Genomic DNA, 115,343 nt, shown 5'->3' with positions numbered 1-115,343 from the left:
ACCTGAATAACCCATCAAACCAAAAATCTCACCTTGCTGAACAGACAACGAGGTCGGTTCGACAGCGGTAAACCAATGCGGCTTGCCGTCTTTGTCTTTGATTGATCGGTCGCTTAAAAAACTTTTGGTCACATCGTTTAAGACAATCATGTCACTCATGGAGGGCTCAAAATTTAATAGGTTTATGATGGTTATAGAAAAATTAGACTGCAGTGTACCTATGGCAGCGCAAAATCGGATATTTGCTAGCATTAACAATGGTAATAAGGGGCAGTAATATAGCATATTATGCAATGTTTTGGATATGCACATCCGTGACTTGCTTATGACTAATGGCTATTAGCTCTAAGAAATCTGAAAAATGTAAATGGCGGGGTGCAAAGGGCGTGATTACTCAGAAGGATGACGATAAAAGAGGTACAGCCATATCTTAATTATTATTGTCGTGGTAGTTGTAATGAGGATCTTGCTTTACGGGTATAACGACCAAAAATCTGGTGTGGCCATTAATAGTATCGGTCACGATACGCCCTTGGTGAGCAGTAGCGATTTGTGAGACCAAGGATAATCCCAAACCTGAGCCTTTGTTCTTTTGCTGCAAGCGCACGAATGGACTGAATACTTCCTCGCGTTTGTCTTTAGGAATGCCTTCGCCTTCATCAATAACCGCCAGCACGGCGTATTTTGGTAACGGACGTATGGGTTCGGCTTTAGACTTTTTGATATGTTTGGTAAATAGATTCTCTTTACGCGCGGCAATCGGCGCGTCACTCTCATTTTGGGTGTTGGCTTTAACGTCGTCTTTGCTAGCAGTTTTATCCGTCGCGAGTTTATCAGTTTTGCGGGATTGACCATTGCTAGTTAGCAACGCATCGTTGGCTTTACGAGCTCCTTCGCTATTAACGGTCATTTCATTATCGTTATGAATTTCCGCAGATTTTTGGACGTCTTCTTCGTTATCCGGCACGGCTCTCCAAATAACCTTTTTAATTTTTTCAGTCAAATCTGTGGTAAAGCTTTGGTAGTTGGGGATTAGTGATGCTTCAGGATTAATAGCAGTGGTATCGTCAGTGAGTATAGGATTTTTAGCAGTATTTTCTTTCACTTTTGCATCTTTACTAGCGTCTGTTGCTGAGGGGCTAGTTTCTAACCCCTTTATATCAGCGTTGCCCATAACATCAGTGCTTTCAGCAATGATATCAGTGACATCCGCATTTGAAGCGTCAGCTGCAGCATCGTTACTATCGAGCGCAAGGTTTTCACCATTTCGATAAATAGGCGGCGCCGGTAATATCACAACCATCTCTGCTTTTTCTTTCTCAGTATTGGTTATATGAGAGTCGTCAGAAACCTCGCCTGGTTGTGTTGATGTTTGCAGCGCTAAGTTATCGGACTCGTTTGATTCGTAATAATGCTCAAAATCCGAACGGTTATAATCAGCAAAGCTACTAGAAACCAACGTTTGCAGTAAATAATCTGGAACGGTATCGGCTTCGTCAATAGTCTGAACGCCATAAATCAGCACGGTAACGGGTGGTTTACCATGTAACATAGCATTGGTCAAAAGGTTGCGAATAAGATGGGTCAACATCGGTGCCTGACCATCGATGACTATATGCTCACCAATCAAAGTGGCTTCAGGGTAATGTTGGCGTTCTTGATTCACTAAGTCATATAAGTCCAAATGCTCGACTTGCTGCATGACATGACCGGCATCTAAGCGACTGACCAATAAGATACTTTCAACCAAGTCATTAAGCCCTGATAAATCACGGTTGATCGCTTGCGCGCGTTTGTCAAATTTCGCTTTGGTATCCATTGGCATCGCATCCGCCAGCATATCCATCATCTCGATTTGTAGACGGATACGGGTAATCGGCGTCCGCAGCTCGTGAGAGGCATGCGCCAAGAGCAGATTGTTGGCATTGATAAGATGCTCAATTTTTTGTGCCGCTTGGTTAAATCCGCGTGCTAACGAGGCGATTTCATCACTGCCGCGTGCATTGACTCGTACGGTAAAGTCACCGTCACCCAATTGGGTCATCTGCTGGCTCATCTGATTGATGCGCCAAGTCATGGTGCGAGCAATCAGCCATAGAACGCCTGCCATAATCAAGAGCAGCAGTAGAGTACCCGTAAATAAATTTAAAGCTGCGGAGAGTACAGGTTTTTTAGGTGGCAAGCGTGATTCGTACAGCAAGGTATAACCAGTGCTACTATATACTTGAGCTTGCTTCGTAGGGGAGGTGTCTGAAAGAGAAGGAAAAACACGTGAAAATAAGGAGGGCGTGGGCGGCAGCTCTAACGGCAAGTCGCTATTGTCAGTCTGCATGAGCAAATGACCTTCATTGTCGTATAAGCCCATTTTTGCTTGTAAGGATTCATCAAAAATATCAAAACTTTTTTTGACTACAGCGAGCATAAAGCGTGACTGTAAACGGTTGTCCTTGCTGATGGCGATATTGAGCTCATGTAAGAAGGGATCGATTTGACCCAAAATTTGGGTCGCCAATACTTCTGAGCGAATACCCGCATCTTTGTCATGCACCAGTTGCGTCAATAGCACCATGGCAACCGCAAATAGGATAAGTGCCAGCATGACACTGGCAAATAACTTAGCAAAGACGGAACGAAAACCCAATTGCTGCATTAAACCATCTCTATTATCAGATGCTCATATCGATTTATATCATGCCATTTAGATTGTTTAATAAACATATTATTTAATAAAAATGACGGTGACTAATTTGCCGCGAAACGGTGACTAATTTTCCACAATAAGTGTTTCGATGAATCAAATCAGCCGCCGTCATTTAGCTACTTCAAAAATTAGCTATTTAAGATTACACCTGATCGGTAGCGAACTGATAACCAACACCGCGTACGGTAATAATACGCTTTGGCTGACGTGGATTGTCTTCAATCAAGGCACGCAAACGCGAGATATGAACATCGATAGCGCGATCAATATTGTCTGAGCTGTCATCATTTGGCATGGCTTGCCATAACTGCTCACGATTCAGTACTTTACCAGAATGGGTGGCAAAGTAGTGCAACAATTGAAACTGATGCGTCGTCAAACGCACAGGTTGCTCATCAATAGTCACTTCATGGCTATCAGGGAACACGCTGAGACGGCCAAAGGTCAAGCTGTCCGATTGGCTATCTGCTTGGTTTGGTTGCTCGTGACGACGAATGACTGCGCGTATACGTGCTAAGAGTTCACGTGGCTCAAACGGTTTAGAGATATAGTCATCAGCACCCATTTCTAGACCCAAGACGCGATCGGTGGTATCACCTTTGGCGGTTAGCATGATAATCGGCACTTTGTTGGTCATGTTGTTTTTATTGCCGCGTATCTTTTGACAAACTTGCATACCATCCATATCGGGTAGCATCAAATCAAGCACCACTAAATCAATATCGCGCTCTTTGGTATCTAGTAATTCTAGACCCTCTTGACCGAGTCCTGCATGATGTACGTCATAATAATTCATGGTCAGATAGTCGCTGATCAATTCTGCTAGATCTGGATCATCTTCAATTAACAAAATTTGCTTACTCATGGCTTGTCCTCTAGTTGTTGTTATGGTTTGTCAAGAAACTGCTTTTTATTAAAATTCTAGCGCGCCTCGATATTTACGTTAATTTAAATTCAGGTTATTTTAAAGGTAAGTTGTCATAAATTGATAGGGTTCTGAACCATAAGACAGTCACCGTTAAGATAGGGTTAAGAAAATATGATTAAGGCCTCAGCCAATATAGGACAGGGTAATAATACTATAGTGCCTAATTCAGCTATGACTAAACAAGACACGCTTTGTTAATGTTTCTACACAATGTAACTGTCTTTTTCTCTTCTTTCTCATTTTTTAGGAAACCACCACCTTTTTGCCTTTAGATTCAATGGTTAAGTCAGCAAGGCAAATTAAACTGTCATTGCTAATGCCAGCTATTAAGTACTGTTTGGTACTTGGATCGTACTCGACGACCTCGACTGGCTGACGAGTTAAACGCTGATCTTGCCTGATAATCCATACATTGGCGCTCAACGGTCTTAATGGTTTATGCGGCGGTCGCTGCAGCTCCGTTAAGTCGACATCATGCAACGCGCGTTCGGGGACAATCGTCCCTACATCGATTTGACCATAATCAACACGCCCTGTTACTTGCATATTAGGCTGTAGTTTCTCACGGCTGATTTCATTATTGACGACATTCACATGAACCAAAAGCTGTTTTGGCTGAGTCGTTGCCGTCAATTTACTGACCTGCCCAGTGAATTTATCTGACATGCCCTCAGCACTAAAATTCACTGTCTGACCGACAGAAAGCTGAGGCTCCACTTGAATGGGTACTGTCGCTATGAAATGTAATTCAGTCTCATCACTGAGCTGCAATAGCGGTTGACGCGCGTCTATTGCTTGTCCGGCTTTAGCAGATAGCTTTTCGATGCGACCTGAAAAGCTGGCACGTACAGTCATCAATTCGTATGGCTGTTTGGCGCTAGCAGAGGCGTTATTGCGGGCTGTTACCGTGTTTTTATCAATACTAGTATTAATGCTAGTATCAACGCTAGGCTGACTGGTTTCAACGCTTGCCTTGTTTTTTTGTGGCGTCGTCGTTTGGTTTGTGTTCTCTGAATTATTATTTTGCGTGGGCTCGTCTGAGTTTGTGGACTTCTCATCTGCGGCTCTTGACGTAGCAGCCGACTCTATCGATTGACTGACCGTTCCCTGACGTTGAACGATGAGCAGTGGTGTGCCTTTTTTTACCCATTGGCCTTTTTCTACCAATACTTGCTGCACAGTGAGCGCGTTTGAAGCTATGAATTGGGTTTTTTTAATAGGTTCAATAATGCCTTGCAATCCTATGCTGGGCTGATAACGTGAGGGTTTTATACTCAAAATATGGTCAGGCGTCAGGGTAACGCTATCATCGTCAATAATAATGGGCGTCTCTACTGTCTCACTATTTTCAGCGGTCACGGGCTCATCAGTAGGGGGCGAGGGCTGACAGGCAGCAAGCAATAGCAAAGCAGTACATAAATATGCACTATTTTTTAAACCTTTACTCTTTAAACCTCTCAAAACTCTCATACCAAGCACTCTCGTAAACGTCATTTTATTATATAGTGAATTGAGGTAAGGGCAAATAACAGTATTATATTTATGCAACATGCCCAGACGGTAGATGGCAAAAGTAACCTGAGACAAATTAGGGAGCATAATCAAAAGACTCTCACTAACTCAATGATTAATTTGAACATAAATTCACTAAATGACTGGAAAACAACCAGTAACTGTGCTAAAACGAACATATAAAAATATAATGATACATATTTATCACAAATGAAGATTATTCGGTAAGGTAAGTATTGTTTTTACTCAACCTTAAACCCTTTTGACCCTTTGTGTACATTTCAACAGATATCGAGCCAGTTAAATTTATGATGCTGACAAGGTTTAGGCTTTCCAGTTTTGAGCAAGTCTAAAAATTTCTATAAGCAAAGTGAGTCAGCAGATAGGCTGCTTTATAAAGACAAGCATCTGGCAGTTTTTTGAAAAATAAAAGCCAAAAATAGCGCTTAATACACGAAGATAATTGTCGCTAAAGTGCGTATAGTAACCGATGGTAACGCCATGCTTGATAGGCGAATACTGATAGAGAACATGTTAGCGATCGTGACAGCGTAAAATACAAACTTAACCGTTCATCTCAATCCAAGAATAAACCATTTTATAAATTGAAATAACTGTTAAAATTTTGCACTGGCAGATAGTGCTACGAATAATAGCCGTTTATAGGACAATGATAATGGAAAATAATTTTGAAGGTTTGAAAGTCATGGTTATCGATGACTCTAAAACCATTCGCCGTACTGCAGAGACTTTATTACAAAAAGCGGGCTGCGAAGTAGTGACCGCTATTGATGGTTTTGATGCTTTAGCCAAGATTGTTGATAACAATCCCGATATCATTTTTGTTGATATCATGATGCCACGTTTGGATGGTTATCAGACATGTGCATTGATAAAGAATAACCCTGACTATGCCAGTAAGCCTGTGATTATGCTGTCGTCTAAAGATGGTTTGTTTGATAAAGCGCGTGGACGTATCGTAGGTTCGGATGAATACTTGACTAAGCCATTTAGTAAAGATGAGCTGTTTGAGGCAATCAACCAATATCGCTAATGCATAACGGCCTATATAATTGATAGCTAGGCAGTTAATTAGACAGTTATATTGGCATGATTAATGCATATAGCGTTACGGCTAAGGCAAGTAGCTGAGAGGACTGTTATTAAGAAAGTGAACTGTTGCTGCCGTGATTATTGAATACTTTATAAATGAAGTGTTGATGTTAAATAACCACGTTATAAACAGCCCAGTGATCATGATGGTTATCAATCAGTGTTTGTCATTTCATAGGTACCACCGTAAAAATAGGTATCATCGTAAAAATAGTGTTGCCAACAAGGCATTAGGCATTATTTTTAATAGATTTGTCTCAACAATATATCCGAACGGATATCATCGAAAATAAAGGAAATTTCCATGGCTACTGTTTTAGTCATTGACGACTCGCCATCTGAGATGGCGAAATTTCGCGACATGCTTGCAAAAAACAACTATCAAGTCCTTGAAGCGACAAATGGTGAGCAAGGTTGTCAAATGGCAGCCGATCATTTACCAGATGTCATCTTGATGGATGTGGTTATGCCTGAAATGAATGGTTTTCAGGCCACCCGTAAGATAACACGTGGCAAAACAACGTCGCATATTCCGGTCATCATGATCAGCACCAAAAATCAAGAAACGGATCGTGTTTGGGGTAAGCGTCAAGGCGCTAAAGAATATATCACCAAGCCAGTTGACGAAAATGGTCTGGTCAATGTCATTCGCAAAGTAATGGGGTAACTTGTGGCTTCCAGAGGATTTATTGAGCTTCTGCGTTTAGCAGATTTGGCACGCGCGCGCAAAAGTGGCCGTCACGGCGGACAAGAATCCGACTGGCAAGGGGTAGTATTCGAGATTGGTGGTCAGCGTTTGGTCGCACCAATGGGTCAGGTTTCAGAAGTACTGACCATGCCGGAGTTCACCAGTTTGCCCTTAGTAAAGCCCTGGATGCTCGGCATCGCTAATATTCGCGGACGCCTATTACCACTGACGGACTTGTCCGAGTTTTTGCAGGTGCCCAGTCGCTTGGCACAAATGAGTCAACGTAAAGTTATTGTCATCAATCATGACAATGTGTTCTCAGGCTTGCTTGTCGATCAAGTGCTAGGTATTGAACAGTTTACTCGTGGTCAATATCGTCCAGAAGCCCTTGAAAACGACTCGCCATTTGCACCTTACAATCATGGCAAGTTTTTTAAAAATGAACAAGATTGGTATATTTTTATGCCAAGCTTGTTGGTGCAAGATTTGCAGTACGCTGATGCGGCGCTATAACTGTCTGTCATAGAGTATTTGCTGTCATAAAATACTCGACTGCTAGCACCTAGCACGATAAAAATAAATACCGACTGACATGATACGGTTGTATGTCAGCATTCATACAGGCTTTGTTAATCACTGTTGTTTTGATAACAATATGATTGTCGAAGTCAGTCACGATAAGACTTTGACGATTGTTCGAAAGGAATACGCAAGATGAGTGATGTTATAAATAACCCTGTAGCTGGTAATAGTAAAACGACCCCCACGGTGAAAGACGCTAATAATACTTGGAAGTTATTATTAGGGCTTTTTGCTTTATTGACTGTGGCCTGTCTGATTTGGCTGGTCAATTCACTATCATCAGTGAGTCAATATCTGACCAATTTCAATCAATCAGTGGTATTGCCGGTGATTTTGTTTGTGATAGGTGTCGTAGGTATTTTATTTGCCCTATACCAATTACTCAAGCAACGTGGCGGCTCAGAGCGTCTACTCATCGAAAAAGAGACCTTGCGTCGTCGCCAAGAAGCAGAAGCGGAATCTGAGCGTGCTCGTCAAATTCAAGAAGAAAACGAGCGTAACCAGATCGCAATTTTGCGTTTGCTTGATGAATTGGGTGATTTGGCAGATGGTGATTTGACGGTTAATGCGACCGTATCAGAAGACTTTACGGGGGCGATTGCTGATTCGGTAAATTTTGCCATTGACCAATTGCGTCAGTTGGTATTGGTTATTAACAGCACGGCTGATCGCGTCTCGCAGTCCTCAGAACAAACCCAGATGAATGCCGTTGAGCTTGCTGAAGCCTCGGAAAACCAAGCGCAAGAAATCGCGGGCGTATCGGCTGCGATTAATGAGATGACCGTCTCGATTGACCAAGTTTCGAACAACGCGGCAGAGTCTGCAACGGTTGCCCAGCGCTCGGTTGCCATCTCTTATAACGGGGCAGAGGTTGTACAGCGCTCTATTGAAGGCATGAATGTTATTCGTGACCAGATTCAAGAGACCTCAAAGCGTATTAAACGTCTTGGTGAATCTTCGCAAGAAATTGGTGATATCGTTGGTTTGATTAATGATATTGCGGATCAGACCAACGTATTGGCATTGAACGCGGCTATTCAGGCATCAATGGCAGGGGAGGCTGGTCGAGGTTTTGCGGTCGTTGCTGATGAAGTTCAACGTCTGGCTGAGCGTTCAGCCAATGCCACCAAACAGATTGAAACCTTGGTAAAGACTATTCAGGCAGATACCAACGAAGCCGTGATGTCAATGGAATCAACGACTTCTGAGGTTGTGCGCGGTGCGCGTTTGGCCAAAGATGCTGGTGAAGCTCTAGAAGAAGTACAGAGCGTTTCTAATACCTTGGCAGATCTGATTCAAAATATCTCAAACGCCGCCCAACAACAGGCTGAGTCTGCTGGTCACATCTCTCATACGATGAATATTATTCAAGACATTACTTCACAAACATCATCGGGTACGATGGCCACAGCGCGCTCTATCGGCGAGCTAAGTGAAATGGCTGCCGCTCTCCAAGAGTCAGTTACGGGCTTTAAAGTATCAAACGATGATGAGCAGTTAGAAGTGGAAGAAAGCTTAGTAGCCAATGCTTAATCAATCGCTTTTGCTTAATGGCTAATGCTTAATAATTAATTGTTAGCCATCATAAATAGCCATTAAGCTTAGGGTGTTGTTATCTTGAGATTTTAATCAAAGGACTGCTCTAATATTAAGAGTGGGCAGCAGGAGCAAGAGCAGGTCACGTGGATAATCGTACTCAACAAGACGCTAATATAGTCGATAAAGCCAGTTCCGATTCGGTAACAGCTTTAAGGCAAGATGATAGTTTTGATACGCAGCAATGGCAACGCTATATAGAGCAAGAAATCGGCTTTGTTTTACCCGATATTCAACGCCAGTGGCTAGTAAATGCGATTGATCGTACCGCTGTTGCGAATGGATTATCAGCGCTGCAACTATGGCGTCAATTGCCGAACAACGATGCGCTGCGCCAGCAACTATTGGATAAAGTGCTGATTCACGAAAGTCGCTTCTTTCGCCACTTGCCTTCTATAGATTTTGTCACAGAGTGTGCCTTGCAGCATCAGTGCCTGACGCTAACAGATGACAGTATTGATGAGACGTTTCGCATTTGGAGTGTCGGTTGTGCCAGTGGGCAGGAGACTTGGTCGCTTGCCATGAGTTTGGCATCGAAGCAGCTGGTTAACTATGTCATATTAGGCACTGATGTCAGCCAGCAAGCACTGACAAAAGCACGTATGGCACAGTACGACCAACGCCAAAAAACGTTAATTCCGTCTTGTTGCCAGCCATTTATTCATCCATTACGTCCTGAGACTATGACTGAACAATCGACTGCCTGTGATTTATCTATACTAAAAAATGCTAGCAGTCAAACTCGAGTACATTGGCAAATCGCGCCAACTTTACAGCAGTATGTTAGCTTTGCTTTACACAATATCATCAATCAAGAACCACCCACCCCGCATCTACAACAGGTCATTATCTGCCAAAATATGCTGCTATATTTTCGTAAGTTTGATCAACGGGATATTCTGACTAAGCTGTCAGAGCAGTGTGCCTTAGGTGGTTATATTGTATTGGCTCCAGGTGAGGCGTTGTTTTGGCGTCCTTCAAATATGCGCCGTATTGCGCACCCACAGATTAATGCGTGGCAAAAGATCAGTGCCTAAATTACCGCCTAGACGAGTTAGGATAAACCTATGAAAAACCAGCCCAATGACATGGTGACGCTCGAGTGGCTACTACCACTTTTTAATCAGCAATTATCACAAGTATCTGATGGCTGGCAATTAGGCGCTGATAGCACTAATTACGAGCAAATGGTACAGCACTACCATCAAGTTGGTGGCGCTCTAACTATGGTTAACCTGCCTTTATTGGCAGACTTAGCGACTAAGCTAAGTCTGTTGGCAGGTGCTGGTCGCCAAGAGGACTTTACTACTGACGATTGCCGCAGTGGTCGGTTTTCTCATCGTCTGTTACAACGTGAGCTGACGCAGTATATGCGTACAGGCAGTCATCATACGGCTTTGATCAATAGAGCCGCTGCTGATCTTACTCAGTCACTATCACGACGAGGTATTGCGACAGATCTTTTTTCACAGCCATCTAGCACTACTAAAAATACACCTCACGAACATTTGATTAATAGCGATTTTAGCGCTGAAAATGTCATCGATGATATTGAATTAATCGTACCAAACCCGGCGGCAGATGCCCATCTAGACATTCAGCAATATCAGCAGTTATTGTTGGTTTGGCGTCAGCAAGTACAAGCATTGTTAGCTGCTAATAGCAATCAGCCCTCTATACTAGCCCTCTTGCAAAAAGTCAGTGAGTACTTATGGCAAAGCACAAAAGAGGGTGATGTGCAGCGTCTATGGTATCTAACCGAGTTATGGCTGCACGATCTTGCCCACAATAAAACACCATTGCCTGAGCACTATGCGCCATTATTAGCGCAGCTTGAGCAAGTGATTGAGTCAGGCGGTCATCAGACTAAGCTAGCATCGAGCGTTATTAAAGACTTGATAGCCAGTATTTATATTGAGTTAAGTGGCCTTGCACAAAGTAGCGAGCATACGCAATCTATTCTCAATAATTTACCGCAAAGTGAGACTGTGGCTTCGCGTTTTTTACCGCGCATATTGAGTGAGCTTGAGACGCTCATATTCAGTCTTGATCAGCCGCAAACTTTATTGAATCCATTACAGCGTATAAATAGTCAGCTCGAAGCTCGAGGTTGGACACTCTATGCGTCACAAGTCGCATTTATTCTAGCAGATATCGAACGTGCTCTCTCCTCAGAAACAGGGTTTGCACAAGAGCAATGGCAGATCGAACGCCAGCTCCAAGAGCTATATAGTGCTATTTATAATACCGAACAGACGATATCTACCAAAATAGGGGACGCAGCTGACTTTACTTTGAGGTCTGATAGCGCTGACTCGCGGTTAGGAGCTAGTACGGACAGCAGCGCTGCTACGAAAGACTTACGTGAACTGCGCATTGCTGTTGAAGACATAAAACAGCGCTTTAACGCCTATATACAGCGTCAAGATATTGCCCTCTTACCTGAGACGGCTGAGCTGACAGACATCGGCCACACTTTTGATGAGATGGGCTTGCCCTCAGTCCGTGAAGCGACTGATGCGATAGCCAACCTATTTGTACAACTGACGACTCATGATGTTAATGTGCTCAGTTGGAATGTTACTCAAGCGTTGGCTGAGGGCTTGACCTCTATAGAGCTGCTGCTAGACTATCTGGCGCAGCAGGTCTTTGACCAACCATTATTAGCGCTGGCAAATCAGCATATCGATAATGCTACCATACTGCTGAATGACTATATTCAAGCGCCTGAAAGTGTTGAGCACAGTTTCCTTAGCCAAAAACCTGTGGCAACTGATGTGCTGCGCTACGATGATAGTGGGGAGATTGCGCCTGTTACTGAGCATGCCGTCAATGACCAAGCTTCTGATATCCAGGCTTCTAATACGCCAAACCTTGATACAGCAAGTGTAGACGATGAAACTGTATTAGAAGATGAGAGCGATAACCTCATAACGAATAGTGCTGTAGTAGGTAACTTTAACACTGCAAGCGATAGTGAAGACTTGCTGCGCGCGCGTGAACAAGTGAAACCTGACACTTTTGATATAGATGAAGACATTCGGGACATTTTCATCGAAGAGGTGACAGAGGTCGTCGAGGACTTAGAAGATTTTTTACCGATTTGGCAGCAAGACTCACAAGATCTAACGCCATTAACAGAAGTGCGCAGAGGTTTTCATACCTTAAAGGGATCAGGACGCATGGTTGGTGCTTTTAGCATCAGTGAGATGGCATGGGCCATCGAAGATCTGCTCAATCGTCTGTTGGATAAGACATTACCCGTCACGGACGATGTTGTTGACTTGGTGACAGAGAGCACTAAGCGATTATCAGTCTTGGTTACAGATTTTACAGCACAACAACCGCCAAGCTTTGATCCTGCGGTAACCATTTTACAGAGTCATAACTTGATGACAGGACAGCCGGTTAACTCGGGTTTAGAAACTTCTATAGCTGCACCATCAGGCATTGTATTCAGCGAAGATGATTCTATATTAGATGAGACTCTTGACTTAGGTGAGCCCATGTCAATTGCTGACTCTACTGAGTTGGCAGATGCTGCAGATACGATTAATGATTCTCAAACTGTACAGAAAGAGGCTGGAGACAGAAATCCAATAGACTCTCTTTCTGGTTTAGCATTACCAGCCGTACTCGTTCCTTTTATGCAAGAGACTGAGCAGTTACCAACGGATGCGAATGATGCTGATCCTGATATTAAAGAAATCTTTATAGAAGAAGCCAATGAAGTGCTGGCCGACATCGTGCCTTTATATGAGCATTGGCAGCTGTCACCCACTGATTTAAGCGATTTGGCGGATATTCGTCGTGGATTCCATACGCTAAAAGGTTCTGGTCGCATGGTAGGCGCCAACTATAGTGGCGAGCTGGCATGGTCTATAGAAAACATGCTCAATCGCATTTTGGATAAGAGTATCGTCGCGTCAGCCGATATAAGACAGCTTATCGCCGATGTGCTAGGCGCGTATCCCGCCATGCTAACTGCCTTTGAAAATAATAACAGTCAAGGTTACCCCGCATTGGTGCCGTTATGGATTACTTGTGCTAACGCTTTTAGTAAGCAACTAGGCGATGAATTCAGCTATGTTGAGTTATATAAGCAAGCGTTGAGCTCTACTGAGCAGTATTCTGCAGTGCAGCCTGATGATACGATTGACCGTATCCATGATGATAGTAGCAATGATGATATTGAAGATATGGATAGTATGTTGCAGACAATTCATTCGGTTAATGCGATGATGGCAGAAGCGCCCGTTATTTTGACGCATCAAAATGCAGAAGAAAAAGCATTTTTTGAGATTTTTATCGACGAAGCAGAAGCGCTATTACAAGATATCAATACCTTTGTTGATGATCATCAAGGCCAGCCTCACATTGCAGTCAGTGATGATATTGTTCGTGCCTTCCATACCCTAAGAGCCGCGTCTGGCTCTAGTGCTTTAGCGGCGATTAGCGAAGTCAGTGCGATGATTGAGCAAAGCTTAGAGCTATTACAACAGCAGGATGCTTCTATGAATGCGCAACACCTAGAAGCATTAGCCCAGTCTGTGACACTGATGGATGGCTACCTCAATAATTACAAACAGAATGCCCAGCAGCAAACCATATCGACAGAAGAGTCGCAAAGCCAGCAAGATATTGCCTCATTACAAGCCATGCTGGGTGAGCAGTATGCCATCGGCGATCATAGCGAAATTACGAATAACAAGCCCACTATAGATCAGCTATTAGATGAAAATATTGATGAGTTGCTCGATGCTGAATGGCAGTTAAATGAGGCGCTGAGTCACTCTGATAGTGAGCAGGTTCAGACATATATAGAGCAACAACTTGCCCAAATAAATTATCTATCTAGCAAAGCGCTAGAGTTTCCAAAATTCAGCGCGATTCTTGGTGCATTAGCAGCGGCTTATACTTACTTAAATGATCATCCTGAAACAGCAGCTGATGCTGCTATTCAAACCACGTTACTGGCTGGACATGCTCAGCTAGTAGGGCTATTCGATGCCTTGGCTGGTAGTACCTCACTAAAAGTTGATGAGCAAGTGCTTGAAGGTTTACAGCGTATTGCTAATGGCACTGCCAGCAGTGATGAGGCTATCGACGAGTATAATGATGATCTGCCTAGCGTGCAAAGTGTCTCTGCCCCTGAGTTGCAGCTAGAGTCTATCGATACCGATATTGAATTGTTAGAGATCTTTTTAGAAGAAGCGCAAGAGCTCGATGATGCGCTTGCCGAGAGCTTTAACAAATGGCGTGCGGACATCTCTAACATCAATACTCTAAAAGTATTGCAGCGTCATTTGCATACCATTAAAGGTGGTGCGCGCATGGCAGGTATCCGTAGTATTGGAGACTTGACTCATGAGGCGGAGAGTATTTACGAAGCCTTTGTAGAGCATAGACGCGAGCCAACCACCCAGTGGCTTGAGATTATGCAAATCGTGCAAGATACCTTGTCGTTGCAAGTGATGCATATGGTCAAGCATCAGCAATCGTTTTTTGCACCTGAACTTATTGAGCAGCTGCAACAGTTTGAGAAAGCACAAGCATTACCAGATAATGTCAATCTGATTGTACCGGTGCCAAAAAACCATGCTGACGCTGAGCCGCAAGTTTTTGCTAATGATGCGACAGACAGTAATGTCAAGACCACAGAAGTATTAACGCTTGATAGAATGATTAAGCAGTCATGGGCCAATGGCTTACCGGACCCTGATATCTTAGAAGTGTTTTTAGAAGAAGCGGCAGCGCTTACCAATAATAATCAATATTTGCAGTTATTCTTAGATAACGTGAGCGATACCGTTGCCTTGCAAGCGCTACAGCGTGACCTACATACCCTTAAAGGTGGCGCAAGAATGGTCGCAGCAAATGGCATAGCGGACTTGTCACACGAAATGGAAGCAGTCTACGAAGACCTTGCTAGTCGTCGCCGTCCTGCAACGAAAAAAGTCCAAGAGTTACTGGTGGCTTGTCATGATTGGTTAGCAGATGCTCTGTTTATTCTAAAAGAGCGGGTCAACCCGCCAACACCTGGATTGTTGATAGAGGCGCTACAAGTATTCAGTAAAAATCCTGATAGCCTAAAACAAATACCTGATGAATCGCTGCAAGGGCAGCGAAAAGCTATCTTGACCGCCAAGGAAAAGCAAAATTCAGATGGTAGGGTCAAAGACATCAGTAAGATGCCATCGATGGTCGGCAAGTTCACTGGGCAAGAGCAGAGCGCTAGTAGCAATGAGATGATTCGTATCTCAGGTGGTCTAATCGAGCATATGATTAACTTGTCTGGTGAGTCAGCGATTAACCGTGCTCGTATTGACATGGGTATGAGTAGCTTGACCAACAGCCTTGAAGAGATGGGCATCACGGTACAGCGTTTGGCGGATCAGTTACGTCGAATGGAGATTGAGCTTGAAGCTCAGATTTTATCGCAGATAGATGATGAGCTGATCAGCCATGAAGGCTTTGACCCGTTAGAGATGGATCAGTACTCCTCTTTGAATCAGTTATCAAAATCCCTGACGGAGTCAGCATCGGATTTGGTTGATATCAATCATACACTGTTAGAAAAGACCCGAGATAGCGAGAGCTTATTATTACAGCTGTCGCGGACGCAAACTGAGCTACAAGATGGCTTGATGAACTCGCGTATGGTGCCATTTACGCGCTTGACACCGCGCCTTGAGCGTACCGTACGTCAAACGGCCAATGAGCTTAACAAGTCTGTTGATCTAACGATTATTAATGCCGATGACGAGATGGATAGAACCATTCTAGAGCGCATTACGTCGCCGCTTGAGCATATGCTACGTAACGCTGTCGATCATGGTATCGAAGACAGCGCAAACCGTCTAAAAGCTGGTAAAGCACGCAGTGGTAACATTACTTTAGAAGTACTGCGTGAAGGCAGTGAAATTGTCATCAACTTGTCCGATGATGGGCGCGGTATCGATGTCGAAGCGGTTCGCAGCAAAGCAATTGCTCAAGGTCTTATCGATGCAGACGATAGTAGTCTGACGGATCTTGATATCATGCAGTATATTTTTAATGCAGGCTTGAGTACCAGTAAGCAATTAACGCAAATCTCAGGGCGCGGCGTTGGCATGGATGTCGTTATCAGCGAGATTCGTCAGTTAGGTGGCGTAGTATCTGTAGTCTCTGAGCTTGGTCAAGGATCGCGCTTTACCATGCGTTTACCACTCACAGTAGCAGTGTCGGATGCCCTAGTAGTGCGGGCAGCAGATCGCTACTATGCCATACCATTGGTTCAGATTGAGCGTGTGGTACGTATTAACCCAGAAAAGCTTTATGACTACTATCAGTCAAATGATGCGACCCTCAACTTTGAAGACAATGATTATCGCGTGCGTTATTTAAATGAGATTTTATCAGGCAATAAACTCAATGAATTGGTGGTCAATACCAATACAAGCTTGCCGGTGATTATCATTAAAAACCGTACTGGACAGAATATTGCCCTGCAGGTCGATCAGATAGCTGGCTCGCGTATCGAAGTCGTGGTAAAACCGTTAGGGCAACAATTCTCCAACCTATCAGGTATTTCCGCTGCTACCATCATGGGTGATGGCTCGGTCATGCTTATCTTAGATTTGATTGCCTTGATGCGTAATGCGCCAGTGCTCAAAGAAGTTGCCTCGTCTACTGGCTCTAAGCACAGACGTTTGGAGTCTCAGTCAACAGTGATGGTCGTCGATGACTCGGTCACGGTACGTAAAGTCACGTCGCGCTTCTTAGAGCGTCAAGGCTACAAAGTTGCCGTTGCCAAAGACGGTGTCGATGCGATTGAGATACTACAAGAAACGATACCGGATCTCATCCTCTTGGACATTGAGATGCCGCGCATGGATGGCTTCGAAGTGGCCATTCAAATACGTCATAATAAACGCTTGCAGCATATCCCAATTATCATGATTACCTCACGTACTGGTGAAAAGCATCGCGAGCGTGCTCTGGAAATTGGGGTGAACGATTATATGGGTAAACCCTTCCAAGAAAACGAGCTACTCAATAAAATCCAAACGCTATTGGGTGAAGAGGTCAGCTTGACTCATGAAGGATAATGTACCTGCTCTATTAGCGCTCAAAGAAAAAAACCAAAATGATATCAAGGTGCTGGTGGTCGCAGAAGACCATCACCAGCGCATGGCCTTTTCGGATACCGTACGCAGTTGTGGTTTTATATTGGTTGATTGTGTGACACGGGCGCAGCTGAATACCAAGTTTGAACTTTATGAAGCACCTATTGATATCTGGCTAATAGACAGTGATTATGATGACGGCGTTGCCACGGCTACTACTGTGTCTCAATCGATTGGAGTGTTGGTGGGTTTTAGTCAAGCGCCTTATCTAAATGAGGCGCAGCAGTATGCTAAATGGCAACGTAAACTAAAGCGTAAACTTGCGCAGATGTTGTCTCTACCAGCATTGGTGGATACCCAAGCTTACCAGAGTGATACCAGCGATTGGCGTTACGTGGTGTTCTTGGGGGCGTCTATGGGTGGCCCTAGCGCTGTCAAAGAATTCTTAGATAATTTGTCACCCACGCTACCCATTTGTATCTTATTGGCGCATCATTTCAATCAGACCATGATTGGTACGCTGCCACGTATACTTAATCGCCATAATGACTGGCGCTGTCAGGTGATTACCTCATCACAACGTTTGCAGTCAGGTCAGTGTTTAATTGCTCCTATTGACAAGCAAATTGTCTGCGATTCGACTGGTCGGATTATATTGCTTGATAAAGCATGGGATGGTGATTATAAGCCTGCTATCGGTCAAATCCTAAAAAACACCAGCGATGTATATGGTAGTGAGCTGATTAACATTATTTTTTCAGGTATGGGCAACGATGGGGCTCAGCATCTGGACTTAATTCAAGACAATGACAGTCAGTTATGGGTACAAGATCCAAAGGTAAGTGCTTGTCCCAGCCAACCACAGGCAATTATTGATTCTGGATACTGCGATTTTATTGGTAGCCCAGTGGCTTTAGCACAAAAACTTACCGACTATATTGGTGAAAGAGTGGCGGTTGCCTCTTCGTATTAATCTATTGTGAGCGACTTATGAAAGAAATTCTAAAGCATTCGTTTGAAGCAGTAAGTTTGCTGACCACGAACAACGGTATGCTCGATGTCACTATCGTCCCAGCATTCAATCAGCCTGATTGGATCATTCCGAGCAGTTTGATTTTGAGTGTGGATGCTCTTGATGAGCATATCTGGACTTATCTGTGGCAACAACAAGAAGTGGCTGTATTCCATTTGCTATCTAGCGAGCAGGTGCCAGATAAAATCATCGTATTAGAAGGCAATACGGCGGCCCATCGCATGGCTTTACAGACAGCTGGTGAACTGCGCCAACGACAGGTGCGTATCTCTGAGGTTAAGGATGGTGAGCTTCCAGAGCAATATCACGCTGATAATATAAGCCATAACGATGCTAAAAAAGCGAAAAATAGCGATAATAAGACTGTTGAAGCGACTGATGAAAATCCTACCAGTAGCGAAGTCGATTATGTCAAAGACCGCTTCCAAGAAAATGTTATACAATCTTACTTGTTTCAAACCGTGATTATCGATAGTATTCCTTACTTGGTGCCCGATTTGGATAAAATTGCGCATCAATTGGTTGATTTAGACAGCTAGCTTGTTTAGTAAGAGGGCTGATAGTGAATAACGATTCATTATAAACCTAGTCATGACTAACCCAGCCGCGATGGTCATGCCGTTAGCTGCTGTCTTTATCTATAAATGTTGGTCAGAGGTAGTAGGGCAGCTTATGAATAATATCAATGCGAGTGTTTCCAAGTGGTCAGTCGCTAGCCGCTTATTTCACTGGATCAGTGCGGTTTTATTACTGGTAACGTGGATCATGATCCTGTTATACCAAAATCTTGATAGCAATCTCTATATTGGTTTGCATAAGGCGTTTGGCATCAGCTTGTTATGTTGGATGATAGCGCGGGTTATTAATCGCGTCTTTACCAAAGCACCACCAGCGTTACCGATGCCAAAATGGCAGCTATTGATGTCAAAGCTGTCGCACTTTGTGCTCTATGCTTTGTTAATTGCGATGCCACTAGCTGGCTTGCTGATGTCCGTCTATGGTGGTCGACCAGTAGACATATTTGGCTTATTTCAGATTCCTATCTTTGTCACGCCAGATAGGGGTTTAGCGCGTTTTTATAATGACTTACATACCGATATTATTTGGCCCATGATTATTGCTTTTACTTTATTGCATATCGCAGCAGCCTTTTATCATCAGCTAGTAAAGAAAGACAACTTGATGGCTCGTATGAAATAATAATTAATCTAGGACATATGCGCCCACAAAAAAGCCCTCAGTATCATACTGAGGGCTTTTTAGACTAGTTCTTTTTAAATTAGAGCTTAACGAGCACTTGTTCCCTGTACTTTTGCGCAGATTATTTTTTGTGCTCAGGCAAATTGATATTCATCTCTAACACATCTAAGCTATCTTCAGAACGATGATTGATGTTCACATCATCAATTTGCACGCCATTGACGTACTTATTCACCACTTCTAGTATTTCACGTTTCATTTTTTCGATACGATCCGCTGTTAAGCGGTTGTTTAAGCGATTTTCGCTCGCAACGATAACCTTGAGACGCTCAGTGGCTAGGTTGGCGCTACCGACAGTGTTGCCATCATCAGTACCGAACAAACTACTCCAAAATCCTTTTTTCTTACTCATCATTAACCCCCAAACCAGCGCTGTAATAGACTCTTTTTCTTCACATCAATATGACGTAATGGACGCTCTTCGCCTAAGAAACGGGCGACAATGTCATCATAACATTGACCAGCGATAGAATCGGTATAATGGATCACCGGCTCACCGTGGTTAGATGCTTCAAGCACTGAATGGCTTTCAGGAATAACGCCAAGTAGGGGTACTTTTAAGATATCGTTAGAGATGGTATCGATGTCCATCATCTCATTCGCTGCTGCACGTTCGGCATTATAGCGAGTGATAACCAAATGCTCACGGATAGAGCCTTGGTTCTCTTCGATTTTTTTGGTGCGGCTTTGTAAAATACCGATGATACGATCCGAGTCACGTACTGAGGAGATCTCAGGGTTGGTCACGATGATCGCTTCATCAGCATGATACATCGCTAACTGAGCACCGCGCTCGATGCCAGCAGGCGAATCACAAATGATATAGTCGAACTGCTTAGACAGCTCAGCCATTACTTCGGACACCCCTTCGTCGGTCAGTGCATCTTTATCACGCGTCTGACTGGCAGGCAGGATATATAAGTTTTCAAGCTGCTTATCTTTGACCAGTGCTTGTGATAAGCGAGCGTTACCGCTGATGACGTCTACAAAGTCATAAACAATTCGATTTTCACAGCCCATGATCAAGTCTAGGTTACGTAGACCTACATCAAAATCGATAACAACCGTCTTATAGCCACGCAACGCCAAACCGGCAGCAAAAGAGGCACTCGTGGTGGTTTTGCCCACACCGCCTTTACCTGAAGTGATTACAACAATCTTCGCCACAATGGCACACTCCTATGAATCAATGGGATATCTATTAAATAAAATAGCGCATTTACTTATGCTTTGCATACTTATTATTCACATGCAATATATGCGCTACCTGCGAGCGTAAGCCTAGCATATATAAACAAAAATTTATAGCAAGTCTGCACTAAAGCTCAAAAACAGCCAATATCTGTGTTAAGTACTGCTGCTACTGGCTGTCAGCGCTCGCAAACATAGTAAATAGTGGCAGAGACAGCAGATTAGCATAGGGCAGTTTTGTTAAATAAACTTACTACAATATTAAACGAGTCGCCTAGCCCTAAACGCATTATGACTATCAAGTAGTGACCATCTAAGTAGTGACCATCTAAGTAGTGACCATCTAAGTAGTGACCATCTAAGTAGTGACTATCTATAGTTATTACAGAAGGTAGCTACTATAGATAGCCACTACAGAGATTTTCTTGGGCATTTATACATAAGCAGCAATATACCACTAGGCGTCTAAGCCTCATCCATCACGGTAAAGACCAAGCCTTGACCCTCTATAAAGCGTACTTGTACGGGCTTGTCGATCACGTGTTCGGGTAAGTTATCTCGTAGGCAGTAAGTGCCGGCGACCGATACCAAGGAGGGGTTAAAGACCTGACAAAAAATACGAGCATCTTTATCACCCGTGGCTCCTGCGACCAAACGACCTTGGGCGCGGCCATAAACATGCAAGCTGTTGTCGGTAATGGCTTCAGCGCCACTATTGACACTGTTGGTCAAAATCAAATCCCCACCGACATGGTTAAGGCTTTGTCCTGAGCGCAGCATTTGATCATAGATGAGGCTGGTAATATGCTCAGCGCTGACTAAAGTCTCTGCTGGAATATTAGAGAGAGTCGTCTCGGTCGCTGTCTCAAGTGCGGGTTCAGACGCTGCGGCTACGTCATTCGTGCTGGTTGACTCTGTACTTTTGGCTTCTGATGCTTTACTGACCTGAGCAGTGGCTTTTTTGCTGGGTAAAATACGCTCGATACGTTTGCCATCAGCAGGGAAGATTGCCAATCGTTGTTCTCGCGCTTGGGCATCTAATACACCTGTTACGACACCGATAGGTTGTACGCCCCATGACCATAATAGCTCTACCAATGCTGACAGGTCTTGTTCGACCTCGCTATCGATAAGGATAGGGATATTGCTGGATTTGTTGCTGAGCGTTTCGGCAAGCTGAGATTCGATAGCGCTCAAATCATTGGTACTGAACTGCAAACGCGAAAAGGTGAGCATCTTGCCATAAAAGGCGAGAGCAGGGATGCTACTCGGGGCTTGTGCGCTGCTGTCGTTGTCTGAAACCGTCATAAGATTGATCCTCAAAAAATGTCGTATTGCTGCATGCGTACTATATTTATTATTATTTAGTGGTTATTTATTAGGTGCTGGTTATCTATCAGGTACTAGCTATTTGTCAGCTATTTTTAGCAAGATTTTATAAGTTAAGCATATCTTGGTGCTTCCATTGCTGTACTTTTACCTGTGCCTCAAACTCTGTCAAACTGTCCTCAATGATACTCGAAATTAAAGTATCCAGCGCTGTGTTATTGGTATCGATTTGCGCCACGCCGCTGGCAATAGCGACCATCAATGCATCGAGGCGTTCTGCATCGAGTAGCCGCTCGTTTAGAGCAATGACTACGTTTTCACCGATATTGTGTCCGACATGCTGCAATTGTGACTCAATCAAGCCGCCGGCGATTGGTATCATGCGCAAGTAGCGACGCAACTCAGGCGTATTGGCCAAACCTTCCTTAATCGCTTCGCCCATCGCACCGGCTATCATATTGCTACCTCCCGGCGAGGCGGTCAGCGCTTGTAGTTTTGGCGCCAGTTCTGTGCGTAGTAGCGACAACAGGGCGGCTTCAATCTCATGGCGATTGCGCGCAATCGTTGATTCGATAAAGGACTTGTGCGTTTCAGGGTTGGTAAGTTGCTGACGAAAGTTGTCGATGGTCGTCAAAATTACCCTATCTGACAACTCTTCTAATAACAGCTCAATATAGAACTTGATACGAGCAATCCATGACTGCGGCAGTACTTGATAGCCAAGCTGATATAGCCGGCGGCCGATGACCACTACCCGAAATAACCGTAGCGCGCGTAGCTGTGGAAAACAGCCTAACACTTCATACCAATGGACAAAGGGAAAAAAGAACCAGCGATAATAGGCTTTTTGCTTAACGGCAATCGCCCAACGTACCAACAGTTCTACGATTAAAAATATGGTAAAAAAGCCACCCGCCGTACGCAATGGATCGTGCAAGGTATTCTGATACCAGTTGAGCGCATCACTCAATGCCAGCCATCCTGCGACATTACTACTAAAACCACTCATCAAGATGGCATCGATACTGATCAATAAAAGATCAATACTAATAGCAACAATCATCAAGATGTCATACGTCAGCTTAAAGCGACTTGGCTTGGGACGATTTGATCGTGGCGGCTGCTCGATCGAGGAATGAGTGCTCGGAGACTGACTGTTTGCTAAGTTCGATGACTCATTTGGCATTGCTGCTATCGGCGAGCTTTTAGTGGGAGAGGCGGGCACAGTCATACCTTATTAGTAAGAAATGGCATAAGAAATCATGTCATCAGTAGGCACTGCTAGTGAGGACATGATTACTAAATAAGCGAGCGTTTTAATGACTATTCACATTATCAATGAATGGCATCAAAAAACAACCCATCAACCATTATAATTTGGTATTTTATACAAATTGAGTAACCTTGATATTAGGGTGTGTTCTCAATCTGAACCTTAAGCAGTAAATGCGCTAAAAATGGCTAAATATTTGCCAAACTTCGTCAAGTAGCTTGCTAATCTCTCGATATTATCCGTACTATTTTCTCTGTTCAGCTGCCATTTATCTTATTTTTATCACTATTTTCAAAATGAGGACACGCCATAGCCAGTCTTTAGTATTTAAATAGCAGCGTAAAAAGTATGGCACCATTGTGGTTTGAAGGTTTACTGAAAAAATAAGTTATCTTTAGCCTATTTGCTCTGCGGATTGTCTGCAAAGTCAGCCAGCATCGTCGTAATAAGGTCATCTTTTTGACGCCATATCTGCTCAACCCAATCAAACATCTTCGCCTTGATTGACTCATCTTCTTCGTAGCCACCATTTTTGATACCAGCAAACAATTCATCAGGTATCTTAATGTGTCGAACATCAACGCCCAAGCGCTTAATATTGCCTTTCCACAAATCACCATAGGTTGGCACGCCATCAGGATAAACGATGGTCATGTCCAAAATACCGTCGATATCATCTCCTAGTGCATTGACTGCGAGCGCCAAACCACCTGCACGCGGTTTCAGTAAATGCGTATAAGGTGAGCCTTGTTTGGCGTGTTTTTCTTGGGTAAAGCGCGTGCCTTCTAGATAGTTCAATAAGGTAAATGGCTTGTCTTTTAAGAGCGCACAAGCACGTTTGGCTTCTTCGATGTCTTTGCCTTTTAGGGCAGGGTTTTTGGCAACCTTTTCTTTAGAATGGCGGCGCATCATCGGGAAGTCTAAAAAATAAAAAGCTTGGCCAACGATTGGGATATAAATCAGCTCAAACTTGGTAAAAAATCGGGTGAGGGGCAGGCGCTTTTCACCAATGTATTGCACGATACTGGTATCGACCCACGACTGATGATTGCTAACCAGTAGATATTTGCCATCCATATGAACATCATTGGGCAAATTGATACGCCAATCTTTGCGTGGCAACATATTATCGATTAAAGCATTATTACTACTAATCCAGTGGGCAGCAATTTTTATCACGGTTTTATCCGCAATAGGGGCGCCAGTAATTATTTTGGTCGCACCCATTAGCCATAAGGGAATACTATAACCAAAGCTATTGGCTGCGATGACACTGGCTGCGGTGGTCAGCGAGACCGCTTTGCCCAATTTAGGCGCGCGTTGATGTATTTTTTGAATAGTAGAGGTCAGGCGCATGTTTAATCCCTTTTCTATCGATATTATTAATATATAAATGCTCCATTTCTGGAGTCGCTATCGTCGAAGTTTTTGGCGTTTTGTTAAGGTTGAACGCGTGCTATATGCTTATAGCTTTTATTAGCGCTACTTTAGGGTCAACTTTATTGCATGATTTTAGCAGAAATTAATGATAGTGTACGACTGTAAACGTGACTAGTCATGGCAGACATCGCTAGCGTTAGAAAAAAACTGGCAAGCCTTCTGCACTTCTCATACATAGATGTGACAAAATATTACACATGAATAGATGGTAATTGCCATAATAATGACGAGTGTAAATAAGCACCTAAATAAGATTAATGAATAATCTTCTATAAAAAGTACAATTTAACCATTTTTTTAAACTTAAGAGGAAATATTATGCGTAATACATTAATGATTGCCGCAGTCGCATCTGGTCTAGCATTGAGTGGTTGTACAACAGATCCAAACACTGGACAGCAACGTTTGAATAAAACGGCTGTTGGTACACTAGCGGGTGCTTTAGGTGGCGCGACTATCTCAAAAGCAACGGGCGGCGACAAAACTGGTCGTGATGCTGCTATTGGTGCAGCATTGGGTGCAGGCGTTGGTTACTACATGGAGCGTCAAGCTAAGCAGCTTGAACAACAAATGGCTGGTACAGGCGTCACGGTTGAACAAAACCCTACGACTGGTAACATTGACTTGGTTATGCCAGGTAGCATTACCTTCTCATTTGATGATGCTACATTGAGCTCATCTTTCAAGCCAACCCTTGATAAGCTAGCATCGACGATGAATCAGTATAATAAGACCACTGTTAACATCGCAGGTCACACTGATAGCAAAGGTTCAGCATCATACAACATGGGTCTATCACGTGATCGTGCTTACTCAGTAGCTAACTATCTGACAGCTCGCGGTGTGGCTTCTAACCGTGTTAATGTTGTTGCTTATGGCGAATCACGCCCAGTAGCGGATAACAACACTGATTATGGTCGTCAACAAAACCGCCGTGTTGAGCTAACGATTAACTCGCCACAGAGCGTAAACTAAGCCATTACTTAGTAGCTATTTATATTAGTATCTATTTACATTAAGAACACTGTTAAAAAGGGTCAGCAATATGCTGGCCTTTTTTGTGCTTAAAATTTGCGCCACTAAATTATCAAGAGTACCGACTAGACCAAAACGGCAAATTATGTTTGATAATAGTTATCAATAACATTATAATTCGCAAATATTTGAATATTCTAGCAATAATATTTCAGTAATATTAATGATACCGTTTGGCAGATTTGACAGTAATTATTATTCTGGACATTCGTTATTTACTGTATTTACCCTTTTTCTAATGTATCTCATCGAGGACGTGTATGAATATGACCACAGTGACGAGCCGTAAAATTTTACCGACTACTTTAGCCGCTGCGCTTGCAGGGATACTGCTAGTATCGGGTTGTACCAAACAAGCCAATGACGATGCCGCCACTGATGCACAAGCGGAGGTACAAGACACAGAAGCCGCTAATAATAAAACCACGTCCGGTGCAGAAAAAGCCAATATCGATCGCTTGGTGATTAGTTATGCAAATATGGCTCATGCTACCTATAAAGACTCATTAGATAGCGCAAAAACCTTGCAGACCGCTGTAAATACTTATGTAGATACGCCAACTGAAGCGAACCTTGACGCGGCAAAAGCTGCCTATAAAGCGGCGCGTCAGCCTTACTCACAAACTGAAGTGTTCCGTTTTGATGAAGCCTTTGTGACTGCTGATGACCAGCGTGAGATTGGCAGCGTCGATAGCTGGGAAGGACAGGTCAATGCATGGCCGCTCGATGAAGCGCTCATTGATTACGTCAGCGACGATTACGAAGGTGAATATAACAGTCAAGACAATATCATCAATAGTGATAGCATCGCCGTCGGTAGCATCAAGCAAGATACCAGCACCATTACGCCGCAATTGTTAGCAGACATGAATGAGATTGGTGGTAGTGAAGCCAACGTAACGACTGGCTATCACGCGATTGAGTTTATGCTATGGGGACAAGATACCAATGGCGTCGGTGAGGGTGCAGGCAACCGCCCGGTTAGCGACTATATTACCACCGATGGTGAATGTACCAGTGGCGAAAGCGCAAATACAGAAGCAAGTATTTGTGAGCGTCGTGGCGAGTTCTTAAAAGCTGCTGCGCAATTATTGGTTGATGATTTAACCGCAATGGAAGCCCAATGGCAGCCTGATAGCGAACATACCTTACGCAGCGATATGATAGCGCGTAAAGATAACAATGGTCTGCGCCAGATTTTGTACCAGATGGGCAGTTTAGCACTTGGCGAGCTGGCCTCTCAGCGTATGCAAGTCGCCTTTGTCACGGGCTCTACCGAAGATGAGCACGAGTGCTTTAGTGACTTGACCCATCTAAGTTATGCCAATAATGCTCGCGGTATTCAAAATGTCTTTAATGGTAGCTATAAGACCGTCGCGGGTAAAACCGTGGGTGGCTATGGCGTGAAGAACTACCTAATTGATACTGGTCATAAAGACGTTGCTGATAAGCTGGCGGCTGATTTTAGTAAGGTGGAAAGTGATTTTAATATCATCGTCGAAAAGGGCGAAAAAGAAGGCATCAAGATTGATCAAATGATTGCGACTGTTGGTCAAGCCAGTAAACAAGGTATCTCTGCTGAAGAGCAAAATACGCGTCGTGGTTGGGTTGAGACTGCCATTACCAGCTTGCAAGAATTGACGACTGGTATTGAAAATGCGGCAAAAGCGGCTGGCATTGACAATCTAGATGCTGATGCAGGTTCACAGTTTTAAGCTCAGCTTATACGCTTACTAGCGTCAGTTGTATTCATTTATAATGCCTGATAAGTCTTTATAAGTGAATGAGAATTATTTTCATAGGAAAGTAATTTATGTATAATACACACGTTGTCAATCTCGGTTGGCAGTGTGTTTTTTTATGCCCTATTAAAATAACGCTACCAGCCAGCTTTCTTACAGTTGTACCCTGTTGACTGTAACGACATATTGTTATGGTGCGCGATTTTGATGGTTCTATACTAGCGCTAAGGCAATGCTTATGAACGCCCTTCCTGCCACGAAAGACAGATCATCTATGTCTCTTCATACCTTTTTATTGTCTAAAAATACATCATTAAAGCTTGCGCTTAGTGCGCTCTGCATATGGTCACTTGCGGCTTGTCAACCGACTGACAGCTCATCCGCTGATAAGAATGACACGCAGGCTGGTAAGCAGGATGATAGTTCATTGTCTACTGAGCGCAGTCAAAACATCGAAGCGCTGGCTGGGGTATCCATGCAGCAGCTTGCTTCCTTTGACCCGCAAGAGATTAAGCAAGGCGGTGATACTGGTATCAGCATTACCAGCGCTGAGAGTTACTCAAAACCCTCGTCAAACCTCACCGCCTCACGTAAAGGCTCTTTTTTTATTGGCAATGCATTCTTTCAACAACCGTGGGTGGTAGCGCCTGCTAGCACGGACAGCCGTGACGGTCTTGGTGCGTTATTCAATGTCGCTGCCTGCCAATCGTGCCACGTCAAAGACGGTCGTGGTCACGCGCCGATGAGCAGTGAGGACGATGCTGATAGTTTATTAATACGTCTGTCTATGCCAGCGACAACAGATGAGCAGCGTCAGCAATTGCAGAATTCCCAGATCGAAAAAGTGGTGCATCCTATGTATGGCGGTCAGTTACAGGATCGCGGTATTCAGGGTGTACCGGCCGAAGCGCGAATTGCGGTACAGTGGACTGATAAGCCAGTGACCTTTGCCGATGGTTATGTTGAAACCCTACGTGCGCCGACCTTTGAGTTGACCAAACCCGGCTATGGCGCATTCGATGATGAGATGATGGTCTCGCCGCGCATCGCCTTGCCAATGATTGGTCTGGGCCTACTTGAGCAAATTCCAGACGCAGACATTAAAAAACAAGCCAGCCAAACGCCTAATAATAAAAATAGCGATGGCATCAGTGGTAAGTTTAATTGGGTGATGGACCCGCAAACGGGCAAGCATGCGCTCGGTCGTTTTGGTTGGAAGGCCGGTCAGACCAAGCTGATTACGCAAAACCAAAGTGCCTTTAATGAGGATATGGGGCTGACCTCAAACATTCGTCCACATGAGTCTTGCATGCCGAGCCAAACCGCTTGTATTAAAGCGACCACTGGCGCTGATGAGCAAGGTAATGGCAAGACACCGGTCGAAGTGAATGATGAAGTCGCGAAGTTTGTAGAATTTTATACGCGGAACTTAGCGGTGCCACATCGCCGCAATGCCGATGATAAATTGGTGCTGGCTGGTAAAAAACGCTTTTATGATATGGGCTGCCAGAGTTGTCATACGCCAAGATATCAGTTGCCAAAAACTGACGACGATCATCTTGAGCAGCATGGACAAGTCATTTATCCTTACACAGATTTGCTGCTGCATGATATGGGTGATGATCTTGCCGATCGTACGATAGCGGGTAAGCTACCGGCAAAAGATGCACAAGTTGAGTTTTTGGCCAACTCATATGAATGGCGTACGCCGGCATTGTGGGGGATTGGTCTGGCTCAAACCGTCGATCCACAAGCGACCTTTTTACATGATGGTCGCGCGCGCACGCTGATGGAAGCGGTACTATGGCATGGCGGTGAAGCAGAAAAACAACGCCAAAAAGTATTGAAGTTGGACAAGCAAGGACGCGCAGAATTAAACGCCTTCTTAAAATCATTATAAAGGTGATATAAATTATTACTTATCCCATTACCGAGAAACTTATGAAAATAAATCCTGCATTAGCAATGGCGTTATCGGCACTGAGTGCTGGATTACTCATCAGTTGTGTCAAGCCTGCCGATGAGAATAAAACAGCAGAGGTGGATAGCCAAACCGTCGCGCAAGATGGCGCTGCCTCAAATAGTACGGCCGCCGATAGCGCGAATGACGAACAGATAGTCGCCATAGATATCAGCGCGGAGACCGAAAAAACCTATCTGACCCATGTGGCTGAAGACATTGTCATTCCGGCTTATGCAGATGCAGCGAAGCAAAGTGGTTTGTTACATGATTTGGCGCAGAAGCATTGTCAGCAAGCGCCTGTCAGCAGTGATGAGTTACAAGCGTTACGTGCTCAGTGGCTGGTGCTGGCGCAAGCATGGGCGAGTGCTGAGATGATCAACTTCGGTCCTGCGACTGCTAGTATGAGCAACTTGTACATTAACTATTATCCTGACGAGCGCGGCTTGGTACACAGTGGGGTTGCAGAGCTAATCGCGGCCAATCCAAAACTAACCCCAGAGCAGCTCGCTAACGAGAGCGCTATTGTGCAAGGCGTACCAGGTCTGGAAGAGGCGCTATTTGCCAATGACAGCTTGAATGCTGCTCAATGTGCTTATGTAGTCAGCGCCAGCGCGGCACTAAGCACGCGATTAAAAGACATCGAAAGTAACTGGCAGCAGAACGCCACGACTTTACTGGCGATTGATAAAACGGCTGATAGCGATCAAGGTTTGAACCAGTGGTTTAACGCTTTATTGTCATTGATTGAGACGATGAAGACCAATGCTATTGATGAGCCATTAGGTCTTACAGGCAAAGCCAAGGGTCATCTGCCTGCTGCTACCGCTGGACAAAGCCGCGCTATTATTAATGCTAAGTTGGCTACCTTGAATAAAACGCTGACTGACCCAGTATTGACGGCCATTCTTGGTAGCAATGATGAGAATGCTATTGCGGCCAGTCTATCAAGCGAGCTGGCTGATACCACCACGCTATTGGCGCAGATGCCAGAGGATTTAGCGACTGCCGATAAAGCCAAGCAGCAAGAATTGTTTGATCACTTTACGACCATTACCCGCCTGATGAAACGCCAATTGATTCCGACCCTCGGTATCCGTGTTGGCTTTAACAGCAATGATGGCGATTAAGTCATGCAAACCTCTGAAGCCTATACAGCTGCGATAGCTAAACGTCATAGCGCGTCCTCTAAAGCAACGCCTAGACCAGCAGACAAGCGCTCAAATCATGAGCCGCTGATGACTTCGGCTTTGACTACGCTTGGTAGCGTACTGGGAACGGCGGCATTGGTTGGTATCCATCATCACTATCGCAAGCAGCATCAGCCTGAAGCACGATTGCAGGATTATGTGTCGGGTGTGCGTGCTCAGCTGCATACATTGCAAGCATCGCCCAAGCCCCAGTTGACCCGCCTTCGCTATGCCTATCAGCAAGCATCTGCTGCGTGGCAACGAGCTTATCATGATGATATCGATGATAAAAATCGTGATAGTAAAAATATCGTCACTGAGCTGACGGCAATACATAGCACCATTATGTTGGCGCGTCCAGTATGCTGGGTCAGTGGCGTAGCGTCGATGCCACAGAACCGCTCATTGATAAATAACGACGATAGCAATGATGATAGTAGTAATGATGAAACTGGCTTTGGGGTGGTTGGTATCGATGCAGACCGACAAATCGTTTGGCAGACCACCATGCCTGAGCGTGTCCACGATATCGTTGTCCAGCCAATCCCTAATATTCAAAATAGACAAAACGATCAAAACAAATCAAATACTCATAACTGTCCACGCGATGTTGTGGTGCTGGGTCGCCGCCCTAGTGAAAAGTTTTGGGTATTAGATACGGCGATAGGGCAAGTAAAATTCGCTATTACAGCGGCTGATAATCGCCATTTTTATGGACATGCTTGCTACAGTTTGGACGGCTCAACGCTATACGTCACTGAGAATGATACGATAAGCTTGGCGGGTAAAATTGGTATCTACGATGCTCGTAATAATTATAGCAAAGTAGCCGAGTTTGACACGCATGGTATTGGGCCACATGAGTTGATCATGCATCCAGATGGCGAGACGTTGGTCATCGCTAATGGCGGTATCAAAACAGAACAAGCCTCGCGTGAAGAGCTGAATCTCGATACCATGCGTCCATCTTTGGCTTATTTGAATCGTCATGACGGAACGCTGATTGAGCAAATTACTCCTGAGCACAATCAGATGAGTGTGCGCCATTTGGCCATACATGATGATGGCACGGTGATGATTGGTATTCAGTTCCAAGGTGAAAAACATATCAATGTGCCGTTAGTCTTGACCCACTATCGCGGTGATCCCGACTTTAAACCATTGATTATGCCTAACAATCAATGGCAACGCTTCCATCAATACATTGCCAGTGTCGCGGTTGATAGTGAGCGCAATCTGTTGTGTGTGACCACACCAATTGGCGGCTGTGCGGCGATTTATGATTTAAACACACGTATGCTGATTGATGCTGTGCGTTTGCCAGATTGTGCAGGAGCCTCGCTATTCGCGGGTCAGGTATCTGGTCAGGCCAAAAACAAGGATGGAACATCAGGTTTTATCGTCAGCGACGGGCACGGGAAACTGACAAGATTGTGGGTCAATACGCTATCAGTAGAGACATCGGATTTAGCAGAGTTAGATTCCAAGAATACAGCTGCTATTATTGTGCAGGACAGTCAGATACATAATATGTCTTTTGACAATCATCTGCAGGCAGTCTTAGCATAAGTGGTATAAAAGGATAAAATCACGATGCCGCAACCGAGTACGTCGCTCGTATTAGATTTGGCCAGACAACAGCTGGCACAAGCGGGTATTGCGCTACACGTGAGTAAAAAACGCGTCAAAAATATAAATTTTCGCCTAAAGCCTCATGCGCTTATGGTTTCTGTACCGATGTCTATCAGCGCCAGCCAAATCGCTCAAGCTGTCGATAAGCGTGTCTCATGGGCGCTAGACCACCATCCGCAAGTATTGGCACGCTACCATCGCAACCAAACCCCGAAACCTGAAGCTTCAAGCGTAGACAGCCCCGTTAGCTTGTGGGGTATCGTACAATCGTTCACCCTCAGTCACGATGAAAAAATGGCTTATTATCGGCAACAACTTACGGAAGTAAATCCGACGCTATTCGCTAAGTGGCAGCCAATAGTCGGTGCTACCGCTAACGAAGTACGACTGAAAAAAATGCATACGCGCTGGGGCAGTTGTAACACTCGCGCGCGCCGAATTTGGTTGTCCGTGTATCTTCCTGCTTATCCGATTGAATGCACCGAATACGTCATCGTCCACGAGCTGTGTCACCTGCATCATGCCAATCATAGCAAGGCATTTTGGCAGACGGTAGCAGCAGCGATGCCAGATTATCAGCAGTGGCACAATATGCTGGCGGGTAAAACGGGTCAGTTAGACTAAAGGTCTCACGCAAATCATATAAAGATAAGCGCGCAGCCTGATATGATAAATGCTCATGGTACACCGCCTGTTATTTAAATAATCAAGCCAGATACAAGGATGTCAGATGAAAAATGTCAATCAAGCCGAATTTTGGCAGCAGCGTTATGAGACTGGTAGCATACAGTGGGATATGGGACAGGTGTCACCACCGCTAAAAGCTTATATCGACCAACTGCCAGCCACTGCGAAAGATCAGGCCATTTTAGTGCCGGGTGCAGGCAATGCGTATGAGGTAGGTTATCTACATGAGCAGGGTTTTACCAATGTTACGTTGGTCGATTTCGCTGCTGCGCCGATTGAGACTTTTGCTGAACGTTATCCTGATTTTCCCTCCAAGCATTTAATTTGTGCAGATTTTTTTCATTTATCAGCTGAGCAATATCAATTTGATTGGATACTCGAACAGACGTTCTTTTGTGCGATAAATCCGTCACGTCGTGATGAATATGTCGAGCAGATGGCAGCGTTATTGAAGCCGCAAGGCAAGCTGGTTGGCCTACTTTTTAATGTGGATTTTGGGCGTGATGAACCACCGTTTGGTGGCACAATAGAGGAATATCAGCAGCGCTTTGAGGCGTATTTTGATATAGAGATTATGGAGGCCAGCTATAATTCGCATCCTGCACGCCAAGGCAGCGAGTTATTTATCAAGCTGCAAGCGCAGTAATCTCACGCTTGATATTGTCCCGAGCTGGCTTTTCTAATCGCTCAAAGTAAAAATCAGTCAAATACAGTCTTGAGTGCGCCAGTAGTCCTTTTAGCACAGCTGTGCGTCCGATACGGTAGTCCGTCACTGGCACATGTGCATATTCTTGGCGTACTGCAGATGCATACAGTTCATATTCAGACCACGCAGCACCCAACATACTTAAATCCATATCTAACAAATAAGCCGCATCGCTGCGTTTATTAGCATCCAGTAATTCATCAAGTTGATGGGTAGCCGTCATCATAATCAGCGCGTAGATAAGTTGGCATTGCTCAGTAGTCAGATAAGGACTTAACGATTCCACCGCATATTTTGCACTTTTAAGCTCATTATCTGAGCGCGTCGGCTCGTATATCACATCGTGATAATACAATGCTAAAGCGATAATATGCGGCTCATAAAGATGAGATTTAACTTGCTCAAATTGGGCAAACAACTGCTCAATATGGCGCAAGGTATGATAAGCGCGTTGAGGTTCGTTGTAGCGGATAGCGACTGCTTGCCAAAGCGCTTGTACTTCCCTTGGATCAATATTATTAGCAATGGCAGCTAAATGCATGGCGAAGCGCTGACCAAGGTCGGACGTTACGTGCGAGACATCATTCATATTTACCCTCACTTGCCTAACATGATTAACGCCTCATAATCTCAACAGTTCACTCAGCTTTTATTAGCTGATTCTTCAAAAGCTTGTTTAAACACTTTGCCCAGTAAATTTACATCGTCGACACGCGCATAATTCAAACGGGTGACAAAGGCGATGTGGCGATGTGGGCCTTTTTCTGCCAATGGCACTGCGACCGCATTTTGGTTTTGTAGATGTAATTGATCCAGCGCCATTTCAGGTACCAATGTCGTACCCATATTGGCAAGTGCCATCTGAATGAGGGTGTTGAGACTGGCGTCAGAAAAGCTCGACTTCATCTGTGCGCGATCAAAATGACATACTGATAGCGTCTGATCGGTTAGGCAATGTCCTTCACCTAACAGCATAAGATTGGCCGTAGCGAGCTCGTCAGAATTAATGGTCTCAAGCTTGGCATGGACATCGTCTTTTGGGAATACCGCAAAGAAGTCTTCACTCCAAAATTCAAAACTGTGCAAGCCCTCTACGGCATAGGGTAGCGCAATGATGGCTGTGTCAATATGACCGTAACGCACTTGCTCGAGTAAGCGTTCGGTTTGCTGCTCAACGATGGTCATACGAAATTCTGGATAATTGGCTCGCAGCGCTGGCAGGACTTTTGGCAGCAAGTAAGGAGCAATCGTTGGAATAATACCGACAGTCATCGGGTAGGCAAGTGGCGTTTGATGACTGTGCGCACGGGTGGTCAAGTCGCTCACTTCAGAGAACACCCGCTGCGCCCGCGTGAGGATGTCTTGCCCAATAGGGGTAATGAGCACCTGCTTGTTATTACGCTCAAAAATCTGCGTGTCTAATTGTTTTTCCAATTCTGCGATACCTAAGCTCAGCGCAGACTGCGAAATATTACAGTCTTCCGCTGCTCGTTTGAAATGACGATGTTTAGCGACCGCTAAAGCAAACTCAAGTTGACGTAAGGTAATCATAAGACCTCTTTTATTGTTGGTTTTTATGCAAGTGATGATACTTATGCCTCTTGGTCATTATCGAAATTTACCGATAGCGCACTGATGACATGAAGTAGATAGAATAGTTTAACAAGTTTAATAAAACAAAACATCACATTAAAAACTTTTAACTGGATTAACCATAGAATTCGCGTATAGTTTGTCAGGTAGCCCAGATAGTTCAAGGCTTAACGGAAACAATCAAATAAATAATCACAATTTTATTCAATCATACTTAATCAAAAAAGGAGCCAATCATGGCGTCTATTATCAATCAAGAAATCCCAGAATTTTCAGCAGATGCATACGTAAACGGTGAATTCAAAACCATCACTTCAGAAGACGTAAAAGGTGACTGGGCGATTTTCCTATTTTACCCAGCTGACTTTACCTTTGTTTGCCCAACTGAACTTGAAGACATGGCAAACCATTATGAAGAGCTTAAAGGTTTGGGCGTAGAAGTGTATTCAGTATCGACTGATACCCATTTCACGCACAAAGCATGGCATGACTCTTCAGAGGCTATCGGTAAAGTGACCTATCCAATGATCGGTGATCCTACTGGTAAAATCACCCGTGGCTTTAACGTGATGATCGAAGAAGCAGGTTTGGCTGAGCGCGGTACTTTCTTAATCGATCCAGATGGTTTGATTCAAGTTGCTGAGATTCATGCTGGCGGTATCGGCCGTAGTGCAAAAGACATGCTACGTAAAGTAAAAGCAGCACAGTATGTTCGTGAAAACGACGGCGAAGTTTGCCCAGCAGCTTGGGAACAAGGCGGCGATACATTGAAGCCAAGTCTTGACCTAGTGGGTAAAATCTAAGTCAGTAAAATCTAAATAGTTATCTAACTATTTAAAGAGAGGTAGCGCTGTTTTTATTATTTTTTAATTTGAACCAGCGCTATAAATAAAGACCCCATCAGCTTACGTTGATGGGGTCTTTTTATGTTGACAGTCTATATTTTTATTGTTGTTTGTCAATAATAAATAAGCGATTACGCTTGAGATTGCATTTTATTTTTATCTATGGTTTTGTAAATCTCATCTTTGAGCTGGAGCTTGCGCCGCTTCATTTGTTCGATTTCTTCATCGCGGCTGGCGTGTTTGACCACGTCATTTTCAAGCTTGTTGATTTGCCTATCCAGCGTGGTGTGTTCATCGAAGATACTCGCAAAGTGCGTATTTTTTTGTTTGAGCTCATCGATGATGTCGCTGTGGTCTTGCCATTTATCAGTCATGGTCATGTTGTCATCCTTGTTATTTAGCGTGTGCTTAACATAAGCAGTGACGCGTTGTGGTTAAGGCAGATTATGATTGTGAGACTTGTTGATTATAAAATTAAGATTTATAAAACTAGGGCGTGTCATCATTTAGATTGTGAGGCTTAAAATGAGGAAAATTGCAGCCAAACAAGGAAGGAATTGCCGTAAATATGAACATATTGACAAGATTTCTGACGATGTTTGACTAAATTTAGCCATTTTAAGACCACTAAATGTATCAATGTGCTAATTGATGACATTCCCTAGATGTAAGAAATTCTTAGCAGTAATTTTAGGGCGTCTCCTCAATCTGAATGAGTATGCTCAGATGAGATCAAAATGAAGATACGCCCTAATAAATGAAGCATTAAGCGTGAGATTGCGTTTTGTTTTTATCGATTATCTTATAAATCTCATCTTTAAGATGTAGCTTGCGCCGCTTCATTTGTTCTATTTCATCATCACAGCTGCTATGTTTTATTAAATCCTTCTCAAGATAATTGATCTTTTCATCAAGCTGAGTATGCTCGGCAAAAATACTCGCAAAATGACTGTCTTTTTGCTTAAGTTCAGCAATGATTTCTTTGTTATCTGTCCTTGTATCAGTCTTTCTCATCTGGTCATCCTTGTTATGAAGCGCAAGCTAACGATTAGCATCAGCGCATTGTCGTTAAGATCTATGATTGTGAGACTCGATTATTATTGAACCAAACCGCTATTACTCTCAATAGTGATAAGGCTTAATACAAGCAAAAATAGCCTTTAATAAGCATGCATAAAAGCCAGGTTTCCGCTAGAAAACAGGAATTATTCCTATTGCTCTTACTCGATTGTAGCGAAAAAACCCTGTTGATACTATGAGAATAATCTTCTTGTAAGTTTAAATTTAATTAAAAATGACAGTTAATGATTGGTTTTATAAAACATAAGATTTGGGTTTCTCAGCTTGCTCAAACTCATGAAACCTATGATAATAGGGACATCGAAAGGTACAAGCCTTATCCAAATAACACTTTAAACAATATTACTGACTCCAGATTTTCCATCTTTACACGTGCAACCACTTAGTTGTCGTTACATATTGAATAATAATGAGGAACAAACATGATAGATCAAAGTTTATTAGATGCTGTCAAAAGCTATAGCGAGAATATGACCCGTCCCATTACCTTTGTATTGGGTAGCGGTGAGCATGCAAAGCGCGCAGAGTTGATTGATTTTTTGACCAAAATTGCTGGTACGACTGACAAGATTAATTTTGATGTCGACGCTAATGACGACAGCTTATCGAGTCCCATTAGCTTTAAAGTCGTCAGCCATGCTGATGACGCGTTGACTGATACGGGTATCGTCTTTAGCGGTATTCCTGGTGGTCATGAGTTTACCTCGCTTATCTTGGCAATCTTGCAAGCGGGTGGTCATACGCTAAAACTAGACGAAGGCATTCAAAAGCTGATTAAGCGTTTTAATAAGCCACTACAGTTCCAGACTTACGTGTCGTTATCTTGCCACAGTTGCCCAGAAGTCGTGCAAGCGTTGAATCAATTTGCCTTATTGAATGACGGCATCAGCAATGAGATGATCGATGGCGCGTTATTCCAAGAGCAAGTAGAAGCAAATAACATCCAAGGCGTACCAGCGGTATTTTTAAATGGTAAACCTTTTGCTAATGGTTTGATTGATACGGCCAAGTTGATTACCAAGTTGCAAGAGCAGTTCCCTGACTTGTTGGCAGAGGGTAGTGCAGACGATGCTGAGCAATTAGAGCAGCAAGATGTCACTATTATCGGTGCAGGCCCTGCTGGCGTTGCCGCTGCTATCTATACCGCGCGTAAAGGCCTAAAAGTGACCATGGTCGCTGATCGTATCGGTGGGCAGGTCAAAGATACCCAAGATATCGAAAACTTGATTTCTGTACCATTGACGACAGGTACGCATCTATCAGCAGACTTTGTCAAACATTTAGGCGAATACAATATCACGCTGAAAGAACACGTCAGCGTCAAAGAAATTGGCGAGACTAAGGAAGAGAACTATAGTATTCACCTCAACACTGGTGAGACGTTTGAGACGCGTAGTATCATCCTAGCGACGGGTGCTCAGTGGCGTAAGCTTGGTGTACCGGGCGAAGAAGAAAACATTGGTAAAGGCGTGGCTTACTGTGCGCACTGTGATGGACCCTTCTTTAAAGGTAAAGAAATCTCTGTCATCGGTGGTGGTAACTCCGGTGTCGAAGCGGCGTTAGACCTTGCGGGTATCGTGCAGCATGTGACGGTGCTTGAGTTCGCTGATGATCTAAAAGCGGATCAGGTATTGATTAACAAAGCCAAAGAGAAGTCAAACATCGAGTTTATCACTGGGGCGGCGACCAAAGAGATTAAGGCTACTGATGGTAAAGTCAGCTCTATCGTCTTTGAAGATCGCAAAACAGGTGAAACTCATGAGCGTGATTTGTCCGGTGTCTTTGTACAGATTGGCTTAGTCCCTAATACTGGATTTATCAAAGGCTTTGTTGATTTAAACCGCTTTGGTGAAATTGAGATTGATGAGCGCTGCCGTACGGATCGCAAAGGTATCTTTGCTTGTGGTGACGTCACGACTGTGCCATTTAAGCAAATTAACATTGCGATGGGCGAGGGTTCAAAAGCGGCGTTGAGTGCTTTTGAGTACTTGGTCATGCAGTAGATTATTTAGCTTTAAAGTTAGTTTGAGAAGCCACCTCTTTTGAGGTGGTTTTTTTGTGAAAAATGTTTTACTGCTTGTTAAATAATATAAGTTGACGTATGTTTGTTAATATTTTTTTTATGAGAACTTAATAGTGAAAAATAAATGTGCAATCAACAAAAATAGTCATTGGGCTAAATGTCTGGTTTTTATATCGTTTATATTTAGTGTAACCAATGCTTATGCAGGGCAAACCGTCAATGAGATTCTGAATGAATACTATCCCATCTATAATGAGACAAAGCAGTGTCAAGGTATTATGGCTAATAACGGTTCATCATCTGGCGAAGAAACACCGCATCAAAGCGGATATTGCATAGAGATTGATAGACAACTGGAGGTACGAACCAAGCAAGGTAAACGGTTATACATATCAGTCATTGGTGACGTCGCTTTTCATGAAAATGGTGCTGCGGCATATAGTTCTCACGCTGATACTGGTCTAGTGGGTATGTTCGTTTTAAAGCCACAAGGTTCCGGTTGGGAGGTGGAATACGCTAATCCAGTGATGAATGCAGGCGCTTCTGGTGCAGGACTAAAAGACTGGAAGCTGATACGAGTTGCCCCTGATATTTGGGGATTTATTAATATTCATAGTGATTCGCACTACATTCAATCTTTTTCTAAATACGTATTAATGACACCAGACCCTAAGTCAAAAAAAGTGATATATAGTCATATAGCTGCGAAAGCAACTACAGAAAACAATCCTATAGCACCATCTGGCTGTAGTAAAGATAGAAAGGTAGAATATTGCACATTATTGAAAGCCAAGCTCAATATCGATAAAACGACGCTGATAAATGGTTTTTACCCGCTAGAGATTACAATCAGTGGTCATAAGTATAACTATAACGGTTCAGAAAAAAAGACCTATAACAATCAGGTCTATAAAATAAAATACGAGCCGAAAAAAGGGTATCAAAAGCCCAAAGATTATCCCGTATAGTGATATCATCAGAGTCATTTACTGAGCCAATTGAGGTAGGTATGATGCACGCCAAATTATATGGATCAATACTCATGTTAAGGTTATGTCTTAGTTTTGGATTACTAGGTTTTGTCACAAATGCCTCTGCTGCTGATAGCGTGATGGATATCCTCAAGCCGTACTATCCGATTTATAATGAAGCATTAGGGTGTCATGGTGCGATTGCCCCTTCTGGTTCCGTAAGTGGTTTAACTAGAGAACCTTATATGACCGGCTATTGCATCGATATTGATCGGCAAAAAGTCATAGAGACGGATAAAGGTAAACGCTTATATATATTAATTACAGGCGATGTTAGCTTTGATGAAGATGGTAAAGAAGTTTTACGCGGTCATGGCGCTAGTGGTTTAGTCGGTATGTTTGTTTTAAAACCTAAAGGTGAAGGTTGGCAAGTTGAGTCGGCCAATCCTTATATGAATGCAGGTAGTTGGGGGCTTGGTTTAGGGGGTTGGGGTTTAGAACAGTTTGCCCCAAATACGTGGGGCTTTATGAACGAGCATGGTGATACGCATCAAGGTTACACGAGTACCAGCTTTGTGATATTGACGCCAAATGGTCGCGGTATAATGGAGAACTGGATTGGCGCAGGTTTTGATAGTGATGGTTCAGACAGTTGCGGTGGTAAGGGACAGCGTCTGTGTAATGATAGGAGTGCTGATTTAGAAATTGATACCAGTAAAACGGTAAACGGGTTTTACCCTCTAAAGCTAACTGTGAATGGATATAATCAGGGTAAAACCTATAAAAATAGTATCTTTTCCATCAACTACCAAAAAGACAAAGGTTATATAGAGCCTAATGAATATCCTTTGAAAGATAATTATTAGGCTTGTTTTCAATGATTCACTTTTGGTCAGCCAACACCCCAACCACCGACAGTATCTCACCTGCTTCATCCTCTTTGATGACGCGTGTCTCTTTTAAAGCTGAATCGATCCAAGCTTGTAGATGAGGATTGTTTAACATCGTTTCACAATACTGTTTGGTCGTTGGTTTTAATACTATGTTAGAGGCATCAGTATAAGTCTGCAAGCGTAGCACTACTGGCGCAAAAAAAGCATCGGCAGCCGTAAATTGACCAAATAGATAACTGTTTTTTGAGCGATTTTTTAAACAATCCGCAAAAATCTCTTCGACACGAGCAATGTCAGTCAGGCAAGCAGCGCTGGGTTGTATCCTTGCTGTAGCTCGGATATTCATCGGCATGTCACTACGAATGCCCATCAGCCCTGAATGCATTTCGGCGACGATACTTTGGCAGTAGGCGCTATTTATTCTGTTGCTATTATCAATATTGGACTTATTCAGTCCTATCCAAATATCCAAGTTTGTCAAATAATCATTGGCGTGAATGGCAATCGCTAAAGTATCCCATACCATAACTCTTTCATCATTCTCGCCATAGACTAAAACGGGTACTTTACCTGTTGGCGCATGCTCATCGAGAATCGGTGTCGCTGAGGGATGAAACAGCTCAATCACTTGCTCCTCAAAATCAATATTAAAGGCTTTGAGTAATAGCCAAGCTCGTAATGACCAAGAGGAATAGTTTTTATTGCCGATGATGAGAAGTGGTTTTTGCATCATAAAATCCTATCAAATTATATAAATAAAATTTGATTATGTACCCAATGCTGAAAATTGACCAGTCTATAGTTTAGTAATCCCAATAAAAAATGCCCATCCAAAATTTGGACGGGCGTTTTTAAAACAGCGGTAATTGTATTTAGATCAATATCAATCGTCTAACAAATCCATGCGCTTAGCGGCTTCATAGATACCGGTTGAGCGATTACCAGTACGGCAAAATATCAAGACGGGTTGCTCGGCTTGATTAAAAAAGTCAGCAAACTCTTCAACATGGTTTTGATTGAGCTCGCTACCAGCGAATGAGACTTCTTTATAAGCAAGTCCTGCTTCCTTGGCAGCTGCTTCAATCTCAGCACTGGTCGGTTGTCCCAGTTCTTCGCCATCAGGACGATTATTGATAATGGTTTTGAAGCCGTTTTCGGCAAGCATAGGAATTTGATCAGGGGTAATTTGTCCCGTAATACTGATTTCGTGGCTCATAAGAGCTCCTTTTATTGTTTATATGAAAGAGTAAAACATTTGTTATAGAAATACAGCATATAAGGTTAGGCTTATTGCAGTCATTTCTAAAGAGACCGTATGTAAGCGTTATAGTCGTTTTATAGCAGACCTTGCATCAATGCGCTTTGATACAGCAGTTTGGCACGTGCACCCGTACCACAAAACATCAATATGGGTTTTGGCATCGCGTGATAAAAGGCGGCAAACTGTTCTACAGTCAGCATACTCAGGCGCTCATCATCAAAGGGCAGATGGTGATAAGTCAAATTCGCTTTTGCCGTTGCATTAATAAAGTCGCAGCTGTTGGGCTGAGTGTCGACCTCGGCATCAGGGCGTATATTGAGCACTGAGTGATAACCCAGTTCCGCAATCTTGATGCATTGGCTCGGATAAATTTGCTTATAAATCGTTAAATCATTGGTCATAAAAGGGGTCGTTTGCGTTTATTAAGGAATGTAAAAAACAATAAGGCGTCAATTTGACGTTTAGAGGCTGTTTTATGTCGTTTTGGCTTGGTTTAGCTTGTTGAGATTCAATTTAGTTATACAACAAGCTAGCATACTATACGCTCTATCATAACGATATTTTGTTGCAGACATCAATAGTGATTGTATGGTTGACGCAAATATTAGGGGATGTTCAATACGGCTTGAGTATTCAGCTTCAGTATTTAAATTAAATGTTCAACTTAAATATTCAAATTTGCTTTAGCTCATTGACGGCGTCCATGGTACTAAGATACACCTGTCCTGATAGCTCAGTGATCAGTGGGGTGTGCTCGATGATATCCATAACTGGGCCTTTGATAAAGCTAAAGTGTAAATGCTTGTCTTGTAGGGCAAGCTCTTGATTCAAGGTGCTGAGCATTTCTTGCGCAGTCAGATCAATGTGGTTGACAGCAGACATAATAAGAACCAGCTCATGCGCTTCTGGATACTGTTGTAAAGCATTTAAAATACGCCGATGTACCGATTCGCTATTACCAAAGAACAGACTCTCATCGATACGTAGCATCAATAAATTATGAAAAGTGACAACATCGTGACGATTGATATTGCGAAAGTGGCCCGTGCCAGCCAATTGACCAACGATGGCGACATGAGGTTGGCTCGACTGCCAGATGAGACTGGCAAATGACACCATGAGACCGATGACAAGGCCAGTATTTAGCCCAAATATCAGTACCCCAGTAAACGCGGCGATAAAGCTTGCCCCATCTAAGCGATCTCGTTGCCAAGCGGACTTTAAGGTGGCAATATCGATTAAACCAATGATTGATGCCATGATGGTTGCGCCAAGTAAGGCATAGGGTAGCGGGGCAAGCGCATTGCTAAATGCTATCAGCGCTAAAACCATGACCAGTACCGTCATGAGACTGGCAAGTGGCGTCTTGGCACCTGAGTCGACGTTGATAGCCGTCCGTGAAAACCCGCCTGCCACGGCAAAGCTCTGAAAAAGTCCGCCGGAAATATTGGCGAGTCCAAGCCCCGTTAGTTCACGATTGGCATCAAACTTCTCACCGCGCAGCCGCGCATAAGTACTGGCGACGGAACTGCTGGAGACAAAGATAATAAGCGCCATGAGTCCTGCAGTTGGTAAGAGTTTAAGTGCTTCTTGGATATCTGGTAGATGGGGCAGGGTAAAACTCGGTAGCCCTTGCGGAATACTACCGATAGTGGCGACGCCACGCGCATCCCAATGCAGTGCCATACTGAGTAAAATGGCAATTCCCAGTAAAATAAGCGGAAACAAGCGCTCCGCCCATTTGGCAGAGGAAGAAGACAGCCACGTTCGCCACACCCATTTGCTACCGTAGCGATTTATTAATAAGAGGGCAAAGGCGATCACGCCAATCAGCAAGGTCAGCGGGTGTAGCTGGCGCGCATATAACTGCATCGTCGATAGATAGCTAATTAGGCTACTACCTGCTATCGGAATATCCGTTAAGTATTTTAGCTGACTGACGAAGATAAGAACCGCCGCGCCGCTCACAAACCCTGCCGATACGCCGCGGCTGATAAACTGCATAATCCAGCCAAGCTTGAGCCATCCTGCGATCCAAAGCAGCGACCCTACCATCAGTGCCAATAAACTTGCCATTAGAGCATATTGTTCCGGGCCCCGATCAGCGTAAGGCAACAAACTACTGGCAGTCATAATAGCGGTGATGGCAACCGGTCCGACTGCTTGCACATTGCTAGAGCCGAGCCAAGCGTAAACGATGACAGGCACAATCGCTGCGTATAGACCGTAAACGGGTGGTAAGCCTGCAAGTACGGCGTAGCCAAGACTCTGCGGTATCACCAGTACGCCCACCACCAGTCCAGCGATGACGTCAGTCGGCAAGGCAGCCAGCTGATACTGGCGCAGCCAAATGGGAATGAGGCGAGCGGCGATAGAGGTCATATCAATACATCATCACAATAAATAAAGTTAAAAACAGCTAAGAACTCAATAACCAGTTAGGCATCTGTTTTGGCACAAAAGCGCTCATACAGTAAATGTAGCACCGCCAAAGCGTCGTCGCTGGCGATACTATAATAGATTTGCTTGCCGTCGCGCCGTGTCGTGACCAGCTCATCCTTGCGCAAGATACCTAACTGCTGTGATAGGCTCGGCTGCCCAACACCGACCAAACCCTCAAGCTCACTGACGCAATACTCGCCTTGTGTCAGCTGACAAAGGAGGAGCAAGCGATCAGGATGTGAGAGCGACTTTAATAATTGGCTGGCTTGCATAGACGCTTTTTGCATTTGTTTGGCAAGATCTATCGGCGCAAAGTCTGCGTTACTATCTGACGCAGACTCGATAGTACGGTCAGTAGAGCTAGCCAATGCTGAGGTGGAAGTTGTCAGAGTGAGCTCCTTATATAAAACCGCGATAGAGGTCGTGCGGCTTGTATAAAAGTAATGTGTGATTACCGTTAATTATCAATGATATCGCAATCCATAGCAAGTTATCATTATTTACATTATATAAATTGATAAATTGTATGACGGTTGCTATATTGGTATTAACGTTACGAAAGCATATTAGGACAGGTTTAAAACCTGAAGGCTAATGTCGACATTGTTCTTGATGTTGCCGTCAGCGTTAAGATTAACGGCAACTATTTATAACCATTTTCAAGATGTGTTCGTTTACGTATTAAACATTGTATATGACCACCCATTATACTGAAAGAATGGGTGGAAGATTGACATCATCCTATAAAAACAGAGAGGCGGCCATGCAAGTTCATTCGTTCTTACATAGCGACACCGAGACTTATACCCATGTACTCGCAGACGTTCAGCAGCAGCTGTGCGCCATTATCGATCCGGTATTGGACTTTGACTCAAAGTCAGGACGTACGAGCACCAAGAGCGTAGACGAGGTCATTGAGTTTGTACGTGAGCACGGTTGGCAACTGCTGTATGTCATCGAAACCCATGCGCATGCCGATCATCTCTCAGCGGCTATCCATGTTAAAGAAAATCTCGGCGGAGAATTGGTCATCGGTCAGCATATTACCGAAGTACAAAAAATATTTAAGCAAATTTTTAACTTTGATACTAGCTTTCGCACCGATGCCAGCCAATTCGATATTTTGACCGACGAAGGCGACACGTTAGCGCTTGGCGATATTACGATCACAGCCATGTATGTGCCCGGTCACACACGGGCGGATATGGCTTATCTGGCGGCTGACAAAGAAAAAACAGTGGTCTTCGTTGGCGATACCTTGTTCGCGCCTGACGTCGGTACAGCACGCTGCGACTTTCCCGGTGGCGATGCCAAAATGCTCTATCATTCTATTCAAAAGCTACTCGCGCTCGATGATAATACAGTCATCTATCTGTGTCATGACTACCCAGGCCAAGGACGCAAGCACTGTCCAACCACTACAGTAGCGGCGCAGAAGCTAGGAAATATTCATGTGAAAGATGGTATCAATGAGGCAGAGTTTGTGCAGATGCGTGAGCGCCGCGATTCGACTCTTGAGATGCCGCGTCTGATTATCCCGTCTGTCCAAGTTAATATCGATGCCGGACACTTTCCTGCACCGGAAGACAATGGCACGCGTTATTTGAAAGTACCGATCAATGTCCTTGGTGGATAAGCTAAATAGTGCTGCAATAAGTGATATTATCTGTGTCGATCCAGCGGTTCAGATGCAACCAACTTGGGCAAATAGCTTATAGATGAAAATGCCAAAGTTGAATTTTTAAGACAATAAAACCATCAAAATAATTAGAATAGGAGATATACAATGAGTGAGCAAAACTCGCACGTGGTATGCCCACATTGCCAAGCCACCAATCGCGTACCCGCTGCCAAGTTGGCGGCTGATCCAAACTGCGGTAAGTGTGGTCAGCCATTATTGACCGCTAGCCCGCATGAGCTAAACGGACAAAGTATTAATAAAGTTATTCAAAAAAATGAGCTATTGACTGTCGTAGACTTTTGGGCGAGCTGGTGTCAGCCTTGTATTATGATGGCACCGGAGTTCAAAGCCGCTGCTGGTCAGCTGCCGCAAGTAGTGTTTGCCAAAATCCAAACGGATAAATATGAGCAGGCGGCAGCGCCCTATAATATCCGTAGTCTACCGACGATGGTGGCCTTCAAAAACGGTAAAGAAGTGGCGCGTCAATCAGGGGCGCTTCCTAGCAATCAAATTGTCCAGTGGATAAGAAGCCTAAATTCTTAAGCATTGCTTGAGTTTTTACTCATAATGATTGGACACAAAAAAGCCAATACGCTATCAATGTATTGGCTTTTTTAATGCTGAAACAGTGGTATCTGCATACTATCAAAACGATAGCGAATAAGCATCAAGTGATTTTATTCACCATAAATCTTAACACCATTGACGAAGCTACAACGCTGAATACGGGCCGATTGGACAATCGCATCACGCTCACCATAAAGCCGTGATAGTTTGGCATCGCGGGCTTTGGTATTGTTGCTTTTGCCCACACCAAAACTGATATTCGGTGAGATGCCCCAGCGTCCTGCTGAAACTCCAACACCGACGCCTGACGCGGATAAGGTTGATTGCTCATTACGCGCGGCATCAACGTAACGATTGACGCGGGTATACTCTTGGCTCAGTGCTTGGCAGTCATAGCTCTGATACGTACTTGGCGGCACATATTGCGGCGTGATATTACCAGTAGAGGCGCAGCCTGAGAGAGCCAACATACCGGCTGATGCCAAGAGTGTCGCTATAGTAAGGTTTTTCATAATGGCTCCATAGGGCTAAGTAATGATAGGTGCAGTTGCTAAACTTTTAAGTCAAATAATCGTAATTGCTTTGCTAGGGCGTGTCTTCAATTTATCGATAGTCATCTAAATGGGCTAAATCTTGCCAAACATCGTCAAATAGCTGGTTAATATCTCGATATTATCTACGCTGTTTTTCTTGTTTGACGGCAATTTATCTCATTTTTATCACCATTTTTGCAATGAAGACACGCCCTAATAATTATTCGCTTGCAAATGATCCTTTTTAATAACGAACATGCCTTAAACAAGCATGCAAGGCATTGTATTTATTTAAGATAGCAAAAATAACGGGATTAAGATATTAAAAATATACGCCTTAGTAGACGTTTATCTTGCAATCCCGCCATCACTTTATTCAAGCTCAGTCAGATATAGAGTGGCGATTAAAATAAATTATCAGGTTTGCTAAAGGCCAGTAATACAATGCCGATATAAGCCACGGCAGCGATAAGAATGCCTATTTTGGTTTGACCCGATGTCGCGTGAGGATGAAAAGCTTTGATACTGGCGCTAATAGCCGCTACGAGTAGGATTATTTTGGCAAATACCCATTGTACTGGCGCATTGGCATTCATCAGTTGCATCAGCATCACGGCGCCTGACACGATGAGCAACGCATAGAGGACATGGGTGGCTATTTTGAACACGCGTGGCGCTCGTCGATTGGCGCTTAATGCCAGATAGCTTTGGTATAAAAATAGCACAATCACCAATACTGCCATGAGCATATGTAAATGTTTCATCGAGTGTCATTTCCTTTAACGGGGCAATTTGCAAGTTTTTAAAAAAGCACGCGATGTCAGCTGTTTAAGTGGCAAGCACATCGTGAGCAACGTGTTTCTAATAATTGTTATTTAACTTAAAAATTGGCTACAGCTTACCTAGCTTTTATTTTGTCCGGCACATAGCGGGCTATCAGGACTTTGACCTTGCCATTCGGTTGGCGTATAAGCATGAATCGCCAAGGCATGTACTTGACCACCCTGTGAGGTCAATAAGGTGTTAACCAAGCCATATATGAGCTGATGACGCGCGACCAAACGTTTGCCTTCAAAGGCATCGCTCACAATAGTCAGTTTAAAATGGCTTTCTTTACCCTCGAAATAACCTGCATGATTCATCGATTCATTGATTAATTCGATATGCTGCGGTTGTAAGCCCTGTAGCTCCTGATGGAGCGCGTCGGCAGTCGGTGAGTGGGTACTCATAAGAATCCTTTATTTTGTGAAGCTTAGCAGTCTTTGAAGCAATATTTGAGACCGTATGATGACCATTATAGCAGACGCTGATAACTGTACAGAAAGCTATTAGACGGACCATAACACAGCCAATCGCTTTAAACTAATGCCGCCATTAAGTTGTCAGTCAAAAACCTAAAAAAGCAGAGTACAACCCATGGGCTGTACTCTGCTTTTGGTAAGCTATCAACCTCTATATGAGACATTGACAGCTGATAACTGACAGCCGATAACTACTAGCCAAAATAGCTATTAACGACGTGACTTTTGGTACAGTGGCATCACTTTAGGCATCAATGCTTGCAGTTGGCTAATGCGATTGCTACTGTTTGGGTGAGTGCTTAAGAATTGTGGTGGCTCGCCTTGACTGGCGCGCTGCATTTTTTGCCACAAGCTGATAGCTGCTTGCGGATTGTAGCCTGCACGTGCCATTAGCTCAAGACCGATTTGATCCGCTTCCGCTTCTTGGGTACGACTGTGTGGACGACTCAAACCTAAATCCCCAGCGACGTTTGCTAGCTCAGCCTGACCTTGTGATAGCCCAAAGATACTCGCTGCGACGCCGATACCCGTCTGAGTAGCATACTCGCGTGACAGACGCTCACGTGAGTGCTCACGCAGGGCATGAGACATCTCATGACCCATAATCGCGGCAATCTCATCATCCGTCAGGTTTAGACGATCGATAATACCTGAGTAAAACATGATTTTACCGCCCGGCATGACAAAGGCGTTCAGCTCATTGGATTTAATGGTATGTACTTCCCATTTCCAATTAGCCGCATCAGGACGATATACACCCACTTGACCGATCAGACGGTTAGAGATGCTTTTTAAGCGATTGAGCTGCGCTTTATTGGTATCGAGCACGCCGCGCTTACTGGCCTCTTGCAAGTTTTTATTATAGCTTTGCGCTGATAGTTGCTGTACTTGTTCACTAGAGACCAAAAGTAGCTGTTGACGATCAACGCCGACAGCACCAGTAGTGGTAGTGCTGGTACAGCCAGTCAAAGTAAGTGCCGACAATGACGCGGCCATCACGGTGGTGGTAAGTATTTTTTTCATAATAAACATCCTCGCTGTAAATGATAAAAAGTAAAGTTAAACAAAGTTAGTAGTAGCGGAGTAGTCCGGTAACAGCAGAGCGGATAGAAGGGCAGTTTATTATTAAAGTTTTACTACCGTCTACCAATCTACTTGATCAGTGAAATTTTACCCGAATGACAATAAGCCATAAGTATAATAATGTTAACAACCTAAAACCAAGGCAGAAAAAGTAACAATACAGCGTATGATTGTAAGTGGCAGTAATAAAGCGGTATTGATCAAATGAAATAGGTATCGACAAGAATGACGTCACTTTTATTCATTTTTCATCCTTTCATCTTTTTTCGTAAGACTATATAACAGCGGGTTGATAATGACTTGTTAATAGTCAGATTCGTGGCAGATAAAAAAACAAAGAGAAATAGTGGTTATTTTGCTATTATTTTATTAAATAATTTTAACAGTTCTGATGGCTGGATTGATTGTAAAATCAAACGTTTATGATAAGCGTGCATACAAATACAACCAAAAAACGCTGAGACTGAATAGAAATGTGAAAAAAGTGATTGACACACACAGAATATTTGCTAAAATAGCCAGCCTATCGAGACGTAGTAGTTAACAAGTTGTTAGCAACATTACGCTTTGATATTAAGCGGGAATAGCTCAGTGGTAGAGCATAACCTTGCCAAGGTTGGGGTCGAGAGTTCGAATCTCTTTTCCCGCTCCAAATATGGCTCGTTTAGAGCACTAAAGCCTCACTTCACAGTGAGGCTTTTTTTATGGGTAAAATTTGAGAGTGCTGTTAGGAGATGTTGAGCACTAAAGTTATTCCAGACCCTAATATCGATACATCACGCACTGCTGATTGTTTTTTCATAAAAAAAGCCGAGCAATTCGCTCAGCTTATCTTTAGAATCCAAACCTCAAACTGCTTACTTTTTCATAGACCATGCTACAGTTTTATTGCCGATCCAATTGACCCAGCTGACGGGGAAAAAGCGTAACTGCAGTCTAATTAAATTTGCCATGACACCTGGCACCACGAGGAACTCCCGTTTTTCTACGCCTTTTAGCATGGATTTGACCGCATCTTCAATTTTGAGCTCGCCTGCCAGCTTTTTCATACCGACGCCAGCTTCTGCCATGACACCGACTTCGGCTTGCGTGAGTGGTGTGTCTATCGGCGGCGGCGCAAAAACGGTGATGTCGATACCGAGTGGTTTCCATTCAAAGCTGATAGACTGCATCATGCCCCAGATAGCAAACTTGGAGGCGCTGTAAGAGCTGTAACCGTAGCTACCAGTAAACGATGCCATCGAAGCGGTCACCATTACTTGCTTGCCACGTGATAAGAACGGACGTATCGCTGCTAAGACGTTGCGCGTGCCAAATAGATTGATAGTCATGACACGCTCAAATTGCTCTTGACTCATGTCATCAAACGTCCAAGGACCTGTGATACCCACGAAATGCATCAAGATATCTGGCGCTAGCGTGTCGGCGGCAGTGGCCATTTGCTTGGTAGTCATCTCTGCATCGGTGACATCGAGCTTATAAGTTGCAATCGAGGCATCGTTTTTATTCATGGCTTGCAAGGCGGACACCGCCTTATCAAGCGACTGTACGTCGAACAATACTAGATTTGAACCTTGCTTGATTAGCTGCTTGGCGGTCTCAAAGCCGATGCCTGAAGCGGCACCAGTGATATAGACCGTTTTGTTTGTGAAGTAACCCATTAAGCGCTTTCCTTCTGTAATGAATTACTTCTTAAAGCCTCTGCCTGTAAGGTGCCGAACTTGGCTTCACCAATCAAATGGCTGACTTTATGACCGGGGATAAGCCAATAGGGAGTTGCTTCACTGCTTGAGGCACAGTTAGGAAAGTCGGGGTTTTTCGACGGACCCGCAATGGTTTTTTCGACGACCATAGAGATATATTGCTCATTACTGCCTTCTAAGGTGTTACCGTTTAAGATGACTTCCATACCAGTGCTTTTAGCATAATCACGGATAGCATTGACCTTTGAGTTCATAGGTGCATAAGCGTCTGCGCCGACGCCGTTTTCTGAAGTCACGTGTATGCCGTCTGGTACGCGCGCGACCAATGAATGGTTGCCTTCGGTATGACCGGGAGTATGCACTAGCGCCAAGCCTTCGCCCAGCTGAATGCTGCCAGTAAACTTAATGACTTTGGCAGGATCAACGCCGTCGATACCATTAGGGCAATACCACTCCGCCTGCACGGGCAGTAGGGCTGTGGCGCTAAGCCATTCTTTTTCGTGTACCAATAGCTTGGCATTGGGAAAGTAAGCGGGTCGGTCGTATCAGCCGTCGTGCCTAGCCATTGACGGACGTCTTGAGTATGCAAGTGATCGTAGCTGATGTAGTCAATATCTTCTGGGGCGAGACCCACTTCTGCTAGTGCCTGTGTGACGTCACGAGTGATGGGGGCGACCATGTTTTCGAGCGGTGACCAATTCGGCATCTTATTCGTTAGGCGTTTAAAAAAAGGCGTCTCACGGTCAGCATCGATGTCAGATGGCGAAAATAGCAAGGTCTTTAATTCGCCCAAAAAGTTACGGAACTGCACGATGAACAGACGATTGAGGATGTGAAGGTAGGGGAATTTATAAGTGCTCTGCGTATAGACGCCACTGTAGGCGTACCAAGTGGGATAGGGGACTCTAACCATGTCCGCACTTTGGTAAAACTGAACGCAGGGCTCATCGATAAAGCGCTCTCTAAATGCCAGTGCTTGCTTGCGGGCGATGTTGAGGCGCTCTTGTGGTAATGGACTTTGACGAATATCATCAAACTCCTGAATGGCTTTCATGCCGAGTGATGTTAAATCCATGTTGCATTTCCTTATGACTGATGGATAGATTTCTGAAGATTATAGTAGCAACATTATTTTGTTCTTGATAGCAGTATTTAGAATACTGCTAGGTTTACCAAGTTTTATCAAGTAGGTTAATAAGGCATATTAAATAGTTCTATTGAGCGTATCAAAATTCATCCCAATAAGGGTTATCACCAAAACGTTCTGCAATAAATTCAATTAGATAGCGGCAGCGCTGTGATAAAAAGCGGTTCTTTGGGTAAACGGCATAGGCATGGAGTGCGGGTAATTTATATTGCTTGAGAATAGGTACTAGCTCACCTTTGGCCAATCTTTTATAAGCGATAAAAGTTGGGATAAAAACGATGCCGTGGCCTTTTACCGCCAAATCAACTAAGAACTCACCATTAGTCGCTTTGATCTTGGCATTAATAGTATGGTTATGTTTTTTTCCTGTCGCATCAGTCAGCTCGAGATTGCTGGTTTTACTAAGACCATACTGCAAAAACTCATGTTCTTGTAGCTCTTCTAGTGTCTCAGGCATACCCATCTTTTCTAAATACTCAGGGCTTGCGCAGAGTGCATAACGAATCAGCGCCATCCGCTTTGCTTGATAACTGGAGTCTTGTAGCTCCCTAATACGAATGGCCAACTCATATCCTTCTTCAATCAAGTCAACGTGTCGATCAGAAAAGTCTAATTCAAAGTTCAGGTTAGGATGCTGGTCGGCGTATTCTGCGATGACATCATTTAAGTGCATCAGTCCAAATGACAAGGGCGCGGTCATTTTTAGCGTGCCTTCAATACGCGTGGGGGCACCACTGGTTTGCTCATTGAGCGCATCCACCTCACTCAAGATATTGTTCACTTGCTGATAATATTGCTCACCAGCCTGCGTTAAGTTGGATTGGCGCGTGGTTCGGCTGATTAATTGGCTACCCAAACGTGTTTCCAAATCCTTTAAACGACGGCTGACGGCAGACTTGGCAATGTTTAGCTGTTCTGCAGCTTTAGTGATACTACCTGCTTCGACGATGCGTACAAACATCGCCATATCCTCTAGCTGTCCCATTATTGATGCCTCACAATTGTTATCAAAATCAGAACTCATATTTGTGATTATTGCCGTTTATCTAGGTTCAGTCAATATATACAATGGCGCTATTACTTAGTCAAACACTAACAAACACTTTACTGGAGAATACTTATGAACAATTTACAGAATCTTAGCGCACCAATTGGTCGCCTATTTTTATCGATGATTTTTATCTTTTCAGGCTTTGGCAAAATCTCAGGTTATGCAGCGACGCAAGGTTATATGGATTCGATGGGTGTGCCTGGTATGCTATTACCGCTAGTCATTGCGCTTGAATTGCTAGGTGGTATCGCTATTCTAATCGGCTTTAAAACTCGTTTGTTTGCTGTCTTAATTGCAGGTTTCAGTATTTTATCAGCGTTTATGTTCCACCAATTTTGGTTGGATGAGTCACAAATGAATCCATTCATGAAAAACATTGCGATGGCTGGTGGTTTCCTAATGATATTTGCTCATGGTCCTGGGGCTTATTCAATTGATAATAGCCATACTCGCAAAACCTCAGTATAGTCATTGAAATTTCATCACAAAAAGGAGTCGCTATGAGCGCAGCAACGACCATTGCCCTAGTCATCGGTAGTTTGCGAGAAGAGTCGATTAACCGCAAGTTTGCAGAATATATTGTGTCGCAGTTACCAGAAAGTGTCACGGTAAATGAAGTCAATATTGCAGACTTGCCCCTTTATAATCAAGACTATGATGACACAACGATTGAAAGCTATGAGCGGGTGCGTCAGCAAATTAAAGATGCTGATGCCGTGTTGATGGTGACACCCGAGCACAACCGTACGATGCCAGCAGCGCTGAAAAATGTGATAGATATCGGTTCACGTCCGTATGGTAGTAGCGTCTGGACTGACAAAAAAGTCGCTGTGGTCACGGCTTCTCCAGGTACTTATGGTGGTAGAAGTAGTGGCCTTGATGTGCGCAAGAGTATGCAGATGCTATCCGCAAAAATGATGATTAGCCCTGAAGTTTACTTGAGTCATGCTACTGACAGCCTTGATGAAGAGGGTGTCAGCAGTGAGCGCACGCAGAAGTTTTTGCAAAAATTTGCTAGTGAGCTGGCCAAATTTGCAGAAAACAGCGGTGTCTAATTCAGTACCTGACAGCAGCGCATCTAAGCGTAGCGCGCACGGCAATAATCAACCAGCACCGTTAAGTTTTTGGCAGCGTTATCAAGCGCCTGTCTTATTAACGCTGGTTGGCGGTGCTATTGATACGATTGGTTTTATCACTTTATTCGGCTTTTTTACGGCCCATGTCACGGGTAACTTGGTGATGGCTGGTAGTGGATTGGTCAACGGTGAAGACGGGCTTTGGATCAAGCTTGCAGCTTTACCGTTGTTTATTTTGACGGTGATGGTAACCAAGATATTTATCGATAAAAGTCATAAACCACAGTTGATGTTGAGCCATTTGTTTTTGGCAGAGGCGCTTTTCTTAACTGCATTTATGGTAGCCGGTCTATATTTCCAGCCTTTTACAGATGCTGGTGATATCACGGTTGCCATAACTGGCGGTTTAGGCTTGATTGCTTTGGCCATTCGCAATACAGCCAGTAAAACGGTGATCAAACATATGAGTCCGACGGTATTGATGACCGGCAACACCACACAGCTTGGTATCAATCTGACGGATTATTTGCGTAATCGAACGCCTGACAATGCTAAAAAATTGGTTAATAGCTCAGCGTTGGTATTGAGCTTTTTGCTGGGGGCGCTAGTGGGCGCGCTGTTATATCTCAAGTTGAGCTTTTGGGCCGTTGGCTTGTTCGTGCTACCCGTATTATATTTATCGGTTATGGCACGTGATAAAGACTTTTTAAGTCATATTGGTTAAGTGTTTTTACGCTATTCACAGTCGATCGCTGTTGGACTAACTATTTTGAAGCCTATACCGTGCTAGCAGTATTGAAACTGTAAAAACAAAAAACGCCTTATCTAGCAGATAGGGCGTTTTTTGTTTTTAAGTTATAGTCAGTGAAAAGCAATATCGATATATCAGCAATACCGTCGCGCTTTTAAGATATTTTAACTATATATGGATTTCAGCATAGTAAACACTTAAGGCGTTGCGTTATGGAACACAGAGTTGTCTTGGTACTCTGGATGTTTATCAATATAAGCTTTTACATAAGGGCAAGTTGGTTTGACTCGTAGGTGCTTAGCCGCGGCATCGTCTAGGATAGTCTTGACTAAATAGCCTGCAATACCACGTCCGCCAAGCGCTTCTGGCACTTCAGTATGTTTATAATCAATGCCTTTTTCGCCTTGACTGGTAGTAAAAAACTCATAGTCTTCAAAGGCGATATGACCATCCACGTCAATTTCAAAACGTTGTTGTTCAGTGTTATCGACCACTTCATAATCCAATGGTTGCTTGGTTGACATACTTAAACTCCTTTGTATAGTAACGCTTACTTTTTTAGTGCTTTATTAATGTTTTTGATTATCACTATTCAACAGACCCTAACGTTTCTGAGTCGATCTCAATCATAGTAACAGTTAAAAATACTGTCTCTGTTATGATTATATTACCTTATCTAAACCGCTTTATTGTTCTCTGAATTAGAATAGTCATTTGCGATTATCTTGGTTTATCTATCCTTAGACAACAATTATAATAGCTCCACTGTTTAAATACATTCACTAATAATAAATTTATAAACCTATTGATAACCAAGGATAACTTATGAAAACTATCTATCATGCAGCAGATTCTCGTGGCGACGCTAACCACGGTTGGTTAAAAAGCCGTCACACCTTTAGCTTCGCTAACTATCACAATCCAGAACGTATGGGCTTTGGTGCCTTGCGTGTGATTAACGATGACTTCGTTATCGGTGGTCAAGGCTTTGGCAAACACTCACACCGCGATATGGAAATTATCAGTATTCCATTGTCTGGCAAGCTTGGTCATGGTGACAACATCGGCAACAATGGCATCATTGAAACAGGTGAAATCCAAGTGATGTCGGCCGGTACTGGTATCACTCATAGTGAGATGAATGGCGATGACAAAGAAGACGTAAAATTCTTACAAATTTGGGTTATCCCAAACAAAATGAATGGTGAGCCTCGTTATCAGCAAGTACGCATGGATGAAATCATGCAGCCTAATGAGTTTAATCAAGTGCTATCACCAAATGCTGACGATGCGGGTGTCTGGATTCATCAGAATGCTTGGTTCAGCATGGGTGACTTTGATAAAAACGTGACGCAGACTTATGAGCTAAAAGACCCAAACAATGGCGTTTATATCTTTGTCATTAGCGGTAAAGTCGTCGTAAATGACAACACTTTGAATACTCGTGATGGTCTCGGTATCTGGGATACTAAGAACTTCACAATGGACGTCATCGATGACGCTAAAGTCCTATTGATGGAAGTACCTATGTAATTTTAGGCAACTTAGGTGGTTTCAGGTCGCCCTGAGTCTAGCTAAAAAAAACTAACAAGATAGTTATCGGAGTCGGTAGCTATCTGTTAATAAAGTCTAAAAGCCAGATGCTAGCAGCGAACATCTAATAGTCAGAACTGAGAGACAAATGCATCCCCTATCACATAATAAGAGGTGACTCATGACAATTAAAAAGTTTGAACCACGCATTGCTGATGTCGGTGGTATACCGATTGCGCGCTTATTGCCGAACAAAGGCAAAAAACCTATCGGCGCTTGGTGCTTTTTGGATCATGCTGGTCCTGCCGAATTTGGTGAGGACGAGTCAGGCATGCAAGTCGGTAGACATCCGCATACCAATTTGCAGACCTTTAGTTGGATGATTGAGGGCGAGGTTTTACATAAAGACAGCTTGGGTAACGAGCAAGTCATCTCCAAAAACCAAGTCAATGTCATGACCGCAGGTACAGGTCTTAATCAAGGTATCAGCCACACCGAGCAGAGCGTGTTTCCTGACACTGGTGGCTCAGCAGATGCCGCCCGTGGTATCAGCATGGTACAGCTGTGGATTGCGCTACCGACAGATCAGCAAATCGAGCGCAATTTCCATCATTATCCAGAGCTGCCAATGTGGAGCGAAGATAACGTTGATATGATTCTCACCACGGGCAGTTATACCAGTGTAACTGGCAAGCACTATGAAGCGCCTACCATACAGTATTCAAAACTGATCGGTATCGATGTCAACTTCACGCAAGATGGTGACGTGACGCTCAACTTAGAGCCAGGCTTTGAGTACGGTATCTTAGTCTTAGAAGGCGAGATTGAGTCTGAGGGCGAGATTTGCGGGCAAGATGAGCTATTCCGCTTCCACGATACTGACGTTGCAAATAACAAAAGCATCAGACTGGTTGCGAAAAAAGGCACTCGGGTGATGTTCATCGGTGGTGAACCATTGAACAACCAAGTACTCCTGTGGTGGAACTTCGTTGCCGACAATAAAGCAGAGATCGAACAATCCATCATCGAGTGGAACAATGGTCACGAACGTTTCGGTAATGTCGACTCTGATATGAAGCGTCTACCGGCACCAGAACTACCAGAAGGTTTTAAAGGTTGAATTATGTAATAAAACTTCTATAATACTATTCACTATTAAGTTTTTTTACAAAAAAGAAGTATGGATTTAATCCGTTTTTTCTTATAATAAAGCAGATTGGATTGGGGGATGATTATTTACTAACGCTCGTTAATATGAATGCGACAATGTTAGTTAGTAATCACACCCATCTAACCTTTATGTTATTGGTCTCAATCAATTTATATAAACATCATGGAGAATGTCTATGTCAGATTTACAGAAATTACACGAACTTGCTGAAAAGCGTCGTTCTATCTATGCGTTAAACGATCAGCTACCAGTCGAAAAAGAAGAAGTGGTTAAACTGGTTGAGCATGCGATTTTGCATACTCCTTCTTCTTTCAACTCGCAATCAACACGTATCGTTGTGTTGTTTGGTGATGATCATCAAAAACTTTGGGATTTAACTGAAGCAGCTTTACGTGATATCGTAAGCGCTGAACAAGACTTTGCCCCAACCAAGCAAAAAATTGGTGGTTTTAAAGCTGGTGCCGGTACGATTTTGTTTTTTGAAGATCAAACGTCAGTGAGAAATTTACAAGAAGCTGCACCACTTTATGCTGATAAATTCCCTGTATGGGCCGAGCATACCAATGCCATGCATCAGTATGTGATATGGACAGCACTTGCTAGCATCGATGTTGGTGCTAACTTGCAGCATTATAATCCAGTCATCGATAATAAAGTAGCGAGCACTTGGAACATTAATGACCATTGGGATCTGACTGCACAAATGGTCTTTGGCGGCATCGAGCAGCCAGCAGGCGACAAAGAATTTATGCCTGTTGAAGAGCGCATGAAAGTATTTGGTTAAGCCATTGTATTTATCTACAATGTAGATAAATACGAATAAAAAAGCGCCACTCAGCTATCTGTTGAGTGGCGCTTTTTTTTATAAAAACTATCAATGAGCTGTTCTAGTTAGTAGCTGCTTATAAATGATTGATAACGACTATAGTCAGTGAAAAGTAAGATTGATATATCAGTAATACCATCGAGTTTTTAGGATGTTTTAACTATAACGAGTGTCTAGTCATGCGGGCTTGTACTGATAGTAATCCGCTTAGTAAGCCACTATTTACGTCGCATGAGACTGTTAGCGACCCACGCTGGACCAATTAATAAAAACTGTAAATCTTCAAAAAACGAAGGTTTTTTGCCTTCGATTTTATGGCCGATAAACTGGCCAATCCAAGCAACGATAAAGACAGCTGCCCAAACTTTAAAGCCTAAAGGTAATAGCGTCATCACTGATAAGCAAATAAGAATAAATATACCCATTGCCAAAAATAAAGGCGTCGAGAGTTGCATATAAAACAGCAGCACCAAGGCGCTAAGCACCAAAGTAAACCAGACTGAAAATGACATGCCCATTCCTAACAGACTGACGAAAATAGTCGGGACACAGAGCCAATGGATTTTTTTGTTCACTAGATTTTGATGACTGACAGAATACTCGCTCAGCCATTGCTCAAGGGTACGTTTAGACATCTTTTTTTGATGAGTGCGAGACATACTAACCTCCGTGTTAGTAAATGGATGACTGGTAGTCGTTCAATGAATGAATCTAACGACGACTACCAGTTGTAGCACTAATTTGCACAATCTGCCATTTTATCTGGTAAACCGCACAGTTAAACTGCTTATATTATCGAGTGTAAGATAATCCATTTTATGCTAATAGTGTTGCTCGCTGCGATACCATTCATAAAGACCAACGAAAGAGTTGACTTGGTAGATGATGGTTTGAATGGCAAAGATATAGTTGCCTGACATGAGGTTCACAATCAGCCAAACAAAATTAACGATAATCCATAGCCACCAGCTAAAAGAATAACGCAGAATCATTGCGGCTTGTGCAGTAATAGACAATACAAAAGCAATGACATTAATCCAAAAGAAGGAGATAAAGCCTAAGAATAGACTGTTATCATCTTCTACGACTGCATATCCGTAACTAGCCAGTAAGTCATTGACGGTGGGGAAGAGTACCAAGCCGATAACAATAACTGCTGCGGTAATCACCCAAACTACTTTACTAGCAGATTTTGGTATCATATCGCCGTCAGGATCAGTGTGCTTTGACCAATAAAAGATACCGTAAACGTGGGTGAAAAAGTTAAAGAGGGGTGCGAGCATCAAGCCGACTGCGCCCGAAGTGGCTTGTACCACGACCTCGCCAGCAGTTGCGCCCATCCCAAAGCCATTGCCCATGACGTTTTTTCGGAATGACAGTGATACCACACAGATCAAACCAATAAATGAGACCGCTAAATAAAACCAATCAAGAGTGCTATGTTCGGTAGTGAGCCAAAACCCTGCTGATAACGCAATAACGCCGCAAATAAACCAGGTTATGATCCATTGCAGCGCCCACTTTCCAGTAATATTGTCTAATAGCTGAATGCGCATAATGCCTTTTTCCTCAAAGTATAAAAACGATAATGATTTTTTTATTGTTTACTATGCCACTTTTACTGCTTTTTGAGACAGCTATTTACCATAAATATGCTGATCGATAAAGCATAGTGCTTGCTGGTAGCGCGCATCGTAATCAGGCTGATCAACTATGTGCGGTTTAATATCATGACGGGCAAAAATATCGACGAGGCGCTGCTCAAAGCGTCCGCGTGCCTCAGGCGTGCCTAATGAGCGCATGCCATCGTCTACCCACGGCGTATTATTATCCAGCATAATCGTATAATCTAAGCGAAACTCATCGACACAGGCGGCGACGAATGGATGGCGGCGACCTTCGTACTCTTCACAAAATGCTTGAGTGGTCACAAAGTCAGTATCGACGATGGTGACAGGGGCGGTGGCCCTAGCAGCCGCTTCTCGTATCGCCTGAGCATGATTGAGGGCAATGGGACCATAATCACTATACTGTAGCCCAATCTCGCTGCCGCCCAAATCTGTACCGACATACAGCCTTCCCATCTCAAGCGCAAAGCTGGCACCATAATAATTGGCTAATTTGTGCACCAGTGTGGTCTTACCTGAGCTTTCGCCACCAACGATAGCAACGGTCTTGGTATAGTCGCCGCGTGCTTGTGGATGAAGCGCTGACCAGTGCGCCACGGGATTGCGAGCGATAGCATAAGAGTCAAACTCAGGCTGTAGCGAGGTAGTAACGACTGGCATCTGCAGTTGCTCTTGGATGCCGCTTTGCGCCAATGGATGGTTATCCGCCACGAATAATACCGTCTTTTCCGGTAGTGCTAATGCCTCTGCCAAACGTTGCAACTTGGCATTACTAACAGCGACATCAATATGAACATCAGCGACATGCTCGTGCAGTGGTAGCTCAATTTGATCAGTGGTATGAATATGAATAAATGCTAAGTCAGCGCAGGCCATCTGTAGCCAACGCGCTTTGTCCTGTAAGGTAATGGTAAAGTCTGGATGCGGTGATGGATGCGCCATGATGACGATATGCAAGGTCTTCGCTTGTCCTGCTGCTTCCAATATACTGCGCATCTGCCCCAAGTGTAGAGGCTCAAAATGCCCAATCATTAAACCCGTCTCGTACATAGCTGTCCTTATATATGTCTTATTTTGATTTTGTTATATTTTACTGCTTATCTAATATGGGTCTGATGCGGCTTTGTTAATTTATCAGCATGGTATAAAGGTTTGAACATAGTTACAGGTAGGTTATTGTAAACAGCCGTTTTATGCTTAGAAAAATACCATAAATCTACCAAATTTATCCTGCATGATTTAATGTTTTTCTGCTTTTATGGTTATGTTTACAATATGTCATAATTGATTGGAATATCAAAAGGTTAGAGTCGCTGTAGTAAAGCCGTAAGGTTATAGAAATAAACCTCACTCTGAAACATTTTGAAATATCTATTTAAAATCAGGGGTTTACGAGGCCTAATGACAGATTAGGGCAAGTTTAAGTAGCATAAACTCACAAAGTACGTCTACATACTCAACAGATAATATTTTAAACATTGCTATAATTATTCATAAGTTGAGAACGCTAAGCATTTTTGAGAATAAGTGTTTTTAAGAAAATAAGTTTTTTTAACAATAAGTTCTCATATGAAACTAAAAATAAGTAAAAGATAAACTATATCAGAGAGGTATTTGATTTGGCTAAGTTAGCAAAATTACATCGCTCACAGAATAATCGCATGATAGCCGGTGTGATGGGCGGCATTGCAGAATATGTCGGCTGGTCACCTACTTGGGTCAGGTTGTTATTCGTCATTGTTTCTTCATTGAGTGCAGCTGTACCCGGTATTTTGATATACATTATCCTATGGATAATTATACCAAAAGCCTCTAGCGAGTCGTACCAGTAATAGGTCTTTAACAAAGCAATCGTGAAATCATCAATGTAAATGTAATCAGTAATAGCGTTAAGAACAAAAAGGTTAATATCAAAGCTAGAGCCCATTAAAAACAAAAAGCCTGACCAATCAGGATACCAAAGACATACTTTTCCTCCTGCCCAAATGTTCACGCATTTGGGTATTTTTTTGCCATTTAAGGTTGGCTTCATCACCTCGTTAGTGATGTTTTTATTGCTCGATGAGCAAATATAGTGAGTGAAAAGTAATATCGATATATCAGCAATACTGTCACGTTTTTAGTATATTTTGACTAGATGCAATATTTCTAGGTTGTTTCTTCAGTTGCCTGATAAATTTAGTTAATGTAAATATGGATAAAATAGTCATTTTTTAGTAAGGTGAGCAGGCGAATAGAGTCGTTGCCGAATAGGCTATACGAGTACTATCAATATTTTATTTCATAATACAAACTCCACAGTGGCTTTATGACGATGCCCCAAACTATGACAACTCAAAATATGACAACTGAAGCGAAAAACTCTCAACCGATGACTTTTCAAGATTTAATCCTAACCCTACAGAATTATTGGGCCGACAAGGGCTGTGTAATATTACAGCCTTATGATATGGAAGTCGGTGCGGGTACTTTTCACACTGCGACGTTTTTGCGCTCCTTAGGTCCTGAGCGTTGGAATGCTGCCTATGTACAGCCATCTCGCCGTCCTACGGATGGGCGCTATGGTGACAATCCAAATCGCTTGCAGCATTATTATCAATTTCAAGTAGTGCTCAAGCCGAATCCACCTAATATTCAAGAGCTATATTTGGACTCACTAAGAGCCATTGGTATCGATCCGTTGGTACATGATGTGCGTTTCGTCGAAGACAACTGGGAGTCGCCTACGCTAGGTGCGTGGGGACTTGGTTGGGAGATTTGGCTTAACGGTATGGAAGTGACCCAGTTTACCTACTTCCAGCAAGTGGGCGGCATTGAGTGTTTCCCAGTGACTGGCGAAATCACTTATGGTCTTGAACGCTTGGCGATGTATGTGCAAGGCGTTGATAGCGTTTACGATTTGGTTTGGGCAGATGGTGAATTTGGTCGTGTGACTTATGGCGATGTTTTTCATCAAAATGAAGTGGAACAGTCTACCTATAACTTTGAGCACGCTGATGTGCCAATGATGGGTCAGATGTTTGACTTTTATGAGCAGCAAGCAGATAAATTGGTTGCTGAAGGGTTGCCATTACCTGCCTATGAAATGGTATTAAAAGCATCACATGCTTTTAATTTACTGGATGCACGCGGTGCAATTTCGGTGACCGAACGTCAGCGCTTTATTCTGCGTGTACGTACATTGGCGCGTAAAGTTGCCATTGGTTATGTGGAAGCGCGTGCCAAGCTGGGCTTCCCATTAGCCGATGAGGCGCATCGTCAAGCGGCGCTCGATAAGTATTTGCCCAAAGAAGACGCTGCAACTGAAAGTGCAGAAAACAATCAAGCTACTGACAACAACCAAACTACTAATAAATAGGAGCATCCCATGAGTACTATTCTATTTGAACTGGGGTGTGAAGAGCTACCTCCAAAAAGCCTAAAACCTTTACGTGATGCGCTACAAGCCAGTGTCACCGAGCAGTTAAATGAAGCTGAAATTGGCTTCGATAATATTAAAGCCTTTGCCGCGCCGCGTCGTTTGGCGCTTCAAATTGAGGGTATCAGCGACAAGCAACCGGATCGTAGCGAGCAAAAACGTGGTCCAGCGATTAAAGCCGCATTTGATGCTGATGGCAATCCAACGCGTGCGGCGATGGGTTTTGCTAAAGGCTTGGGTATTGAGGCCAGTGAGCTGATAACAATCAACACCGATAAAGGTGATTATGTCGGTTATGAGCAAACCATTCAGGGTCAAGCAACGACTGAATTGCTGCCATCCATTTTTCAGACGGCGCTGGATAATCTACCCATTGCTAAGCGTATGCGTTCAGGTGCAAGCCGCAATGAATTCGTGCGTCCCGTACAATGGGCGGTATTGATGCAGGATAGCACTGTCATTGATGCGACCATCCAAGGGCATCATACCGGCACGCAAACCCGTGGTCATCGCTTCCACAGTCCTGATTATCACGATATTGGTCATGCCAATGACTATGAAGAATTACTAAGTGGTTTAAAAGTAGTTGCTGATTTTGATAAGCGTCAAATGCTCATCAAAAACCAAGTCAAAGCCTTGGCTGATGAAGTCAATTCTGATGCTATTGTGCCGCAAGACTTGTTAGATGAAGTGACTGCCTTGGTTGATTTTCCGATTGCCTTACGAGCAAGCTTTGAAGCACGCTTTTTACAAGTACCGCAAGAAGCGCTTATCTCGACCATGCAAGCGGATCAAAAGTATTTTTGCTTAACGGATAAAACAGGCAAACTACAACCGTACTTTATTTTTATTACTAATATCGAGTCAAAAGACCCCAATCAAATTATTGAAGGTAATGAGAAAGTCGTGCGTCCACGCTTGGCCGATGCAGAATTTTTCTTCTTACAAGATCAAAAGCAGCCACTATTTGCGCTGACAGGAAGTCTAAAAACTCGTGTATTCCAAGACAAGCTAGGTACGATTTGGGAGAAGTCTGAGCGTATTGCTAAGCTTGCCGCCTTTATTGCCGCCTTGATGCAACAGCAGGGTCAGCAGATTGATATCGATGAAACGGTACGTGCGGGCATTTTGTCCAAAGCCGATTTGGCAAGCTCATTGGTTGGGGAATATCCCGAATTGCAAGGTATCGCCGGTACCTATTATGCGCGTTTGAATGATGAGCATGAAGCGGTCGCCGCAAGTTTAGAAGAGCAATATCTGCCCAAGTTCAGTGGTGATGTATTACCACAGACGCCAATTGGTATTTGCTTAGCACTAGCCGACCGTTTAGATACGCTCGTCGGTATTTTTGCCATTGACCAAGCACCGACGGGCTCAAAAGATCCGTTTAGCTTACGTCGCTCAGCGATTGGTATCTTGCGTATTTTGATTGAAAAGCAGTTACCGATTAATTTGGTAGCGCTCGTTGAGCAGGCGATTAAAGGTTATAGCACGAGCGATGCCAGCAAGATTGCCAAGATGGGCGATACCTTTACCCAAGTCATGGCGTTTCTAAATTCGCGTTATCGGGCGATGTATACCGAGCAAGGCGTTAGTGTCGATACCATTCAGGCAGTGCAAGCGATTAATCCGCATATGCCGCTTGATTTTGATCAGCGTATTCGGGCGGTACAAGCGTTTAGCGCATTACCACAAGCGTCGATGTTGGCTGATTCAAACAAACGTGTCGCCAATATTTTAGCCAAATCAGAAGTAAGTGTCGCCGACAATGTTGATGAAGCGTTATTGTCCGAGCCTGCCGAGCAAGCTTTGTACACGAGTGTGCTGCAAGCACAAACGGCAGTCACGCCAATGCTGGAGCAGGCTGACTATACGCAAGTATTGCAAACGCTCGTTAGTCTAGATGAGCCGTTGACGCAGTTCTTTGCTGATGTCATGGTCAATAGTGAAGATGCGGCGCTAAAGAACAATCGCTTGGCATTGCTTAAGCAAGTTCGTGCATTGTTCCTAACCGTCGCTGATATTAGTGAGCTGCAGCTATAGTTTGAAGACAATCTGAGTATCTATTCGTTCAGTATCTTCCGTATCTATGCGCTCAGCCTGCAGCGTTAAGTTTATAAAGTCTTAATCCATACTCTAAGGAGCAATGCTGTGTTCGCTGCTATTATGATGATAATTATTATCTGGATTGTGATGTGGGGCTTTTATAAGTTTATGTACCCGCGTGCGCCTAGAAGCATGATGCCAAAAGATGGTGATGTGACCACACCGCGTCACTGCGATTTTTGTGGTAACAGCTTGGCTGAATATCGCGGCGTCTTAGAAACTAAGCCGAACTTGGTGGCAAGTAGCGACAGTGCCAGTCATTTAAGTGACAGTAATTCAAGTGCCAGTCATTTAAGTGACAGTAATTCAAGTGACAGCAATCCGCAAGTTAATAAAGAACTGTTCTTTTGCAACTACGAGCATCAAGCGGACTTTCATGCTGGCAAGGTTTATAGCTCTGCAGATTAACGCAGTGTTTACTGGTTATCGTCAAAAAATAAGCGCCTAGCTGTCATCAGCTAAGCGCTTGTCTTTTTAGAATGCTAATTTAATATCAGTACAAACTTACAAGATAGAGTGTGCATCTTTCATGATTTTATTGAGCAATGCTTCAGACTGTTTATCTCCTTGAATACGATCTTCATCGCTTCTTTGATAAGTATGAATTTTCTCGTATAAATTTAAGCAGCACAGTACTAGCAAGCTCTCTTGGCTCAGGCTTGGCGCATCGCGTTTTAGGTCGAGCGCATAATTATTGATATAAGAGACGGCTGAGTGTAGCTCTTCTTGCTCGTGCACTGGGCAATAGATGGGATAGGTCACCCCAGCAATCGCAATATCTACTTTTTTGATTTGTGGCTCAGGAGTGCTGTTTGTTTTAGGCGCAGGTTTAGCAGCGCCGCTCTGTGGAGCTGAAGTATTTGCAGCTGAAGTATTTGGCGCGATTCTTTGGGATTTAAGCCCATTGGTTGGTAGTTGGTTATTTTTTGATGGATTGTTTGGCGCTTGCTTGTTTAAAGGGTTGGTCTGGTCATCAGTCATGATAAATCCTACAATATGTGTCATTAAAGTGAGTAATATAAGAGAGTACAAGTGTGAGTCTAGTGGCTTAATCAACGCTGTATTTTTAATAATGAAGGTACTTGATAACTAAAGCACTTAATAGCTAAAGCACTTGATAGCTAAGACAGTTGATAATAAAGGCACTTAGTCAACGTGGCTTTTATCGATAATAAAGTTATTTAAGCAAAAAGACTTAAGCCAAACTCACCACTGACTATCTCGTGCCGCTATGTATCAACCTTCTGCTTGATCGATACGGGTTAAGCGTTTTAACACCACTTGCGTCCGTTCAGCGGCCAACTGATTCTTCTTTTGTAAGTCGCTGTTTTGCTGTTTGATATCGCTGTACTGCTGCTTTAATTCATTATTATGCTGTAGCAGCTCGCTGTTTTCTTGTTGTAATTGGCTGATTTGCTTTTGCAGTTTATCTTGCTCTTCACCGATCATATGATGGGCCTCTGCCAGATTTTGATAGCGCTTATCGAGATCGTTCAGCTGTTTTTTGGCACCGTCACGTTCTGTATAACTGCTATCCAGCTTGCTCTGCAGTGCGGTAAGTTCTTTGGGATCGGTAACAGGGTGTTGTTTGAGGCTGCTAAGTTCAGCACTGACAAGCTGATACTGTTTTTTGATGTCGAGTATCATTTTTTCTAATATTCTAAGTTGATCATACATAGTCAGTTTTTATCCTTAACAAGTAAGCGTGAATGAATTTTGTTCTCTGCGTTTAATAATGCCATAGGTGACCGCATAATATCTATATCAACAAAGTAATTGTATGCCGCTTTGTTTCGTAACTTCTATCAGCCGCCGCTTTATTAATGATAGTGTGCGGCATCTGTTTCTATTTAACACTACTAATCAATTACTAGGACATCTATTATGAATGATAATATCTCTGGCTGGAATACATGGCTGGCCGCGTTTGATGATTGGACGGACGTGTCTATCAGTGAGGTACACGGCTTAATGACGGGACTGATGACCGCTTGCGATGCACCTGATGAAAAGGTATGGGCCAAGGTGTTTGAGGAGCTGAGTTTTGCGCCATTGCCTGATGAAGCACTAACCTTGTTGACTGAAGAAGCAGAGGACACCGTGTTTCAGTTAAAAGACAAAGACGACGCTTATTCGTATACGCCGCTGGTACCAGATGATGAACATGACTTGTACGAGCGCGTGATGGCACTGAAACAGTGGGCGAATGGCTTTATGACGGGTTTTGGTATTACTGATTGCCGTCTGAGTGGCGAAGAAAACGAGATGCTATCGGATTTGGCTAAAATCGGCGGGATTCGTTTAGAAGATGACGAAGACTTTGAAGGTGGTGAAGAGTCTTATCTGCATATCTATGAGTTTGCGCGTATGGTACCAGTGAGCTTTGCCACCCGCCAGCGTAAGCCTGTCAAAGATATTGCGCTGATTTCGGGACTGGCTATCGATGCCAAAACCACCAAAGAGCTACAAGCTGAAGGTAAGGCTTCTAATACTAAGCCAAAACCAATGCCGCCAGTCGTTGATATTATGAATCAAAATCATCCATCATAAGTGATGTGATTGGCAATACAAATGATGTGTTGCGGTAAAAGAATAAAGAGGAGTCTGAGATGATAACTGACCATGATATGCAGCATTTGCGTCGCTGTGTGGCGCTTGCAGCCGAAGCGCTAGAAGCGGGTGATAAACCTTTTGGTAGCGTATTGGTCGATAGTGATGGTCAGGTATTACGCGAAGATCGTAACCGTGCTAATTCGGTCGACGCGACTTATCATCCTGAAATTGCTGTTGCACAATGGGCCGCGCAAAACATGACAGCGGATGCGCGTGCCAAAGCCGTGGTTTATACCTCAGGTGAGCATTGTGCCATGTGCTCGGCGGCTCATGCATGGGCAGGTCTTGGTCGTATCGTCTACGTTAGCTCCTCAAAGCAGTTAGGAAAATGGATGGAGGAGATGGGCGTGACCTCAACATCGCCCATCAACTCATTGAGTATTCAAGAAATTGCGCCAAACGTACCAGTAGAAGGTCCGATTGCAGGCTTGGATGAAGAAGTCAAAGCATTACAGCGTCGCTCATTGCAAAGAGGGTAGCTCTTTTATTTTATACCGTAATAAGGATGTTTTATGACTATAAAGAACAGCATCGATAATAATAGCACTGATAATAACAGACAAACCTTGGCAACTACTGCTTATCCCACTCAAAGTATTGATTGGCTCACGCGCTTAATTGGCTTTGATACCGTCAGTCGGTATTCAAACTTAGCCCTAATTGAAGATGTAAAAGCGTACTGCGAGCAATTAGGCTTAACAGTCGATTTGACTTTTAACGAAGCCAAAAATAAAGCCAATCTGTTCGTTACTGTGCCAGCAGGGGCAAATGCTGACGAAGTCAATCATGGTCTCGTGCTATCTGGTCATACTGATGTCGTGCCAGTCGATGGGCAAGAATGGACGTCAGAGCCGTTCACCGCGACCATTCGTGGTGACAAGCTATATGGACGCGGCGCTTGTGATATGAAAGGCTTTATCGCCTGTGCCTTGACGCTATTGCCACAAGCTGCAAAGCTATCTAAAAATGGTCAGCTACGTCGTCCATTACATTTGGCTTTATCATTTGATGAAGAAGTAGGCTGTTTGGGTGCACCATTAATATTGGCAGATTTAAAAGCACGGGGTATCACCCCTGATTATTGTATCGTTGGCGAGCCGACCAAGATGACGATGGTGGTGGCACATAAAGGCATCGCGGTTTATCGTTGCCGTGTGCATGGCAAGTCTGCGCATTCGTCATTGACTGCACAGGGCGTCAACGCTATCAGCTATGCCAGTCGTTTGATTGGTTATGTTGATACCTTAGCGGAAGAGATCAGTCATCGTAGTGATAATGATGCACTGTTTGATGTGCCTTATTCGACACTGTCTGTAGGCACAATAAAAGGTGGCACGGCGACCAATATTGTCCCCAATCTATGTGAGTTTACCTTTGACTATCGCAATCTGCCGCATATGACTCAAGACGATATCCTCGCGCCGATTCAGGCGAAGGTTGCAGAGCTCAGCGCACAAATGAAAGCACGCGCGCCGGAGACGGGTATTGAGCTGATGCAAGAAGAAAGCGTACCAGCAATGACCGATAGCGACAGCGCCGAGTTACAAGCGTTAATAGCTGCTCTGACGGGTGATGATAAACGTCATAAAGTCGCTTATGCGACTGAGGGTGGTCAGTTTACCAATAGCGGCATCCCCACAATTATCTGCGGTCCGGGTAGTATCGAGCAGGCGCATAAAGCCGATGAATATGTTGAGCTAAGCGAAATTGAACGTTGTGATGGTTTTTTAGAGAAGCTATTAGACAGCTGCACAGTCAACTGATGGATTAAATCAGAAACAGCTTTTTTCTATTATCAGTAAGTCGCGAGCTAGCATAAAATACACCGTCTTTATGGCGGTGTTTATTTTTTTAATTTTTTCGCGTATTTAATTTATTCTAAATAAAAGAGTAGGGGTTGGTCGATGTCTTGGCATCTGTTTGCGGTATTTTTTGCAAGTACGTTTTTTATCTCGGCGACCCCTGGTCCCAACATGCTCTTAGCGTTTCAATATGGTATGAACTACGGCGTGAAGCGGACGCTATGGACACTGGCAGGGTTAAGCCTTGGTTTGTTCATTCTGCTACTTTCTACGTTGCTCGGATTGGATGCGATCAGTCGCCAATCACCTTGGCTGCTCACTGTTATTAAAGCAGCAGGCGCAGCATATCTAATCTACTTGGGTATCAGCTCTTGGCGTGATGCAGGCGAGGGCAGCTTGATGAATGATGCTCGCGAAATGGGCGAAGAAGTGGCGGCTGACTATCCTGATACGATTGAGTCTGTTAATGATAAAAATACGCCGCAGCCACGCTCCCTTTCTAGTGCAGCAGTTAGAGTATCGCCAAGTAATACTACCTTGTTTCGAACTGGCATGTGGGTATCACTGTCTAACCCAAAAGCGATTTTATTCTTTGCCGCTTTTTTCCCCAAATTTATTAATTTTAGCGTGCCGCTGTGGCCGCAGTATATTATGCTGACTTGTGGGCTATTTTTGAGCGAGACGATTTGGCAACTTATTTATACCATTGGTGGTAAGAAGCTGGCGGGCTGGCTGGATGTTGGCGAGCGTTTGGCATGGCTAAATCGCGGCTGCGGGGTGATATTTATTTTAATTGCCGCGGCGTTATTGGCTGAAGTGTTGAATAGTTTTATGGCTTAAAGGTCTTTGTCAGCAATTTAGCAAGTCTTGTGCTTATATACTACAGCTCCTTATTAAAAATTGATAATTAGAGATGTTTTATATAGAGAGTGTCTCTGAAAAGCTAAAACTGCAATACAGTTTTTACGCTTCGCAATGTTTATAGAACCAACCTATAGGGATTCATCCAAAGAAAGTATCTATCCCAAGTCTATGGGTTACGTTTCATCGGTATTGACCACATGAGCTTGAAAAAATAACTCATTCTAAGGCTAATACTCTATGTATAATCGTAAAATAAAATTAGCATTGAGTGGTATATCGATAAATGTCCAGTTATTATAAGTTGTTCTTTGACTTAGATTAATAAATGGAAAAAACCATGAATGATAATCCTGATGCTAACCAACCATTCAACTTAGAGACGCCGCTAGAATTTGAGATGCAAGAAGAGTTAAAGAATAAAAATCTTTGCAAAGTACGCACAGTGACTACATTTATCAATTTAGATTTGGATATGACAACATGGCATGCTGTGTTGGAAGATGCTATTAAGCACTGTGAAAAAATAGTCGCAGGTTTAGGCAATGAAGGCTATACCGTACAATCAATACGTATAGTAACCAACCCGTTTGGTGAGTATCTAGATACTTCAAAGGTGTTAACTGCTGCCACTGGATTGGCTACCATCACTGATATTTTAGCGACGCTCAATAAAGGTAAAAATGGTCTACGGGTTCGCTTTGCAATAGGAGAGGCTAAGACAGCACAAGAAATTAGCATTTTGCCCGAGCTTATCGCTCAATATGGCGATTTGTGCAATGCTTGTGTGAATGTCACCGCTAATGATATCGGTATCTTAGATAATGCATTGATTGAGCAATGTGCGAGCGCGGTACAAAATATTGCTAAACTCACACCTAGAGGGGAAGGTAATTTCAACTTTACGGTAAATTTTAACTGTGATGAATTTATTCCTTACTTTCCAGCGAGCTATCATAGCGGTGAGGTGAATAAAGGCTTCGTTATTGGTCTTGAAACGCCTGATTTATTGGTAAAAACTTTGCAGCAGGTACGTAAGCAATCCAGCTTTGATTCTGCTAGTTATCAGCAACGTCAGCGCATTGCCTTTGATGCTTTGAGCGTAGCATTACAGTATCATATCGATAATGTCGATAGCTGCGTGAAACGACTTAACGCAGCCTCAGGGTGGAATTATCTAGGTATGGACACTTCACCCGCACCTTCTAAAGATTGTCATTCAATGGTTAAGGTTTACAAACTGCTTGGCGTTCCCTATTTTGGCGCTTCGGGTACGGTTGAAATATCGGCTTTATTAACGAAAGTTTTTAAATCTATTACAGGTATCGATATTATTGGGTTTTCAGGATTGATGTTGGCAGTCACTGAGGATAAAGGATTGGCGCAAGCCACTATCGATAATGAGTTTGACATACCTATGTTATTAACCAATAGCGCTGTCTGCGGCATTGGTCTTGATACAGTTCCTATTCCGGGGCATACACCTATCGATAAACTATGTGCCTTGATGCGAGATACGGGCACTATGGCTTATCGATTAAACAAACCTTTGACGGTCAGAGTATTTCCGATACTAGAGCTTAAGGCTGGTGATATGACTCAATTTCAGAGTAGCGACTTATGTAATTGCGCTGTATTAGCTGTGCCTTGAATTTAAGCACTAGTATTTATGATTTGTAACATCTATCTCGTTGAATCAGGGGGTTACGTTTTATTGGTACTCTTTACATGAGACTGAAAAAATAAACTCACCTACAAAGCCAAATAAAAAAGCCGTTCACTATTAAATAGAGAACGGCTTTTTCATTCATTCAATTTTTCTAAAAATTTAAGCCAATACCTCGACTAGCTCACCTTTCACCATATGCGGACTCACAAAGTCAGTAATACGTACGCTCACGATTTTACCCAACATTTCATCCACTGTATCAACGTCATAAGGGAACATGACCGTACGTGTATTATCCGCCGTACCGATTAAGCAATCAGGATGACGATTGGCGACTTGCTCAACCAATACACGAGTGGTAGTGCCAACCATTTCATGGGTTTTGGCGAGCGTTGAGTCGATGATGACTTTTTGGAATTCAGCCAAGCGCTCTTTTTTAGTCTTGAAGCTCACATCATCGGGTAATTCTGCTGCTGGCGTACCCGGACGTTTCGAATAGATAAAGCTGTAAGAGTGATCGAAATTTAACTCTTTTGCTAAGTTCAACGTATCTTGGAAGTCTTGCTCAGTCTCACCGGGGAAACCAATAATAAAGTCACTCGACAAATGGATATCAGGACGAATGGCTTTAAGCTTATTGATCTGATTGATATAAACGTCAATAGTATGGTTACGTTTCATTGCCGCCAAGATAGCGTTTGAGCCACTTTGAACCGGTAGATGCAAGTGCGATACCAGCTCTGGTAATTTGGCATAAGCGTCAATGATGTCATCAGTGAACTCTAGCGGATGACTGGTGGTATAGCGAATGCGCTCGACACCATCGACATGTGAGACATAGTGTAATAATTCAGCGAAACGGCAAATACTGCCATCGTCTTTTTGACCGCGATAGCCGTTGACGTTTTGACCCAATAGATTGATTTCACGCACGCCTTGCTCAGCTAAGCTGTCAATCTCTGCTAATACATCATCCAGTGGACGCGATAACTCTTCACCGCGCGTATAAGGAACAACGCAGAATGAACAATACTTTGAGCAGCCTTCCATAATGGATACAAAGGCCTTATAGCCTTCAACGCGCGGCTCAGGTAAAAAGTCAAACTTCTCGATACTAGGGAAGGATACATCTACCGTACCGATACGATTCTTAGGCGCAATTTCACGTTGCTCGTTTGATTGATCATAGAGTTCAGGCAAACGATGCAAGGTTTGTGGGCCAAAAACCATATCGACATAAGGTGCGCGCTTTTGAATGTTATCGCCTTCTTGCGAGGCCACACAGCCGCCGACACCGATCACGAGGTCAGGACGTTTTTCTTTTAACTTGCGCCAGCGACCTAATTCTGAAAAGACTTTTTCTTGCGCTTTTTCACGAATGGAGCAGGTGTTCATTAGCAGCACATCGGCTTCGTCGATATCGTGCGTCACTTCCATACCGTGTGAATCACCCAGCACGTCGAGCATTTTGCCAGAGTCATAGACATTCATCTGACAGCCCTGCGTGGTGACAAACACCTTTTTAGTCGGCGCTTTATTGACAGGCGATTGGGCTGAACTTGCTTCGTTGAGTGCAGTGATAGCAGGCGCGGTGACAGTCGTCTCAGCAACGGCAGCGTCATTAATGCGGGGGTTGAATACAGTAACACTCATAAGGATAAGTCCATGATTGACCAAAAATATAGCGGGGTAAGCGATTAACAGGTGGCGTATTTTATCACAACCCTGTGCTAATGTGAAAAGTAAGCGTGTGCTTTCGATTATAATCAGGATAAATTATTCATAATAGTATCAATTGCTTATCAATAATAGAGCAGAGATTGAAAATCGCTAACCTTTCATAAAGTATTTAGCTTGTACTGTTGTTGATGCCAAAGGTAGGCATGCATAAATTAGTGCTAAGGCGGATCAATATTACTACCGTAAGCAGTGGATATTGGTAAGGCGTAGCTAATTTGTCTTATTATGGAAAATTTTATTGTTTATCTCTACGAGTTAGCCATACTATTATCATTTTTATGCTTCTATCACTTTTATGTTTCGTGCTGCTGTCCTAATTATTAACAAATGGTAAGGATGCTGGTTGAAAGTTAAACAACTATAGTATGATGAGCCTATTCTAAAAATGTCCTCGACAAAACATTATTCTTGATAAAACATTTCCTCAACAAAGATAAGCACCGACAAGCCAACGATTAAATACCACTACGATGATAAAGAGAGTAAGTATGACAAAGCGCCGCGCTGCCAAACGTAACCATAGCGACAGTTATGACGTCAATGCCATACCCACAGCCAAGACTAGCGAGCAAGCCAGTCCTATGAATACCAGATCGCTGCGCATTGGAGCGCTGAGTGTCGCCACGGCAATGGGCGCCTTAGGTTTGTCTCAGGTGGCGTGTGCTGAGCCAGTATCTTACGGCACTTATCAGCAAGACAGCAGTATTGACTCATTCACGGCAGCAGCCATCGCCGCCGATCGTGGTGATGTCAGTGCGCTCTATAATTATGAGCAAATGATGAGTGGCGGTTTGTTTGCGATGTATCCGACTTACTGGCGGATGAATTTAGATCTAAATTCCCAAAGCTCGGCAGCAGTGTCGCAGTTTGTGCGTCAATATCCAGATACGGTCATGGCCGAAAAGCTCGTGGCTGATTTTGCGGAAACCAAAGCAGGCTCTAATGATTATGCCTCAGTACGCCAAGTGGCAAATTTGATCACCAATGCCGATGCCAGTGAGAAGTGCGCCGTTGCGCTTGGGTTTAATAATGGTGGCGATACCATGCGCGCCATGGCAGCCAAGCCGGATGTTTGGCTGACGACCAAAAAGCAACCCGCCTTGTGTGATCAGCTGGCGATGGAGATGAACAACAACCCTATGATTAGCAATCAAGATCGAGCGGCACGCCTGAAGCGCATGCTACGTAAGGGTAAAACGGGCGATATCATGGCATTGTCGTCACGTTTGGGCACGCCTATTCCTTATTCTGCACTCAGTGAGATTCAGCTGAGCCCGTCTTCATTTTTTACCCGTTTTACCCGTGAGCCAAACAGTCAAACCAATCAATACTTGTACTTATATGCGATGGGCCGCCTAGCAGATAAATCTTATCGTGAAGCCGCGTTGCAGCTAGATTTTGATATCAAGCAAGACAATCAGCGTTCAGCGAGATTGTTAAATGATGAGACGCGTCGCTATGCGTATCGTACCCTTGGGGTGCAACGTATGAACCATAATACCGATGATGGCTTTAATGCTGAGGCGGTTGATTGGTTCCGTAGTAGCTTAGACGATGACTTTAACTTTGAAGAAGCCGAAGACTACGCCATGGCGGCCATTCGCTTTGGGCGTTGGGATGATGTGGTCGAGGCCATCGCTCACATGGACAGTGAAACGCAAAAAGGCAATCAATGGCAATATTGGTTGGCACGTGCTTATGAGCAATCAAGCGATGCTAACAAGCGCAATACCGCTAAGAAGATGTATCAGAATTTGGCAAAAAGTAATGAGTATTACGGCTTAATGGCAAAAGACAAAGCCGGTCAACGTTTTGATGCCAGTCGTTTGGGTGGTAGCAACTTGCCAAATGTCAGTACTGCCGATCGTGCACGCGTCATGCAAAACGCTAACTTCGCTCGGGCGTTTGCTTTATACAATGCTGATGCCAGTCGTGCCTATGCCAATCGTGAATGGAATTGGGCTGTCAAGCAAGCACGTGACAATCGTGATGATAATTTGATTATCGCTGCGGCGAGCTTGGCACATGACATGGGCTGGCTCGATCGAGCAATTTATGCTGTGGACAATACTGACAGAGTCGACAGCTTGGCTTTATCGCATCCGATGCCGCACCAAGATGCCGTCGTTCGCTACAGCCAATCAGCGGGGATTGATCCGGCATGGGCTTATGGCATCATGCGTCAAGAGAGTCGATTTGTAGCCTCAGCGCGCTCAGGTGTTGGTGCCAGTGGGTTGATGCAAGTCATGCCTGATACAGCAAAATATATCGCCCGTAATTTAGGTGAGACTTATAGTGCCAGTCGCGCTAACAGTGGCGATACCAATATCCGTTATGGGACTTGGTATATGGGTGATATCTTGGGCAAATTAAACTATCAGCCAGTACTGGCAACAGCCGGCTATAATGCAGGTCCTAATAATGCCAAGCGCTGGCAGCCAGTTTATGGTTCACTCGATGCTGACCAATACGTTGAGTCAATTGCTTTTCCGGAAACGCGCAATTATGTGAAGCATGTCATGGAAAACGCCACTATTTATAGTAGCTTATTGGGTCGTAGTCAGCCTATTAGTCAACGCATGGGAACGATTCCTGCTGCATTCTAAAGTGCTCACTTAGCAAAAAAGAAACCATTAACGATAAACTGTTAATGGTTTCTTTTTTTTACCGATTTATTTTTAAATACAAATTGTATTTGCACCAATCAGTTGTTCTTCTGCAAGGCATAGTCAAAACATCCTAAAAACGCGACGCTATTGCTGATATCAATTTTTTGTCGCCTCCGTCTGCGCAGGCACAGCAAGCAAGAAAAATTGATATCAGCAGTGCGTGATGGTTCGATATTACTTTTCATTCCCCATAGTTGTTTGTCTTCTAAGCAGTTTTCATGCTACTTCTTCTGTTTAAGCGACACTTAAGTGATGTTTACGTTTCTGCTATAGATTAAAAAAAGCATTTTGCTACCATTGCTTTAGTTAGTGTCCGTATTTTTTGTTGGTTTATTTTTAGCTTGGTTTGATGAATATTGCTACTTTAATTACTTTTATCCAAGCTTACCCACTCTTTTATCATTGCTAGATGCCTTAATCCCTTATGATCAAAAAATATTTCAATCTGACTATGTCAGTGCACGCTAGATTATCGCAAACTAATCGTCAGTTACCGGATCAGACGCGGGTGGATGTGCTGTCGACATCAACGCCGATTAAGTCATCTGCATTGTTGAACGACGATGCAGTAAGCAAAAAGCCTGCGATAAGTAGAAAGTGTAAGGATAAAGGGTATACGGCGATGAGCGGTACTGCCTTGCTAGTGCTACAAAGCGCGATGCTGATGCCAGCTCATGCGGCCAGCGCTGTTAAAAGCGGGCAGCGGGTACTGATGATTGAGATGACACCGGCACTGTGTAGCTTGCAGCCAACACGAGCGCGTATGCGTCAATGTTTAGAGGGTTATTCGTTAACCGTATCAGGTCTGGATATGGGTTATGGCGAGCGCTGCGGGCGTGGTGCCGAGCCACGTCTGACCCCATTGCAGCTAAAAGTTGTCAATCGCATCATGCCAGACACCACGGTACGTAGCCAAGTATGGCAACATTATGGTGCCTGTAGTCCATTGAGTGCCAGCAATTATTTTCGCCAAATCACCAACTATGCCAGCGCTCTAAAACTGCCTAACGAGCTGAATACGGGCAACAGTTATACCGTCTCAAAATCACGTTTTATTGGGCAGATGACCCGCCTTAATAGTGGTATGCCAGCTTCTAGCATCGACTTAATTTGCCAAGCGGGCAGTCGACGCCAGACAATATTGACCGATGTCCATGTTTGCTATGAAGGTAGCGAATTTGGTAGCTGTAATGAGGTAGTAGACAATTGCGGCAAAAAGTTCATTATTTCAGGTGGTAAGTAACGTCCTTTGCGACGGCTAATTGATTGATATGTGTTAATTTACAAACAGGATTGCTCTTAAATTATTGTTGCTAACACTGTTTTTTTTATCCCCTTCTCTTTATTCTTAAACCTTTATACCAAAGGCTTTGTTATCAGCTTTGTCTTGCTACCCGTATAAAATGTAACAATATAGTCGTGCATAGCCTTCTTGCTTTCTCTAGACGATTAATAGGCTGAGGTGCTACACTAGCTATCGGTTTATGACTGCTATATACAGTGAGCAGATCGCTATCTCAAACGATATTCATCAATCAGAACCATCCATTAGAATCATTAATCAGAACTATTCATTAGAATCGTGAATTATCTAATCTATAATTAGGGAGTATTCAATGTCAATGAAACAGCCTTTACGTGTTGCCGTCACTGGTGCCGCTGGTAATATCAGCTATGCTATGTTATTTCGTATTGCCTCTGGTGAGATGCTAGGTAAAGATCAGCCAGTTATTTTGCAATTGCTTGAAATCGCCCCAGCACTTGACGCCCTAAAGGGTGTGGTCATGGAATTAGAAGACTGTGCATTTCCATTATTGGCCGGTATCGTTCAAACTGATGATGCGACCGTTGCATTCAAAGATGTTGACTATGCTCTGCTAGTCGGTTCACGTCCGCGTGGCCCAGGTATGGAACGTAAAGATTTGCTAGAAGCCAATGCTGCGATTTTCTCAGCGCAAGGTAAAGCACTGAACGACGTTGCTAGCCGTGATGTAAAAGTATTGGTCGTCGGCAACCCTGCGAACACCAATGCGCTTATCGCTCAGCGTAATGCACCAGATTTAGATCCACGTAATTTTACGGCTATGACTCGCCTAGATCATAACCGTGCGATGGCACAGTTGGCTGGCAAAACGGACAGCACCGTTAATGACGTGAAAAAAATGATCATTTGGGGTAACCATTCATCAACTCAGTATCCAGATCTAACGGCTGCAACTGTAAACGGCAAGCCAGCACTAGATTTAGTCGATCGTGAGTGGTACGAAGGTACTTATATCCCAGAAGTACAACAACGCGGCGCTGCAATCATTAAAGCTCGCGGTGCATCATCTGCTGCTTCTGCGGCCAACGCAGCCATTGCCCATGTACGTACATGGGCGCTAGGTAGCGATGAGAATGATTGGGTCTCTATGGGCGTTTACTCAAACGGCGAATACGGTATTGCTGAAGGCTTGATCTACTCATTCCCAGTGACCTGTGCTAACGGCGACTGGTCTATCGTAGACGGCGTTGACGTGTCATCGGATTTCTCAAAAGAGAAGATGGCAGCCACTGAACAAGAGCTTAGCGAAGAGCGTGATGCAGTATCACATTTGCTACCATAAGCAGATAATCTATTGATACAGTAATATTAAAAGTAGTATAGAGAGAAGCCTTCTGTCATTAGAGGGCTTTTTTATGTCTTGAGTAACCATCAATACAATTGCTAACGTTAGCTAAACGTTGATTAACAGCTATTAGTCTCAAGCTTGCTACAATGAAGTGGTGTATTCTAAATAATAAAGACAATTAAACTGGTAGTATTTAAGGAGAAAAAGTATGCTAGGTGAACCTGAATATAGTATGAATGAGTTATTCGCCCAATTAGGACTAGATAGCTCTGACGAAGCGATTAGTAGTTTTATTGAGAAGCATCAACTGACTAAAAACGAAGAGTTGATAAAATCTGATGTCTGGAATGACAGTCAACGGATGTTTTTACAAGAAGAGTGGACGCAAGATGCTGCATGGGTTGAGACTATTGATGAGCTAAATGTGCGGATGCATCCAGACGCATAAAATCAGCAATACCGTCGCGTTTTTAGGATATTTTGACTATAAGTTTAAAAACAAATAATAAGTCGATTAAAAAACCCACAATTCTATAAATTTAAAATTGTGGGTTTTTGCTGTTCTATATCTCAATTATAATAATTTTAGTTAAGATGCTAACTAGGCTGCTTGGCTCGCCATTCGAGTAACGCTTTTACATCGTTATGGATACCGACTTTTAGCGCCTCTAAGCCATCATAATGACGTTCACCATGTAGGTAATGTAAAAAGCGTACCTGTAGAGTTAGGTCATACAAATCCGCTTGCAACTCTGGAAAGTGCACTTCCAAACGCCAGTTATGCTCTTTATCAATAGAAGGTCTGATACCAATGCTGGCGGTGCCAAATAAGCTATGCGGACGCAAGCCTGCCACGCCTATTTTTCCATCAGTTGCTTGTGCAGTCAAACCATTGGTGATGACTTCGCCATCATCATCTAGACTCACCACATCGACGGCAAATATACCATGTAAGGCTGGCTTTAAGCGTTTTAAGTCAATATTCGCCGTAGGGAAGTCCATAGTGCGACCGATTTTATCACCGCCGACTACCAATCCTGTCATGGCATAATCGCGACCAAGTAGCGCATTAGCAGCGTCAAGGTCGCCAGCCAATAATAAGTCGCGAACGCGAGTGGAGCTAATACGTGCCGCTTTTTCACTACGATCAGTAACCGTATGTAGGTTGGTCACATCTAAGCCATAATCCCGCAAAAACTGACTGTCGCCAGTACGGTCATGACCAAATTTAAAGTCATCACCCAACACCAAGGATTTGACGTTTAAGCGCAGTGCCAAAATATCCGCAAAGGCCTTGGCCGATAGCGATCGAAAATCAGAATCAAAGCCTGCTACAATCAAAGTTTCAACACCATATTCGGCGAGCAATGCTTGTTTTTCTGCCAAATTGGTCAGGCGCGCAGGGGCAGTGTCAGGGGCAAAAAACTCACGAGGTTGTGGCTCAAATATCATGACGGCAGAGCCAAGGTTTTGTGCTTGGGCAATCTCCCGAACTTGGGACAGCATCGCTTGATGACCCAGATGGACGCCATCGAAATTACCGATAGTCAACACGCAAGGTGCTAGGTCTATCGGGCTAGTGTTGGTAGGCAAAGCGCTCGGCGACGCAATCAGTTGCTCAAGAAAGTAGGTATTCATAAGTTTTCAGCTATGATAAGACCAGATAAAAAACGAAAAAACACACCTATACTAAAAATCGATGTGTCTAAAAGCAGCCATTATAAAGTAAAATAGCCCTACTAACATCCTATAGTCCTTCCATAATCGAAGTAAGAGGCGATAAGTATCATTATTTATCACTGCTGTATCAATTAAATAGATAGTTCATTTACCAACATTATTGCAGATGGACAGCACTTAATGGTTGTCACTTACCAGCAGCTATTACCAACCACGCCATTAACGATGGAGATATTATGACTGACGTTGCCCTGACTACTATACCGCCTATTTCATCAAAATATAATCTAAACGATTCGTTCGTTGTCGAGCGTGCAAGTCAGAACGATTTATCAGAGATTTTGGCTATTTATAATCAAAGCATCGCGGGCAAACAAGCAACGGCCAATCTGACACACGTGACTTGTGAAGAGCGCGAGGCTTGGTTTGATGAGCATTTAAATAGTGCTACTCGACCTATTTATGTCGTGAGAGCAGTGGCGACGGCTGGCGAAAGCGCAGAGCAAACAGCGTCAGCACTGATAGTGGCGTGGGGCAGCTATAGTGATTTGTACGCACGTATGGCCTATCATATCAGCAGTGAGATTAGTATTTATCTACATCAGGACTATCATGGGCAGGGCTTGGGTAGCTCGCTGATACGCTGGATGATGACACAAGCGCCAAGCCTCGGTATTAACAATATCGTCGCCCTTGTGTTCGCCCATAATCAGCCAAGCTTAGGACTGTTCCGTAAGTTTGGCTTTGAGCAGTGGGGCTACATGCCAAAAGTTTGCGATATGGAAGGGTTTATCGCTGATGTCGTGATGCTAGGTAAAGCAGTGACAGCAGATGAATTGTTGTGAGATTGAGATAAAGTATTGCCAAAAAAGCCACTTTAAAAAAGTGGTTTTTTCTAAATTGCTCATGGAAGAATACAGGGTGGCGTCTTAACCCAAAATTTTCCATTGCCCCGCTATTTTTTGCAATTCATAAGTCAAGGGTGCGGGCTCACTCTGACCCTTTAGCATCAGCTCACCAGTGATGGTTGCACGAGTTTTATCAGCATTATATGTCGTATCAAGGATAGTAACACCATCGACGGTTTGCTGAAAAGCAGATTGCGTCTTAGCAAGCTCTGCTTCAAAGTTTGCCATGTCTACTTTATAGTATCCGGCTGATTTTTTCACGTCACCTTGATATAAGCTATCTAATGCTTGCTTAACCGTGTCTTCTGGCGTACCAGATTGAGTCGGGTTAGTGACTAAGCTTGGCTGCTTGGCGTTTTCTTTATCTGCGCTTATCACAGGGTTAATATTGTCACTATCAATAGCTGTCTCATCTTTAGCACTATCCGTCATTTGCTCGCCTGCAACCGTGCTCTTCGTATCAACGCCTGCCGTTTGATTGGCTGCATCGATTTCAGGGTTGTCAGCGATGGCGGCTGTATCGCTTGCTGTGTTTGCGCCATCTGTTTCTACATTATCGTTGTTGCTACAACCACTGATGAGCAATCCAGTGCTCAATACACCAGCGGTTATTAGCATTGGTAAGCGTTGCAGCATCGAATGCTTGATTGTCATAGTAACCCTCAGATTTTATTTATTTATCAATAAACAATTATGGCAACTATCAGCGGCATTCACTGTCAATTCTCATATTAAGCTTGTTTTGGTTTAGTAAGTCATTTATTCAACATTCACAGATAAATTAGCCATGCTTTAGCTGACGTGGACGGAAGCCTGTTGCTAGTAATACCACCCCATAAACCAAAGCACCTACTGCACACATAATGAGCAGAGCCGCGATACGTCGCCACTGAGCCTCGTCGGCTGGGAAGTAGGGCAACATGATATAAAGGATGGCAACCATAGAGGCGGTAGAGATTGCAAACTGGGCAAACAGCTTTTTCCAATGGTTGCCAAAACGGAAAATATCGCGCTTATGTAAGAAATAATATAATAAGCCCGCGTTTACGAAGGCCGCTCCTGTGGTCGCAAGGGCAAGACCACCATGCAGAGGTATCTCTAAAAAGTAGAATATCCCGATAAAAATCACACTAAAAACCATATTGGCAAAGACCGATATGATACCGATTTTTACTGGCGTTCTAGTGTCTTGACGGGCAAAAAATGCGGGCGCAAATATTTTAATGAGCATAAAGCCTAAAATCCCACCGGCCATACTGCGTAACGCCAGCGAACTCATTTGTGCATCACGCAAGGTAAATTCACCACGCAAGAACAGCGCTTGCATCAGCACATCAGCCAAGATAAATAGGGCGGCTGATGCGGGCACACCGACTAAAATAATCAGCCGTGCTGCCCAATCAATGGTCTTTTTAAAGCTAACATCATCCTTTTGCGCTTCACTCTTTGATAGGCTTGGCAAAATGACTGTACCAATCGCTACGCCAATCAGTCCTAACGGCAGCTCGCTCATACGTTCCGCTGCATAAAGCCAAGAGACTGATCCGCCAATCATTAATGAGGCAAAAATAGTATTGAGGAGCAGATTGATCTGAGTGACAGAGACACCAAAGATAGCAGGCAACATGAGTTTTAAGATGCGTTTAACGCCTTCGTGCTGAAAATCAATCTTAGGCGCGACCAGCAGCTTTTGTTGCCATAACTGCGGCAGCTGTATGAGAAACTGTAGCAAACCGGCGATTGCAACGGCATAACCAAGCGCCATAATCGGTGTATCGAACATAGGGGCAAAAATTAATGCGCCGCCAATCATACACAAGTTTAGTAACACCGGTGCAAAAGCGGGCGCAGCAAAACGCCCGTAGCTTTGCAGAATACCGCTAGCAAAAGCGGTCATAGAAATAAATAATAAATAGGGAAAGGTAAGACGCAGCAGCTCGGCGGTGATGGCAAATTTACCAGGTTGATCAGCAAATCCAGGAGCAAATAAAGTCACTACCCACGGCGCCATCAAAATGACGACCACAGTGAGCATGGATAGAATCAACAACAGGGCGCCTGAGGTACGACTGACTAATATCTGTACCTGTTGTAAGCTATATTTTTCTTTGTATTCGGACAGTACTGGCACGAAAGCTTGGCTAAAGGCGCCTTCAGCAAACAGACGGCGCAAAAAGTTAGGTATCTTAAAGGCGACCAAAAAGGCATCCATCAGACCACCTGCACCAAACACCCCTAATAATACGACATCGCGTACCAGACCTAAGATACGGGACAGCATGGTCATGCTGCTGACGACCATGGTTGAGCGAAATAACCGACTTTTTGCCATGAGACCCTATTTTGCTAAGTTGTTTACTGCTGGTTGTTTACTGATGATTGTTTGCTGAGTTGCTGTTATCAAAAAACTGACGGATTATAGCATTTTCATAATCGAGATAAATGGATTGAATGTGGAATTAGTTCAGGATTCTTATATAAGCTAGGGCGTGTCCTCATTTTAAAAATGGTGATAAAAGTGAGGTAAACTGTAGTTAAACAAGGATAATATCGAAATATTGCCTAGCTATTTAACGATGATTGGCAAGATTTAACCATTTTTAGCCCATTTAGATCGCTATCAGTTGAATTGAGGACACGCCTAGTCCGTAAGGTTTTTTCCTACCAGCGCACGTAACTTTGGCCAGTCAAAGTAATCGCCAGGGTCTGTCTTTCGACCCGGCGCGATATCACTATGACCCGTTAGGTGGCGGCGGGTTTTGGGGTAGGCGTCATATAGTGCAGCGATAACGGCTGCAAGTGTGTCATATTGCACAGAGGTAAAGGACACAAAATCTGACCCTTCCAGCTCGATGCCAATGCTATAATCATTACATTCAGGACGGCCAAGATAGCTAGATCTGCCTGCATGCCATGCGCGCTCGGCAAAGTTTACAAACTGTGTGATAGCACCATCACGTTCTATAAATAGATGTGCTGAGACCTCTGCGCCCTGAATGGTTTGAAAATAAGGATGCGCATCCCAGTCTAATTGATTGGTAAATAATGCTTTTACATAATGAACACCATCACTGCCGCAGACGCCAAACTCATTCGGTGGTAGGCTAATATTGTGAATGATAATGGTGTCAATAGTCAGGTTGTCGGGTCGTTTATTATAGTTCGGCGACATAAGCCAAGTGGCTGAGGATAAGCGCCCGTCTTTGATAGTCATTGGCGGTGTCATGGACATAAGTGCTCTCTTTTATTATGGGGTTAATAAGTGCGTAGCAAATACTCGTGATTACCAATTTTTTATTAATTAATAGCGAAATTTTTTAAAAAACAGCTAATCATAACCTTCTTTTGACGATTAGATAGACCCAATAACGCGATAAGCGTATGGCTCTTACAGTGCGAGATATTACTCATGTCTATATATTCAAACCTTGTGGTGCACTCCAACCTGTTGACGACAGATTATACGCCAACGAAGATGAGCAGGCGCGCGCGTTTACCATTAATGGTTGCAGGTCTGTTGCTGACGGCACAAGCGCAGGCATTTTTGCCAACGCCAGCAGAGCTTGTGACCACAGGCGCGTTAGCGTTGGATAACAACGCTGATGCTGAGCTAGATAATAACATCAAGCCAAATAGCACCTCAAATAAAGATGTCACTGATCAGCCACGCACCAATAAAACTACTAGCGGTGTCGATAATAACGTCAGTAGTATTACCAACATTACTGCCGAGCAGCTGCTAGCATCGTGGCGCGAGAAGGCAAAAACAGAAAACCTAGCTCAGCATACGACATGGCGACGTTTATTGTACTTCTTTGATGATCAAAAAAACTTAATTGGTAAGAAAAAAGACACAAGTCTCGTTGAGGATGCTAGCTTCTTTTTGAGTGAAAAAGGTCAACAAGACTCAGGTGCAGAGCTTGATGCGTTGCTGGTCGCCCTTGCTGAAGAATTAGCGCCGACGCCTAACACGACCGTTAAAAAAAACACAGCGATTAAAAACAATACCGCTAATAACTCGGTGCTCTGTCGTTTCCCAGCGCGCGTTCAATGGCTGACTGATACGCTAAATATTGATAAGACAAACTGGCAAGCTGAGTGTCCAGAGCTGAATGAGTGGATGCAAACACTAGCGCCCGAGCAGCTGTCTATTATGTTTGCCGAAGAGTATTTGGACAATCCTATATCAGCCTTTGCCCATACTTTATTGCGTATTGACTCAAAGGCCAGTGTGGCTGATCCCAGTCAGATTCATCATGCCTACGCGCTGAATTATACGGTCGATGGTGATCCAGACGACAGCTTTTTGATTTATGCTTTCAAATCTATGACAGGTGGCTATGATAACGCCATCGAAATCGATCCTTATCCAGAAAAGCTGGCGAAGTATCTCAAAGACGATGAGCGTGATGCGTGGACGTATCAGTTGAATTTGACCCCAAGCGAGGTGCAGCAAATCATGTTGCATGTTTGGGAGACCAAAGGGTTAGAGTTACCGTATTACTTCACCACCGATAATTGCGCCTCTGAGGTTTTACGTCTTATCGACGTCGTACGCCCACAGCAGCATTTATTAAGCCGACTGCCTTATGCCGTCGTACCTTCTGACGTCATTCAGCTGCTTAATGAAGAAGACTTACTGGCAAACCCTAGTTATACGCCAGCTGATGATACTGTGCGTCAAGCCGCGCTCAATCAAGCCAAGGTCGCCGCTAAGCTAGGTTATCAGCCATTGCCTAAAGAGGCAGCCCAAGAGATCAAATCTGCAGAGCGCAATCCAGCATCCAGTATGTCAGCAGATGGTCAAACCATACGCAACCTGCCTATCGTCGCTTCGAACAATAACCCAATAGATAGACATCCATTGCAAATGGCGCAGATTGGTGTCGGACAACGCGGTGACAATAACTATATCGATGTGGGTGTGCGTGCAGGTTTTCATGACACCCTTGATCGTACCACTGGGTTTTCACAGTTTTTTAATTTAGAAGGGCTGGCAGCGACGCTACGCTTTTATGATAATGATGACAACAGTAACAATAAACAGCTGGACAGCGTGGTCTTGCAGAACATTACACTGCTGCGTGGCCGCTCATTTAACCCGGTAAATAGCGCTAAGCAAGGCAAAACTTGGGGTGTCAGTGTCGAGGCAACCCGAGTAAACGATGGCTCACAGCAAGCTGGCAGCGATCATTTGGTCGGGAGCGTGGGCTATGAGACGGGCTGGTCGTGGGCGTTTGGTACGCCAAGCGCTGGTACTGGCGAGATGCCGCCGCAGCTATGTTACGCATTGCTATCAGGCACGGGGCAAGCAGGGCGCGGTATCAATAAAGGCTTTCGAGTAGGTGCAGGCGTGAATGCTGGTTGCCGTTATCAGATTAACAATCAGTTACGCGCGCAGGCTGAATTGCAATTGCCATATTGGTATCATGGCAGCAGTGATGACTCTAACGCTCGCGGTCACTACTGGCAGCCGGTCTCAACGTTAGGTCTGCAATACGATATCGATAAAAAACAAGCATTACGTATTAATGCTAATTATGAATGGCAAGATCGCATCGATGCTAATGACGACGTGCAGCTGTCATACAGACGCTATTTCTAACCACTATTTCTAGCCGCTGTCTTCATAAGTAGTATTTTTAGATGGTGCGTGAAAGACTGGTAATGAAAAACTTGTGCCAAAAGGCTTTTGTTAAAGAAAGGACGCATTATGAGTACGCAAAATTTACTGATTATTGGACAAGGTGATATCGGTTTGCCCGTTACCAATAAACTTGCTGAGGAAGGCTCATCGGTCACAGGCCTTGCCCGCAATGAACGCGAGCATTATGATTTGAATAGTAATGCAAAGTTTATGCAAGCTGATGCGTTGACGCTTAGCGCTGCCCAACTGCAAGAATTTACTCATATTGCAATTATCGTCACTCCTGATGAGTATTCAACCAGCGGTTATCACGACAGTTATTTGGCGATTAATCAACACTTAGCAGAGTTTGCGGATAAGCTAACCAACCTTGCGCGCGTTGTTTTTATTTCCTCAACGGGTGTTTATGGTCAGGATAGTGGCGAATGGATTGATGCAGATACTGTGCCTGTCAGCCCTGAGCGCGAAGCATCAAAGGTAATCTTGCAAGCAGAACAAGTGCTGCAACAAGGCTTTGGCGATAAAGCCGTTATCATTCGTCCGAGCGGTATTTATGGTCGCGCGCGTCTCATGCGCTTATGCAAGGCCAAAGAGAAACAAAAAGAGCCAGTAGCCGCACAGCACTGGAGTAATCGTATTATGGATCGTGATTTGGTCAATATTATCACCAACGTCCTGACCATTGAGGCACCAAAGCCACTTTATATCGCCACTGACTATGCGCCCGTCACCACTCATGAGCTAGGCGTTTGGTTAAGCGAGCAAATAGGTGAGACACCGCCTACTATTGATCATTCAAAAACAGCAGTTACGGGGAAGCGCTTGCATAGCAACATTCCGTTAGCTTGGCTGGATTATCCTGACTGGCAAGCAGGTTATCGTGATATTTTGAGTTATCAAGAGTAAGATGATAGTTTGATTTAATTAGAATTGTTTTTATGTTTTATAGTTTATGGAGATTTCATGACCCAGCCTTCTACTTCTGATGACCGTTTGTCTCATGCTAATCTGGCAGCAGAAGGCGGTAAGCTGGCAGAAAACCATGTGCAAAAAAAGGCTGAGCAATCATCTATGCTAGCTGATTCACAGCAGCCTGCAATCGTCCATCCCAATTTTGATCCCAGTCAATCGCCCCTTGATCCTGCACGTCCGTTAAGTGATATTCCAGAACCTGCTCGACGCTTAAATGGTCAATTACGACGGCTTTATGGGAATTCTGCGCGCTTTTATCAGCCTAATGAGGCGACACTATCGAAGTGGGCGCTTATTGCCTCAGAGGCGCTGACTGAGCATTTGTCCTTACTCAATGCCGCCCAACTTGTTGAGTTTCCCGACAGCTTTTATCACAATCATAGCGAGCAGCCATTATTATCGCCATTAACCGATATGACTTTGTTGGACATGTCAGATATTCAGCAAGTACTTCGTGCTTATCCAAAACTGCATCGTTACGGTTTTACGCTTGCGGATAGTCCGCTACAGAGCGATCCGAACAAGATTAATAAGAGCACCAAAAGTACTTCAGCGTCGCTGCGTGCATTGACCAAACACTATAATCCTGATGAATTACTCAGCAGCCTCTATGCCGATGATTGGCAAGTGGTTTTGCAGCCGCAGCAGTTTGAGACAGGCGAGGGCAGTTTGGCGACGGATATTATGGCGTGTAGTGTCGCCGTTCATGCCCTAAAGCAATGTAGTACGCGCAAAAGCATCAATCATAGCTATAGCGCTGCGCAAATCTGTCAGCATGTACGCAGCTATCTGCTTAGCCAAATTGTTTGTGAGCCCGCCCAGCGCCATGCTTATCGTCAGATGCGCATATTTGCTGGGCATATCATTGTTGCCGCTTATCATTTAGGCTGGGACATACAAGTGAGCCATGATGGCCAGTGTTATTTTAATTGTTCATCACGTAGTGGGCTACTGACTCGTTACCCCAATATGCAGGATTACGACATCAATGGTTGGTCAAGCTGACCAATAATGCGTACAATAATGCCAGTTTTTTGACCTTCTTTTCGACGATAGGAACGCCATAATGTCTCATGCTCAAAACCCTTCTTTCTCATCCCACCAATTTATTCAACTGGCTTTAGACAATCAAGTCCTGAAGTTTGGTGAGTTCGTGCTCAAGTCTGGTCGTATCAGTCCGTATTTTTTTAATGCTGGCTTGCTGGCAACGGGTGAGATGTTGTCATTACTAGCACGTGGTTATGCAGATGCTTTGGCTGAGAAAATGGCCGAACAGATGGCAGCTAACAATAACGGTGCAGAGCAGCAAGAGCTGGTCATTTTTGGTGCGGCCTATAAAGGCATTCCATTTGTGGCTGCAACCGCGCAAGCGTTATGGCTGCATCATGGCATTAATGCCGAATGGGGTTATAACCGTAAAGAAGCCAAAACCCACGGTGAAGGGGGTAATTTGGTAGGTGCTGATGTCAGTGGCAAAGCCGTTTGGGTACTTGACGATGTGATTACGGCGGGCACAGCGATGCGCGAAGTGGTCGATATTTTAGAGCAAGCAGGTGCTAGTGTGGCCGGTATTATAGTGGCCCTCGATCGTAAAGAAAAAGGCCAAAGCGATCATTCTGCTATTCAAGAGCTTGCTGCGACCCTAAAAGTACCAGTACGTGCACTCGTCGATATCGACGATTTAATCAGCTATTTAGCGGATGACCATGACGTACAAAGCGGTCAGTATAAAGATGCGACGCAACTGGCAAAAATGCAGCATTACCGCGCGCAGTACGGTGTATAGTTGGGTACTGAAGTTTGAATCTATTCTAATAATAATATAACGTAAGTGAGCCTTATCATGAGCCAAGAAAAGCAAAAAAAATCTCTAAAAATACTCGTCATTATGGATCCTATCGAGCGGGTTAATTATAAAAAAGACACCAGCCTTGCGATGATGTGGGCAGCACAAGATCGAGGACACACACTGGGCTATTGCCAAATACATGATCTATGGTTGGATCGTGGGCAGCTGATGATAGATGCGCAGCCAGTAACCGTTGCACGCAATCCTGAAGATTTTTATACGCTAGGCGACAAGGCGACAGTGTCAGTCAGCGACTATGACGTGATTTTGATGCGTAAAGATCCCCCGTTTGACATGCGCTTTATCTATGCGACTTATATGCTCGATCATGCCAAATCGGCAGGTGTGTTGGTGGTCAATGACCCACAAGCAATTCGCGACTGTAATGAGAAATTGTTTGCAACTTGGTTTAGCGACTATATGAGCCCAACGATTGTGACCAGTAAACAAGCGCATATTCGCAAGTTTATCGCTGAACAGCAAGACGTTATCGTCAAGCCGTTAGATGGTATGGGCGGTACTGGTATTTTTCGTTTGACTGCTGATAGCCCAAACATTGGAGTGACGCTGGAGATATTAACTGAGCTTGAGACCTTGCCAATTATGGCACAGCGTTATTTACCAGAGATCAAACAAGGCGATAAGCGCGTGCTAATCGTCGATGGCGTGGTAATCGATTATAGCTTGGCGCGTATTCCTACCAAAGGCGAGACCCGTGGTAATCTGGCTGCCGGCGGTAGCGGTGTGGCTATGCCGCTGACTGACGTTGAGCGTCAAGTCGCAGAAGTGGTCGCGCCAATCGTCAAAGAAAAAGGACTAATGTTCGTCGGCTTAGACTTAATCGGTGGCCGTATTACGGAGATTAACGTCACTAGTCCAACTTGCGTACGTGAGATTGATGACCAATGTGGCACCGATATTGGTACAGACTTTATCGTAGCGATTGAAAATAAATTGGCTGTCTAAGTTCAATAGCTATTTCAAATAAACAGTTATTTGAGCTAAATAGTCATTAACCTTTATAATTATTAAACTGTAAAGCTATCAAGCTTTAGTAGTAAGAAAAGAGTGATTGAAAAGAAACTTATGTTCATAAAAAACCTAATAATTATGCTAAGATATCTTGATTATTTATCATAATTTTATATGATAGGACAGTATTATCGAGCTATAAGATGATACCAAGCACTGTATCAACTCTTTCATAACACAAGGACGTACTATGAATACATTTGCAAAATCACTCTTACTTACCGCAGGCCTAGCATTGGGTTTTAGTGCCAGTGCAGCAGACCAACTCAACAATACCAAATGGACCACTTACAACGATAGTGGTAAGCCCGATGCGGTGTTAAGGTTTTCTGAAAGCAACGGTAAGCTTTCGGCCAAAATTGTTGAGATTTTGGACCCTCGTGCCAAAAATAAAAAAGTCTGTGATGAATGTAAAGGTAAATTTAAAAACAAGCCTTTGACGGGAGCGACGGTGCTGTGGGATTTAGAGCCAGATGCTAACGATCCTAATAAATATGTCAATGGTAGCGGTATTGAGCCAGAGACTGGCAGAACCTTTTCTGGAAAAGCAGAATTACAAGGCGATACGCTGAAGCTACGTGGCTATAAAGGCATCTCATTACTGGGTAAAACTCGTATTTTAAAACACCGTTAAGCATTGACGTTTTACCCTTCAATCTAAGTCATCAACAAAGCCAAGTCGCGATTGCTCACGGCTTGGATTTTTGTTATTGGTAAACCAGAAATTACTGTATATAAGACATTGATTTCCTCTATACTATGCGGGCTTTTACAGTGTCAGTATTCTCTAACGATCGATATGACTGCAGGCTGACAAACCCTTCATATAAATAAAGAAAAGATAGGCAGACGTTCATGAAAACACCGCATATATTGATGATGGCTGCTGGCACAGGTGGGCACGTATTTCCAGCGCTTGCCGTGGCCGAAGCACTAACCGAGCGCGGTGCTATTATCCATTGGTTAGGGACGCCAAACGGTATGGAGAATGGCTTGGTTGCGCCGACTGGGTATCAGTTTCATGCTATCGATATGCAGGGCCTGCGCGGTAAAGGGCTAGGGCGCTTACTAAAATTGCCGGTTACCTTACTCTCAGCTACCATGGCCGCCATCAAAGTCATTCGCAACAATCAGATTGATATTGTCGTTGGCTTTGGCGGTTATGTGACTGCACCCGGCGGGATTGCGGCGCGTCTGACCAAAACACCGCTGATTATTCACGAGCAAAATGCCATTGCTGGTATGAGTAATCGTTATTTGGCTAAGATGGCCACTAAAGTATTACAAGCATTTGAGAATACCTTTGCGAATAGTCAGCTTGATGCTAAGCTTGAAACGGTTGGCAATCCAGTGCGTAACGCCATTACGGGGGTTGCCGAACCGGCTGAGCGTTATGATGTCACTGATAGCTCACCACTTAAGTTGTTGGTCGTAGGCGGCTCACTTGGTGCGCAAGTTTTAAACGAAATCGTACCAAAAGCGCTGGCATTAATAGACCGTCCTTTTGAAGTGCGTCATCAGTGTGGCCGTAATAACGACGCAGCCACGCAAACGGCTTATGATAGCGAGAATTTAAGTGCGCATCACTTTACCGTACAGCCCTTTATCGATGACATGGCAGCGGCTTATAATTGGGCGGATATGATTGTTTGCCGCGCAGGCGCATTGACCGTTACCGAAATCCAAAACGTCGGTATCGCTGCGATTTTTGTGCCGCTACCGCATGCCGTTGATGACCATCAAACAGCGAATGCGCGTACCTTGACATCACACGAGGCAGCGATTTTATTACCGCAGTCTGAGCTGACAGCGAAGCGTTTAAGTGATGAGCTTGCTGTACTGGATCGACAAACCTGCTTGACGATGGCCAAAAAAGGCCATGCGCTCGCCAATCGCCGCGCCAGCCAGCAAGTCGCTGATATTATCTGGCAAGCATTATAAGCGTCGGTCTTAGCATTAATTTTGTCAGCGATTTTTTACTTTAGCAAATTTCATTAGTCTTATATAAAGAGAAAACCCTATGTCTATTCCTGCGAAAGCCTTACCTAAGCGTTTGATTGAAATACCAGAGATGCGCCGTATTCAGCACTTGCATTTTGTCGGTATTGGCGGCTCGGGGATGTGCGGTATCGCGGAAGTGATGAAGAATCAGGGCTATCAAGTCAGCGGTTCTGATATTGCTGATAGCCTGGTGACTCGCCGTCTACAGCAGATTGGTATTGAGATATCGATAGGTCACGATTCCAAAAATATTGCCAATGCGGATGTCATCGTTGTATCGTCAGCGATTGATCGCAGCAATCCTGAAGTAAAAGCAGCGCTTGAAGCGCGTCTGCCAGTGGTACGCCGCGCCGATATGTTGGGTGAATTAATGCGTTATCGTCATGGCATTGCCGTGGCCGGCGCGCATGGCAAGACCACAACGACCAGTTTGCTCACTACGATGATGGCAGAAGGGCAGCTCGATCCTACCTACGTGATTGGTGGTAAGCTGAACGCTTCTGGCAAAAATGCCGCACTGGGTAGCAGCCGTTTCTTAGTAGCAGAAGCCGATGAGTCTGATGCCTCGTTTTTGTCTTTGCATCCGATGGCTGCAATTGTGACCAACATCGATCAAGACCATATGGAAACGTATGAAAATAGTTTTGACAAATTAAAAGCCGCTTATATTCAGTTTTTACAAAATATGCCGTTTTATGGTTTGGCCGTCGTGTGCGGTGATGACCCAGAATTATATGCGATGATTGATGATATTGGTCGTCCCGTATTGACCTTTGGGCTTGAGCCTTTTAACGATGTACAGGCCGTTGACTTGGTGACAGAGGGCACAAAAACTCACTTTACCGTATTGCGCCGTGACCGCGAGCCTTTACGTTTGACCCTTAATATTCCTGGTACTCATAACGTCTACAATGTGCTTGCCGCTATTACCATGGCGACAGATGAAGGTGTCGATGACGAGGCCATCAAACGCGCCTTGCAAAAATTCGAAGGCGTGGGTCGTCGTTTTGAGCAGCATGCCTCTGTCAGTATCGATGATGGTGACGTGTTGTTGATTGACGATTATGGTCATCATCCAAAAGAAGTCGACGCGACGATTAAAGCGGCGCGTCAAAGCTTCCCTGAGCGTCGTTTGGTAATGATGTTTCAGCCGCACCGTTATAGCCGTACCCGCGATTGTTTTGATGATTTTGTCGAAGTACTCTCCAGCGTAGATGAGCTATTATTATTAGACGTATATTCAGCAGGTGAAAGCCCGATTACTGGTGCTGATACCAAGTCATTGGCACGTAGCATTCGGCTGCGCGGTGAAGTTGAACCGACGATTATTGACAAGGACAATTTAGCACCGGTCATGCAGCGTTTATTAAAAGCCAATGACATGCTGATTACCCAAGGTGCGGGTAATGTGGGCCAGATAGCAGTAGATTTGGCCGCCAATAACCTTTATATCTAATAAGCTAAAAAGAATTCTAGGAACTATCCTTATGACAAGCAATAACCACCAAAAAAATGCAAACGACCTTCATAAAGCCAGCGATAATGTTGAAGGTAAAGCAACGATTACCAACCCAGAGACAGCACTAGCGGCGGCGGCTCAAGCGGAGCAAGACAAGCTTGCAAGTGATAAAGTCGCTAATGATAGGGCAGAACTAAGCAATAACAACAGCGAAGTAAAAGATGCTGGCCAGTTTGGTAAAGTAGCCGTTATTTATGGTGGCAGTAGCAATGAGCGCAGCGTGTCGTTAGACAGTGGCGCCGCTGTCTTGCAAGCGCTACAAAACCAAGGCGTTGATGCCACTCATTTTGATCCTAAGCATCAGGACATTACTGAGCTGCGTGATTATGATCGCGTGTTTAATGTGTTGCATGGTCGCGGCGGTGAAGATGGTTTGCTACAAGGCGTGTTGCAATGGTTTGATATTCCGCAGACAGGTTCAGGCATTTTGGCATCAGCGCTGGGCATGGACAAGGTTCGTACCAAGCAATTGTGGCAAGGCTGCGGCTTAGCGACGGCACCATTTTCACTATTGACGGCCGATACCGACTGGCAGCAAGTGGTCAATATGCTAGGTCTGCCACTCATTATCAAGCCCGTTCATGAAGGTTCGAGTATTGGCATGACCAAGGTTAATAACTTGGACGAGTTGCCGGCGGCTTATGCAACAGCGGTACAGTGCGGTGATGCTGTCATGGCTGAGCGCTGGATTACTGGTCGCGAGTTTACGATTGTTATTATCGATGACGAAGCCTATCCGGTCATTCGTCTTGAGCCTGCTGATATCACCAACTTCTATGATTTTGAAGCCAAATACAATCGTAACGATACCAGCTACTATATTCCGTGCGGCTTAAGTGACGCTGATGAAAAGCATTTACAAGATTTGAGCCTTGCTGCATTCCGTGCTGTTGATGCCAAAGGGTGGGGGCGTATCGATGCTATGCAGGACGAAGCAGGTAACTTTTGGTTGCTTGAGATTAATACCGTCCCGGGCATGACCAGTCATAGTTTGGTACCGATGGCAGCTAAGGCGCGTGGTATGGATTTCAATACGCTGTGCTGGCACATCCTTACGCAAACATTATAAACAGTTGGTAGATTCAGCTTAAATGTTCTTGTCTGGCTTAATATTCATAACGCAGTTTGTGATAATCGCTATTGATACTATAGAAGTTTGAAAAGTGATTATTAATGGGTAAAAATAATCGTCAAATAGATACTGACATTATTGAATATTTATGAATATAAGCAGATATGAATGTATCGCTAGCCCTGCTATACCACAGCTTCGTGTAAACTTGTGTAAATTCGTTGTTAGTAGTAAGGGTTAGGCTATTGTTTGACCGCAAAATACGTTAATATTGTAATTATTGAATCGTTTTAGTGATATTTATGTTGTTTTATGAGTATATGTTATAAGTTCTTCATAAAATGAGAAAAATGTTACGTTTGAAATGGGATAACCGTATTATATCCCTCGTTTTCGACAAAGATTTTGCTAACATATTGATTCAGTCATTCTCTGCCTACATTGTGCAGATTAACTTTTAATAAAAAGCACTATTGGCTTTATGCAAATATAGGGACGAAGGTCATTATGGCTCAAACTGTCAACGACGTAACTGACTTGATGAGTGATAAAGCCCGTCGACCAAAATCTAATTTCCAAGTACCGACTTCGGTCAGATATTTTTTTATGATATTGGTGTTGGGTTTATTAGTGCTTATATTGATTATGGGTGGTAAAGCTTTACGTGATGCGCCGCCAGCAGCTATTCTTGTCAATAATCAAGGCTTGACAGTCGCTCAGTATCGAGCGCTACAGCAAGTGATGAACCAACAGAAGGTGAGCAGTTTTTTCACTTCTGATTTACAAGCATTAAGAGACATTACTACTGGTCTTGCTTGGGTGGATCAAGTGAGTGTGACTCGCGATTGGCAACGCGGTATCGTCGTCACAGCACTGCCCAAACAAGCGGTTGCTAACTTTGGTACTGAGCGTTTGGTTGATGCAAAGGGCGTGGTTTTTGTTCCTGCTGATAGTAGAGATTTGACACAAGCGCAATTTGCTACTTTACAAGGTGAGATAACGCAAGCACCGGTTATCATGCAACAAATGCAGCAAATTAACGATTGGTATGCGCCACTCGATATGCAAGTTGCCGATATTATCCTGTCACCAAGAATGACATGGCTCATTCGTTTTGACAATGGTCAGCGTGTCATTGTTGACAATGAAAACACCGCGCAAAAACTGCTGAATCTAAGTCAATTATTAGGCAATCAGTTGAGTAACCGACGAGATGAGATACAGTCGGTAGATTTGCGCTACAAAAACGGTTTTACTATTGCTTGGAATATGGCTGAATCTCAAGCCGACGCCGCAAAATAACTGGCAGTAAGACATTAATAATATACAGTAAGTAAAAATACAATAAGCAGAAATACTTGATAAGTAGCCAGTATTTTATGATAAGTTGCTTATTCAGCATTAATATTGAACGTACGATAGGATTTAATAGCGTATTAATAGCGCTTTTATAATGATTTAATGGGGACGTCATTTGGTCTCCTGTTTAGCGATAATTTATCTGGTACCATGAAAAATACTGAAAATCTGGTTGTTGTCCATCTAAGTGCCACGGCAGTTTATGCCGTTATTGGCAGCGTTGTCTCTGCAAAAGACATTCGTATTATGGGTGTAGGGCAAGTTAAAAATAGTGACTTTTATCAAGGTCAAATAAAGCATCGTGAACGCTTGCAAGGTGCTATCAAGCAAGCCATTCAAGAAGCAGAAGATACTGCCAATTGCCGTGTGCATAGTGTGTGGTTAACCTTAGCAACGCCTGAGCTACTCAGTAAAAATAGTACTGGAGAAGTGAGAGTAGAGGACGAAGTCGTCCGTGCTAAAGATATGGTACAGGCTTTATCTAATGCCAAATCACGCGATTTGCCTTCAGACTATTATTTGATGCATTGCTGCCAGCAAGGCATTTATGTCGATGAACAAGATTTTATGGTCGATGATGCGATTGAGACGGTAGCGCACAATATCAGTGTGATGTATCACATGATGATGATGCCAGTTGCCAGTCGTCAAAATATCCAAAAGCTATTACAAAGCTGTGATGTTGGCATCGATCATATTGTTTTTGATGCGGTGACTAGTGCAGAATATAGCTTGATGAGCGATGAGCGTCAGCAGGGTATCTGCTTGGTCGATATCGGAGCGAGCACTACCAGTATTTGTGTGTATAAAGAAAATAAACTGATCTTTACGCATTGTATCGCGACAGGCAGCCATGAAGTGACGATGGATATTTCAGCAGATGTCGGCATATCTATGATAGAAGCTGAAAAACTCAAAAAATCGCATGGTACGGTTGATGTTAATAGCGTCGATCCCAGCTCGTTCTTTATCTTTAAACCGCAAGGGACCAGTGACGAGATTAATATTGGTATTTATAATTTAGCCCGTATTATCGAAGCGCGTTATGTACAGATTTTTACGGAAGTGGCGCGTCAATTGCATGAAGCAGACCTGATTAGCTATATTGATAAAGGTATCGTGCTGACAGGTGGCGGTAGTGCCATTAAAGGAATGATACCTTTTTCTAAGAAGCTCCTTAAAATGCCAGTGGTATTGACCAATACTCATCCGGCTATTAGTGCTTATAATCATTTTGATAATGACGAATCATTTAAGCAGCTGAATAGCCAGGTCAACGATCGCGCTTATCAAACGGCATTTGGCACACTACTATATAGTCAAAGCGAGCAGTTTCGCCACAGTGAAAAAAGCGAACCGGAAGCGATTCAAAAAAATAGAGTGACCGGCGTCTTTCAAAGTGCAGGGCAACGTTTTGCTAGTGTGCTCAAAAAGATACTGTAAGTCTGCTGCTAAAAACGTTTGTATAAGAATATTTATATGAAAAAATGCTTAGACAATAAGTGGTAATTTTTTAAAAGATATACCGAAATTAAATGCATAAAGTAGCATTAAAAGTAATATTGAAAGTAATACCCTGAGCAATGACGACATATTTGTGTCCAAGCTTAAGTGTTTAAGCCATAGCCCTGTTTTATTTAAATACATTTATATATAGTAAGTCGATAGCGCGTCATATGAGTGCTTTAGCATGTATCGACCATCACGCTATCTGCAACTGGAGAATCTTTTTTATGTCAAAATACACCATGCCAGATGATAACCAGCTTCAAAATAACGGCCAAGCGAGCTTCACAGTATTCGGTGTGGGTGGTGGTGGCGGTAATGCGGTTGAACATATGGTACAACAAGGAATTAGAGGTGTGACGTTCGTCTGTGCGAATACGGATAAACAAGCACTTGATCGTTTGACAGCACCGCATAAATTACAACTTGGTGCAAAAACTAACCGCGGTCTAGGCGCTGGTGCCAATCCAGAAGTCGGACGTGAAGCAGCAGAAAGCGAAGAAGAAGCTATTCGTGCGTTACTCGAACATGCAGATATGGTCTTTATTACCGCTGGAATGGGCGGTGGTACGGGTACGGGTGCAGCGCCAGTCGTGGCTCGTATTGCCAAAGAGATGGAAGTATTGACGGTTGCAGTAGTGACCACACCTTTCAAATTCGAAGGCGGTAAACGTATCAAAGCAGCTAAGGCAGGTATTGAGCAGCTGACTAACTTCGTTGATTCTATTATTACTATTCCTAATGATAAGTTGATGAGTGTCTACGGCAATATCTCTATGCAAGATGCGTTCAAAAAAGCAGATGATGTTCTACTGCATGCTGTTCAAGGTATTGCAGAAACTATCGCTAGCGAAGGCATGATCAACATTGATTTTAACGATATTCGCACCGCGATGACTGCCAAGGGTCATGCAATGATGGGTATTGGCCGCGCTAGTGGCGACGATCGTGCACGTCAAGCAACAGAAAAAGCCATCAGATCGCCATTACTTGACGATTTACGTTTAGAGAATGCCAAAGGCTTATTGGTTAACGTTATCTCATCTGAGTCTTTATCATTGGATGAAATGAGCAAAATCAGTGCAATTGTCGAAGAAATTACTGATATAGATGATGCTCATATTTTCTATGGTTCGGTTATTGATGAGAAAATGGGTGATGATTTGCATGTCACTGTTATTGCGACGGGTTTAACTCTAGATGAACATGCAGGTGAGGAGCCCGAAGCCGCCGTGGAGCTGCCTGTGCCTTCAGTGAATAGCACGCAGCCTGTTGATCCTAACCTGCATACTAGTGCTTTAAATAGCCAAAAACAATCACAAGCGCAATTGCATCAGGATAGCCTAGCACGTGCAAATCCGACGCAAGAGCAACCTAAAACCAAGACTAACAGTATTCAAGATTATCTAAAGCGTCAACAAAATAAATAATCATTGTTTATTTGTTTGGATTAAAGAGAGCCAGCGCTACGTCGCTGGCTTTTTTGTGTTTATTTATAAAAAATGTTGTTTATGAAAGGAGGCTGTTTATATAATAAAGTTATTCATTGAAATAAATTATTAACATCTAAATAGTTATGAATAATTTATTGGATGATAGCTGCTGTAGCGAGGATATTTAATCTTAACTAATTGTTTTATATAGTAATTTATAGATTGTTGAAACATAAATTACTTTAATAAAACACTTATGATAAGTGTTATCAATCAACGAGATAAACAAATTAACGGTTTTTAACTATGGCGAATTGGGTACGGGTAATGGTACACTAGGCCAATTGTAACAAAATATGTGAGAAAACAGCCATGAATCAACGAACTATAAAAGCAGCGATAGCTGTTACAGGCACCGGTCTCCATAGTGGTCAGCCTGTTGATTTAGAATTTCATCCACAGCCAATTGATACTGGTATCGTTTTCGAGCGCTCAGATATTGAGGGCAGTCAGCCCATTCCGGCCAGCGCTTTTTTAGTACAAGACACTATGATGTCCTCTAATTTAGTATTTGGTGGCGCACGTGTCGGTACTGTAGAACATCTATTGAGTGCGATTGCTGGACTTGGTATTGATAACTTATTGATTCGTGTTTCTGCTTCAGAGATACCTATTATGGATGGTAGCGCTGCACCCTTTGTGGCATTACTCATGGAAGCAGATTTTTGTGAGCAAGAAGGCTTAAAGAAATTCCTTAAGATTTTGAGACCAATCAGAGTAAAGGTAGACGATAAATGGGCAGAATTACGTCCTTATGAAGGATTTGAATTAAACTTTGAGATTGATTTTGACCATCCAGCTATCGACAAGAACTTTCAACATGCACAGTTACAGTTCTCTACGCAGAACTTTATAGAAGAATTAAGTTCTGCGCGTACCTTTGGTTTTTTACGTGATATAGAAGCCTTACGTCAAAATAACTTGGCTTTGGGTGGTAGTATGGAAAACGCGATTGTCATCGATGAAGCCAATATCCTTAATGAAGAAGGTTTACGTTTCAATGACGAGTTTGTGCGTCACAAGATTTTAGATGCATTAGGCGACTTATATCTCATCGGTTATCCAATTTTAGGTCGTTTTAATGCTTATAAATCTGGCCATGCTTTAAATAATTTGTTGATACGTGAGATATTATCCAATCCTGACAGCTTTGAAATTGTAACTTTTGATGACAATGTAAGCTGTCCTATCGAATATCTACCCTTAAAAGGGGTAGCAGTTGAAGGATGAATACAGGAATATACACGAAGTATCGAAACATTTACGCAATATTACATAAAATGGTTATAAGGATAGTTAAGTTATATTCTATTATATAAATATATAGATTAGTATTTTTAAATAATACAACGTTAACGTAGATAATACCGACGTTGTAGATAACAAAAAAATCATCTGTTAGTTACCTTCACAATGTGAATGCTACTAACAGATGATTTTTTTTGTTTACGTCATTACAAAAACCTAGCGTGATTGAGGTTATTTTTTGAAAATAGTTACATAAACTTACACTTTGGACGCAAGATTTTTAATCATTTGCTAAGCGCAATAGTGCTTTTTTGAGCTTTTCATCAGTGGTGACATGCTCTGCGGCCTGTGATATAGTCCGCTTTGTGTTTTGGCTAAGCGCTTTATTTTCAATGGTTTCGTGAGACTTTGATAAGGTTGTTGATAACGCAAATAGTTTTTTAGATGAAAGACTATTAGCAGGTATTTTGGCTACAACAACGCGAATTTGCTTGAGTTGTTTAAATGTAATTGACTGCTCTGTTAATACTTGCAAATAAGCGTTCTGTAAATAGCGAATATGATTAGCAGCAGTCATTGAGCCCACACTGAGTGTCAATTGCTCAGACGTTAAGCCAACGACCCAACAGGTATTAAGGATTTCCTCTGGTAAACAATCTACTAGAAGCTCTTTTATCTCAGTGGTCGCTTGAATATATAGACGCATGTTGTCCGCAAGAGTTTGAGGTAGTGCGCTACCAGCAAAAGCTTGATGATCAATAAGCTGGGCAAGCCGATTAGGTTGTTTTTTTGACATCGTAATAACTCATCTAATAGGTGACAAAATCGACATTCATATTAAAATGCTCAACACAGTATATATGGGATAGATAGCAAACGATTTGTAAAGCAGATGACTATGCTGCTAATGATATTAGCGTTAGTTACTGTAGAAAGAAGAGTGAGCTGCTGTATTAAGGATTTTATCATGTTTACTTGATGATTATTTCCTCTAAACTAATTGATGCTTCGTTATGGATGACGAGCAGTCTTGTATTAACAAATAGGTAGTAAATTTATGAAACAGGCTTTATTAATTTTGTCAGTACTGGGAATGGGCATAGCACAAACGAGTGGTGCTGCCGAAACCACCTTTCAACCAAATAATACCTTGAGTCATACCATCACCAATATCTCTGCTTCTGCGAACTATGGTTCTAGTCGCAACATCTATAGCACCAATAGCGGTGCTCATGTGTATAGTAACGATGAAATCAGCCAAGCCATTGACAACTTAAGCGCTCATGCCAAGCAAAAAGAATATCAGCTTGCGTCGTTGACCAGCCGTCTGTCTTATGAGCAACGTCAGCAGCAAGCCAGTAAAACTCCAGATAGCTCTTCTGCTCCTGCTATTGCAGCGGCGCGTGCTTCAAGAGTAGCCTTGTCTAGAAGCTCTGGTTACTGCGCTCGTTATGTACGTAAAGCTTTACAATCAGCCGGTTATGAATTTACACCGAATCCTTCAGCGTATCAGTACGCTAGCCGCGGCACACTCAGCAATGCAGGCTTTAGCAAAATTAGTAATGATATGCCAACCCAAGTAGGCGATGTTATTGTCTATGATCGCTCATCAAAGCGCCCGCATGGCCATATTCAAATCTTTGATGGCAAAAATTGGATTTCTGATTTCCGTCAAAATAGCATCAGCCCATATAGTGGTGTCTATAACTATACGACATGGCGTGATTCGAAATACGTCGATGATGCATCAGACCGTGGCATCTACCTTGCGATGGCTGAATAATATAGCCAACCCTATATAAATCAGGTACGGTATCAGGCTCGTTCAGTCTACTATGTGTAGTATTTTCACTCGCCTTCCTTGTCTCTGAAGTATCTTGAATCGACTATAAGCATCAAGTACGTCCTGTTTTAAGTGACCCTCTTTCTCCAGATCCAGTAATGCTCTTAATGACATTGCTGGGTTTTTTTTGTTCAAAAATAAGATCAGATAAGCGTTATTGTTCAATAGTTATCTATTACGAGCGCTATTTAAATAGGCAGCTTTAGGATTAAATCTAGACCAATAGCGCCGATTGTGAAAGTCAGGCGGAGAGGCATGGCTGGATGCAAAATACAAAGCGGTCTCACCAAACCATAAAATGACGCAAGGGTGTATGTGCTCGATGAAAAGGTTGCTGAGAGCAAATTTTTGGCTAAAAATCTTGTGTATTGGCACACTAAAGGTTCGCTTGTCACTATATAATGTATGCGCTGTTGATGACTTGTGCGAGGGCTTCACTTCTACTGACGGTATTTGTGAATTGGCGGGGTCAATCCAATTGATCTTTGCACGTGTATGCTTATTTGCTACTAATAAAGGGAACGGCGGCAGAGTCGCAGGGTTTCGATAACTCTCAAACCGATAAAGCGCATAACGACCATCCGGGCTAGCGTTAATCTCAATATAAGCCGTCTTACTATCATCATCAACACTATCAATACCATCCTGATTCAAAGTGTTACCAGCAATAAAACATTCAAGACAGCTCTCTTCCCATAGATAGTCAGTAAAGCCAACGTGTGCTTCTTTCCAAGTAGGCCAATATAATCGATCCGCTAAAGACTGCGTGGGTAGGACAATTTGATAGGTTAGCTGTAACTGCAACGATGGCTGTTGCACGATGGTCGCGTGCACGACAACTTGGATATCGCGCAGGGTGTCTGTGCTAACGCCAAGCCGTTGCGCATCATTGGCTAGGGTTTCAGTGGCGATACAAAGGTTAAAGGTCTGGCTCATAATTTTCTATGACTCAAAAAGTTGGTACGAGATAAAAGGTCTTTGATACTACCATATGATAAAGTACGTTCAAATAAAGGTATTACGAGGCTGATTTCAAGTCAGCTTTTAATTTAGCTTTCAAGAATATCAATAAAAAAAGCCGCGAGCAGATTGCATCGCGGCTTTTAGGCTGTATCATCATAGCTCAGCTGCTATTTTGGTGAAACGGTAGCCAGTTATTTAAACCAAGCTGAGCATGACATACTACTGCGCATGACGGGCAAGGTTTGATAGCTTAGGGTTGGCATTTGGGTTTTTGCGTAGTAATAGTGCCATACGCCCAATAGAATGAACCAAAGAGGCATTGGCTGCTGCTGCCAATTCAGCACCGATGACATCGCGTTCTTCTTTTGTGCCTGCAGGTAATTTTACCTTAATCAGCTCATGATCCGATAAGGCACGATCAATCTCTTCAGTGATGGTCGGTGTAATGCCTTTATTGCCAATCATGACAATAGGCTTGAGCTCATGACCGATGCCCTTTAGACGTTTAATTGTAGCGTTATCGAGTTCCATAGAATTCCTAGGTGTTGGTAAAAATAAAAGAATGTACTATCAAAAACAGTTAATGATCATTATAGATAATCTGTGCCCATTTTGCATGAGATCAGCAGGATTTTGCACGATTTTACGTGATGAAAATGTTAAACTGAATGTATAAACACATTATAAACGCTACTGTCTGATAAAGCAGTGTTTAAACCAATAGAATTAAGGCAGTTTACGACTAAAAATGTATGAATCGCTCAATCAACAGAGTATTAAACCTGATTGGCTTGATATTAAGTATGTTTTATAAGAGTAATGGCTGTTGATTGGATGCTTATTGCAGCTTTGCAAAGTAAAAGTAATAGGAGCAGGTATCTTGGCCACGCGTATTGAGAACAAAAAACTGTCGAAAAGCAGCAGTGCTTGGATGAAAGAGCATATTGACGACCATTATGTCCAAAAAGCGCAAAAAGATGGCTATCGTGCTCGTGCTGCTTATAAGTTATTAGAAATAAATGAAAAGACCAACCTTATCAAAAAAGGCATGACGGTCGTTGATTTGGGTAGTGCGCCGGGCAGTTGGTCACAAGTTGCTGGCCAATTGGTAGGGGAACAAGGTATCTTGATTGCCTCTGATATTTTAGCGATGGATACTTTGCCTGATGTTACCTTTATCCAAGGTGATTTCCGTGAAGCTGAGGTGTTCGACAGCATTATGGCAGAAGTCGGTGACAGGCAGGTCGATGTGGTGCTCTCCGATATGGCACCCAATACCGCTGGTAATAGTGCCATTGATCAGCCGCGTATGATGTACTTGTGCGAGCTGGCGGTGGACTTTGCACTTGCAACCTTACCAGAAGGTGGCGCGCTTATTATGAAAGTGTTTCAAGGCGAGGGTACACAAGAATTACGCAAGCAGATGCAGCTTGATTTTAGTAAGATTCGTAGTATCAAGCCTGGCGCTTCACGACCACGCTCGAAAGAGATGTTTTGGATTGCCATTAAATAGTTTTACTTTCAATGAGTTGCTTTCGTTGTATTTGGAATAAGTCATCACAATATAGCTAGCTTCATGTAAGATTTAACACGCTACAATCGTTAACTGAATAAAAGGAAAACCTGCTTGAATTATGCAGGATAACACCACATATCATGGTATATTAACTTTGTTTCTAGCATATGTTTTAAGCAAAGTCGTCTGAGAATAAGCGCTTTACTGGCTCATTTACGATAGATTTATATGTCATTGATGAGGATAAGTTTCGTATTTGGCAGTTATTGAACTAATGAGCAATGCGTTTATAGACGTCACGTGTCAAGTTGACACACCAATAAGTAAGGGATGGGAATAACTAGTGAGCGACATGGTAAAAAATACCTTATTGTGGCTGGTGGTAATCGGCGTTTTGGTGCTGGTGTTTAGCGGCTTTGACCAATCGTCTGAGCCAGATAGCCTTAACTACTCTGAGTTTGTGACCGCTGTGTCAGAAAGTCAGGTAGCCAGTGTTGAAATTGATGGCGAACAGATCACCGGCGAAAAGAAAAATGGCTCATCATTTGAGACCATTCGACCAGCTGTGGCTGATGAGCAACTAATGCCATTACTGCGCGAGAACCAAGTTGAGGTTCAGGGCACAGCACCGAAACGTCAAAGTGTGCTGATGCAGTTGCTGATAGCCAGTTTCCCAATCCTACTGATTATTGGTCTGTTCTTATTCTTTATGCGTAATATGCAGGGCGGTGCAGGCGGTAAAGGTGGCGGCCCAATGAGCTTTGGCAAGTCAAAAGCCAAGATGCTGACTGAAGACCAAATCAAGGTCAACTTCGAAGATGTGGCAGGTTGTGAAGAAGCCAAAGAAGAAGTGGTCGAAGTGGTCGAATTCTTGCGTGATCCAGATAAATTTACCAAGCTTGGGGCGACGATCCCCCGTGGTATCTTGATGGTAGGTCCTCCAGGTACTGGTAAGACGTTGCTAGCAAGAGCAATTGCTGGTGAAGCCAAAGTACCGTTCTTTTCAATTTCAGGTTCTGATTTTGTTGAGATGTTCGTTGGTGTCGGTGCCTCGCGTGTGCGTGATATGTTTGAGCAAGCGAAGAAAAGCGCGCCTTGTATCATCTTTATCGATGAGATCGATGCAGTTGGTCGTCATCGTGGCTCTGGTATGGGCGGCGGTAACGATGAGCGCGAGCAAACGCTGAACCAACTGTTGGTCGAAATGGATGGTTTTGAGGGCAATGAAGGCGTTATCGTCATTGCTGCTACCAACCGTGCTGACGTACTTGACAAGGCATTATTACGTCCGGGTCGTTTTGACCGTCAGGTACAAGTCGGCTTGCCAGATATCAAAGGCCGTGAACAAATATTAAAAGTACATTTAAGAAAACTGCCGAATACCGTTAGTGTTGATGCCAACTCTTTGGCACGTGGTACGCCCGGTTTTAGTGGCGCGCAATTGGCCAACCTTGTGAACGAAGCCGCTCTGTTTGCTGCGCGTCGTAACAAGCGTAGCGTTGACATGAATGACTTTGAAGATGCGAAAGATAAGCTTTACATGGGTCCTGAACGCAAATCAATGGTCATCCGTGAAGAAGAGCGCCGCGCCACTGCTTATCATGAAGCAGGTCATGCGCTAGTGGCTGAGCTACTACCGGGTACCGATCCGGTGCATAAAGTGACGATTATGCCGCGTGGTTTTGCTTTGGGTGTCACTTGGCAGCTGCCTGAGCATGATCAAACCAGCATGTATAAATCAAAAATGCTCAGTGATATTGCGATTTTATTTGGTGGTCGTATCGCTGAAGAAGTCTTTATCAATCAAATGTCGACGGGTGCCTCAAATGACTTTGAACGGGCAACCAAAATGGCACGGGCGATGGTAACCAAATACGGCATGTCTGATGCCTTAGGTATCATGGTCTATGAAGATGATGACAACTCACAAGGTTACTTTGGTGGCGGTGGTCGTACGATTTCTGAAGCAACGCAGCAAAAAGTTGACGACGAAGTTCGCCGCATGTTAGAAGAGCAATACGATATCGCGCGCGAATTGATTGAAGGTAATCAAGAAAAAATGCATGCGATGGTTGATGCCTTGATGAAATGGGAGACCATTGACCGTGATCAACTGCAAGATATCTTAGCCGGTGAAGATCCACGTCCGCCTAGAGTATATCAGCACAATGAAGTTAATTTGGCTAAAGATAATGTGAAAACGACGGGTTCAACACCGCCACCATTACCAGCGATGTAGTTTATCGCGCATTAGTAGCCAATATAAGAAGCCCTTTTTAATAGAGGGCTTTTTTATTGTCATCATTTTACGAAGCATTTAGAACAGCAGCAGATTTACTGATATCATGAGATAAAAATAAAGTGCTGACCCAGTGTTTATCAACTTAATTTGCAACGGATTGGTTATGTCATTATTTCAGCCTTTACCTATTTATACGGTCTCTAGTCGCGAAAAAATGTTGGATCTATCGCGACCTCAGATCATGGGTATTCTTAACGTTACACCTGATTCATTTTCGGACGGTGGACAATTTAACGCTATTGATAGCGCGCTTGCTCATGCTAAAGAGATGATAGCGGCGGGTGCGACCATTATTGATATTGGCGGCGAATCTACGCGGCCAAATGCTGCTATTGTCGCGACTAGTGAGGAATTGCAGCGTGTTGTACCGGTCGTCAAAGCGATTAGACAGCAACTTGGCGATGTAGTTTGGTTGTCTATCGATACCAGTAATCCTACCGTTATGCGGGCAGCTGTTGAGGCGGGTGCTGATATTTGGAATGATGTACGAGCGCTCAAATGCGAGGGTGCTGCAGCGCTAGCGGCTGAGCTTGATATACCAGTTATGTTGATGCACATGCGCGGTGAGCCAACGACGATGAATAATCTGGCCCATTATAGTGATGTGATCGCTGACGTTAGTGTGGAACTAATGGCTCGTATCGATAAGGTAAGCAGTATTGGTGTCAAGCGTGAGAAAATCATTATTGACCCAGGCTTTGGTTTTGCCAAAAACTACGAGCATCATTGCGCGTTATTGTCGCAGCTAGGAGAATTACAAAGTCTTGGTTTCCCTATGATGTTTGGTATTTCTCGCAAGCGTTTTTTAGCAGAAGTATTAACTAAAAGCGGTATCGAAGCAGTGGCTACAACTGAGGCAATAGAACGTGATACAGTCGGAGTTGCTGCGGGTATCTTTGCCTTGCAACAAGGCGCTAGTATTATCCGTACTCATAATGTCGCGATGATGCAGCAAGCTGTGGCGTTATGGCAGCAGTTATCTGCCTACAATCAACACTAACAATCAACACTAAAAAATCAATGCTAGAATAGCTCTAATCACTGCTATTGCACTATATGCATATTTGATAGTTAGCGCCAATGATTAACACTTAATATTAATCTGAATACCTATTAAAATAATGAGAGCATTTCTATGACCACTACGACCCAGCCTGAGCCAACCAATGAACAGCGCCGTATCATTTATCAAGCGCGTCGCGGCTTAAAAGAGTTAGACTTCTACATTGACCTTTATGTCAAAGAGATTTACTTAACCGCAGAACCTACTGAACAAGAGACCTTTGCCCAAATGCTGACTCACGAAGATCCTGATTTACTCGATTATTTTACCAATCAAAACCGTCCAGAAGATGACCGCATATGGGCACTAGTAAATAAAATTAAGACATGGCGTCATGCTAAAGACGTGTCATAGCATTGACATTAATAATTTGATAATTTAACATTTTTAAAATCATTCATATTTTTAGGTTTCTTTTGCGTCGTTAAGTCTATATTGATAGCTGATAAAGTCTGATAGTTATAACGGCTTTCCCCATATGGCGGATTTGCATATATGACGATGATTACCTCCCTAAGGATTGATACTGCTATCAAGCCCGCCAGCTATTTGCGTACTTTACTATATCTTGGTTTGGCGTTAGTCATGCTTGGTTTGGCATGGCTGGCTGCGTTGGCGTTATGGCAGTATGTACTCATATTGATAGTAACGGCAGCCGTCGTCAGCTATCTGGCACTGTCACGGCCAATTTTGTTGCATCTCACACAGCCGCCAATTGATAAGCGTATCGATCAACATTGGCAACTTAGGATACGGACGAGCCAAGGCGATGGGCTATGGCAAGCACAACTGCTTGCTGTCCATCATTATCATTGGGCAATGAGCTTTGATTTTATGATTAAAGAGCCTTATCAGCGTTCCATGTCATTGACCGTATTTCGCGATCAAGTGAGCCTTGAGCAATGGCGCGAATTAAATGTTTTAGCAAATGTGAGCGCTGTAACGACTAATTGATACAGCGTGGTGTGGTTTATATAGAGTTATATTAGGTTTAGATGAGCCTTCATAAGCCAATATGGTCAATAACAAAACACCTATCTCGATGGTAAGATAGATTTGCTATATTAAAATATATTCAGCGTTTACGTTATCTGCTGGTTATAGTCAAATAACATAGCGGCTGAAGATAATAAACAAAACGACAAAAAAGGATGAGGTTATGAGCTTATTAGGGAATTTAGTGAGTCAAGTAGCGCGTAGTGCCATGGCGCCAGATGATGCACAGCGTAATCCTGTGAACCAAGGGTCGACATCACGTCGTACGGGTGGTCTGGGTGATATTTTAGGTAGCGTATTGGGCGGTGGTCAATCTGGTGGTTATAATCCACAGCAGTATAATCGTCAGGCGGATAATGGATTTGGTCTGGACGATATTATGGGCAGTCTCACCGGTGGCAATCAGCGCGGTGGTATGAGCTCTGGTGCTGGCGGCTTGGGTGATATCCTAGGCAGCGTATTGGGTGGTAAGAGTAATAGAAGCGGCTTTGGCGGTGGTAAAGGCATGCTGGTTGCTGCCCTCATGCCCATGGTATTGAGCTGGATTCAACGTAATGGCGGCTTAAGCGCTGCTCTATCAAAAATCACAGGTATGGGTCACGACAATCAAGTGCGCTCTTGGATGAGTAATAATGAAGATAACGACAATTTAGACCCCAACGAGATTAACCAATTATTTGATGAAAACGAGATTCAACAAGTGGCCGCGAAGACAGGGGCTAATGAGACTGAAGTGCGTCAAGGGCTTGCCGAATTGCTCCCAGAAGTGATGAATCAATTGACTCCGAATGGTAATCTAGACAATGAAGCTGAAGCCAATCAAGAAATTGATCAGATCATTGGGCAGCTATCGAGTCGACTCAATACGTTAAAATAACCATGTTAAAATAATTTTTTAAACAAACCAGTATCGATCAAGTTTAATAAAAAAAGAGTGTGTCTAACGGCAGGCTCTTTTTTTTATCAATATAATAAAGTCAGTTTAAACGACAGTGTAAATATCTGTTCATTAATCTTTCTAAAATTTAAATAGATATATTAAAAAAGGTAAACAATAGCACGAGAGTAATATAAAATTTATAATAGAATTAAACGAGCCATCCAATCTCGTTTTATGACAGCCACCATATTGTGGCTGTTCCATATATAGTGAGTGAAAATTAATATCGATATATTAGCAATACCGTCGCGTTTTTAGGATGCTTTGACTATAGTTGAATTTAAATAATTTCCATACAAGGAAACTGAGTGCAAGCTATACATGAGTATGGTCAGCGAGTATGACGATATAGCGGATTTATATGGATTTGGCTATAAGATATGACGATGTAATGATGTAAGCACTTTATAAAATCAATCACTCAATAAGGAAAACTACTCATGCCATTTAAGCCTGTCCAAGCGGCGATTGCTATTTTAGTAGGTTTTATTATTTGGTTTGTCATTCCAATTCCGACTGGCGTCACGCCTGAAGCATGGCACATGTTGGCATTATTTATTGCCACTATTGTCGCTATTATAGGCAAGGTATTGCCCATCGGAGCGATTGCTATTATTGCGGTCACTCTAGTGGCACTGACGGGTGTGACAAGTGATAGTCCAAAACAGGCCATTAGCGATGCCTTATCAAGCTACTCAAGCCCGCTAATTTGGCTGATTGGTATCGCGGTAATGATATCTCGTGGCTTAATAAAAACAGGTCTAGGTCGACGTATCGCCTATTATTTCATCTCTATTTTTGGTAAAAAAACGATCGGCGTGGCTTATTCTTTGACTGCGGCTGAATTGATGATAGCGCCCATTACGCCCTCTAATACGGCGCGTGGCGGCGGTATTATCCACCCTATTATGAAGTCCATTGCTCAGAGCTTTCATTCCACTCCAGAAGAGGGTACGCAAAATAAAATTGGTCGCTACTTGGCAATGGTTAACTATCATGCCAACCCTATCACTTCTGGTATGTTTATTACAGCTACTGCGCCCAACCCTTTAGTCGTAGACCTAGTTAATAAGGCGACTGGCGGTGACATTCAGCTGTCATGGACGACGTGGGCAGTAGCGATGTTTGTACCGGGGATACTGTGCTTGGTAATCATGCCCTTAGTTATTTATATGGTTTATCCACCTGATGTTAAAGTCACGCCCGATGCAAAAGGTTTTGCCAAGGACAATTTGGCAGAAATGGGCAAAATAAGTCGCCAAGAAAAAATCATGCTCGGGGTGTTTGCGCTAATGCTGCTGTTGTGGGCAAATATACCGGCACTAATTTTAGGTGAAAATTACAGTGTCGACGCTACCACCACGGCTTTTATAGGTCTAACGACTTTAATATTAACGGGTGTGCTGACTTGGGATGATATTTTAAAAGAGAAATCTGCTTGGGATACCATTATTTGGTTCGGTGCGCTCATTATGATGGCAGCATATCTTAATGAGCTTGGTTTGATAGGCTGGTTTTCAAGCAATATTGAGTCTCTGATTGGTACAACTGGGGTAGGTTGGATCGGTGCCGTGACTATTTTGACTTTGGTTTATTTATATATCCATTACTTCTTTGCTAGTACCACCGCGCATATTACCGCACTATTTGCGGCTTTTTATGCAGTAGGATTGACGTTAGGTGCGCCGCCAATGTTGTATGCGTTAATCTTGGCCGCAGCAGGGAACATCATGATGACGCTTACCCACTATGCGACTGGTACCGCACCTGTTATCTTTAACTCAGGTTATGTCACGTTAAGAGAATGGTGGAGTATTGGCGCGATAATGAGTGTGGTCAATTTGGTGATTTGGATAGGTGCTGGTCTGATTTGGTGGAAGGTGCTCGGCTATTATTAATCAATCGTTATAAGTCACTATCCTAAAAGCGCTCATCTAACGTGTCTAGCGTATAGTTGAGCGCCGCAAAGCAGATATCGGTGTTAAAGCCACGATATTGCAAAAACCGTAGTTGGCGCGCTTTATCTTTTTGCTCAGTAGGAATGTCGTCGCCGTACTTTTTGGTGCGAGCAGCAACAGCGAGCTTGAGCCAATCGACACCATCGACCAAATTGTCAGCGCTGTCATCTACGAATTCGCTAAACTCCTCTGACTCTGCATTCGCCATATCGATTAGCTCATCAATATTACCTGGCATGGCAATTTTTTTACGATAAAACTCCTGCTTGATACGTCCTCGTCCACGACCTTTGCGGATATTTTCACGAATCAGCATGAGGGTAGTGCGATAGTCACTTTGATAGCCTTTTTCTGCAAACTCTTCAAGCAGCTCATCAACTTTTTCTGGGTCTTGCTCTTTATCGAGCAGCTTTTGCTTAAGCTCAGCCTTGCCATACTCACGTCGCGATAAATAATAAAACGCCAACCAGCGTAAGCGACTTTCGGCTTTGATTGCATCAATATCCGCTTGACGTTGTTCAGGGGTACGCAAGTAGGCTTTAAGCGCCGCCGGTAGGTTATCTGTATGGCTGTCTACTACGCTATGCGTAGAAGTGGTGGTAGCGGTTGCATCTGCTATGTGATTTGATTCTTTATTAAATCTATTGTCATCACCAGTAGCAGCGCTATCGTTTTGCTCACCATGAACGTTGTGTTTGACCTCTGCTAGCATCTCTCTAATGCTTTGCGCTGCAGGTGGTTGATAAGCGGGCACATCACTAGGCTCAGGGCTAAAGTTAGCCGCTGGGTGAAAGCGTTTTTTACGCTTTTTGGATTTAGTAGGGTTTTTGCTAGTAGAAGGGGGTGCGTCAACTGATTCTATCTCAAAGCTGGAGTCATCAGATAACGAAGTAGCTTTACGAGAGTAGGTCGAGCGCTTATGTGTTTTAGCCGACTGTTTAGGCTTGTCTTTAGATGAATGCCGAGAAGTCTTAGAAGATTGGGCAGAATTTTTTGAGTTAGTATTAGCACTACTCGCTGAATCGGTGTCCGATTCAGCAAGTATTTCAGCTAGAGTTTTAATTTTCATAACAATTTAATTTTCATAACAAGTCATGATCATTGATAACGGTGAATAATGG

General features: G+C 43.5%; 104 protein-coding genes and 1 tRNA gene (1 of these 105 running past the window's edge). 64 read left to right on the top strand and 41 right to left on the bottom strand.

Annotation, left to right across the window (positions count from 1 at the left end; translation table 11 throughout):
- The 4 genes from ACSUPM_RS11740 to ACSUPM_RS11725 form a co-directional block, all read right to left on the bottom strand.
- On the bottom strand, positions 1-159 hold the start of the coding sequence (locus ACSUPM_RS11740) for a methionine ABC transporter ATP-binding protein (protein WP_037025372.1). The gene continues 612 nt to the left of window position 1, outside the view; only the first 159 of its 771 coding nucleotides appear in the window; its start codon is at positions 157-159; its stop codon lies beyond the left edge, outside the window.
- 271 nt (positions 160-430) lie between these two features.
- Positions 431-2,650 (bottom strand): HAMP domain-containing sensor histidine kinase, encoded by a 2,220-nt coding sequence (locus tag ACSUPM_RS11735; protein ID WP_101212248.1) that lies wholly within the window; start codon positions 2,648-2,650, stop codon positions 431-433.
- Between the two features lie 193 nt (positions 2,651-2,843).
- On the bottom strand, positions 2,844-3,566 hold the full coding sequence (locus ACSUPM_RS11730; protein ID WP_201582972.1) for a response regulator transcription factor: 723 nt from the start codon (positions 3,564-3,566) through the stop codon (positions 2,844-2,846).
- Between the two features lie 306 nt (positions 3,567-3,872).
- Positions 3,873-5,099: an efflux RND transporter periplasmic adaptor subunit gene (locus ACSUPM_RS11725; RefSeq protein WP_436879966.1), complete on the bottom strand. Its 1,227-nt coding sequence runs from the start codon at positions 5,097-5,099 to the stop codon at positions 3,873-3,875.
- Positions 5,100-5,817: 718 nt separating this feature from the next.
- On the opposite strand from ACSUPM_RS11725, the gene pilG reads away from it, so the two are divergent.
- The 9 genes from pilG to ACSUPM_RS11680 all read left to right on the top strand — a co-directional run bounded on the left by pilG (position 5,818) and on the right by ACSUPM_RS11680 (position 19,461).
- Entirely contained in the window at positions 5,818-6,195 is a 378-nt protein-coding gene (gene pilG, locus ACSUPM_RS11720; protein ID WP_010201623.1) for a twitching motility response regulator PilG, read from the top strand.
- Between the two features lie 363 nt (positions 6,196-6,558).
- Positions 6,559-6,921 carry a response regulator gene (locus ACSUPM_RS11715; protein ID WP_025652330.1) on the top strand — a complete coding sequence of 121 codons (363 nt, stop codon included), beginning with the start codon at positions 6,559-6,561 and terminating at the stop codon, positions 6,919-6,921.
- A gap of 3 nt (positions 6,922-6,924) precedes the next feature.
- Entirely contained in the window at positions 6,925-7,455 is a 531-nt protein-coding gene (locus ACSUPM_RS11710) for a chemotaxis protein CheW (RefSeq protein WP_201582978.1), read from the top strand.
- 201 nt (positions 7,456-7,656) lie between these two features.
- Positions 7,657-9,057: a methyl-accepting chemotaxis protein gene (locus ACSUPM_RS11705; protein WP_201577378.1), complete on the top strand. Its 1,401-nt coding sequence runs from the start codon at positions 7,657-7,659 to the stop codon at positions 9,055-9,057.
- A gap of 149 nt (positions 9,058-9,206) precedes the next feature.
- Complete coding sequence (locus tag ACSUPM_RS11700) at positions 9,207-10,157, top strand: CheR family methyltransferase (RefSeq protein WP_201582982.1); 951 nt, start codon at positions 9,207-9,209, stop codon at positions 10,155-10,157.
- A 30-nt stretch (positions 10,158-10,187) separates the two neighbouring features.
- Positions 10,188-17,210, top strand: coding sequence for an Hpt domain-containing protein (locus tag ACSUPM_RS11695; protein WP_436879965.1), 7,023 nt, complete (start codon positions 10,188-10,190; stop codon positions 17,208-17,210).
- The gene (locus tag ACSUPM_RS11690) at positions 17,200-18,201 is read left to right on the top strand and encodes a chemotaxis protein CheB (protein WP_201565509.1); all 1,002 of its coding nucleotides are present in this window, start codon (positions 17,200-17,202) and stop codon (positions 18,199-18,201) included. Before ACSUPM_RS11695 ends, ACSUPM_RS11690 begins: the two co-directional genes overlap by 11 nt.
- Before the next feature lie 17 nt (positions 18,202-18,218).
- The gene (locus ACSUPM_RS11685; RefSeq protein ID WP_201565508.1) at positions 18,219-18,800 is read left to right on the top strand and encodes a hypothetical protein; all 582 of its coding nucleotides are present in this window, start codon (positions 18,219-18,221) and stop codon (positions 18,798-18,800) included.
- A 133-nt stretch (positions 18,801-18,933) separates the two neighbouring features.
- Positions 18,934-19,461, top strand: coding sequence for a cytochrome b (locus ACSUPM_RS11680; RefSeq protein ID WP_201565655.1), 528 nt, complete (start codon positions 18,934-18,936; stop codon positions 19,459-19,461).
- 121 nt (positions 19,462-19,582) lie between these two features.
- Here ACSUPM_RS11680 and minE read toward each other — a convergent pair whose 3' ends face one another.
- The 5 genes from minE to ACSUPM_RS11655 form a co-directional block, all read right to left on the bottom strand.
- Entirely contained in the window at positions 19,583-19,873 is a 291-nt protein-coding gene (gene minE / locus ACSUPM_RS11675) for a cell division topological specificity factor MinE (RefSeq protein WP_025652337.1), read from the bottom strand.
- A 2-nt stretch (positions 19,874-19,875) separates the two neighbouring features.
- Positions 19,876-20,688 (bottom strand): septum site-determining protein MinD, encoded by an 813-nt coding sequence (gene minD, locus ACSUPM_RS11670; protein ID WP_010201589.1) that lies wholly within the window; start codon positions 20,686-20,688, stop codon positions 19,876-19,878.
- A 489-nt stretch (positions 20,689-21,177) separates the two neighbouring features.
- The gene (minC, locus tag ACSUPM_RS11665) at positions 21,178-22,020 is read right to left on the bottom strand and encodes a septum site-determining protein MinC (RefSeq protein WP_025652338.1); all 843 of its coding nucleotides are present in this window, start codon (positions 22,018-22,020) and stop codon (positions 21,178-21,180) included.
- Positions 22,021-22,147: 127 nt separating this feature from the next.
- Positions 22,148-23,227 (bottom strand): hypothetical protein, encoded by a 1,080-nt coding sequence (locus ACSUPM_RS11660; protein ID WP_374189997.1) that lies wholly within the window; start codon positions 23,225-23,227, stop codon positions 22,148-22,150.
- Positions 23,228-23,713: 486 nt separating this feature from the next.
- Positions 23,714-24,670: an acyltransferase gene (locus ACSUPM_RS11655; protein ID WP_025652340.1), complete on the bottom strand. Its 957-nt coding sequence runs from the start codon at positions 24,668-24,670 to the stop codon at positions 23,714-23,716.
- Between the two features lie 402 nt (positions 24,671-25,072).
- Here ACSUPM_RS11655 and ACSUPM_RS11650 point away from each other — a divergent pair, with 402 nt between their 5' ends.
- From ACSUPM_RS11650 to ACSUPM_RS11620, 7 genes are all read left to right on the top strand, one after another.
- Positions 25,073-25,729, top strand: coding sequence for an OmpA family protein (locus tag ACSUPM_RS11650; RefSeq protein WP_025652341.1), 657 nt, complete (start codon positions 25,073-25,075; stop codon positions 25,727-25,729).
- 320 nt (positions 25,730-26,049) lie between these two features.
- Positions 26,050-27,504: an imelysin family protein gene (locus ACSUPM_RS11645; RefSeq protein WP_201565506.1), complete on the top strand. Its 1,455-nt coding sequence runs from the start codon at positions 26,050-26,052 to the stop codon at positions 27,502-27,504.
- Between the two features lie 265 nt (positions 27,505-27,769).
- A complete protein-coding gene (locus tag ACSUPM_RS11640) occupies positions 27,770-29,431 on the top strand; it encodes a di-heme oxidoredictase family protein (RefSeq protein ID WP_350587905.1) in 1,662 nt (553 codons plus the stop codon).
- Positions 29,432-29,472: 41 nt separating this feature from the next.
- A complete protein-coding gene (locus ACSUPM_RS11635) occupies positions 29,473-30,621 on the top strand; it encodes an imelysin family protein (RefSeq protein ID WP_025652344.1) in 1,149 nt (382 codons plus the stop codon).
- A gap of 3 nt (positions 30,622-30,624) precedes the next feature.
- Positions 30,625-32,250: a DUF1513 domain-containing protein gene (locus ACSUPM_RS11630; protein ID WP_025652346.1), complete on the top strand. Its 1,626-nt coding sequence runs from the start codon at positions 30,625-30,627 to the stop codon at positions 32,248-32,250.
- Between the two features lie 24 nt (positions 32,251-32,274).
- Positions 32,275-32,937 (top strand): M48 family metallopeptidase, encoded by a 663-nt coding sequence (locus ACSUPM_RS11625; protein ID WP_025652347.1) that lies wholly within the window; start codon positions 32,275-32,277, stop codon positions 32,935-32,937.
- A gap of 106 nt (positions 32,938-33,043) precedes the next feature.
- The gene (locus tag ACSUPM_RS11620; RefSeq protein ID WP_025652348.1) at positions 33,044-33,646 is read left to right on the top strand and encodes a methyltransferase domain-containing protein; all 603 of its coding nucleotides are present in this window, start codon (positions 33,044-33,046) and stop codon (positions 33,644-33,646) included.
- Here ACSUPM_RS11620 and ACSUPM_RS11615 read toward each other — a convergent pair.
- Together ACSUPM_RS11615 and ACSUPM_RS11610 are read right to left on the bottom strand one after the other, a co-directional pair.
- A complete protein-coding gene (locus ACSUPM_RS11615; protein WP_025652349.1) occupies positions 33,627-34,295 on the bottom strand; it encodes an HD domain-containing protein in 669 nt (222 codons plus the stop codon). The genes ACSUPM_RS11620 and ACSUPM_RS11615 overlap by 20 nt on opposite strands.
- Before the next feature lie 53 nt (positions 34,296-34,348).
- Entirely contained in the window at positions 34,349-35,257 is a 909-nt protein-coding gene (locus ACSUPM_RS11610) for a hydrogen peroxide-inducible genes activator (protein WP_025652350.1), read from the bottom strand.
- Positions 35,258-35,535: 278 nt separating this feature from the next.
- Between ACSUPM_RS11610 and ahpC the strand changes: the two genes are divergently transcribed.
- A complete protein-coding gene (ahpC, locus tag ACSUPM_RS11605; protein ID WP_025652351.1) occupies positions 35,536-36,102 on the top strand; it encodes an alkyl hydroperoxide reductase subunit C in 567 nt (188 codons plus the stop codon).
- Between the two features lie 173 nt (positions 36,103-36,275).
- On the opposite strand, the gene ACSUPM_RS11600 is transcribed toward ahpC, so the two are convergent.
- A complete protein-coding gene (locus ACSUPM_RS11600; protein ID WP_025652352.1) occupies positions 36,276-36,524 on the bottom strand; it encodes a YdcH family protein in 249 nt (82 codons plus the stop codon).
- A 385-nt stretch (positions 36,525-36,909) separates the two neighbouring features.
- On the bottom strand, positions 36,910-37,158 hold the full coding sequence (locus ACSUPM_RS11595) for a YdcH family protein (protein ID WP_025652353.1): 249 nt from the start codon (positions 37,156-37,158) through the stop codon (positions 36,910-36,912).
- Between the two features lie 488 nt (positions 37,159-37,646).
- Here ACSUPM_RS11595 and ahpF point away from each other — a divergent pair, with 488 nt between their 5' ends.
- The 3 genes from ahpF to ACSUPM_RS11580 all read left to right on the top strand — a co-directional run bounded on the left by ahpF (position 37,647) and on the right by ACSUPM_RS11580 (position 41,084).
- Positions 37,647-39,227, top strand: coding sequence for an alkyl hydroperoxide reductase subunit F (ahpF, locus tag ACSUPM_RS11590; RefSeq protein ID WP_025652354.1), 1,581 nt, complete (start codon positions 37,647-37,649; stop codon positions 39,225-39,227).
- 133 nt (positions 39,228-39,360) lie between these two features.
- Positions 39,361-40,215, top strand: a complete 855-nt coding sequence (locus ACSUPM_RS11585; protein WP_025652355.1) for a hypothetical protein — start codon at positions 39,361-39,363, stop codon at positions 40,213-40,215.
- A 74-nt stretch (positions 40,216-40,289) separates the two neighbouring features.
- On the top strand, positions 40,290-41,084 hold the full coding sequence (locus ACSUPM_RS11580) for a hypothetical protein (RefSeq protein WP_025652356.1): 795 nt from the start codon (positions 40,290-40,292) through the stop codon (positions 41,082-41,084).
- A gap of 16 nt (positions 41,085-41,100) precedes the next feature.
- Here the strand turns inward: ACSUPM_RS11580 and ACSUPM_RS11575 are convergent, their stop codons facing one another.
- The 5 genes from ACSUPM_RS11575 to ACSUPM_RS11555 form a co-directional block, all read right to left on the bottom strand.
- On the bottom strand, positions 41,101-41,841 hold the full coding sequence (locus ACSUPM_RS11575; protein ID WP_201582994.1) for a glutathione S-transferase family protein: 741 nt from the start codon (positions 41,839-41,841) through the stop codon (positions 41,101-41,103).
- A 153-nt stretch (positions 41,842-41,994) separates the two neighbouring features.
- Positions 41,995-42,327, bottom strand: coding sequence for a TIGR01244 family sulfur transferase (locus tag ACSUPM_RS11570; protein WP_436879964.1), 333 nt, complete (start codon positions 42,325-42,327; stop codon positions 41,995-41,997).
- A gap of 119 nt (positions 42,328-42,446) precedes the next feature.
- Positions 42,447-42,773 (bottom strand): beta-lactamase hydrolase domain-containing protein, encoded by a 327-nt coding sequence (locus ACSUPM_RS11565; protein ID WP_201583003.1) that lies wholly within the window; start codon positions 42,771-42,773, stop codon positions 42,447-42,449.
- Positions 42,774-43,044: 271 nt separating this feature from the next.
- A complete protein-coding gene (locus ACSUPM_RS11560) occupies positions 43,045-44,754 on the bottom strand; it encodes a SulP family inorganic anion transporter (RefSeq protein ID WP_350587903.1) in 1,710 nt (569 codons plus the stop codon).
- Between the two features lie 56 nt (positions 44,755-44,810).
- Positions 44,811-45,101, bottom strand: a complete 291-nt coding sequence (locus ACSUPM_RS11555) for an ArsR/SmtB family transcription factor (protein WP_025652361.1) — start codon at positions 45,099-45,101, stop codon at positions 44,811-44,813.
- A gap of 476 nt (positions 45,102-45,577) precedes the next feature.
- On the opposite strand from ACSUPM_RS11555, the gene ACSUPM_RS11550 reads away from it, so the two are divergent.
- Positions 45,578-46,450, top strand: a complete 873-nt coding sequence (locus ACSUPM_RS11550) for an MBL fold metallo-hydrolase (RefSeq protein ID WP_025652362.1) — start codon at positions 45,578-45,580, stop codon at positions 46,448-46,450.
- Positions 46,451-46,600: 150 nt separating this feature from the next.
- Positions 46,601-47,038, top strand: coding sequence for a thioredoxin (trxA, locus tag ACSUPM_RS11545; RefSeq protein WP_025652364.1), 438 nt, complete (start codon positions 46,601-46,603; stop codon positions 47,036-47,038).
- A 134-nt stretch (positions 47,039-47,172) separates the two neighbouring features.
- On the opposite strand, the gene ACSUPM_RS11540 is transcribed toward trxA, so the two are convergent.
- From ACSUPM_RS11540 to ACSUPM_RS11525, 4 genes are all read right to left on the bottom strand, one after another.
- The gene (locus tag ACSUPM_RS11540) at positions 47,173-47,574 is read right to left on the bottom strand and encodes a hypothetical protein (protein WP_025652365.1); all 402 of its coding nucleotides are present in this window, start codon (positions 47,572-47,574) and stop codon (positions 47,173-47,175) included.
- Between the two features lie 425 nt (positions 47,575-47,999).
- Complete coding sequence (locus tag ACSUPM_RS11535; protein ID WP_101212297.1) at positions 48,000-48,359, bottom strand: SirB2 family protein; 360 nt, start codon at positions 48,357-48,359, stop codon at positions 48,000-48,002.
- Positions 48,360-48,497: 138 nt separating this feature from the next.
- Complete coding sequence (locus ACSUPM_RS11530) at positions 48,498-48,824, bottom strand: BolA family protein (protein ID WP_436879963.1); 327 nt, start codon at positions 48,822-48,824, stop codon at positions 48,498-48,500.
- 282 nt (positions 48,825-49,106) lie between these two features.
- Entirely contained in the window at positions 49,107-49,919 is an 813-nt protein-coding gene (locus ACSUPM_RS11525; RefSeq protein ID WP_025652368.1) for a M48 family metallopeptidase, read from the bottom strand.
- A 637-nt stretch (positions 49,920-50,556) separates the two neighbouring features.
- Here ACSUPM_RS11525 and ACSUPM_RS11520 point away from each other — a divergent pair.
- Positions 50,557-50,631 (top strand) — tRNA-Gly (locus ACSUPM_RS11520).
- Between the two features lie 205 nt (positions 50,632-50,836).
- On the opposite strand, the gene ACSUPM_RS11515 is transcribed toward ACSUPM_RS11520, so the two are convergent.
- From ACSUPM_RS11515 to ACSUPM_RS11500, 4 genes are all read right to left on the bottom strand, one after another.
- Complete coding sequence (locus ACSUPM_RS11515; protein WP_173238801.1) at positions 50,837-51,640, bottom strand: SDR family NAD(P)-dependent oxidoreductase; 804 nt, start codon at positions 51,638-51,640, stop codon at positions 50,837-50,839.
- Positions 51,640-52,044 carry a hypothetical protein gene (locus ACSUPM_RS11510; RefSeq protein ID WP_350587902.1) on the bottom strand — a complete coding sequence of 135 codons (405 nt, stop codon included), beginning with the start codon at positions 52,042-52,044 and terminating at the stop codon, positions 51,640-51,642. The genes ACSUPM_RS11515 and ACSUPM_RS11510 overlap by 1 nt, the downstream gene beginning before the upstream one ends.
- Entirely contained in the window at positions 52,044-52,757 is a 714-nt protein-coding gene (locus ACSUPM_RS11505) for a hypothetical protein (protein WP_350587901.1), read from the bottom strand. The genes ACSUPM_RS11510 and ACSUPM_RS11505 overlap by 1 nt, the downstream gene beginning before the upstream one ends.
- Positions 52,758-52,908: 151 nt before the next feature.
- Positions 52,909-53,814, bottom strand: coding sequence for a LysR family transcriptional regulator (locus tag ACSUPM_RS11500; protein ID WP_101212305.1), 906 nt, complete (start codon positions 53,812-53,814; stop codon positions 52,909-52,911).
- A 135-nt stretch (positions 53,815-53,949) separates the two neighbouring features.
- Between ACSUPM_RS11500 and ACSUPM_RS11495 the strand changes: the two genes are divergently transcribed.
- Genes ACSUPM_RS11495 through ACSUPM_RS11485 form a run of 3 tightly spaced genes read left to right on the top strand, consistent with a single transcriptional unit; the run spans position 53,950 to position 55,680 of the window.
- Positions 53,950-54,348 (top strand): DoxX family protein, encoded by a 399-nt coding sequence (locus tag ACSUPM_RS11495; RefSeq protein WP_350587900.1) that lies wholly within the window; start codon positions 53,950-53,952, stop codon positions 54,346-54,348.
- A 32-nt stretch (positions 54,349-54,380) separates the two neighbouring features.
- A complete protein-coding gene (locus tag ACSUPM_RS11490) occupies positions 54,381-54,935 on the top strand; it encodes an NADPH-dependent FMN reductase (protein ID WP_350587899.1) in 555 nt (184 codons plus the stop codon).
- Positions 54,928-55,680, top strand: a complete 753-nt coding sequence (locus tag ACSUPM_RS11485) for a YoaK family protein (RefSeq protein WP_350587898.1) — start codon at positions 54,928-54,930, stop codon at positions 55,678-55,680. Before ACSUPM_RS11490 ends, ACSUPM_RS11485 begins: the two co-directional genes overlap by 8 nt.
- A 224-nt stretch (positions 55,681-55,904) precedes the next feature.
- On the opposite strand, the gene ACSUPM_RS11480 is transcribed toward ACSUPM_RS11485, so the two are convergent.
- Complete coding sequence (locus ACSUPM_RS11480) at positions 55,905-56,231, bottom strand: GNAT family N-acetyltransferase (RefSeq protein ID WP_025652375.1); 327 nt, start codon at positions 56,229-56,231, stop codon at positions 55,905-55,907.
- 301 nt (positions 56,232-56,532) lie between these two features.
- Between ACSUPM_RS11480 and ACSUPM_RS11475 the strand changes: the two genes are divergently transcribed.
- From ACSUPM_RS11475 to ACSUPM_RS11465, 3 genes are all read left to right on the top strand, one after another.
- Entirely contained in the window at positions 56,533-57,240 is a 708-nt protein-coding gene (locus ACSUPM_RS11475; RefSeq protein ID WP_025652376.1) for a pirin family protein, read from the top strand.
- 181 nt (positions 57,241-57,421) lie between these two features.
- Entirely contained in the window at positions 57,422-58,360 is a 939-nt protein-coding gene (locus ACSUPM_RS11470) for a pirin family protein (RefSeq protein WP_025652377.1), read from the top strand.
- Between the two features lie 226 nt (positions 58,361-58,586).
- Positions 58,587-59,195, top strand: a complete 609-nt coding sequence (locus ACSUPM_RS11465; RefSeq protein WP_025652378.1) for a nitroreductase family protein — start codon at positions 58,587-58,589, stop codon at positions 59,193-59,195.
- Positions 59,196-59,455: 260 nt separating this feature from the next.
- Here the strand turns inward: ACSUPM_RS11465 and ACSUPM_RS11460 are convergent, their stop codons facing one another.
- From ACSUPM_RS11460 to nadR, 3 genes are all read right to left on the bottom strand, one after another.
- A complete protein-coding gene (locus ACSUPM_RS11460) occupies positions 59,456-59,896 on the bottom strand; it encodes a DUF962 domain-containing protein (protein WP_025652379.1) in 441 nt (146 codons plus the stop codon).
- 162 nt (positions 59,897-60,058) lie between these two features.
- Positions 60,059-60,793, bottom strand: a complete 735-nt coding sequence (pnuC, locus tag ACSUPM_RS11455) for a nicotinamide riboside transporter PnuC (protein WP_436879962.1) — start codon at positions 60,791-60,793, stop codon at positions 60,059-60,061.
- A gap of 81 nt (positions 60,794-60,874) precedes the next feature.
- Positions 60,875-61,915 carry a multifunctional transcriptional regulator/nicotinamide-nucleotide adenylyltransferase/ribosylnicotinamide kinase NadR gene (gene nadR, locus ACSUPM_RS11450; protein ID WP_201615971.1) on the bottom strand — a complete coding sequence of 347 codons (1,041 nt, stop codon included), beginning with the start codon at positions 61,913-61,915 and terminating at the stop codon, positions 60,875-60,877.
- A gap of 569 nt (positions 61,916-62,484) precedes the next feature.
- On the opposite strand from nadR, the gene ACSUPM_RS11445 reads away from it, so the two are divergent.
- From ACSUPM_RS11445 to ACSUPM_RS11430, 4 genes are all read left to right on the top strand, one after another.
- The gene (locus ACSUPM_RS11445) at positions 62,485-62,697 is read left to right on the top strand and encodes a PspC domain-containing protein (RefSeq protein WP_084212311.1); all 213 of its coding nucleotides are present in this window, start codon (positions 62,485-62,487) and stop codon (positions 62,695-62,697) included.
- A 539-nt stretch (positions 62,698-63,236) separates the two neighbouring features.
- Positions 63,237-64,223: a glycine--tRNA ligase subunit alpha gene (glyQ, locus tag ACSUPM_RS11440; protein WP_025652383.1), complete on the top strand. Its 987-nt coding sequence runs from the start codon at positions 63,237-63,239 to the stop codon at positions 64,221-64,223.
- A 9-nt stretch (positions 64,224-64,232) separates the two neighbouring features.
- Entirely contained in the window at positions 64,233-66,326 is a 2,094-nt protein-coding gene (glyS, locus tag ACSUPM_RS11435) for a glycine--tRNA ligase subunit beta (protein ID WP_436879961.1), read from the top strand.
- A 108-nt stretch (positions 66,327-66,434) separates the two neighbouring features.
- Entirely contained in the window at positions 66,435-66,797 is a 363-nt protein-coding gene (locus ACSUPM_RS11430) for a hypothetical protein (RefSeq protein WP_227688922.1), read from the top strand.
- 96 nt (positions 66,798-66,893) lie between these two features.
- Here the strand turns inward: ACSUPM_RS11430 and ACSUPM_RS11425 are convergent, their stop codons facing one another.
- Together ACSUPM_RS11425 and ACSUPM_RS11420 are read right to left on the bottom strand one after the other, a co-directional pair.
- Positions 66,894-67,370: a cell division protein ZapA gene (locus ACSUPM_RS11425; protein WP_201583022.1), complete on the bottom strand. Its 477-nt coding sequence runs from the start codon at positions 67,368-67,370 to the stop codon at positions 66,894-66,896.
- Positions 67,371-67,625: 255 nt separating this feature from the next.
- Entirely contained in the window at positions 67,626-68,066 is a 441-nt protein-coding gene (locus ACSUPM_RS11420; RefSeq protein WP_025652387.1) for a hypothetical protein, read from the bottom strand.
- A 207-nt stretch (positions 68,067-68,273) separates the two neighbouring features.
- On the opposite strand from ACSUPM_RS11420, the gene ACSUPM_RS11415 reads away from it, so the two are divergent.
- The 5 genes from ACSUPM_RS11415 to ACSUPM_RS11395 all read left to right on the top strand — a co-directional run bounded on the left by ACSUPM_RS11415 (position 68,274) and on the right by ACSUPM_RS11395 (position 73,316).
- Positions 68,274-68,939 carry a UPF0149 family protein gene (locus ACSUPM_RS11415; protein ID WP_025652388.1) on the top strand — a complete coding sequence of 222 codons (666 nt, stop codon included), beginning with the start codon at positions 68,274-68,276 and terminating at the stop codon, positions 68,937-68,939.
- Positions 68,940-68,998: 59 nt separating this feature from the next.
- On the top strand, positions 68,999-69,481 hold the full coding sequence (locus ACSUPM_RS11410; protein ID WP_201565476.1) for a nucleoside deaminase: 483 nt from the start codon (positions 68,999-69,001) through the stop codon (positions 69,479-69,481).
- A 33-nt stretch (positions 69,482-69,514) separates the two neighbouring features.
- Complete coding sequence (gene argE, locus ACSUPM_RS11405; RefSeq protein ID WP_227691686.1) at positions 69,515-70,765, top strand: acetylornithine deacetylase; 1,251 nt, start codon at positions 69,515-69,517, stop codon at positions 70,763-70,765.
- A 141-nt stretch (positions 70,766-70,906) separates the two neighbouring features.
- Positions 70,907-71,644, top strand: coding sequence for a LysE family translocator (locus ACSUPM_RS11400; RefSeq protein WP_201606428.1), 738 nt, complete (start codon positions 70,907-70,909; stop codon positions 71,642-71,644).
- Between the two features lie 361 nt (positions 71,645-72,005).
- The gene (locus tag ACSUPM_RS11395) at positions 72,006-73,316 is read left to right on the top strand and encodes a DUF711 family protein (RefSeq protein WP_084212312.1); all 1,311 of its coding nucleotides are present in this window, start codon (positions 72,006-72,008) and stop codon (positions 73,314-73,316) included.
- A gap of 177 nt (positions 73,317-73,493) precedes the next feature.
- Here ACSUPM_RS11395 and miaB read toward each other — a convergent pair whose 3' ends face one another.
- A complete protein-coding gene (gene miaB / locus ACSUPM_RS11390) occupies positions 73,494-74,987 on the bottom strand; it encodes a tRNA (N6-isopentenyl adenosine(37)-C2)-methylthiotransferase MiaB (protein ID WP_436879960.1) in 1,494 nt (497 codons plus the stop codon).
- A gap of 668 nt (positions 74,988-75,655) precedes the next feature.
- On the opposite strand from miaB, the gene ACSUPM_RS11385 reads away from it, so the two are divergent.
- The 4 genes from ACSUPM_RS11385 (at position 75,656) to ACSUPM_RS11370 (ending at position 80,803) form a co-directional block, all read left to right on the top strand.
- A complete protein-coding gene (locus ACSUPM_RS11385) occupies positions 75,656-77,680 on the top strand; it encodes a lytic transglycosylase domain-containing protein (RefSeq protein WP_264673013.1) in 2,025 nt (674 codons plus the stop codon).
- Between the two features lie 514 nt (positions 77,681-78,194).
- A complete protein-coding gene (locus ACSUPM_RS11380) occupies positions 78,195-78,986 on the top strand; it encodes a hypothetical protein (RefSeq protein WP_227688920.1) in 792 nt (263 codons plus the stop codon).
- A 373-nt stretch (positions 78,987-79,359) separates the two neighbouring features.
- Positions 79,360-80,349, top strand: coding sequence for a malate dehydrogenase (locus ACSUPM_RS11375; protein ID WP_173238815.1), 990 nt, complete (start codon positions 79,360-79,362; stop codon positions 80,347-80,349).
- 214 nt (positions 80,350-80,563) lie between these two features.
- Positions 80,564-80,803, top strand: a complete 240-nt coding sequence (locus ACSUPM_RS11370) for a DUF2789 family protein (RefSeq protein ID WP_101212337.1) — start codon at positions 80,564-80,566, stop codon at positions 80,801-80,803.
- A 149-nt stretch (positions 80,804-80,952) separates the two neighbouring features.
- Here ACSUPM_RS11370 and ribF read toward each other — a convergent pair whose 3' ends face one another.
- A complete protein-coding gene (gene ribF, locus ACSUPM_RS11365; RefSeq protein ID WP_201565471.1) occupies positions 80,953-81,993 on the bottom strand; it encodes a riboflavin biosynthesis protein RibF in 1,041 nt (346 codons plus the stop codon).
- A 278-nt stretch (positions 81,994-82,271) separates the two neighbouring features.
- On the opposite strand from ribF, the gene ACSUPM_RS11360 reads away from it, so the two are divergent.
- A complete protein-coding gene (locus ACSUPM_RS11360) occupies positions 82,272-82,880 on the top strand; it encodes an N-acetyltransferase family protein (RefSeq protein WP_436879959.1) in 609 nt (202 codons plus the stop codon).
- 84 nt (positions 82,881-82,964) lie between these two features.
- Here the strand turns inward: ACSUPM_RS11360 and ACSUPM_RS11355 are convergent, their stop codons facing one another.
- From ACSUPM_RS11355 to ampD, 3 genes are all read right to left on the bottom strand, one after another.
- Entirely contained in the window at positions 82,965-83,597 is a 633-nt protein-coding gene (locus tag ACSUPM_RS11355; RefSeq protein WP_436879958.1) for a hypothetical protein, read from the bottom strand.
- Positions 83,598-83,724: 127 nt separating this feature from the next.
- Positions 83,725-85,275: a murein biosynthesis integral membrane protein MurJ gene (gene murJ, locus ACSUPM_RS11350; protein WP_201583025.1), complete on the bottom strand. Its 1,551-nt coding sequence runs from the start codon at positions 85,273-85,275 to the stop codon at positions 83,725-83,727.
- A 309-nt stretch (positions 85,276-85,584) separates the two neighbouring features.
- A complete protein-coding gene (gene ampD, locus ACSUPM_RS11345; protein ID WP_374189998.1) occupies positions 85,585-86,169 on the bottom strand; it encodes a 1,6-anhydro-N-acetylmuramyl-L-alanine amidase AmpD in 585 nt (194 codons plus the stop codon).
- 183 nt (positions 86,170-86,352) lie between these two features.
- Between ampD and ACSUPM_RS11340 the strand changes: the two genes are divergently transcribed.
- The 13 genes from ACSUPM_RS11340 (at position 86,353) to lpxC (ending at position 102,623) form a co-directional block, all read left to right on the top strand.
- Complete coding sequence (locus tag ACSUPM_RS11340) at positions 86,353-88,548, top strand: Lnb N-terminal periplasmic domain-containing protein (RefSeq protein ID WP_201583027.1); 2,196 nt, start codon at positions 86,353-86,355, stop codon at positions 88,546-88,548.
- A 108-nt stretch (positions 88,549-88,656) separates the two neighbouring features.
- Complete coding sequence (locus ACSUPM_RS11335) at positions 88,657-89,496, top strand: SDR family oxidoreductase (protein WP_201583028.1); 840 nt, start codon at positions 88,657-88,659, stop codon at positions 89,494-89,496.
- A gap of 57 nt (positions 89,497-89,553) precedes the next feature.
- Positions 89,554-90,567, top strand: a complete 1,014-nt coding sequence (locus ACSUPM_RS11330) for a hypothetical protein (RefSeq protein ID WP_025652405.1) — start codon at positions 89,554-89,556, stop codon at positions 90,565-90,567.
- A 61-nt stretch (positions 90,568-90,628) separates the two neighbouring features.
- Complete coding sequence (gene pyrE, locus ACSUPM_RS11325; RefSeq protein ID WP_201583029.1) at positions 90,629-91,348, top strand: orotate phosphoribosyltransferase; 720 nt, start codon at positions 90,629-90,631, stop codon at positions 91,346-91,348.
- A 57-nt stretch (positions 91,349-91,405) separates the two neighbouring features.
- A complete protein-coding gene (gene gshB, locus ACSUPM_RS11320) occupies positions 91,406-92,377 on the top strand; it encodes a glutathione synthase (protein WP_173238823.1) in 972 nt (323 codons plus the stop codon).
- A 256-nt stretch (positions 92,378-92,633) separates the two neighbouring features.
- Positions 92,634-93,077, top strand: coding sequence for a DUF2147 domain-containing protein (locus tag ACSUPM_RS11315; protein WP_201565461.1), 444 nt, complete (start codon positions 92,634-92,636; stop codon positions 93,075-93,077).
- 221 nt (positions 93,078-93,298) lie between these two features.
- Positions 93,299-94,384, top strand: a complete 1,086-nt coding sequence (gene murG / locus ACSUPM_RS11310) for an undecaprenyldiphospho-muramoylpentapeptide beta-N-acetylglucosaminyltransferase (RefSeq protein ID WP_173238824.1) — start codon at positions 93,299-93,301, stop codon at positions 94,382-94,384.
- Between the two features lie 79 nt (positions 94,385-94,463).
- The gene (gene murC / locus ACSUPM_RS11305; protein ID WP_201565459.1) at positions 94,464-95,900 is read left to right on the top strand and encodes a UDP-N-acetylmuramate--L-alanine ligase; all 1,437 of its coding nucleotides are present in this window, start codon (positions 94,464-94,466) and stop codon (positions 95,898-95,900) included.
- A gap of 31 nt (positions 95,901-95,931) precedes the next feature.
- A complete protein-coding gene (locus ACSUPM_RS11300) occupies positions 95,932-97,032 on the top strand; it encodes a D-alanine--D-alanine ligase (RefSeq protein ID WP_227523271.1) in 1,101 nt (366 codons plus the stop codon).
- A 510-nt stretch (positions 97,033-97,542) separates the two neighbouring features.
- Positions 97,543-98,337, top strand: coding sequence for a cell division protein FtsQ/DivIB (locus tag ACSUPM_RS11295; RefSeq protein WP_436879957.1), 795 nt, complete (start codon positions 97,543-97,545; stop codon positions 98,335-98,337).
- A 207-nt stretch (positions 98,338-98,544) separates the two neighbouring features.
- Positions 98,545-99,837: a cell division protein FtsA gene (gene ftsA / locus ACSUPM_RS11290; protein ID WP_436879956.1), complete on the top strand. Its 1,293-nt coding sequence runs from the start codon at positions 98,545-98,547 to the stop codon at positions 99,835-99,837.
- Positions 99,838-100,127: 290 nt separating this feature from the next.
- Positions 100,128-101,330, top strand: coding sequence for a cell division protein FtsZ (ftsZ, locus tag ACSUPM_RS11285; protein WP_436879955.1), 1,203 nt, complete (start codon positions 100,128-100,130; stop codon positions 101,328-101,330).
- A 375-nt stretch (positions 101,331-101,705) separates the two neighbouring features.
- Positions 101,706-102,623: a UDP-3-O-acyl-N-acetylglucosamine deacetylase gene (lpxC, locus tag ACSUPM_RS11280; RefSeq protein WP_436879954.1), complete on the top strand. Its 918-nt coding sequence runs from the start codon at positions 101,706-101,708 to the stop codon at positions 102,621-102,623.
- A gap of 298 nt (positions 102,624-102,921) precedes the next feature.
- Here the strand turns inward: lpxC and ACSUPM_RS11275 are convergent, their stop codons facing one another.
- Complete coding sequence (locus ACSUPM_RS11275) at positions 102,922-103,437, bottom strand: hypothetical protein (protein WP_436879953.1); 516 nt, start codon at positions 103,435-103,437, stop codon at positions 102,922-102,924.
- A 261-nt stretch (positions 103,438-103,698) separates the two neighbouring features.
- Between ACSUPM_RS11275 and ACSUPM_RS11270 the strand changes: the two genes are divergently transcribed.
- Positions 103,699-104,424, top strand: coding sequence for a CHAP domain-containing protein (locus ACSUPM_RS11270; protein WP_436879952.1), 726 nt, complete (start codon positions 103,699-103,701; stop codon positions 104,422-104,424).
- Between the two features lie 228 nt (positions 104,425-104,652).
- On the opposite strand, the gene ACSUPM_RS11265 is transcribed toward ACSUPM_RS11270, so the two are convergent.
- Together ACSUPM_RS11265 and ACSUPM_RS11260 are read right to left on the bottom strand one after the other, a co-directional pair.
- Entirely contained in the window at positions 104,653-105,420 is a 768-nt protein-coding gene (locus ACSUPM_RS11265; protein WP_436879951.1) for a hypothetical protein, read from the bottom strand.
- A gap of 246 nt (positions 105,421-105,666) precedes the next feature.
- A complete protein-coding gene (locus ACSUPM_RS11260; protein ID WP_025652420.1) occupies positions 105,667-105,978 on the bottom strand; it encodes a YhbY family RNA-binding protein in 312 nt (103 codons plus the stop codon).
- Between the two features lie 349 nt (positions 105,979-106,327).
- Here ACSUPM_RS11260 and ACSUPM_RS11255 point away from each other — a divergent pair, with 349 nt between their 5' ends.
- The 7 genes from ACSUPM_RS11255 (at position 106,328) to ACSUPM_RS11225 (ending at position 114,162) form a co-directional block, all read left to right on the top strand.
- A complete protein-coding gene (locus tag ACSUPM_RS11255) occupies positions 106,328-106,960 on the top strand; it encodes an RlmE family RNA methyltransferase (protein ID WP_101212365.1) in 633 nt (210 codons plus the stop codon).
- 346 nt (positions 106,961-107,306) lie between these two features.
- On the top strand, positions 107,307-109,202 hold the full coding sequence (ftsH, locus tag ACSUPM_RS11250) for an ATP-dependent zinc metalloprotease FtsH (protein ID WP_025652422.1): 1,896 nt from the start codon (positions 107,307-107,309) through the stop codon (positions 109,200-109,202).
- 166 nt (positions 109,203-109,368) lie between these two features.
- The gene (gene folP, locus ACSUPM_RS11245; RefSeq protein ID WP_201565455.1) at positions 109,369-110,265 is read left to right on the top strand and encodes a dihydropteroate synthase; all 897 of its coding nucleotides are present in this window, start codon (positions 109,369-109,371) and stop codon (positions 110,263-110,265) included.
- A gap of 135 nt (positions 110,266-110,400) precedes the next feature.
- Positions 110,401-110,682, top strand: a complete 282-nt coding sequence (locus ACSUPM_RS11240) for a succinate dehydrogenase assembly factor 2 (RefSeq protein ID WP_025652426.1) — start codon at positions 110,401-110,403, stop codon at positions 110,680-110,682.
- A gap of 141 nt (positions 110,683-110,823) precedes the next feature.
- On the top strand, positions 110,824-111,282 hold the full coding sequence (locus ACSUPM_RS11235; protein WP_025652427.1) for a hypothetical protein: 459 nt from the start codon (positions 110,824-110,826) through the stop codon (positions 111,280-111,282).
- A 205-nt stretch (positions 111,283-111,487) separates the two neighbouring features.
- The gene (locus tag ACSUPM_RS11230; RefSeq protein ID WP_025652428.1) at positions 111,488-112,201 is read left to right on the top strand and encodes a YidB family protein; all 714 of its coding nucleotides are present in this window, start codon (positions 111,488-111,490) and stop codon (positions 112,199-112,201) included.
- A gap of 503 nt (positions 112,202-112,704) precedes the next feature.
- Positions 112,705-114,162, top strand: coding sequence for an anion permease (locus ACSUPM_RS11225; protein ID WP_201565453.1), 1,458 nt, complete (start codon positions 112,705-112,707; stop codon positions 114,160-114,162).
- 22 nt (positions 114,163-114,184) lie between these two features.
- On the opposite strand, the gene ACSUPM_RS11220 is transcribed toward ACSUPM_RS11225, so the two are convergent.
- Positions 114,185-115,291, bottom strand: a complete 1,107-nt coding sequence (locus ACSUPM_RS11220; RefSeq protein ID WP_201565452.1) for a regulatory protein RecX — start codon at positions 115,289-115,291, stop codon at positions 114,185-114,187.
- Between the last annotated feature and the right edge of the window lie 52 nt (positions 115,292-115,343).

The sequence above is a fragment of the Psychrobacter okhotskensis genome, from assembly GCF_965638355.1.
Taxonomy (GTDB): domain Bacteria; phylum Pseudomonadota; class Gammaproteobacteria; order Pseudomonadales; family Moraxellaceae; genus Psychrobacter; species Psychrobacter okhotskensis.
This window is presented reverse-complemented; position numbering and strand designations above follow the sequence as displayed.

Bases quoted from the DNA above. Each gene is read 5' to 3' on its own strand.
- ACSUPM_RS11335 (WP_201583028.1), top strand. From the start codon at position 88,657: ATGAGTACGCAAAATTTACTGATTATTGGACAAGGTGATATCGGTTTG.
- ACSUPM_RS11555 (WP_025652361.1), bottom strand. From the start codon at position 45,101: ATGCAAAAAGCGTCTATGCAAGCCAGCCAATTATTAAAGTCGCTCTCA.
- ACSUPM_RS11595 (WP_025652353.1), bottom strand. From the start codon at position 37,158: ATGAGAAAGACTGATACAAGGACAGATAACAAAGAAATCATTGCTGAA.
- ACSUPM_RS11330 (WP_025652405.1), top strand. From the start codon at position 89,554: ATGACCCAGCCTTCTACTTCTGATGACCGTTTGTCTCATGCTAATCTG.
- ahpC (WP_025652351.1), top strand. From the start codon at position 35,536: ATGGCGTCTATTATCAATCAAGAAATCCCAGAATTTTCAGCAGATGCA.
- ahpF (WP_025652354.1), top strand. From the start codon at position 37,647: ATGATAGATCAAAGTTTATTAGATGCTGTCAAAAGCTATAGCGAGAAT.
- ACSUPM_RS11575 (WP_201582994.1), bottom strand. From the start codon at position 41,841: ATGCAAAAACCACTTCTCATCATCGGCAATAAAAACTATTCCTCTTGG.
- ACSUPM_RS11615 (WP_025652349.1), bottom strand. From the start codon at position 34,295: ATGAATGATGTCTCGCACGTAACGTCCGACCTTGGTCAGCGCTTCGCC.
- miaB (WP_436879960.1), bottom strand. From the start codon at position 74,987: ATGAGTGTTACTGTATTCAACCCCCGCATTAATGACGCTGCCGTTGCT.
- pnuC (WP_436879962.1), bottom strand. From the start codon at position 60,793: ATGCGCATTCAGCTATTAGACAATATTACTGGAAAGTGGGCGCTGCAA.
- ACSUPM_RS11465 (WP_025652378.1), top strand. From the start codon at position 58,587: ATGTCAGATTTACAGAAATTACACGAACTTGCTGAAAAGCGTCGTTCT.
- ACSUPM_RS11410 (WP_201565476.1), top strand. From the start codon at position 68,999: ATGATAACTGACCATGATATGCAGCATTTGCGTCGCTGTGTGGCGCTT.
- minC (WP_025652338.1), bottom strand. From the start codon at position 22,020: ATGACGGTTTCAGACAACGACAGCAGCGCACAAGCCCCGAGTAGCATC.
- ACSUPM_RS11260 (WP_025652420.1), bottom strand. From the start codon at position 105,978: ATGGAACTCGATAACGCTACAATTAAACGTCTAAAGGGCATCGGTCAT.
- ACSUPM_RS11540 (WP_025652365.1), bottom strand. From the start codon at position 47,574: ATGAAAAACCTTACTATAGCGACACTCTTGGCATCAGCCGGTATGTTG.
- ACSUPM_RS11730 (WP_201582972.1), bottom strand. From the start codon at position 3,566: ATGAGTAAGCAAATTTTGTTAATTGAAGATGATCCAGATCTAGCAGAA.
- ACSUPM_RS11420 (WP_025652387.1), bottom strand. From the start codon at position 68,066: ATGTATGATCAACTTAGAATATTAGAAAAAATGATACTCGACATCAAA.
- ACSUPM_RS11515 (WP_173238801.1), bottom strand. From the start codon at position 51,640: ATGGGTTACTTCACAAACAAAACGGTCTATATCACTGGTGCCGCTTCA.
- ACSUPM_RS11530 (WP_436879963.1), bottom strand. From the start codon at position 48,824: ATGAGTACCCACTCACCGACTGCCGACGCGCTCCATCAGGAGCTACAG.
- minE (WP_025652337.1), bottom strand. From the start codon at position 19,873: ATGAGTAAGAAAAAAGGATTTTGGAGTAGTTTGTTCGGTACTGATGAT.
- ACSUPM_RS11660 (WP_374189997.1), bottom strand. From the start codon at position 23,227: ATGCCAAATGAGTCATCGAACTTAGCAAACAGTCAGTCTCCGAGCACT.
- glyQ (WP_025652383.1), top strand. From the start codon at position 63,237: ATGACTTTTCAAGATTTAATCCTAACCCTACAGAATTATTGGGCCGAC.
- murJ (WP_201583025.1), bottom strand. From the start codon at position 85,275: ATGGCAAAAAGTCGGTTATTTCGCTCAACCATGGTCGTCAGCAGCATG.
- ACSUPM_RS11685 (WP_201565508.1), top strand. From the start codon at position 18,219: ATGAAAGAAATTCTAAAGCATTCGTTTGAAGCAGTAAGTTTGCTGACC.
- ACSUPM_RS11265 (WP_436879951.1), bottom strand. From the start codon at position 105,420: ATGAGCCAGACCTTTAACCTTTGTATCGCCACTGAAACCCTAGCCAAT.
- ACSUPM_RS11560 (WP_350587903.1), bottom strand. From the start codon at position 44,754: ATGACCTCTATCGCCGCTCGCCTCATTCCCATTTGGCTGCGCCAGTAT.
- ACSUPM_RS11505 (WP_350587901.1), bottom strand. From the start codon at position 52,757: ATGGATTTAACATCACTCGGCATGAAAGCCATTCAGGAGTTTGATGAT.
- ACSUPM_RS11735 (WP_101212248.1), bottom strand. From the start codon at position 2,650: ATGCAGCAATTGGGTTTTCGTTCCGTCTTTGCTAAGTTATTTGCCAGT.
- ACSUPM_RS11495 (WP_350587900.1), top strand. From the start codon at position 53,950: ATGAACAATTTACAGAATCTTAGCGCACCAATTGGTCGCCTATTTTTA.
- ACSUPM_RS11500 (WP_101212305.1), bottom strand. From the start codon at position 53,814: ATGGGACAGCTAGAGGATATGGCGATGTTTGTACGCATCGTCGAAGCA.
- ACSUPM_RS11380 (WP_227688920.1), top strand. From the start codon at position 78,195: ATGTCAGTGCACGCTAGATTATCGCAAACTAATCGTCAGTTACCGGAT.
- ACSUPM_RS11715 (WP_025652330.1), top strand. From the start codon at position 6,559: ATGGCTACTGTTTTAGTCATTGACGACTCGCCATCTGAGATGGCGAAA.
- ACSUPM_RS11620 (WP_025652348.1), top strand. From the start codon at position 33,044: ATGAAAAATGTCAATCAAGCCGAATTTTGGCAGCAGCGTTATGAGACT.
- ACSUPM_RS11650 (WP_025652341.1), top strand. From the start codon at position 25,073: ATGCGTAATACATTAATGATTGCCGCAGTCGCATCTGGTCTAGCATTG.
- ACSUPM_RS11725 (WP_436879966.1), bottom strand. From the start codon at position 5,099: ATGAGAGTTTTGAGAGGTTTAAAGAGTAAAGGTTTAAAAAATAGTGCA.
- ACSUPM_RS11630 (WP_025652346.1), top strand. From the start codon at position 30,625: ATGCAAACCTCTGAAGCCTATACAGCTGCGATAGCTAAACGTCATAGC.
- ACSUPM_RS11225 (WP_201565453.1), top strand. From the start codon at position 112,705: ATGCCATTTAAGCCTGTCCAAGCGGCGATTGCTATTTTAGTAGGTTTT.
- ACSUPM_RS11240 (WP_025652426.1), top strand. From the start codon at position 110,401: ATGACCACTACGACCCAGCCTGAGCCAACCAATGAACAGCGCCGTATC.
- ACSUPM_RS11535 (WP_101212297.1), bottom strand. From the start codon at position 48,359: ATGAAACATTTACATATGCTCATGGCAGTATTGGTGATTGTGCTATTT.
- nadR (WP_201615971.1), bottom strand. From the start codon at position 61,915: ATGTACGAGACGGGTTTAATGATTGGGCATTTTGAGCCTCTACACTTG.
- ACSUPM_RS11705 (WP_201577378.1), top strand. From the start codon at position 7,657: ATGAGTGATGTTATAAATAACCCTGTAGCTGGTAATAGTAAAACGACC.
- ACSUPM_RS11470 (WP_025652377.1), top strand. From the start codon at position 57,422: ATGACAATTAAAAAGTTTGAACCACGCATTGCTGATGTCGGTGGTATA.
- ACSUPM_RS11480 (WP_025652375.1), bottom strand. From the start codon at position 56,231: ATGTCAACCAAGCAACCATTGGATTATGAAGTGGTCGATAACACTGAA.
- ACSUPM_RS11395 (WP_084212312.1), top strand. From the start codon at position 72,006: ATGAATGATAATCCTGATGCTAACCAACCATTCAACTTAGAGACGCCG.
- ACSUPM_RS11300 (WP_227523271.1), top strand. From the start codon at position 95,932: ATGACAAGCAATAACCACCAAAAAAATGCAAACGACCTTCATAAAGCC.
- ACSUPM_RS11610 (WP_025652350.1), bottom strand. From the start codon at position 35,257: ATGATTACCTTACGTCAACTTGAGTTTGCTTTAGCGGTCGCTAAACAT.
- ACSUPM_RS11625 (WP_025652347.1), top strand. From the start codon at position 32,275: ATGCCGCAACCGAGTACGTCGCTCGTATTAGATTTGGCCAGACAACAG.
- ftsZ (WP_436879955.1), top strand. From the start codon at position 100,128: ATGTCAAAATACACCATGCCAGATGATAACCAGCTTCAAAATAACGGC.
- ACSUPM_RS11600 (WP_025652352.1), bottom strand. From the start codon at position 36,524: ATGACCATGACTGATAAATGGCAAGACCACAGCGACATCATCGATGAG.
- argE (WP_227691686.1), top strand. From the start codon at position 69,515: ATGACTATAAAGAACAGCATCGATAATAATAGCACTGATAATAACAGA.
- ACSUPM_RS11640 (WP_350587905.1), top strand. From the start codon at position 27,770: ATGAACGCCCTTCCTGCCACGAAAGACAGATCATCTATGTCTCTTCAT.
- ACSUPM_RS11415 (WP_025652388.1), top strand. From the start codon at position 68,274: ATGAATGATAATATCTCTGGCTGGAATACATGGCTGGCCGCGTTTGAT.
- ACSUPM_RS11580 (WP_025652356.1), top strand. From the start codon at position 40,290: ATGTTAAGGTTATGTCTTAGTTTTGGATTACTAGGTTTTGTCACAAAT.
- lpxC (WP_436879954.1), top strand. From the start codon at position 101,706: ATGAATCAACGAACTATAAAAGCAGCGATAGCTGTTACAGGCACCGGT.
- ACSUPM_RS11680 (WP_201565655.1), top strand. From the start codon at position 18,934: ATGAATAATATCAATGCGAGTGTTTCCAAGTGGTCAGTCGCTAGCCGC.
- ACSUPM_RS11385 (WP_264673013.1), top strand. From the start codon at position 75,656: ATGAATACCAGATCGCTGCGCATTGGAGCGCTGAGTGTCGCCACGGCA.
- ACSUPM_RS11375 (WP_173238815.1), top strand. From the start codon at position 79,360: ATGTCAATGAAACAGCCTTTACGTGTTGCCGTCACTGGTGCCGCTGGT.
- ACSUPM_RS11400 (WP_201606428.1), top strand. From the start codon at position 70,907: ATGTCTTGGCATCTGTTTGCGGTATTTTTTGCAAGTACGTTTTTTATC.
- pilG (WP_010201623.1), top strand. From the start codon at position 5,818: ATGGAAAATAATTTTGAAGGTTTGAAAGTCATGGTTATCGATGACTCT.
- murC (WP_201565459.1), top strand. From the start codon at position 94,464: ATGTCTATTCCTGCGAAAGCCTTACCTAAGCGTTTGATTGAAATACCA.
- ACSUPM_RS11370 (WP_101212337.1), top strand. From the start codon at position 80,564: ATGCTAGGTGAACCTGAATATAGTATGAATGAGTTATTCGCCCAATTA.
- ACSUPM_RS11360 (WP_436879959.1), top strand. From the start codon at position 82,272: ATGACTGACGTTGCCCTGACTACTATACCGCCTATTTCATCAAAATAT.
- ACSUPM_RS11230 (WP_025652428.1), top strand. From the start codon at position 111,488: ATGAGCTTATTAGGGAATTTAGTGAGTCAAGTAGCGCGTAGTGCCATG.
- ACSUPM_RS11295 (WP_436879957.1), top strand. From the start codon at position 97,543: ATGGCTCAAACTGTCAACGACGTAACTGACTTGATGAGTGATAAAGCC.
- ACSUPM_RS11635 (WP_025652344.1), top strand. From the start codon at position 29,473: ATGAAAATAAATCCTGCATTAGCAATGGCGTTATCGGCACTGAGTGCT.
- ACSUPM_RS11270 (WP_436879952.1), top strand. From the start codon at position 103,699: ATGAAACAGGCTTTATTAATTTTGTCAGTACTGGGAATGGGCATAGCA.
- pyrE (WP_201583029.1), top strand. From the start codon at position 90,629: ATGTCTCATGCTCAAAACCCTTCTTTCTCATCCCACCAATTTATTCAA.
- ACSUPM_RS11645 (WP_201565506.1), top strand. From the start codon at position 26,050: ATGAATATGACCACAGTGACGAGCCGTAAAATTTTACCGACTACTTTA.
- ribF (WP_201565471.1), bottom strand. From the start codon at position 81,993: ATGAATACCTACTTTCTTGAGCAACTGATTGCGTCGCCGAGCGCTTTG.
- folP (WP_201565455.1), top strand. From the start codon at position 109,369: ATGTCATTATTTCAGCCTTTACCTATTTATACGGTCTCTAGTCGCGAA.
- ACSUPM_RS11235 (WP_025652427.1), top strand. From the start codon at position 110,824: ATGACGATGATTACCTCCCTAAGGATTGATACTGCTATCAAGCCCGCC.
- ACSUPM_RS11490 (WP_350587899.1), top strand. From the start codon at position 54,381: ATGAGCGCAGCAACGACCATTGCCCTAGTCATCGGTAGTTTGCGAGAA.
- ACSUPM_RS11340 (WP_201583027.1), top strand. From the start codon at position 86,353: ATGTCTATATATTCAAACCTTGTGGTGCACTCCAACCTGTTGACGACA.
- ACSUPM_RS11460 (WP_025652379.1), bottom strand. From the start codon at position 59,896: ATGTCTCGCACTCATCAAAAAAAGATGTCTAAACGTACCCTTGAGCAA.
- ACSUPM_RS11355 (WP_436879958.1), bottom strand. From the start codon at position 83,597: ATGACAATCAAGCATTCGATGCTGCAACGCTTACCAATGCTAATAACC.
- ACSUPM_RS11525 (WP_025652368.1), bottom strand. From the start codon at position 49,919: ATGAAAAAAATACTTACCACCACCGTGATGGCCGCGTCATTGTCGGCA.
- ACSUPM_RS11690 (WP_201565509.1), top strand. From the start codon at position 17,200: ATGAAGGATAATGTACCTGCTCTATTAGCGCTCAAAGAAAAAAACCAA.
- ACSUPM_RS11220 (WP_201565452.1), bottom strand. From the start codon at position 115,291: ATGAAAATTAAAACTCTAGCTGAAATACTTGCTGAATCGGACACCGAT.
- ACSUPM_RS11275 (WP_436879953.1), bottom strand. From the start codon at position 103,437: ATGTCAAAAAAACAACCTAATCGGCTTGCCCAGCTTATTGATCATCAA.
- ACSUPM_RS11550 (WP_025652362.1), top strand. From the start codon at position 45,578: ATGCAAGTTCATTCGTTCTTACATAGCGACACCGAGACTTATACCCAT.
- glyS (WP_436879961.1), top strand. From the start codon at position 64,233: ATGAGTACTATTCTATTTGAACTGGGGTGTGAAGAGCTACCTCCAAAA.
- murG (WP_173238824.1), top strand. From the start codon at position 93,299: ATGAAAACACCGCATATATTGATGATGGCTGCTGGCACAGGTGGGCAC.
- gshB (WP_173238823.1), top strand. From the start codon at position 91,406: ATGAGCCAAGAAAAGCAAAAAAAATCTCTAAAAATACTCGTCATTATG.
- ampD (WP_374189998.1), bottom strand. From the start codon at position 86,169: ATGACACCGCCAATGACTATCAAAGACGGGCGCTTATCCTCAGCCACT.
- ACSUPM_RS11655 (WP_025652340.1), bottom strand. From the start codon at position 24,670: ATGCGCCTGACCTCTACTATTCAAAAAATACATCAACGCGCGCCTAAA.
- trxA (WP_025652364.1), top strand. From the start codon at position 46,601: ATGAGTGAGCAAAACTCGCACGTGGTATGCCCACATTGCCAAGCCACC.
- ACSUPM_RS11425 (WP_201583022.1), bottom strand. From the start codon at position 67,370: ATGACTGATGACCAGACCAACCCTTTAAACAAGCAAGCGCCAAACAAT.
- ACSUPM_RS11565 (WP_201583003.1), bottom strand. From the start codon at position 42,773: ATGACCAATGATTTAACGATTTATAAGCAAATTTATCCGAGCCAATGC.
- ACSUPM_RS11570 (WP_436879964.1), bottom strand. From the start codon at position 42,327: ATGAGCCACGAAATCAGTATTACGGGACAAATTACCCCTGATCAAATT.
- ACSUPM_RS11475 (WP_025652376.1), top strand. From the start codon at position 56,533: ATGAAAACTATCTATCATGCAGCAGATTCTCGTGGCGACGCTAACCAC.
- ACSUPM_RS11695 (WP_436879965.1), top strand. From the start codon at position 10,188: ATGAAAAACCAGCCCAATGACATGGTGACGCTCGAGTGGCTACTACCA.
- ftsA (WP_436879956.1), top strand. From the start codon at position 98,545: ATGAAAAATACTGAAAATCTGGTTGTTGTCCATCTAAGTGCCACGGCA.
- ACSUPM_RS11315 (WP_201565461.1), top strand. From the start codon at position 92,634: ATGAATACATTTGCAAAATCACTCTTACTTACCGCAGGCCTAGCATTG.